Consider the following 115,343-nt stretch of genomic DNA (forward strand, 5'->3'; position numbering starts at 1 on the left):
CATCTGCTGCCGCTGCCCGAACTGGCGCAGTGCCTGAGCCAGCACGACATCCTGCTGTCCGGTATCGACATCATCAGCCACGGCCACCGCAGCCGCTCCGGCACGCCCGCGGGGCCGATCTACGAATCGCTGCTCGGTCCGCTGCCCGCGACCGCACACCGAACCGTCTGGCTCGCAATCAGTTTCGACGCACTGGCCTGTCCGGAGGCCGCGGCCCGGCGCGGCGGCGGCACGGAGGGCGCGGGCCGGGCGGTCACCATCGCCACCCAGCGCATCGTGCGCGCACTCGAGGATGCCGACTGCGCTTCGCGCGTGCTCACCGCGCCCGAGATCCGCAAGGCCGTCTGGCAGATCAGCGCCGGTGTCGACCCGCGGGCGCTCACCCATCGCTGGCGCTATGCGGAACTGGGCAACAGCGTGAACATCGGCGCGGCGGTCGATCCCAAGCAGCTCGGCTCGGATCTGCTGGCACAGCTGTGGGTCGCGCCGTCGCGGGGAACCACCGTGGCGGTCCGCCTGCGGCCGGGTAGTTCGCCCGAGACGGTGAATATCGGCGCGGCCTGGCGACTGACCGCCCGGGAGCTGCCGGAGAAGACCAAGCGCAAGGGCATGGTGTCGCTGAGCGGCCGGCATCGCCAGAGCCTGCTGGCCCACCTGCCGATCGCGATTCCCGGCGTGGACGACACCGTCCCGATGAGCCAGTACCCGATCGATGTGGTGGGCGTGCTGCATCTGCCCTCCTCCGGCTGCGGTCAGCTGATCGGCTCCGACGAGGACGGCAACGGTGTCGCGGTTCGCCTTGTCGGACAAGGCATTTCGACCGTCTACGTGGCGGGCGAGCTGTATCTGGCGCAGCAGCTGGTGTTCCGCGCACTGGCCGTCGGCGAGCGTATCCTCATCCGCACCGATCGCCCGCACGCGTGGGAACAGCTGGTCACCACCATCGGCAATCCCGAGCGGCTCACCATCGCGGTGGAAACCCATCAGAGCGATGCCGGATTCACCGCGGCCGTGGTCGACGGTGTGCTCGCGCCCGCACCGCACGCCGGTGTCACCACGATCTACGTCACCGGCGATCCGATGGGCTGGCCGGCCACCAATCCGGATCTGTCGATCCACCAGCCGGGCGCGATCGGCAACCATGTGGTGATGCGGACCGGAACCACTCAGGTCGATCTGACGCTGGTCTCGATTCCCCGGGAGACGACCTATATCGGCAGCCCGCGGGGCCGCCGCCCGATGCCGCAGCCGGATCCCCGGCAGCGAGTCGCGCAGGCGCACGGGTAATTTCGCCCCACCGGGGCGGAGTCCGGGGCACCTGCTCACGTCGGCGCGGCCGCCCGGCCCGCTCAGCCCGGATACGGGTCGGTTCTGCGGGCCGTGCGCAAATGACGTGCCCACCAAGCCCATTGCCGCAGGAGCCGCTGCGCGGCGTCGACAGCGGCCCCGTCGGCGGTGTTGCCGTCCGCGTCGAATTTGCGTTTGGCCTCGTGGAAACTCACGGTCTCGCGAATCGACACCATATGGATTTCCGCGACTACCTGGCGCAATTGCTCGACAGCCCGCAGACCTCCCGACAGCCCGCCGTAACCGACGAATCCGATCGGCTTGGCCCGCCACTCGCGCTTGGCGCTGTCGAGCGCCGTCTTCAGCGAGGCGGGATAGCCGTGGTTGTACTCGGAGGTGACCGCGACGAATCCGTCCGCCGCGCCGATCCGCTCGCGGAAGGCCTCGACCTGCGGCGTCGTCGTCAGGTCGGTGGGCAGGGGGGTGTCTGCCAGATCGATGACCCCGACGTCGAGGCCGGCGTCGGCGCGAGCCGTGCGCAGGAACCAGTCGGCCACCACAGGCGCGAACCGCTCGGGCCGCACACTGGCGACGATGACCTCCAACCGCAGCGGATCGTCCATGGCGTCAGCCTAGTCGGCACACTCGCCGCAGCGACGGCCTGCTCGCCGACCGCGCCGGCGGCACCGATACCCTGTGCCCCGGGCGAAAATCTTCGAGCACCATATTGGACGGCTATGGCCGATGGCCGCGACTGACGGGGCGCCGCGGATCGATCAGGAGGGGGCGAAATTCGTGATTCTCGGACATTGGTTGCTGATCGAAACACTCGACGTTCGCCCCACCTGGTCGGTCCTGGCCGTCGACACCGCACCGCGGCGATGGAAGTCGTTGGCGCGCACCGTTCCCACCCGGCTGATGCCGATCCTCACCGCCGCTGCCGCGAGCGGTGAGAGGGTCGAGCGACAGCTGCCGAAGTCCCGACATGCCTGGTCGGGACATCGCGCCTGCGCGATCGCGCTGACCGGGCCCGACGACCGGGTGCACGCGGTGCAGCTGTGGGTGGGCCCCGGCGAGCCACCCGCGCCGCCGCCGGTCGCGACCCACCTGCTCGACGCGCGCACCCGGCGCACGGAAGTGCGTTCCGCGGGTCTGGGCCCGGCATTCGACCGCAAGCGCAGCGTCTGGATCGGAGCCGAATCCTTCGAACATGTCGAACGTTTCGACGATGCCCTGGATCTGGCCGCGATCGTGGCACGTGCCACACCCGGATCGCGCTGGTGCGGCGAAATCTGCGTGCGCACGCCGGACGGGCTGCGCACGTTGATGATGGCGACACGCAACTCCGCCGCCGATCCCTACCTGTGGCGCGGCATTCTGGCCGATGTCACCGACAGCGTTGCACCGCAACCCAAGTCGTTCGAGGCGGCCACGGTCGAGACGCTGGTCAGCCGCAATCCCGGAATGTATCTGGCGGTGGTCGACACCGAGCGGGTCCGGGTGATTCGCTGGATCAGCGCGCCGGTGCCGGGACTGGACTGGTCCGGCGGCACGGACGAACGCACGCTGCCACATCCCGGCGACCGGGAGCGAATCATCGCCGCGCGCAAGGCGATCCGGGCCGGCGCGCCGTCGTGGACGCTGCCGAACCTCCGGCTGGCGGATACGACCGGAGGCTGGATCACCGTGGACGTGGAGGTTTCACCCCTGCCCCACGGCCCGGACGGCACCGGCGTACCCCATTTCGCGCTGGCCCGGATCGATCTGCGTGAACCCGCCACTCCCTAGCGGTCGACGCGGCGTCAGGGCAGTTCGAACGGCAGCGCCACCCCCGCGTGCACGGTGCAGTGTTCGCAGGTATCCATGCCTTCGACACCGGCGACCGCGCGACGTACCAAGGTCTTGAACGGCACCAGGTTTCGCTCGAATTCGGCGAAGACGGCGGCCGCACTGACACCGTCTCCGGCCTCCAGTCCGGCATCGAGATCGGTCACCAAAGCGATGGCGGCATAACACATTTCGAGTTCGCGAGCGAGAACGGCTTCCGGGTATCCGGTCATGTTCACCAGTTCCCATCCCTGTCCGGCGAACCAGCGGCTCTCGGCCCGGGTGGAAAAGCGCGGGCCCTGCACCACGACCATGGTGGCGGCCGGTTGCATCGGCAGCTCGGGCACCGCCGCGCGGGTAGCGACCGCACGCAGGTCGTCGCAGTACGGATCGGCGAAGGAGACGTGGATGCCGCCGTTGTCGAAGTAGGTCTGCGCGCGGCCGGAGGTCCGGTCCACCAGCTGGTCGGGGACCGCCACGGTGCCCGGTCCCCAGTCCGCCCGCAGGCTGCCCACCGCGCACGGCGCGAAGATCCGCCGCACGCCGATCGAGCGCAGGGCCCACATATTGGCCTGATACGGCACGGTGTGCGGGGAATACTCGTGCTTGCGCCCGTGCCGCGGCAGGAAGGCGACCTGGCGGCCCTCGACCTCTCCGACGGTGATCGGCGCGCTCGGCACACCATAGGGTGTCTCGACCTCGAGGGTGGTCGCATCGTCGCCGAAGAAATCGTAGAAGCCGCTACCGCCGATGATGGCCAGTGCGGGGCGGGGATCCGAACTCATCCCGCAATTCTCGCGTACGCCGCGACGGCGGCCCCCGCCGCCTCACCCCGCACCCGCTACCCTGACAGTGCCCCTCGCATAATGTACCCTAGGGGGGTATGGACCATCAGGGCGGGAGCGAGGAACAGCCGGTGACCGAGGATCAGAGCAACACGGTTCGGACCGCCGAGGCGGCCGTGCAGCCCGGGCACGACCACGCCACCCACGGCTATATCACCGCCAAGGACGACTACCTCAAGCGGCTGCGCCGGATCGAGGGGCAGGCGCGCGGCCTGCAGCGCATGGTCGAAGAGGAGAAGTACTGCATCGATATCCTCACCCAGGTCTCGGCCATGACCAAAGCCCTGCAGGCGGTGGCCATGGGCCTGCTGGAGGATCACATCAGTCACTGCGTGGTCGATGCCGCGGTCCAGGGCGGTCCCGAGGCCGAGGCGAAGATCAAGGAGGCCACCGACGCCATCGCGCGGTTGGTCCGTTCCTGAGCCGCGACGCCGTCCCCGCACGACCGCCACACCGCTCCGGTTGCCGGATGCGGCCGGCGGTCGCGTGAACGACGATCAGACTCGCGCGGCCAGCGCCGGCGCCAGCGCGCGCAGCACCCCGATGTGGTCCTCGTCGGTGACCTGGATGGCGACCTGATCGGCGCCCGCCTTCAGGTGTTCGACCAGTGCGTCGGCGATCTGATCGGCCGAGCCGTGCAGCGCGAGCGCGTCGATCAGCCGATCACTGCCGGGCGGGGTCAGGTCCTCGTCGCTGAAGCCGAGCCGACGCAGATTCGCCACATAATTGCGCAGGTTCAAGTAGAACTCCGTGCGCGGGCGGGCGGTCAGGCGCGCCTGGACCGGGTCGGTGTTGAACGAGATCTTGTGTTCGGGCACGAGCAGCGCATCGGGACCCAGGATTTCGCGCGCCTGCCGGGTGTGTTCGGCGGTCACGAGGTAGGGCAACGCTCCCGCGGTGCGGTCGGCGGCCAGCTTCAGTACCCGCGGTCCGAGCGCCGCCAGCGCGAGCTGCTGTTTCGGGACTCCGTTGGCGTCGAGCACGTCGACATAGTCGACGAGCGCGTCGTAGGGCTTGCGGAAATCCGAATCCTGCTCGGGATGTCCGGCGCCGAAGCCGAGGATGAACCGGCCCGGAAAGCGGCGGTCGATGCGATGGAAGGACTCGGCCACCTGTTCGGCGGGCGCCGACCAGATGTTGACGATGCTCGTTCCGACCGTCAGCGTCTCGGTCTCCTCGAGCAGCGCCTCCACGGCCGGTAGATCCGCCGGGGGCGAGCCGCCCAGCCACAGCGTGCTGTAACCGAGACCCTCCAGCTCACGGGCCTGCCCCGGTTCGAAGCCGGCGTAGTACCGCCAGACGCCGAATTTGCCGATACTCGTGGTTCGCGCAGCCTCAGTCATATTCCTTGCGAACTCCGTTGCGCGGGCGACTATTCCGCCCGGCGCCGGAAAAAATTCCGGTCGCACAATCTGGCACTCGCACCATGAGAGTGCTAAATTGGGCATCGAACAGCTTACGGCGCTCGCCGCCGAGGCGGGCGTCACCACTGGATATGGAGGTGATTCCTGTGCTGAGGTTCGACCCGTTCCACGACATCGACACCGTCGCCCGGCAGCTCCTGGGGGATGCCGCCGGAACCACGCGCGCGCCACGTTTCATGCCGATGGATCTGTTCAAGGCCGGTGACCACTACGTCCTCAATGCCGATCTCCCGGGCGTCGATCCCGGCTCGGTCGACGTGAGCGTGGACAACGGCACCCTGACGCTGAAGGCGCAGCGCAGCCTGCCCGGTGACGAGCATGTGCAATGGATCGCGTCGGAACGATTCGCGGGAACGTACATGCGTCAGCTGTCGCTCGGTGAGGGCATCGACACCGACCACATCAGCGCCACCTACAACGACGGCGTGCTGTCGGTGACCCTGCCGATCGCCGAGAAGGCCAAACCGCGGCGCATCGAGATCGGCGGTATGGGACAGGGCCCGAAGACCATCGAGGCCGGCCACACCGAGAGCAGCTGACCGGTCGCGGCAGGGATGTGCCCGCGCCGGTCGGCGACAGATGAGAGTGCAAGCAGCACACCACCATTCACCGGTGCAAGGTGGCCGGGTGCGCGGGCGGAACCGAGGATCGTCGCAGCGAGAAGGAGGTGAGAGCGCGCAACCCTCGAATAGCGACTGCGTGCGGCCCCGCGATCTCGCGGGGTCGCCGCCATGTCCGGGCGCGGCGAACACCGGCGGACGACCGGAGTATCGCCCGTACGCGGCTCAGTCGCCGCAGCACCCCTCGGCGGACGGAATCGTCCGCATCTCGCGGGTTTCGGCGTTGCGGGCGGCCAGGTCCGCATCGGCCGGATAGTCGACGGCGATCAAGCTCAGGCCGTGCGCGGGGGCCACGGTGACGGAACTGGACCGTTCCCGTTCCGCGAGAAGACCTTCCACCCATTCGGGAGTGCGGCGCCCCTCCCCCACCGCGAGCACCGCGCCGACCAAACTGCGGACCATCGACCAGCAGAAGGCGTCGGCGCTGACGTAAGCGGTGAGCATGGCGGCTCCGCCGGCACCGTCCAGGGCCCCGCCGGGACCATCGATCGGCGTCACGGCCCAATCGAACCGCTGCAATTCCCGGACCGTCGTCGCCCCTTCGCGCCGACGGCAGAATGCGGCGAAATCGTGCAGTCCCAACAGCTTTCGCGACGCCTCCCGCATGGCGTCGAGATCGACACCGGGTCGGCATGCCACCACACTGCGAGCCAGCAGGGGCGGGGCTCCGTAGGGAGCCGTGGTGAGCCGATACGCGTAGTGACGGCGGATCGCGGAAAAGCGGGCGTCGAATTCCGGTGGCGCCGGGCGGATTCCGGTGACCCGCACATCCTTCGGCAGGAACCGCGCCAGCCGGTGCAGCAGCTTGTCGTGATCGGGCGGCGTGGTCGCGTCGAAATGTGCGACCTGCCCCTCGGCATGAACTCCGGCATCGGTGCGGCCGGCCACCGTCAGCTGAATCGGTTCGCGCAGGACCTTGCTCAGCGACTCCTCCAGCACACCCTGCACGGTCCGCAGACCGGGCTGGCGGGCCCAGCCGGTGAAATCGGTGCCGTCGTAGGCGATATCGAGCCGTACTCGAACCGCAACCGAGGTTGCCGCCGGATCCTGCATGGTCACAGCCATTTCCTGGTTAACATGAGCGAAGCCCGCCGACCCGGAGGGGACGGCGGGCTCACTCGTGAATTCCCGACGCAGATCGAGAGGTCCCCGCACGTGGCGGGGACCAACTCATTCCGCCTTGTCCTCGGCGGGAGCCTCGGTGGACTCCGCGTCGGCAGCCTCGTCGGCCTTCGCCTCGGTGGCCTCTTCGGCCTCGGCAGCCTCGGTCTTGGCCTGCTGGGCGGCGACCCGGCGAGCGCGATCGGCCTCGTTGGTCACGGTCTTCTCCCGGACCAGCTCGATGATCGCCATCGGCGCGTTGTCACCCTTGCGGGGCACGGTCTTGATGATCCGGGTGTAGCCACCCTCGCGACCCTCGAACGACGGTCCGATGTTCGCGAAGAGTTCGTGCACCACGTCCTTGTTGCGGATCACCTTGAGCACCTCGCGGCGGTCGGCCAGCGAACCGGCCTTGGCCTTGGTGACCAGCTTCTCGGCGTAGGGGCGCAGCGCCTTGGCCTTGGCCTCGGTGGTCGTGATCCGACCGTGCTCGAAGAGCGCCGTGGCCAGATTGGCGAAGATCGCCTTCTGGTGCGACGCCGACCCGCCGAAGCGAGCACCCTTCTTGGGCTTGGGCATTGGTTGTTCTCCTTAGGAAAGGCCGAACGGGGCTGCCACCCCGGAAGGCCTAGAGCTGTTCGGTCTCGGCGTAGTCCTGCTCGCCGTTGTCTGCATCGCCGAAGGAGCCGCTGTCACTCCAGGTTCCGGTGGCGGCGTCGTAGCCGACGACGCTCGACGGATCGAAGGAGGCCGGGCTGTCCTTCAACGACAGGCCGAGCGAATGCAGCTTGACCTTGACCTCGTCGATGGACTTCTGGCCGAAGTTGCGGATGTCCAGCAGATCCGATTCGGTCCGCGCAACCAGCTCGCCGACGGTGTGCACACCCTCGCGCTTGAGGCAGTTGTACGAGCGCACGGTGAGGTCCAGGTCCTCGATCGGCAGCGCGAACGAGGCGATGTGGTCCGCCTCGGCCGGGCTGGGCCCGATCTCGATACCCTCGGCCTCCACGTTCAGCTCGCGCGCCAGGCCGAACAGCTCGACCAGGGTCTTACCGGCCGACGCCAGCGCATCCCGCGGGGAGATCGAGTTCTTCGTCTCGACGTCCAGGATGAGCCGGTCGAAGTCGGTGCGCTGCTCGACACGGGTGGCCTCGACCTTGTAGGTCACCTTCAGCACCGGCGAGTAGATCGAATCCACCGGGATCCGGCCGATTTCCGCACCCGAGGCCTTGTTCTGCACGGCCGGGACGTAACCGCGACCGCGCTCGACGACGAGCTCGATCTCCAGCTTGCCCTTGTCGTTCAGGGTGGCGATGTGCATATCCGGGTTGTGCACGGTCACACCGGCCGGGGGAACGATGTCACCAGCGGTGACGGTGCCCGGGCCCTGCTTGCGCACGTACATGGTGACCGGCTCGTCCTCTTCGGACGACACGACCAGGCCCTTGAGGTTCAGGATGATGTCGGTGACGTCTTCCTTCACACCCGGGACGGTGGTGAACTCGTGCAGCACGCCGTCGATGCGGATGCTGGTCACCGCGGCCCCCGGAATCGAGGACAGCAGGGTACGGCGCAGCGAATTGCCGAGGGTGTAACCGAAGCCCGGCTCGAGGGGTTCGATGGTGAACTTCGAGCGGTTCTCGGCCAGTACCTCTTCGGCCAGTGTGGGTCGCTGTGAAATCAGCATGAGGATCTCCTCCTTCAGGGGCGCCCGCTATTTGACGCCCACGAACTGGGGTGTGGATGAGCACGGAAAGTGCTCACCCACCAGCAGCACGAACGGCTTACTTCGAGTAGTACTCGACGATGAGCTGTTCGTTCAGCGGCACATCGATCTGCGCGCGTTCCGGGAGCTGGTGGACCAGGATCCGCAGCCGGTTCGGAACCACCTGCAGCCAGCCCGGGATCGGGCGATCGCCCTGGGTCTCACGGGCGACCTGGAACGGCAGCGTCGGCAGCGACTTCTCCTTGACATCGATGATGTCGTACTGGGAGACCTGGAAGCTGGGGACGTCGACCTTGCGGTTGTTCACCAGGAAGTGGCCGTGCGAGACCAGCTGACGGGCCTGGCGGCGGGTCCGGGCCAGACCGGCGCGGTACACGACGTTGTCCAGACGCGACTCCAGCAGCTGCAGCATGTTGTCGCCGGTCTTACCCTTGCGACGGTTCGCCTCTTCGTAGTAGCGGCGGAACTGCTTCTCCATGACGCCGTAGGTGAAGCGGGCCTTCTGCTTCTCCTGCAGCTGGAGCAGGTACTCGCTCTCCTTGATCCGCGCGCGGCCGTGCTGGCCGGGCGGGTAGGGACGACGCTCGAACGCCTGGTCGCCTCCGACGAGGTCGACACGCAGACGACGCGACTTGCGGGTGATGGGGCCTGTATAACGAGCCATTTTTCGCTAAATCCTTTCCCGCTAGACGCGACGCCGCTTGGGCGGACGGCAGCCGTTGTGCGGCTGCGGGGTGACGTCGGAGATCGTGCCCACCTCGAGGCCGGCGGCCTGCAGCGAGCGGATCGCGGTCTCACGGCCCGAACCCGGACCCTTGACGAACACGTCGACCTTCTTGACGCCGTTCTCCTGCGCCTTGCGCGCGGCGTTCTCGGCGGCGAGCTGCGCGGCGAACGGGGTCGACTTACGCGAACCCTTGAAGCCGACGTGACCCGACGACGCCCACGAGATCACGTTGCCCTCGGGGTCGGTGATCGAGACGATCGTGTTGTTGAACGTGGACTTGATGTGCGCGTGGCCGTGCGGAACGTTCTTCTTGTCCCGGCGACGCGCCTTCTGGGACTTCTTGGGGCCGGAGGCCCGACTCTTCGGAGGCATCGGTTATCCCTACTTCTTCTTGCCGGCGACGGTCTTCTTCGGACCCTTGCGCGTGCGCGCATTGGTCTTGGTCCGCTGTCCGCGCACCGGCAGGTGGCGGCGGTGGCGGATGCCCTGGTAGCAGCCGATCTCGATCTTGCGGCGGATGTCGGCCTGCACCTCACGGCGCAGGTCACCTTCGACCTTGAACTCCGACGCCTCGATGTAATCGCGCAACCGGGTGACGTCGTCGTCGCTGAGATCCTTCGACCGCAGGTCGGGGCTGACGCCGGTGGCGTCCAGGATCTCCTTGGCGCGGGTACGACCGATGCCGAAAATGTAGGTCAGCGCGATCTCCATGCGCTTCTCGCGCGGGAGATCGACGCCCATCAGACGTGCCATGTGGCAGCTTCCTTAACTGTTGCGGAGGTCTGCTCCCTGTCCGTCCCCTCGAATGGGGCCCCGGCCTCCGTTCCGGGGGTAGGTCGTCCGTCCGCTCTCCGCTCGTTTCCGAGGCGGCGAGCTCGCCGACGGCGACTGGCGCTGGGAGGTCTTCTTTTCTGTGCCAATCCGAACTGCGTTCGGTGCTTGGCTGGTGAACCCCTGCGTCGGGGCACAGTCCAGGTCAGCCCTGACGCTGCTTGTGACGCAGGTTGTCGCAGATCACCATGACCCGGCCGTTACGGCGGATCACCTTGCACTTCTCGCAGATCTTCTTGACGCTCGGCTGAACCTTCACGTCCGTCCAATCTGGTTGTGGTCCACACCGGGTGTGAACACAGCTTTTCCCCAGCCGTGTGACTGGGGAAATCTTGGGTGCGGATTCCGGGGTGAATCCACCCCTGAACCTCGCGAGTCCGGCGTCCGGACTCTCCCGGGAATCGCTTCCCGGAAACTCACTTGTAGCGGTAGACGATGCGACCGCGGGACAGGTCGTAAGGAGAAAGCTCCACGACCACGCGGTCCTCGGGCAGGATGCGGATGTAGTGCTGACGCATCTTGCCGCTGATGTGCGCGAGAACCTTGTGACCGTTCTCCAGCTCGATGCGGAACATCGCATTCGGCAGTGGCTCGATAACTCGACCCTCGACCTCGATGGCCCCGTCTTTCTTCGCCATATCCTCCGCGATCCCGCTTACGCTGAAACCCTGTGTGGTCTCAACTCTTCGGCTAGCTTGTCACTGCAGTTACCGGTGCACTCCAGTCGACCCGGTGCCATACTCTTCGTAGTCCCATGCGGACATGCATTCGCATGAGCACAGACGTCGGGTAGGTGCACCGCCGACCAAGCTTACCCGTGCGCTCGCGATCCGGCCAAATGCGGTCCCCTCGCGCCGTTCGCGGCGGTCCTGCGCACCGTTCGCGCCGCTTCGGTCAGTGGTCGGCGAGCGGGCCGCGCCCGGTCAGCGGGCCCCACGCCCCGATCAATCCGAGCATCAGCACCAGCGCGACCGTGATCACCGTGAACACCGCACCGGGCCCATGGTTGTCCAGCAGCGGGAGCAGCACGAACGGCTGCACGGCGGTGCTCAGTTTCGACAGGGAATAGGCCGTACCCGAGGCGGTGCCGCGCACGGACGTGGGGAACGACTCCGGCAGATACGTGTGCAGGGCGTTGGAGAAGATGTTGCTGGCCAGGGTGAACAGGCCGCCCGACAGCAGAATCAGCGACACGCTCGTCGCGAAGCCGAAGATCAGCCCGAACACCGCCATCAGCGCGGCCGACGCCAGCACCAGATATTTGCGCTCGGTGCGCTCGATCAGCGGAATCGACAGCAGCGAACCCAGCGGATAGCCCAGATAGGTAATGGTCAGATAGCCCAGCGAGTTCACCACCGTGAACCCCTTGTGCTGTAAGACCAGCACCGCCAGCGTGCCGAAACCGTAGTAGCCGAAGACCTGCAGGATCATCACCGCGGAGAACAGCAGGGTGCGGCCGCGATTGGCACCGCGCAGAATATCGGCGAACGGCACCTTCGCCCGTCCGTTCGCAGCGGCGGTGTCGCTCGTGACCCTGTCGTGCCGGGCCTGCCAGCGCGGGGACTCGGGCATGTGCCGACGGGCGACGAACACCAGGGCGGCGCCGAGTCCGCCGAAGACGAACAGCCAGCGCCAGCCGTCGGTGCCGAACGGTTCCAGCGGAACCAGCCACCGAGCCAGGAATCCGACGGTCGGGACGGCGCAGAATCCGATGGTGTAGGCGATGGCGATCATCCGCCCGCGGACCTGCGGCGGCATCGTCTCCGACAGATAGGTGTCGGAGACGGTCATCTCCGCACCGATACCGAGGCCCGCGAGGACCCGCGTCGCCATCAGGAACCAGACGTTGGGGCTGAACGCGCCGAGCAGCGTGAATCCCGCGTACACCCCGATATTGATCATGAACATCCGGCGGCGGCCGAAGAGGTCCGAGAGCCGTCCGATGAGCAGCGCACCGAGGAACTGGCCGACGAAGGCCGAGGCGAGAATGCCGCTCAGCTGATAGGTCGACAGGGCGAGCTGCTGTTTCAGCACGCCGGTGATGGTGCCGGCGAGGAACAGTTCGTAGAGATCGAAGAACAGGCCCAGGCCGACCAGAGCGACAAGTTTGCGGTGGACCGGCCGGACGGGAAGTTCGTCCAACCGGGCCGCGCGAGGATCATCGCCCGCGGTGATTGCCATTTCGATACGCTCCCGACCTCGCAAATAAGGGGCAACCGAACCACGCGGCGCGTCGGCCGACCGGCTTGTCGGCTGTGGGTAGGACGCCCGTCACGGCCGATAGCCCTCGCGTAAACTACCGGCTGTCCAGGAAATCGGTCCAGCAGATCCCAGGGGGACACCCGTGAGCGTGCGCAGCGAGCGAATTACGGACGCAGCGCCCTCGAACCCGATCGGCACGATCCTCGGCGAGGCCCCGACCACGAACCGCGGTGAGGTACTGCCGTGAGTCGCAACAACAACGATCTGCCCATGCTGCCCCCGTGGCTGTCGGAGAGCGACGTCACGCAAACGGGATACGAAGCGCCGGTCGAGAACCTCCCGCACGAGGAGTACATCCCGGAGGACAGCGGTCCGCGACGGTTGTTCTCCCGCAAATCCGACGACCGGGCGGAGTCCGACAAGAAGGAGTCCGACCGGAAGTGGCGGAAATCCCGCCGCAAGGACAAGGCCGACGCCGAGCCTGCCGCCGGTGAGACGTCACCCTCGTGGGGGCCGCCGGGAACCGCCGGGCCGCACGGCGATGCGCAGCCGGGGCCGGAATCGTTGCGCGGCAACGGTGTTCAGGGCTCCGAGCCGATGCCGTGGCAACAGCCGTCCGAGGGCTACGGTTCGGACGCCCAAGGTGTGATCCCGGCCGACTTCCGAGCGCAGCAACAGAATCAGTTCGCGCAGCCGCCGGCTCAACAGGGGCAGGCGTGGAATTCGTCGCCATCCGCAGCGTCCTCGGGCCACGACTTCGGCCGCCCGCCCGCTACCGCACAGCCGATTCCCGCTCCGGCGCCGCAGCAATCGCAGCCGACCACGCCGGGCCCGGACCAGGCGTCCGGCCCGCTGTCCTCCGCGCCGCTGTCCGGCGAGTTTCCGGCGGCACCGCCGCAGACTCCGGCCCGGCCGCCGATTCCGCCCGCACCGCAACATCTGTCGAACCCTCCCCTTCCGGCCGCCGAAGGCTCGGATACGGAGCTGACCGTGCGGGTGACCCGGCGGCCCGACCTGCCGCCCCCGCCCCAGCAGTCGGCCCCGACTCCGCCGCCGCTGCCCGAGTGGCCGGACCCGACTCCCCCCGCCCGTTCCGGACCGCCGCCGCGGCTGGGCGTGCCGGAAGGGTACGACGACGCGCCGTCGGTCTCGAACAACGCCGCCGCACAGCAGTTTTCACTGCCCGACACTCCCGTCGCACCGACAACAACCGCGCCCGGCCTGCCACAGCAGGAGGGGGATGCCCGCCCCGCCTCGGCCGAGATGCCGCCGACCGGAACCACTCCTCCCGTTCCGACACACGGATCGGTGGCAGGTCCGTTCGGTTCGGGTCCGGACGCGAGTGAACGGGCCGAGAACGTGGGCGGCGGGGCTTCCGGCGTCACCGACGAGGCGCCCGCCTGGCTCGGCCGCGTGGCGGAACAGTCGGCCGCGCAGGCCGATTCCGCGCCCGCGCGCGACGCCGCCGAGGCCTCGGTCGCGCCGATCTCGGATTCTGGTGCGCCCGGCGAGACCGCCGTATCGAATACGCCTCACGCGGACCTCCCCGCGCCAGGGGATGTGACGGGGAACGGTGGCGCCGGCACGTGGGATGCCTTCGCAATCGGCACTGCCGCAGTTCCGCACGGTGGCGCAGCTTCCGGACCGCGGGCTCTCCATCCGCCGACGGTGGGAACCCATGCGCCGGAGAGTGATTCGGGTGCGTCGTCGGTCGTCGGCGGTGCCGGCTTCTACGGCTCCGGAGATGCCGGCGCCGGTTCGGCAGATCAGCAGTGGAGCGGGCGACATCGGCTCGACTCCGACCGGGTGCCGGCTCAGGAACCTGTCGTACGCCCCGGACCGGATGCCGGTGCCGCCTGGAACGGACCGGATGCGCCGGCACCGCGGCCCGACACGCATCAGCAGCTGCCCGAAGGCACCGGTCCGCAGTACGGCGCGGCGCCGCAGACGACGCAGTACCAGCAGCCACCTGCTCCGGACTTCGCAACGCACACACCGCATTCCGGCTCGATGCCGCAGGCGCCGAATTCCGAATCGACGATGGTCGTCGGCCCGCAGGGGGTTTCGCAGCCTCGGATCCCACAGCCGGCCCCGGACGCCCAGTGGCACAGCGCACCGCAACCGCCACCGCAGGTGCCGGGCCCGGCGACCGATCCCGAACAGCAGTGGGCCGCACGGCAGGCGGATCAGTATTCCCAGCCGCAGCAGTACGCGCAGCCGAATCCGTACATGCCGGGGCAGCAGGCCCATTCACCCCAGTATCAGCAGGCCCCCAACCCGCAGGCCCACCAGCCGCAGCCGCAGCATCAGCAGTACCAGCAGGGTCAGCCGCCGCAGCAGTACCCACCCAACGGCGTGACGCCCTCGCTGGAGGATGTGCCGATGCGCCGGGCGAAGAAGGCCCCCGGTTCGGGGTGGCGGCGCGCGGTGCACCACATGTCGGGCGGTGCCATCAATCCGGGTATGTCCGCGGAGGAGCGGCGCCTGCAGGAACTGGTGGCTCGCATCCGGCAGCCGGTGCGCGGCGACTACCGGATCGCCACCCTGTCCTTGAAGGGCGGCGTCGGCAAGACGACCACCACCATGGGCATCGGCTCGATCTTCGCCTCCATCCGTGGCGACCGCGTGATCGCCGTCGACGCCAACCCGGACTTCGGCACGCTGTCGCAGCGGGTGCCGCTGCAGACCCGGTCCACGGTGCGAGATCTGTTGCTGGATCAGCAGATTCGCAGTTACGGCGACGTGCGGCGGCACACCTCGCAGGCCACCAGCCGGTTGGAGGTGCTGGCCAGTGAGCGTGATCCGGCGGCGTCGGAATCGTTCAGCGAGGACGAGTACCGCCAGGTGCTGCGCGTCCTGCAGCGGTTCTACAACATCATCCTGACCGACTGCGGTACCGGACTGATGCATTCGGCCATGGCGGGTGTGCTGGATCTGGCGCATTCGCTGGTGCTGATCTCGTCGTCGGCGATCGACGGCGCCCGTAGTGCGGCGGCGACGCTGGACTGGCTCTCCCTGCACGGGCACGATCACCTGGTGCGCAATGCCGTGGTGGTGATCAATCTGCCGCGCGAGGGGTCGCCGAATGTGGCGATTCAGCATCTGCGCGAATACTTCCTGGCCCGCTGCCGCGCCGTGCACGTCATCCCCTACGACCCGCATCTGGCCGAGGGCGCCGAGATCGATCTGGCTCGGCTGCACAAGAACACCAAGCGGGCGCTGGTCGAACTGGCCGCGACGGTGGCCGACGATTTCGCCACCGACCATCGGCGGTTCGGCGGTTACTGAGTGCCGCGGTCCTGCCAGGTGAGCGGGGTCGCCCGGACTTCGGCGATACTGCGTCCGCGGCGGCGCCGGAACAGGCTGCGCAGGGTGCCCGCGTTGAGGTAGCCGACCCGCGCGGCCACCGCCTCCACGGTGGCGTTGGTGGTGCGCAGCAGCCGGGTGGCGCGCTCGAGGCGGATCTCGTTCACGAAATCCCGTGGTGACATCCCGATTTCGGCCTGGGTCGCGCGCTGCAGGCTGCGCACGGTGACGCCGAGTTCGCGAGCGGCGTCGGTGATCCGGAACTGCTCGGCGATATGGCCGCGCACCCAGCGTTCGAACGCCGCCACCAGCGAGTTCCCGCGCGCGATCACCTGCGGGACGATGTAGTCGCGTTGCTCGCCTCCGCTGCCGGCCAACAGCATCCGGGCCGCGCGTTCGGCTTGGGCGGGACTGCGACCGGCCACCGTGGCCAATGCGAGGTCGAGGTGCGCCAGGGCCGCCGCGGCCGTCGCGATATGACCGGAACGGCACAGGATGCGTCCCTCGTCCAGGTCGACGTTCGGATAGCGGCGGCGGAAGGCCGGGCCGAGCCACCAGCTCGTCGTCGCGGGCAGCCCGTCGAGCACCCCGGCCTCGGCGAGGAAGAAGGTTCCGGTGCACGCGGCGGCCAGCCCGGTCCCCGCCAGGTGCGCCTGCGAAATGCGTTCCAGTACCGGCCTGTTGGCGGGCGCGGCGATGAGGTCGACCACCGCGTCGGCATCCATGGCCAGCACGGCGGGCACGATGATCGGGCCGATGTCGGCGGGTACCTCGGCCAACGGTGTGGTGGGAATCAGATGGCCGTGGCCCGAGCGGACGCTGCCGCCGAGCGCGACGGTGTGCACCCGCCACGGCTCGGGTTCCAGCTCCGGATCGTCGACGAGCGAGTTCGCCGTGTTGAAGACCTCCAGGACGGCGGCGAGACCGAGGTCTCCAACGCCATCCACGACGAAAATCGCGACATCCATGTCGCAAACAGTACTGAATGCGTCGGATACGACACTGCTATTGCGCGTATCCACCGCTTAGGGTTTCCGGTATGACGGTGTGGGCGAACAGAGGTGCACGATGCGCATCGTGAGCAGTGCGTGTCACCTCTTCGAATACGAGGTCACCGCGGCGGGGCCGTGCGCGGTCGCGCTGGATCCGGCGGCCGTGCGCGCCCGGAAGATGTTCGTGGACTGCCTGGTCCTGCAGATCGCGGTCGAGCCGGGCGACGCCGCGGTGCTTCCGGCGGCGGTCGAGGTCGTGAAAACCATTGCGCTACACAACGACGCCGGCTACATCGTCGTCGAGAGCGTGGCGCCGTGGGCACGAAACGATCGACGCGCCGGCGGTGGAGCACCCGACGACGTACTCACCGGCCTGGCGGATGCGCTGGACGTCGTGTCCGAGCTCACCGAGCGCCTGGAGGAACGCGGCGAACCGGTCCACCTGATGCCGTTCGGCTGGAACACGATTCGCTTCACCGAACTGGCCGGTGGGTCACGACCACGGCGGGTGACCCGATTGAATCCGGCACCGCTGCCGGCGGATCGGTCACGCCTCAGCCGCGCACCGCGGATGGCGGGCTCGTGCCGATCGCTGAGCTACTAGACCGACTCACCAGCTCGGCAGGCGACGCCGTCCGGCGAGGACCTCACGCACCAGATCGTCGTAACCGTCGGCCAATTCGGCCAGGTGATGCCAGGCACTGTGCAGCACATCGTCGTTCGCGTCGAGGGTCATCAGCGCGTGGTGCGCGCGGACCGACGCTTCGGCCAGCCGGTCGATGACGGCGCCGATCGTTTCGGTGTGCAAGGTGGCGCCGGAGCCCTGCTGCGGCACGGCGCGGACGATCCAATCGTCGATCGCCATCACCAATTCCATTCGCCGTCTGCCGATTTCGATCATCAGGGCGGAGTCCGGATCCGGTGTGGAACCGCCGCGGCCGAGCTGGCGTTCGAACAGCACCGCCAGGTCGCGCGCGAACCACAGGATCGGGCCGCCGATCACGCGGTGCCCCCGGCACGCACGCAACAACAGATCCGAACTCGGCAGAACTTCGGTCGTCAGGAACTCGACGGCCGTCGGTGTATGTGGTGTGTCGGGCAATGCCACGACCACCATCGGGGACGTCTCCAAACCAGCCACGTTGCCTCGCCGTCGTCGCCGTACAACCAATGGTCAGGACGTTCATTACAATAAACCTCTGAATGTGTGTGTCAAGGGTCACACTGCCCCGTCAACCAGCAGAGTAGACTTTCCTTCCTTGAAGGTACAACCGAGGAGCGAGATGGCCGCCGGTCCGAGGTACCAGCGCATCGCCGACGTCCTACGGGAGGCGATTCGCGACGGCACGTACAAACCTGGTGATCGCCTGCCCAGCCACAACGAGCTGGCCGATCAGATGCATGTCTCGATCACCACCGCGCGCAACGCGATTCAGGTGCTCGTCGCCGAAAACCTGCTGTTCACAGCGACTTCCCGGGGCACGATCGTGCGCAGCCAGGAGGTCCTGGAATCCGTGGTGACCAGCCACATTCGGCGCGACCGCCCCAAGTCGGCACACGACATCTTCTCCGAGACCGCCCGTGCTGCCGGGCGGGAACCGGCCAAACAGTTCAGCGCCCGGATGGAACCGGCCGGTACGGACGTCGCGCATTGGCTCGGCGTACCGAAGGACTCCTGGGTCGTCGCCCGCACCGTGGTGCAGTACCTCGACAACGAACCGTGGTCGTGGGAGGTCAGCTACTACCCGCGTGACCTCGCCGAACTCACCGGAATCGATTCCCCGCACGATATTCCGGAGGGCACCACGCGGCGGCTGGCCGCACGCGGATATCCCGAAACGGCCCATCGGGATACGGTCGTGGCGCGCCCCGCGAGTGCCGACGAGGCCGCCGTCCTGGGTGTCGGAGCCGGCACCATGCTGCTCGACCATCTGCGCATCGGCGCCGGCAACACCCGCATCATGCGGGTCACCCGCCAGCGGTCGCTGGCCGCGCGCAACCGGCTGGCCTACGAACTCGGTGACGACGAGGGCACCGCCCTCATCCGCAAGACCCTGGGGGCGCCGCCTCCTCCGGGCAACTCCCATTCCTTCGGTAACTCGCTGGTTCCCGGCTCACCATGACGATCCGCATCCGCCGGGCCCGCTCGGCCGACCTCGGCAGCATCTGCCGACTACGGCTCCAACGGACGGCCTGGCTTGCGGCACGCGGGTCGGACCAGTGGACCCGGCAGGGCCGGGGGCTGCCGATCGAACGGTTTGCCCACGCGGTCGGCCGGTCGGTCTCGGCCGGGGAGACCTGGGTGGCGGAGGTGAACGGCGAATTCGCGGGAACCGTCACCGTGAACGATCGCGCCGACCCCGGTTTGTGGTCACCGCGGGAGATCGCCGACGCGGTGATCGTGCACTACATGATCGTCGATCTACGCTTCGCCGGCTGCGGTGTCGGCCGCGCGCTGCTCGTTCATGCCGCCGCGGTGGCCGTTGCGCGGCAACGCAATTGGGTGCGATTGGACGCCTGGACCAGGAATACCGACCTGCACCGGTACTACCGCGCGGCGGGATTCCGGCTGGCCCGCATCGCCAACCCGGCGGTCAGCGGACCGTCGGCCGCGCTGTTCGAACGGCGCACCGACAGCTGGGACTTACCGGAACCGATAGTGCGGCGGCACCTGCACGCCGACCGGGGCGATCCGGTGCCCTGACCTCAGACCGGCGGCAGATAGCTCACCTGCACCATTTCGTTCTCCCTGGCACGGGATACGAGCGTGCCCCGGCCCGGTGCCAGCTTGCCCGACCGTACGTCGCCGAGCAGTTTGCCCTCGTCCTTGGGCGCCGACATCAGCAGCGCGTCGACCGACAGGTCCTTCATCATGCCCAGCACCTTGTCGTACAGCGCCCGCGAGGCACCGCCGGAGCGCCGCGCCACGATCAGATGCATACCGATATCGCGGGCCTGCGGGATGAATTCCAGCAGCGGTTCGAGCGGATTGCCCGCACCGGTGGCGACCATGTCGTAGTCGTCGACCACGATGTAGATCTCCGGCCCGGTCCACCAGCTGCGGTCGCGCAACTGCTGCGGCGTGATGTCCGAACCCGGAATCCGCTGTCGCAGATAGGCGGCGACCTCCTTGATCATGTCGAACGACGTCTGGCCGGAGGTCGAGTAGCCGGCCAGCTGCTGGCCCTCCAGGACACCGAGCATCGTGCGCCGGTAGTCGATCAGGATGACGCGCGCCTGCTCGGCCGTCGAATTCTCGGTGATGCCGAGCACGATGTTGCGCAGCAACGTGGTCTTGCCGCACTCCACGTCGGCGAATGCCATCAGATGCGGCTGGGCGTCGAAATCCATGACCAGCGGCGCCAATTCGTTCTCGCCGAGGCCGACCACCACCCGGGTGGCGCTGCATTCGATCCCGTGCTTCGCGGCCTCGGCGAGCACCTGTTCGCGCGGCACCCGCAGCGGCAGCATGCGGACCGCGGGCGCGCGTCGATCACCGTAGAGCTCGGCGAACTGGCTGCGCGCCAGCGCGATACCGTCGGAGAGAGTCGCCGGATCGGAGCTGGAATCCAGGCGCGGCAGGGCGACCAGCATATGCAGCTTCTCCGGTGTGAGACCGCGGCCGGGGCGGCCCACCGGTACCAGCACCGCGATGCGGCGGTCCATTTCGGAATCGCTGGGGTCGCCGAGGCGCAGTTCCAGCCGGGTGCCGACGAGATCCTTGACCGCCGGGCGGATCTCGCCCCAGCGCGTGGCGCCGATCATGAGGTGGATCCCGTAGGACAGACCCTGCGCGGCCAGTGCGTTGAAGGCCGGTTCCAGCACGTCGAATTCGGCGCGGATGGTCGCCCAGCCGTCGACGACCAGGAAGACGTCGCCGAACAGATCCTGCGACAGCGGGTCCGCCGCCTGTTCGGCCGGACTCCGCTGTGCCAGTTCGGCTTTACGGCGGCGGAATTCGTGGATCGACTCGATGCCCAGCTCCCGGAACCGCTCCTCGCGCTGGTGCAGCAGGGTCACCATCTCGGCGACGGTACGGCGCACCCGGTCGATATCCATGCGCCCGGCCACCGAGCCGACGTGCGGGATGTCGGACAGGCCCGCCAGCGTGCCACCACCGAAGTCCAGGCAGTAGAACTGCACCTGCTCCGGCGTGTGGGTGGCCGCGGCCGCCATGATGATCGAACGCAGCGTGGTCGACTTGCCCGACTGCGGACCGCCGACCACGGCCAGATTGCCCTGTCCCGCCGACAGATCCACGATCAGCACATCGCGGCGCTGCTCGTAGGGCTTGTCGATCACACCGATCGGCCACCACAACCGGCCGTGCCGGTTCACCGGCGAGCGCCAGTCCGGATCGGGTAGCAGCATGTCCACCGACGGTGATTCGTCCAGCGGAGGCAGCCACACCTCGTGGGCGGGGCGGCCGTGACCGCGCAATCGGTCCACCACCACGTTGAGCAGTGTCTTGGGCACGGTTTCGGCGGGAGTGCCGGGCGGCAGCTCCAGCTCCGCTTCCGGTGAGCCGGGCGGCGGCGGAAGTTCGGGCCGGCCCAGCGGTCCGCGCGCCGGAGCGGCGGTGACCGGTGTGCGCACCGGGACCGGCGCCGCGGTGAACACCACCGGCTCCTGTCCGCCGCCGCGCTGCCCACCGCCGGTGCGGCCGGGCGCGTTGCCCGCGGGTGATTCGTAGGCGCCGGAGACGTAGCAGGCGTTGAACCGCAGCGGATCGTCGGCATCGCTTTTGAGGTAGCCCGAGCCCGGCACACTCGGCAGGTGATAGGCGTCGGTGATGCCGAGCACCGCGCGCGACTCGTTGGCGGAGAAGGTGCGCAGGCCGATCCGGTAGGACAGGTGCGAGTCCAGGCCGCGCAGCTTGTTCTCCTCGAGCCGCTGCGAGGCCAGCAGCAGGTGGACGCGCAGGGACCGGCCCAGACGGCCGATCATGACGAACAGGTCCGCGAAATCCGGCTTCTGCGAGAGCAATTCGGAGAACTCGTCGACGATGATGAACAACGCGGGCAGCGGATCCAGCGCCGCGCCGGCCGCGCGGGCTCGCTCGTACTCGGTGACGTTGGCGAAGTTGCCGGCCGAGCGGAGCAGTTCCTGGCGCCGGGTCATCTCCCCCGACAGCGCGTCCTTCATGCGGTCGACGAGGGCGATCTCCTCCTCCAGGTTGGTGATCACCGCGGCGACGTGCGCGAGCGATTCGAGTCCGAGGAACGTCGCGCCACCCTTGAAGTCGACCAGCACCATGTTCAGCTGATCCGGCGAATGGGTCGTCACCATGGACAGCACCAGGGTGCGCAGGAATTCGGACTTACCCGAACCCGTTGCGCCGATGCACAATCCGTGCGGGCCCATGCCGTTCTCGGCCGACTCCTTGATGTCGATCTCGACGGGAGTGCCGTCGGGCGTGATGCCGATCGGCACGCGTAGCCGCTCGCGGTCGTTGCGCGGGCGCCACACCGACGCCGGATCGATCTGCGCGGCATCGGGAATCTTCAACAGCTCCATCAGGCCGGGCACGGCTCGCGATTCGTCGCCGAGGCTCACGATCTGGGCCGCGGTGGCCACCCGATAGCGGGCCAGCGCCCGCGCCAGGGTCTGCGCTTCGGCGATCGTCACCGGGTCGGACGTGGCGAACTGCTCCACGCCCGCGGCGGATCTCGCGGCGACGGTACCGTCGGCGACCACCAGTTGCAGTCCGCGGCGCACCGCGAGCCCGGCCTGCGGCGCGGTGAGGTCGAGCACGGTGACCGAGTCCAGGCCGGCGTCGCTGACGATCCGCTCGGTACCGCTGACATAGCCGTCGTCGATGATGACCAGCAGATGGATGCGCCCGGCGGTGGGCTGGGCGTTGCGCATGAACCGGCCGCGCTCGAGCAGTTCGGCCGCCATGGAGGTCTCGAGTTCGGCCAGCGAGCGATACATCATCCGGGCCGCGCCCATGCCGTCGCGGTCCACCGGATGTTGCAGGTGCGGAAGCCATTTCGCCCACGACCAGGCCTCGGCGTCCGGGTCGGCGCAGATGATCGCGACCGCGGCGTGGTCGGGGCCGTGGAAGGTCACGTATTCCATCAGCATGGCGCGCACCAGCATGCGCGTCTCGTCCGGCCGGCCCTCGATGTTGATCGCGGGGAACGCACGCAGCGACAGGGCCGTGGGCAGGCCGTGCACCACCGAGTGGGTACGCACGAAGCGGCGCAGCGCCACCGTGGAGACCGGTTCGAGGTCCTCGAGCGGACCGGTCTCCGGGCGGGCCAGTTTGGTGGCCAGCCGGTGACTGCCGACCCCGACGCGCACATGCCCGAAATCCGGGTCGTTGGGGCGGCGTTCCCACATCCGGCGGGTGCCGGCCACCGCGCGCAGATCGGCCGGTTCCGGATGGCTCCAGATCAGCGATTGCAGCTGGGCGCCACCGGTTTTGCGCACATCGCGTCGGACCTGGTCGAGGTAGCGGAAGTAGTCCTTGCGTTCCTCGTTCAGCTCGGCGGCGCGCTTGGGGCCGCCCGAGCCGCGCATCCCCGCCATCATCCCGACCATCGACATCAGCATCATCATCGGGAACATCAGCATGAAGGGGTTGGCGAGCAGATTGCGCCCCATCATCACCATCATCGCGAGCATGCCGACCACCGCGACCACCATGACCACGGGCATGAGCCGCATCAGCAGGGCGGGCGGCACCGGCCGCGGAATCTCCGGCGGGGCGGTCAGCGCCACCTCTCCGCCCGGTGCCCGCGGCGGGGCGATCCGCGGTCGGCGCACGAATCCGTCGGTGGACATGCCTACTCTCCTCGAGGCGAGTCGGTCCCGGTGGGAGCCGGGGTGGCGGACAGGTATCCGGCGGCCGGATCGTCGGCGACCGGTTCGGATCGCCTGCGCCGGTAGGGAAGGGCGGCGGCCCAGCCGACGGCCAGCAGGGCCAGCAACGCGCCGGAGCCGACGGTCGCCACCCGGCGCGGCAGCGGATCGGGGCCCGGATCCGGGGCGGGCGGCGCGATCGCCCGTGGCACCTGCGCGGCCTGGCCGGGTGGCGGCGGCAGCTGCGCGGTGAGCGCCGCCAGCGGATCTATGAGGCCGAACCCGACCCGATCGTCGCGGCCCGCGCCGGGGTTGTGCGCGGTTCGCTCGATCCGGTCGATCACCTGCGCCGCGCTCAGTTCGGGAAATCTGCTGCGTACCAAGGCCGCCAGACCCGAGACGAAGGCCGCCGAGAAGCTGGTGCCGTCGATGGTGAGCGGTCCGTCGTCACCGTGTTCGGTGTCGACCAGACCGGTTCCGCCCGGCTTGCTGTCGAGGGAGATGATCGACCGGCCGGGCGCGGCGACCCCCACCCACGGGCCGTGGATCGAGAACGGCGAGGTCGCGCCGTCCGGATCGGTCGAGGCGACCGAGAGCACGTACGGGGTGAACCAGGCCGGGCTGATGACGGTGCGCACTCCGTTCCAGCCGCTGGTGTCGTTCTGGGCCGAGCAGGCGGACTGGTCGAGATTGCCCGCCGCGGCGACCACCACGACATTGCGGTCGGCGGCGTATTCGACCGCCGCGCCCAGTGCGCCGTCGGCGGTCTCGGAACCGGCTGGGCTGCAGGACACTTCGGAGATGTTGATCACGGTGGCGCCCATGTCGACCGCGCGCACCACGGCGGCCGCCATCGTCAGCACGTCACCGTATCCGCCGGCGGCGACCTTGCCGGTCTCGTCGTTGTTGCGGTTCTTCGCCTCGTACTGCAGGCTCAGCTGCCGGATGGCCAGGATCTGCGCCTCCGGTGCGACGCCGGAGAAGGCGTCGGCGGGACTCGGGCGCGCGGCGATCAAGCCGGCGACCAGGGTGCCGTGGCCGTCGCAGTCCTCGGTGCCGTCGCCGGCGGTCACGAAGTCGCCGCCGGGTTGCAGATCCGGCAGGCGCGGATGGCGGTTCACCCCGGTGTCGATGACGGCGACCTTCTGTCCGGCGCCGCGACTGAACTTCCAGGCCCGGTCCAGATCGAGAATCCGCTGGGGCAGTGGCGGATCCCGCGGGATCGCCCCGGTCAGATACGGCTCGGCGCAGACCGCGCGCTTCTCGGTCTGGTCCGGCGGACCGTTCTTCGCGTTGACGGCCAGCGCCTGCCCGAGGGCGCCCTCGTCGATCGCCGGCGGGGCGACCGCGGTCGCGGGACCACCGCCGAGCAGCGACGCGCCGAGTACCGCCGCGGCAGCGGCCACGCGCAGCCGGCGAGCCGCCCCGCGCGCGAAACCCGCTACCGGACAATCTCTTCCGTAGCGCAGCACAGTCATCGGCCCGATCAGATGTTCCGGGCGGCCGAATAGACGTCCATCAGCCACAGCGACAGCGGCACGATGGAGATGATCAGCAGATACTCGAAGATCTCGATCGCCCGCCGCACCACCGGCGACACGTCCGCGCGAGGTCCGAGCACACCGAAGGCGACCACCGCCGCGGCGACGATCAGCAACAGGCCCGCGCCGACCGCGCGCCAATCCTCGTTCGCCACAGCGGCTCCCGCGGTGACGGCGAGCGCCACCGCGGTGCCGCCCGCGATCATCGTCGACGCCTGGGTGAGATCGGCGTACGCCCGGCCACGCAGGCACAGCACCACCGCGGTGATCGCCGCCAGCACCAACCCCTGCCAGCGCGCCTCGCCCAGCGGATCGGCCCCCAGGACGGCGCCGAAACCCGCTGCGAGCGTGGCGCCCACCAGGACTCCGGACTGGTACTGATTCGCCGCGTGGGCCCGGCGCTCCAGCCCGGCCGCCGAGGGCAGCGCGGTCGCGCCGATGACGCCGATATCGGCGATGGTCGGGCGCGGTTCGTGATCGGTGGGGTCGATCGCGCCCCCGGCCGTCGGCACCGGGGGAACCGGCAGGCGCGCCGCGGCGACGGCCGCCCGGGGAGCCATCGTGATCAGCACCAGCCCCGCGATCAGCACGCCGACGGCGATCTTCGCGATGTCGAAGTCCCACACCATCCGTACCGCCGCCGCGACCGCGAGCACCGCGGCGCTGGTGACCACCGCGGCCACCACGAGCGCCCCGGCGCGGGTCATCGAATACAGCGCCAGCGCCACCACCAGAGCCGCCACCGCCGCGAACAGGACGTGCGGTGATCCCATCCGGCCCGGTGTGAGCAGGCCCGCGCTCGCGCCCAGCAGCGCAATCGCGAACAGCGACAACACGTTCGCGGTCGTGCGCTCGGCCGGATAGCGGCGCGCGACGATCACCGCGGCGCCGGCGGCGAGCACGCCCACGCCGAGCGCGATGAATCCGTTCCAGATGCCGGTGCCCTTACCGGACACCAGGACCGCGACCGCGACGAGTACCGCGATCAGCCCGGCGCCCAACCCCATTCGGCGCGCCGCCGTCGGTGACCAGGCGTTTCCCGATTCGGCGGTGAGCCGCGAGACCGCGTCGATCACATCGTCGAAGAGCGCGGGCGCCTCCTTGGCGGTCACCGAGCGCAACACCAGCAACTCGCCGTCGAAAACCTCGGCGTCGGTGAGTGATTGGTGCGGCGGGATCGGATCGCGGCCGATCCGCGCCAGCGTCCAGTGCTGTGCGCGCACGGGCGCGCCCTCGTCGTGTTCGGTCAGGTCGGGATTGCGGGAATCGATCAGCTCGACCAGGTCGGTGATGTAGGCCGCGACCGGCACGGTCGCGGGCAGGCCCACATCGAGTTGAGTATTTCCGCCGATCACCGACACTCGGCACAATTCCGGGTCAACGGCCCCCACGCCGCTGCTCGACGACTCGGTCACGGATTACAGAACTCCCTACGATTTTCGTCGCTGTATTGCGACGTTCCAAACTTAACCGAGATCGGCTGTCACGGCAGCCGGTATGCTGAGCGAGAATTAGCACATTCACGCGTTTAGGGGACTGTCCGTATGACCGGCAACCGCCAAGCACAACGCGCCTTCGATGCCGGCGTATTGTCATTGGGCATCGCTATCGACGGCCAGGAATCCACGCCCGATCTCGAATATGCGAAGCTCGCATTCCAGCGCGCCACCGAATGGGATCCGGGCATGTGCGACGCCTGGCTGGGCCGGGCCGCGGCCGGGGAGATCACCCCCGAGGTGGTGTTCAACCTCTACAAGACCAGCGGCTCCACCCTCTACCGCGAGCAGCGCCGGCTCGGCCTGGCGCCGCGGCAGCTGGCGGGCCGGTTCGTGGTGGGCCAGTACATCGACTATCCGCTGGCCGGATACACCGAGATCTGGCTGGCGCAGGCGACCCAGCTGATCTCCGCCGGCGATTACGACGAGGCCGAGCAGGTGCTCGACGAGCTGGCCCGGCATCGCGCGGGTCTGCTGTCGCAGCCGGATCAGGATCTCGACGACCGGATCTGCCAGTACGTTCGCGGCCTGCTGCACTACACGACGCAGCGCTGGCCGGATGTGATGACCGTGCTGGCCGGTTCGGCGGACTGGCAGGACTCCTACCTGGCCGCGGGCGCGCACGTGATGGTCGGCACGGCCTGTGCGCAGCTCGGCCTGTTCGGCGAGGCGATCCGCCGGATGGAGGCCGCCGAGAGCGGTCCGATTCCGGCCGCGGCCACCACCGCCCGATTCTGCCGCGGACTGTGCCTGCGCGAGATGGGCCGCGAGGACGAGGCACAGGCCCTGTTCGAGAAGGTGTTCTCCGAGGCGCCGGACTTCGCCGCGAACACCCAGGCCATGCGCGACCGCAAGTACCGCCTCACGGTGACCTCGAAAGAACTGATCGACGCGCGCACCGACCGCTGGGATCCGGCCTCGGCGCCCACCGCCGAGCAGGTCGAGACCGAGGAGCGCGGCGATCGGGCCAAGCGCCTGCTCGAGGTCGCCCGCGCGGAGTTGGACGAGCAGATCGGCCTGGCCGCGGTGAAAACTCAGGTGGCGAAACTCCAGGCCACCGCGCAATTGGCGAAGATTCGAGCCGAGAAGGGAATGTCCAGCGCGCCACGCGGACAACACCTTGCGTTCACCGGCCCGCCGGGAACCGGTAAGACGACGATTGCCCGAGTGGTGGCAAAAATTTACTGTGGGTTGGGTTTGTTGAAAACCGATCGACTGGTAGAGGTAAAGCGTTCGGATTTCGTCGGTGAACATTTGGGAAGCACCGCGATAAAAACAAATAAATTGATCGATTCCGCGATGGACGGAGTGCTGTTCGTCGACGAGGCGTACACACTCGTTCAGACCGGCCTGTCCGGCGGTGACGCGTTCGGCCGCGAGGCGGTGGACACCCTGCTGGCCCGGATGGAGAACGACCGCGATCGGCTGATCGTCATCATCGCCGGCTACGACGGCGAGATCGACCGGTTCCTGGCCTCCAACGACGGTCTGGCGTCCCGCTTCGCCAAGCGCGTGAAGTTCGAGTCCTACACTCCCGAGGAACTCGGCCGGATCGGTCAGTTCATTGCGAGCAAACGGGATTCGGAGGTCGCCGAAGATGCGCTGGAACTGCTCCAGGCCGCGTGCCGGGAGCTCTACGAGCGCCAGGTGGTGGATCAGAGCGGTGAGCAGCGGCGGGCGGTGGACCTCGCCGGTAACGGCCGGTTCATTCGCAATGTGATCGAAGCCGCCGAGGAGGAGCGCGAATTCCGGCTGGCCACAGACGAATCCATCGACCTGTCGGCGGTGGACGAGACGGTGCTCATGCGGATCGAGGGCGCCGATATGGCCAAGGCGCTGGAAGGTGTACTCGGCGGATTGCGCTGAGCCGCACCGCGATCGGGGACCGGTCGCGCTGCCGGGCGGCCGTGGCGGTCAGTTGTTCCTGCCCGGCGGTGGGATCGGCCGGGCGCAGGCTACCGCGCTCGCGCCCGCGTCCGGGCACTGCGGCAGGCTGTCGTGACTCATCAGAGCGTCCTGCCGGGTCAGCGCCGGGCCCGCCGACAAGGCCTCCACGATCGGCTTCGGCGCCGGCTTCGGCGTCTTCGGCATTCCGAGGACCTTGGCGGTGTCGGCATCCGGGATGCCGTACCGAATCCCGTTGTCGCCCACATAGAACAGCGGGCCGTTGCTCACCGCGCCCGGCTCCGCGCCGACCGACCGCACGAACTCCCCCGTGCCCGGGCGCAGATAGACGCCGTCGATCCGATCGCCGGCGCCGTCCGCGGTCGCCGGGACGACCGGCTCCGCATCCGCGGGCAGGGGCAGCGCGCGGCCGGCGAGCAGAGTGACCGTGGCGCGCGCGTCGTCGGCGGCACGGGTCCACGACAGACAGGCCACCGGATCGGCGTCGGGCGCGAGCACGGACGGAACCTGCTGCGGGAAATCGTCGATCGGCAGCCGGTGCAGAACCGGGATACCGACGATGCGGTCCGGCGGAACGGTCGAGATCTCGTTCATCCCTTGCGAATTCGCGTCGCGGATCAGGCCCGCGGCGAACGGCGTGACCCGTTGCACGCCGTCGGCGAGGACCACGTACAGCTCGTCGGCGTCCACGCCGTGTACTCGGATCACACCGCCGACCGGCACATCCGACAGCTTGCCCGGACCCGGCGTCCCGTGCCGGTCGATGTCCGGAACTGCCAGCGGCGGAACGGGTTCGGTGGCATCGAGCAGCGCACCGCCGATCGGCCGTGGACGCTGATCCCGCAAACCGAGGGAGCGGACCAGAACGGAATCGCCGGGATCGATCTCGGCACGCTTACCGTCGTAGACGAGGAAGGTCTTACCGCCGTGGGTGGCCAGCAGCGCCTGGTCCGCGCGCACCGGCACCGCGCGGGCGCCACCGGCCGGATTGTCCAGCGGCCCGGCGATCACCGTGGTGAGCGGGCCCGTCGCGGCCGCACCACCCGTCGCGGAGGGCAGCAGGTTGTCACACATCGTCCAGGTGGACCGCCGGGGGTCGCCCGATCCGGGCAGGGCACCGGGCGCGCCGGGAATGCCCAGTAGCGGACCGCGCGGCTGGGTCAGTTTGCTGTCCTTGACCGAGGCCGGCGAGGCGTCGGCGCCGGTGACGAGGCGCGCCGAGGCCAGGTTGAGCACCGGATGCAAGGTTCCGTCCACGAGGACGTAGAGCGCACCGGAATCCTTGCCCATCACGATCTTCGAGTCACCCACGGAGCCCTGCGGGTGCAGGAAGGCCAGGATCGCCGCACCCGCCACGCCCAAAAGTCCCAGTACGGCGCCGATGACGAGCGAACGGAACTGGGTCCGCATGGGGTCGTGCAGCATCCGGACGTCGCGCCGCACGAGCGCGTGCTCGTAACGCTTGAGCAGGAACCGGTAACCGTTGACTTGGGCACGGGTCGTCAACTGCGCCGGCACAACCGCCTCCCGATACCCACTAGCTGATTCCGATGACCCGATTCGAGGGCGCGAACCGATTCCGGCCGCGCTTCGACAGACTAGCGAAGCCGAACGAGTTCGGTCCATTATGTGCGCATGAACTCCACCGCGCGCGGAGAAAAAGTCACACCGCCTCGAGACGATTCATCCGACGCTTCCGAATCGCGCTCGAACGCACCGCAATTGCGTTCGACGGAATTCTGGCTCTTCCACCTGCTCCCCCTGCGCCTGGTGCTTCCGGTGCTGGTCACGGCGGCCGTGGGCGCCTTCGTGGCAAGGGTTTTCACACCGCTGTGGTGGGTTCCGGTCGTTGTCGCCGCGGTGGTGGTGATCGTCGCGCTGGCGCCGATTCGAGGCACTTCTCTCGCGCAATCCCTGGCGCGCGGAATTACCTTTCGTTGGCAATTGTTTCGTAATCGTTCCACCGCCGTTCAACATTCGCCATTCAATGTTCCACTGGCCGAAGGCGGAAGTTACGGAATGCGCTGGGACGGTGGCCGGCTCATCACCATGTTGCGGATCGACGCGCAGCCGCGAACGGTCACCCGGCTCAGCCCGAGCGGTCTGCTCGGCGACGATATGTTGCCGCTCGCCGAGATCGCGCGCTGTCTCGATCAGTTCGACATCCGGCTGGCCGCCATCGATGTGATCAGCACCGGATCACGCAGTGCCGGCACCGGTGCGGTGGCGCGCGCCTACGAGAGCATCCTCGGGCCGCTGCCGGCCGTGGCGCATCGGACGGTCTGGGTGGTCCTGCGGCTGGATCCGCTGGCCAACGCCGCCGCCGTGGATCGGCGCGGCGGCGGGGCGGAGGGGACCTTGCGCTCGGCGGTCGTGGCCACGCGGCGGGTGGCCAATCGGCTCGCCGCGCGCGGTCTGTCGGCGGTCGCGCTCTCGGCGACCGAGATGAATCAGGCGGTCGCCCAGTTGACCCTCGGCGCGACGCCGGAGGAATTCGAGGAGACGACGGACAGTCTGATCCACAACGGTTTTCACCACACCACCTACCGGATGACACCCGAGGCCCTGGGCTCTCGCGGCATCGCGGAGGTGTGGTCGACGCCGACGGTGACCTCCACGATCACCGTGCGGCTGCAGCGGGTGCCGGATGCCGGGCCCAGTACGGCCGCGACCACCGACACTTCGATCGCCGTGACGGCGACCGCACGCTTCGCGACCCGCGACGCGCCGTGCCGGGTGCGCTCCGCCGGACTGATTCCTTTGCCCGGAAAGCAGCGGCGCGCAATGCTTTTCAGCCTGCCGCTGGGCACCGGCGTGCCGGCGCTGCCGCTGGACAGCTACCTCGGACCGCCGGACGCCCTGGATCGGGTGCCGATGCCGATCGCCGGCTGCGGACAGCTCATCGGCGCCGACAACTCGGGCCAGGGTGTGGCGCTGCCGCTGGTGAGCCGGCACGTGCGCCGGGTCGAGGTCATCGGCTCCCCCCTGGTCGCCAAACAGGTGATCCTGCGCGCGATCGCGTTGGGCGCCAGTGTGGTGGTGCACACCAATCGGCACGACGAATGGCGGCCGATGGTCGGTTACGTCGATATGCCGCAGGCGCTCACACTCGCCACCTGGTCGGCCGGTTCCCAGCAGGCCAGCTCGTATCGGTTCGCGACCATGGTGGTCTTCGACGGCATCGCGCCGAGCGGGCACCACTCCGACGCGACGGTGATGCTGCTGCGCCGGCCCGGGCAGGCAGCGGACGGATTCGAACCCGATGTCACCCTGATCGAGGATCCCGAGACGGCCAACCTGGTCACGGTGCGCACCGAGGCCGGGGAGACCCGGGTGTACATGGTGGCGACACCGGAGGAACTGCGCTACGTCGGCGCACATCCCGCCGTTCCGGCCTGACGCCGGCCGAGCCCGCCTCGGCGGTTCCGGCATGTGAAGCGCCTGCCCGCCGAACCCGGGCGACGACAGCGAAAGGCCCGCCCGATCTGGGACATCGGACGGGCCCTTCGTGGTGAAAACTGCGGTGCGGACTCAGCCGCCGAAGCCGTTGGCGACGACCTTGTCGGCGGCGGTCGCGTTGTTCATCGCCGCGGCGACGGCCTTGGACAGCGCCGACACCTTGCCCATGGCGGTGCTGGGGTCGCTGTCGCCGTTGATGTCGCCGAACTGCTGGTCCCACTTCTGCTTCGACTGCTGGAACGCCTCGAGACCGGCGTTGCCCTCCCACGCCTGGGCCAGCTTGGCCGCGCAGTCCTGCAGGTTGCTCGCCTCGGACTGCAGATCCTTGTGGAAGCCGTTCAGCAGGTCGGAGAGCTCCTGGAGAACTGTTCTTTCGTAAAGCATGTCGCTACCTTTCGTACGTGTGCGGTGGAACGGTTGTGCTGGATTCGCCTCAGACGCCGAGGTTGGTCAGACCGCCGGTCTGCGAGATGAGCTGACGGAACTCGTTCTCGTTCTCGCTCTCCAGGCCGGTGTAGGTCTTGTTGCCGTGGCCGACCTCCTCGGTCATCTCGTTGAGGATCTGGTTCAGCTTGGCCGCTTCCTCGTCCCAGTCCTGGGCAGCCTTGTTGCACGCCGAGAACGCGTCGCCCTGCCAGCCGCGCTTGGCGGAGTCGACCGCCTCGGTCACGCGGGCGATGGTGGCGCGGATGCGATCGACCGAGTTGGCCATATCGGTCTGCGCCTGCGAAGTACTCGCTGCATCGTTACTGATTTGCTGTCCGGCCATCGTCAGGCCCCTCTCTGTGTTTTCCGGTAATGCGGGTGGTCGGTACTACAGGTGGTCACTGGCACGGGATTTCGCGAGCTAGGGCATCCACCTTCCCCCGGGCAAGGTGCCGATCAGCGCCGTAATCGCCTGTGCGGCACGGTGATCGGATCCCGGCGTGAAGGTGGTCCACATCCGCTGGTCGGATGCGATGCCCGGGCTGGCCGCGATCCGGCCCCGGGCGGTGTCGTACACCGCCGCGGCGCCGGAGGATCGGGTGGTGATGCCGTCGGCGTGGAAGTAGGCGACGATCTCGGCGTGGGCGTGGCACTGCGAGAGCGCCATGCCGAATTCGATCGCCGCGCGTTCCGCCACGTCCAGTCCGTACAGGGCTTCGGCGAATTCCGTTGCCGCCGTGGCAGTGTCCAGTCGCTGCGCCAGCTCGTCGGTGGCGGCGCTGAAGCTCGCGATATCCGCGGGTTCGGCGGGACCGAGGACCTCCAGCACGGGACGGGCCAGTGCCGCACCGTCGTCGTCCGCCCAGATGGTGCGGACGTCGATCTGGTCGCCGGTGCGGACGGCGACCGCGTGCCCGGCGCCGCGCCGCACCACCGACACTCGATGCACCCCGGCCGCGGTGACGATCCGCGCCGCGAGTTCGGACTCGGGCCGGGCCAGAATCGACAGGGCCGCACCGAGTTCCGGCTCGACGTCGTCGTAGCGGTCCACGAGCCCAGCGCCGCGCAACCAGCGCAGCGCCTCGGCTCGCGCCGCGGTGAAGGCGTCGATCGAGTCCTGTCGTGGTCCGACCTCCAGCACCAGCGGCAACGTCTGCACGCCGAGCAGTTCGGCGACGGCCAGGACGGCGTCGTTGGTCAGGGTCGCCATAACACTCCTTACGCGGGACTCGCGGTTCCGGACGCGGGCGGCGTCTCGACGCCACCGAGAACCGCTGGGGCGGCGGCCAATCCGGCGTCGATCTCGAATTCGCCGACGGCGGGTCCGTCCGCCGCCCCCGCCCGGGCGACGCGTTCCTCCTCGGACTGCGCGGCGGCGGGGCCGGCCGCGGCGGGAACCGCTTGGCCGGTGGCCGTCCCGGTCTGCGCGGGCGAGGCCTGCAGCGCGGTGAATTCGGTGGACCGCGCCACCTGGGCGACGGTCTGGACACGGGTGCCAGTGAGGGTGCGCGGCATATCGAAGGCGGCCAGGTTCGGCATGGCGGGCATCCCGGGAACGGCGGGCATCGCGGATGCCGATTCGGCGGCCACCGCGGCGGCCGCCTGCTCCCCCGCCAGGGCGTCGCCCGTGGCCAGCACCGGCGGCTCGATCTGCTGCCACGGCATCGCGAGCGGTTCGGTGGCGGCCTCGTAGGTGCGCATCACCCGGGCCGCGCCGGCCTTGGCCACGTCCTGATCGGCGCTGATATCGGCGGCGGCGCCGACCAGCGGCGCGCCCATCGCGGCCCCGATGGCCTGCACCGTGTGCATCGCCTGTTCCAGCGCCGCGATCTCCGCGATATGCGGCATCGCCAGCCGGGCCACCTCGTACGCCGCGGCCTGTTCGGCGGCGTGGGCGGCGTTGCGCCCGGCGGCCGTCGCGGCGTCGAGCAGCCAATCCCGCATCCGCGCAATGCGTTCCAGCACTTCGTCACTGCGGTCGGACTGCCAGTGCCCGCGGATCTCGGCGACGATCCGGTCGTAATCCACCACGGCGGCACCGAAGTTCGCGGCCAGCCGGCCCCAGGCCGAAGCGGCCTCGGCCATCGGCACCGATCCCGGGCCGGTCGTCAGTTCGCGTGCCAGCCGCTCGGTCGGCCTGGCTTCCCAGACCACCCCGGTGAAACCGTCACCCGGTGGTTCGACCATGTCGTCGCGCCCCGATCAGGCCGTGGCGCCGAGGTCGGCGGCGTTGTCGCTGTCCATCCGGGACAGCCCGCGCGACTGCGCCCGCAGGGTGGCGGCCAGTTTGCGCAGCTCCTGCACGCCGAGGTTGCCCGACGAGTCGAACGACGCGCCGACCTCGGTCAGGGTCGTCGCCGCACGCAGCGACACCTCGTCGATACCGGGAGCCGCGACCGACAACGCCGGGGTGTCGGCCTGCAGGCCCGCCTCCAGACGGTCGGCGAGTGCGTCGAGATCGGCGGCGGTGCGCGCCGCGACTACGGGATCGAATTCCATCGCGAACTCCTAGAGGGTGAGAGCTTTGTCCGGCGGCTCGGTGTCCGGTGTGGTGGTGACCGCGTCGGCGGCGCCGACCACGGGGAGGGAGACTCCGGCGATATCGCCCACGACGTCGTTACCGTGCGCGGCCGTGACGAGCTGTCCGCGCACCGCGTCGCTCGCGCTGCTGGAATCCGAAGCGGCGCGGGCCATTCCGGCCGCGCCGGCGCCCGGCGTCATCGGCATCATGCCCGGGCTACCCGCCGTACCGGACGAGGCGATCGCGGATTCGGTGCTCGCGGTGACGGCCGCCTCCGTCATGATCGACGGGGTGCGCGCGGCCTGCAGGGATGAGGACATCTCGGGTGGCCCGGCGGCCGGTGCGCCGACGCCACCGGGTGCGCCGGCTCCGGATCCGGCGGCCGCCGGAGTTCCGCCCGCCGCCGGAACCGGGGCCGCGATCGGTTTCGCGGCGCGGCCGGTGACGCCCGTGGCCGCCTGCGCGCCCGCGCCGCCGACCGCCGACAACGACTGCACCATCTGTAGCGCCTGCGAAACGTATTGCGTCGCATTGCCCGCCGCGCTACTCGAGCTCGACGCGTTGGTCGCGAGCGACATACCGGACGGTGTGGCGCTGAGCCGGGACGTGGTGCCGGCCACGGACTTCAGCGAAGCCTGCGGCCCCGCGACCCGCTGCGCGGCGACATTCGACACCCCGTGCGGCACATTGGTGATCTTGACCTTCTGGCCGGTGTGCGCCATCTTCGCGCTGTGCGCGGTCAGCTCGACCCGCGTCTTGGTGACCACGGCGAGCGCCTCGGCCAGTGTCTGCGCCGACATCGCCAGCACGAACACCTGCCCCGGCGGGGTCACGATGAACGGCGCGGCCGCCGCCAGCGAGGTCAGGTATTTCGAGGTGATGCCCGTCATCAGCGCGTTTCCGGTGAATACGCTGCCGGCCGCGGCGGTCGTGCCCAGCGACATCTGCGCGCCCTGGCCCGCCACCGCGGTACCGTCGGCGGCCGCCTGGGTCGATTTGGCCGCCGCCGACAGCGCGCCCGCGCCCTGCCACAGCGACATCGCCGTCTGCATCGCCGTGGTGCCCAGTTGCACGACGGTCTGCAGCACGGCCGAGATCTGGGAGAGCACCTGCGTCGGGTCCGCACCCGGGCCGCCGCCGAGTTTGCCGGTGCCGAAACTGCTGGCCAGATCCGTGATCGGTTTGGTCAGCGCGTGCAGGTCGAGCACCGGCAGCGGCGGCAGCTGCGGCAGCGGTGGCGCCGGCGGCAGCTGCGGCAGGCCCGGCAGCCCCATCTCCCGCAGTACGTCGTTGACCGGACGGTCCACGATCGACCCCATCGCGCTCTGGCGCAACAGGTCGACGATCGACCGGTCCAGGCCCGGTTCCATCACGCGCGGCCGATTCCGCCGAGCAGGTCGGCGTTGTCCTGGTCGGTCGTCGCGTAGGTGGCGGCACTCTGATGCGCGGTCACCGCGGTACCGGCGTGCACCGTCGCCAGCTCGACCACCGAACTCAGGTGATTCGCCTGCGCCAGCGCGTATGTCGCGAGAAAGTCCTGACCGATCAAACCGAAGACCGGAACGGCCGCGGCGATGGCCACCGCCTGGTTCACCGTGCCCGCGGAGAGTGTTTCGGTGGCCATAGCGGCCGCCGTGTCCCCGTAGCGACGGATCGCCTCCGGTACTGCTACCAACTCGCCCATCTGAAAGCCCCTGCCCGGTAAGCCGATTCGCGCTCGCGTAACCGGCGGATCGAACATCTACCGAGCAATTGCAACAGGCGTCGACGTAGATTGGCACGCGCGCAGCTTAAGAACGCGTTACGCGTCAGTGAATCTCGCGCGTACCGGCGCCGTTCTCCTCGTTGAATGCGGCGATCAGATCACCGCGTTGCGCGAACGCACGGGCGGCGGCGCTGCGCGCGGTGGACACTACCACCTGCTCGAACTCCGCTGGGGTGAGCCGATTCACCAACGGTGAGAAAACGAGATCGAGTAATGCGCCGTTACCGTCGACCTCCACCGTGACGGCGCCGTCCGGTGAGGTTTCGCGGGCCCGCACCCCCGCCATCCGGTCACCCAGATCGCGCATGCGTTCCAGTTGCCGCTCCGTGCGGGCGACCAGCTCGTCCATCACCGAAACACCGGACAGATCAGGCATATTCGCCATCGGCTCCCCTTCGTTCGCGTCGTCTCCGGCGTCGTGGCCTACCACTCCACCGACCTCAGCCAGCTCTGCGGTTCCGTGTCGTACTCCTGCTCGTCGATCAGTTCCTGCCGTTCGACCTGCTCCGCCGTGGGCAGTCCGGTCAAGGCGAGCAGGTCGCTGCTCAGCCCGGCCTCGGCGAGTTGGCGCCGCCGTGCGAGTCCGGCCCGATCGGCCGCGCGTGAGCACAGCCGGAGCAGTTCGGCGGCCAATTCGGCAGGTTCGCGGCGTAATTCGCTCGCCTCGATCGAAATCCGCAGCGGCAGACCCTGTTCGGTTGTCTCTACCGCGATCGAACCCGATCGCGTTGTCGCGGTGGACATCATGCTCCTCGTTGTCGGTCGGAATCGGGCACGGTGGCGCCGGCCGGTCAGACGCGCTCGTCCTTGATCGCGCGGACGACGGTGATGATCTCGGCGTTGATCGCGGCGATCAGTCCCTGCCGGTCCACTCCGGCGGCGGTGCGCGGCGGGCCCGCCTGGATCACGTAGCGGCCGTCGCCGGACAGGTCGCGCCAGTCCAGATGCCGGACGGTACGACCCCGCGGGCCGAAACGCGATACGCCCTGGGCGATTTCGATGGAGCCGGAACGCTCCGGGACGATATCGAGAAAGCGCTGCCCGGCGGCGTCGTCGGGCTCGTCGTAGCTGTCCCAGAGTTGCGGGGCACCGCCCGCACTGTCGGCCGATACGTAGTGCGCTTCGGTGACGCCGGCCGCCGATTCCGGATCGGGCGGTAACAGAATGTGCCCGGAGCCACCGGCCTCGACCTGTGGCAGCGCATCCGCGACCATATCGGCCAGCCGCAGCGGATCGCACTGCACCATGGTGAATCCACCGGCGTGCAACAGGGTGCGCCCGGGCAGTTGGGTGAGCAGGTAGCCGCGATCCTCTCGCCGGGCGGCCAGTAGCCGGACCGCTCCCTCGCCGCGATGCGGGTCGTGGCCGTCGAATCCCGTGACCAGGACGGCGAGATCGGGCCGGGTGCAGTCGCGCACCGCGTCGAACAGGGTGTGGTCGGGCCGGGCCAGCATCCGGTCGCGCAAGCGCGTGCATTCGCGCTGGAAGTCGTCCTCCAGCGGAATGTCGGTGGTGTAGACGAACGGGCGCGGTGGCCCCTCGTCACCGAAATGCCGCCACATGACGACGAATTCGAGATCGGTGAAGCTCCAGCTGCGGTTCATTTCTCGACGACCGGCTTCACGACCACGGGCGCATCGCCGAGCGCGTCCTCGAGATGCTCGACCGAGTCCAGATAGGCGGGCCGCTTGTGCTCCTTGCCCTGCTGGTTCTGCGCGCCCGCCCCGGCCGCACCCGGTGAGCCGGGAGTGCCCGCCATCGGCGCGGCGCCGGCGCGGCCGGTCGCGGAGTCGACGGTGGTGGCGCTCAACGCCGTGCTGAGCGTGCTCGCCCGCGGGAACAACTTGGAGGCCTGCGCCAGATCGCGATTGAGCGCGGGCAATCCCGGCACCCCGGCACCGCCGCCGGGCACACCGCCACCGCCGCCACCCGCACCGCCTCCGGCGCCCGCCAAGGCGGACAGCGGATCCGAGCCGTCCATACCCGGAATGCCCAGTCCCGGAATATCGCCCAGCCCGGCCTTGGCCAGCGCGTCCTGCTGCTGTTGCTGCGTCAGGGTCTGGGCGACCTGCTGGAACGCCTGCATCAGCTGCTGCGCACCCTGCTGCGCGGCCGACATCAGTTGCTGGACAGCGGACATGACCTGCTGCTGTTCCTGCTGTTGCTGTGCGGCCGCCTGCTGCTGCTCCTGTTGCTTCTGCAGTTGTTCCTGCTGCTTCTGTTGCTGTTGCTGTTCCTTCTGTTGCTGCTGCTGGGCTTCCTTCTGCTGCTTCTCGTATTCCGCGGCCTGTTTCTGCTGCTGCGCCAAGGCCTCGCGCTGCTGCCGGGCCGCGGCCTCCTGCGCGGCCTTGGCCTGTGCGTCGTTGGGTGAGCCGCCCGGAGTCGTACCGCCCGGCGGGGTAGCGCCGCCGGGCGGGGTCGCGCCCCCCGGAGGATTCTGGCTGCCGGGCGGGTTCTGACTTCCAGGCGGATTCCGGCTGCCCGGCGGGTTCTGACTGCCCGGTGGGTTCTGGCCCGTCGGGTCGTACGGATTGGCCGGAATCTGGCCGAATGCCGCCGCGGCCGCGGGCAGTACCGGAACATGCGACGAGGACTGGTTCATCCCGAAGACATAGGTACGCCGGAAACTCTCGCGCACCGTTTGAATCCACTGCTGTTGCGTCTTCGCGTCGGCATCGTTGTTCGGCGGCATGCTGTACTGGGTCTCGTTCAGCCACCCCGAGGTGTAGACGAGCAGATCGCCGGTGCCCCTGATCGCGGTGGACAGCCCCGGGATGCTCTTGCCGTAGGCCTGCACCGCCGCGACCGCGGTCTCCTTACCCGGTCCGCTCCACTTGTCGACGGTCACCGAGTCGATCTTGTTGAGCAGATCCGAGTAGACCTTGTTCACCTCGGTCGCCATCCACCACCAGGTGCCTGCGTGGTTGGCGAGGTTCTCGGCCACCTTGTTGACCCGGATGTAGTTGCCGACCTGGAACAGGTCGTACCAGCTCATGTAGTCCGGCGCTTCGGGGCTGATGGTCGAGGACTGGAACGACTGCAGTCCCGCCTTGTTGTCCATCGCGTTGACGGGATTCTTCAGATCGTCGTTGGTGGCAGGCACTTTCGGCGGGTCGCCCATCGGGTCCAAGCCGTCGGCGTCCCACATGTAGTCCGGTTTGCCGCTGACATTGTCCAGCAGCGCGGAGTTGAAGCCGTCCATCTTCCCGTAGGCCTTGCCGGCCGCGATGAAGGTGTCGATCATCTGGCCGAGGATCGTCTTGTGGTCCTCGAAGACCGTCTTCAGATCGGTGGCCTCGGTACCGAACTTCTTGCCCAGCGCGGTGCCCGACGCGAGATTCGAGACCGGCGAACCGGCGGTGAGGTCGTCGGTGTAGAGCTGCAACGTCTTCAGCGCGGCGATCGTGTTCTCCGCGGCCGCGGCCACCTCCAGGGCCACGTCCGGCTCGAATTTCAGCGCATCGTTGCCGGAGGTGTGGTTCTTCGTATAGTCACTCAACGCCGGCCACGGATTGCCCGTAGCGACGGGCGTAGTCGGATCGGGCGCCATCGATCGTGCTCCTCGAATTCGGTAGCAGCGGAAGCTGCGCGTTCACCCCGTCGGCGATACCGTCCGCAGGTCGTCCCCCGCCCGCGCCGATATGCCGAATTGCAAGTCCCACATCATCTTTCGAACAGCCTGCGACCTGCGAGCAACACCGGCGGCAACGGCGGTTGAACGCGGGGTGAAACACCGGCGGCGAGTGTCACCCCGCCCGCAATGCGCCGCGCCGCTCCCGGAACCGCTGTTCGAAACCCTCGACGTACACCGACGGCGCGATCGAGGACGAGGACTGTTCCAGCACACCGTCGTCGGCGACGTAGAACACGGCCCGCCCGATCGCCACCTCGTCGGGTTCGGCGGGCACGTAGACCATCCAGCCCACCGAGATCCGGTCCGCGTGCAGTCGATCCAGCGGATATCCGTCGGTATCGATCCCGGCCTCGCCGATGTGACCACGCACCCGCTCGAGCGCCTCGGCCTGCGGCAGCGGCGCCGGGCCCGTCGGAGTCGCACCGGCCAAGGTGAGCTGGTTGAATGCGCCGTCGATATCGAAGCCGCCGTCGTCGCCGAAGACGGCGACGAGGGTTTCTCGGGTGACCACATCGGCCTCGGCCGCGGCGACCAGAGTGTCCACCGCGGAGCGCAATTCGTCGTCGGCCTCGCCGTCGATCAAGCCGCGGATCACCTGCGCGACGGTGGCCGAGGTCCACACCCCCGGCAGCGCGTCGCTGAGGTGATCGGCCGAGGGCGACTCACCGCGATACCACCGCCCGTTCTCCCACCAGTAGCAGAACGACAGCAGCCCGTCGCCGAAGCGCGGATTGAGCACCGAATTCGACACCCATTCCGGTGCGCCGGCATACAGCCGCGGCAGCGGTGCACCGCCGTTGTAGGCGGCACCGAGCGCCGGCGCCTCCCACACCCCGCCGGAGAGCACGGCACGGCCGCCGGGCAGGAGATACAGCGTGCTGCCGCCGCGCCGGGCGCCCTCGAACCAGCCCAGCGACGGCAACACGCGCGGGCCCCACTGCGATCCGGCGGCGACAAAAGCGGCCGCCATCACCGCCCACCGGCTCCACAGCGTGGGCAGCTCGGGAAAGTCGTCGTCCGACAGCACGGGAACCACACCCTCGGCTCGATCGGCGCGCGCCTGCCGGGCCGCGACGGCCGGCGGGCGGGACTGCCGGTCGCCGTGCCCGATGTAGGCGCCCAGCCAGACCGGCACCCGATCGCGCGGATATGCCTGCAGGTCGGCCAGATACGCCTCCGGCGCCAGCAGTTGATCGTCGGGGAACGGTTCGTCACCGTAGTCGTAGTCGACCTGCAGATGTCCGGCCCGGTCCAATCGGACGAACAGGCGCCACCAGGGACCGCTGTCGAAGGCCGCGGACAGGTCGCGGTGCTCGCGCACCAACTCCAGGACCGACTCGGGCGGATCGGCACGCAGCACGCGCTCCTGGTCATCGGTGAAGACGACCTCGCCGCCGCCGACCACCACCGTGAGGGCGAACACGGCCGTCAGCTCGTGCCACCCCTCGGGCGCGACCGCCGCCAGTTCGCGCGCGATCCCGTGCGCCAATTCCCTGGCGCGCGCCTCCGGATCGACTGCTGCCGCGATGGATTCGGGCATTCCGCCGCCGAGAGTGAAGCCTACGTCCGGCTCGTCCTCGGCGGCGGAACCCGCGGTGTCGTGCGACGGAAGATCGGCCCGGTCGTCGAGTGCGGGATCGGGCGCGGCGGCCGCAGGTGCGCTGTCCGGTCGGGCCGGCACCGGTGTGGTGTCCTGCGGGTCCGGGATGTGGTCATCGGGGCGGGTCACGTCGCGGTGTTCTCCTCGTTCGCGTCCACCGTCCGGCGCGGCCGGCTGCGGACATCCTCATCGGTGCGATGCTCGGTAACAGTGTGCGGTGCTGCGCTTTTCACCGCACACCCCGGACTTCGGCGAAGATCTGCGTTCGGCGTGCGGGATTGTCGAGCACATCGCGGATCCACAAGCCGAGGTCGAGTTCCGGTTTGCGCCGGCGATAGCGCACCGTGCACACCGCCAGTCCCGCTCGGGTCACGGTGAAGTCGGTATGCCGGCGGCCGGCACGCTGCCAGTGCACGATCACCGCCAGATCGTCGGCATCGATCAACTGGCCGGCGACGCGCAGGAAAAGCCGATCGTCGGTGCGGAAGAAGACGAACTCCACGCCGTCGAGATCGCCGTACACCCCGCTGAACGGACCCATCGGCTCGGCGGCCTCGTGCAGCGATCCGGTGAGCGGATCGACCTCCGCGCAACGGTGACCGTTGAACTCCTGCACCAGGATGCGGGGCGCGGCGGGAGTCGGCGAGCCGGTCGGGTGCGCGGGGTGACGTGCCGGAGTGGAGGCGGAGGCCGGGTTGTTGCCCTGCGGCATCGGTGGGGCGAACGGTGGGAAACCGTTCTGCGGAAAGTTGTTCTGCGGTTGGTCTGCCGGAACCGGTTGTACCCCAAGGTATCCCGTTGCGCCCGCTGCCGGATCACCGAGGGAGAACGGGCGATCGACCGAGAATTGCCGATCGTGGACGTTCCCGTATCCGGCTCCCGGGTCGTATCCGGTGCCGTGGCCGTTCCCATTGCCGTACCCGGCCCCGTACCGGTCGGCACCGCCAGGCCCCTGCCCGACGCCATGATCCGGCGGGATCGCTGCGTGTGGACCGTCGGATACCCGCGGTTCAGGGGCCGGCTGCGGCGGAAGCTGCTGTGGGACAGCAGGTTCAAGCATGTGAGGAATCGCGCCCAGCGGATCGCCGAATGGGTTGAGCCCGGTTCCGGCTGGGTTCACGTTCCGCTCGATACCCGCGCCCGGCAGCGGGAACGGTTGTGAGGCGGCATTGCCCGGGGCGCTCGAGTCCGAAAGCCACGGCGGTACCGGGATGTTCGGCTGAGCCTGCGACCCTGGCAGATGGTGGTGGTCGTGGGCGTGATGATGGTGGTCACCATGCTCGTGGCCGCCGTGGTCGTGACCCCCGTGATGGCCGTGGCCACTGTGGTGGCGGTCATGACCGTCTCCGCCGTGCTCGTGGCCGCCGTGGTCGTGACCCCCGTGATGGCCGTGGCCACTGTGGTGGTGGTCATGACCGGGGCCGCCGTGCTCGTGGCCGGGGCCGCCGTGGTCATGATCATTTCCGTCGTGACCGTGGTGACCGTGATCATGCCCGTGGCCGTGCCCTCGGTGATCGCCGTGGGGATCGGGGTCGTGACCGTGATGGTCGTGGTGGCCACCGCCTGGGTCGTGATGGCCTACGCCGGGCTGTCCCGGGCCGGGCTTTCGCGGCGGCTGATGCGGCGGGGGCTGATGCGGCGGCGGCTCGTGCGGCGGCGGGGTCGGAATCGGGGTGGGCGGAAGGTTGACGTCGATGCGCTTCGGTGTGTAATCCGGCCAGTCGAATTCGGCGTTGTGCGGGACGTGTGGGACCGGCGTGATGTAGGGCTTGCGTGGATCGCGAGCACGCGGGTTCGCGCCCGCACGATCGGGCTCACCACCGTCCGGCGGCTGCTGCCCCGCCCGCCGGCCGATACCCGTTCGGTCTCCGGACTCCGAATCCGTTCCGTCTCCGTCCGAGCCGGACGCGCGCCGACCACCCCCGTGCGGTTGCGTGGTCCGCGGTTCCTCGGCCCGGTCCCCTCGGGATTCTCCCTTCTCTCCGGATTCCCCGGCGTCGGCATCGCCCGACGACCCGCGCGCCGTATTCGATTCACTCCCTTCACCTTCCGAAGGGATGCCGGGACGCACCGGAGCCACCGGCCGCTCTCCACCGTCGTCGGCATGCCCCGGCGTGCTCCGACTGCCTTCCGGAGCTTCGTCGGTTCCCGGCTTACCGGCCTCGGTGTCGTCCGCATTCGGCCGACTCTCCGCTTCGTCGAGAACACCGTCGGCAGCACCGAGCTCCCGATGCTCGCCGCCGACCACACCGTCGGCACCGCGTGGCTCGACAAGCCCGGTCTTGATCTCACCGCCGGCACCAGGCGGCGTGGATTCGGAGCCCGGCTGCTGCGGACGCGGGGCCTGGGGCGGCGCTTCCAAGGCGGCGACGAAGGCTCGGCCCTGGGAATCCACGGTCAGGCGGATGTAGCGGATCTCCGCGTCCGGATGGGCCAGAGCCTGTGCCAGTTCCGGATGAGCGTCGACGGCGGCATCGAGTTCGGCACGGTGCGGAGACCCGCCGGAACCGTCGGAGCGCAGGCCGACCACGATCACGATCGGATGGTCGCCCTCGATGATTCCGACCCGGTTCGTCACCGGCCGCGCGCCCTGCCCCGCGAGGAAATCGGGTCCGGCCGCATCGGTGATTCGCTCGGTGAGGGCGAAGACCCGGGTGCGTACCTCCTCGTAGGCTCGTGCGGCGCGCTCCCGCTCGCTGCCGGTGGCGGCGTCCCGTTCGGCGCGCAACCGGCCCAGGTCGCCGGCGAGATGGGCACGTTCGGTCGCCAGCCGCTCGACTTCGGTTCGGCCCGAGGTCAATTCGTGTGGCTCCATCGGCGCGGGCTGTCGCAGCGGCCCGTCGCCGGATGCCGGCCGAGCCCGATTCGCCTCAGCGGCCTGTTCGTCGGGCCCGGCCGCGCCGAGGTCGTCCAGCCGGCGGGTGAGATCGCCGCGCAGCCGCCGCAGCGTATCGGGCAGTTGCCTCGGCTCCACCGTAGCTGCGGGTTCGCCGAGGCGTTCCGCCCAGACGAAGTGCTCACCCGGGTCGGCGTCGGCGAGCTGTTCCACGCGGCCCGCACGCAGCAGCAGATCCAGCAGCGGGTCGCGCGCACCGGGGGCGGGCAGGGCACGCAGCGGCCCCGCCTCGCGCGCCGCCACCTCCTTCAGAGCCTCGACCGGGTTGCGGGGCAATCCGGGGAAGCGTTGCCGCGCACCGGTTTCGGCGAGGATCTCGGCGGCGCGGCGTTCGCGCGGCGAAAGCCACGAGGGATCGGGCGCGGGCGCGTCGACCGCATACGGAATCCGCGACATCCGCAGGGTCTTGTCGCCGTCGTGCTCGGGCGCCTCGGGCGGCAATTCGTCCGGATGGACCGGCACCCCGTCGCGGATCACGAGATGTCCGCTCAGGCGGCGCCGGTTGGTGTCCCAGTCGTAGCCGTACCGGGCCGCTTCCAGGTCGGCGTCGTGCCAGGTGGCGTCGTCGTGGTCGGCGAGGTACCTGGCTTCGACGTAGGCGTCGTCGAGCAGCAGCAGATCTTCGTTGTACGGCGTGGTCCGGCCGTCGCCGTCACCCTCGCCGGTGAGCCGCAGCCAGGCGTCGGCCACATGCGGGAGCCGGTCGTAGGTCTTCTTGACCATCCTGCCGGTCGGGTCGGCGTGGTCGCGCACCCACATCTCGTTGCGCATGAGGTGGTCCTTGACCAACTGGATGCGCTCGGTCAGTTCCGCGCGCGTGAGCGCAGTGCCGTCCGGATGCCGTGCCAGGTTCAGCGTCTCCAGCCGGGCGCCGCCGGGGTCGGCGGGGTCCAGCAGCGGATCGCGGGCCCGGGTCAGCAGGTCGACGATCCGGTGCACATCGGCATTGCCGGCGTCGTCGGCGAATTCACCGATCACCCGATCCGCCCAGCGCTGCACCGCATCCCAGCGCGCAACGTCGCGGTCCTGGCGCGGCGTGGACCACTCCACCCGATCGCGCGGCGGCACGTGATCGGCGGCCGACCACGGCCGATGCGGCGGCTGCAGATCGATCCGCGGCCCGGCACGCCAGCCCTTCCAGCCACGGAACGAGCGCACCACAGGGATCTTGCGCAGCACCGGATGGTCCGGATCGAAGGCGCCGTCGGGCAGCCAGGTGGTGTGCCCGCGCACCCACTCCCCGATCTCCGGCCGGCGCTGCAGCGGACCCAGCACCCACGGGTGCTTGCGCGCCATGTCGTAGAGCTGCACCCACCGCTTTCCGATGGTGTACAGCGCGCCGTCGAGCGGCATGCCGTGATGGGCTTCCTCGTCCCAGCCCGGCGGCGGCTCCGGTTTCGGCCCCGGTCCCTGATGCCACCACAATTCGGCGCGGCCGGCTTCGCTCAGCGTCAGGATCTGCTCGTAGCTCAGCTCCGGCCAGTGATCGGTCAGGAGCCGAAGTACCAACGGCTCCACCATGTTCTGGAACGGTTCGGCGCCCAGGGTGCCGCTGAACCCGTCCGGCATCTTCTCCTCACGCTGCCGATACGGGATGTGGGAGTTGTCCGTACCGCCGAACGCCGCCCACCCCTTGGGCGGCAGCCGCCAGCCGTCGACTTCCTTCTGCCAGTATCTGTCCAGTTTCGTGCCGCGCGGCAGTTCCGGCTGGTAGGCGCGGAAACCGCGGGCCTGGCCCTCCCGGGTGTCGTGCCAGTGTCCGTCCGCGCCGCGCCAGCGCACCATCGTGTCGCCCGCGAACGGCAGCGCGTCTCGGCCGAGGCGGCCGTGCGCGGGCAGCCCCGTGCGCTCGATCTCCACCGGCGCCATGGTCTCGATCCGCGCGCGGATCTGGCCGGCGCCGTCGCGATCGCCGCCGGCCAGCTCACCGGTGACCGACAGCCGATCGATGGTGGTGACCGGATCCTTCAGCAGCGCGGCCAGATCGGGATGCTGTGCCAGCGCATCCAGCAGCGGAGCGTCGAATCGATCGTCGGCCGGCTGTCGCGGTCCGTCCGGATCGTCGGCGCGGACCGGCACGTCCGGATGGTCGAATGCGGCGCGACCGGCGACGACGATGAAACGGGCCGGGCGGCCGCCGGTTCCGTCCTCGTCGGGCGCACGACCGTGGTCCACCCACACGTTCTCGCTGATCCGGCGCACCGTCGGCGTCTCGTCCGTACCCACCGCGGCCCGCCAGTGGTCGGCGACGGCATCGGGCCACGCACCCGTGAGAGCGACCCGCTCGTCGTTGAAGCGGTCGATCTCGTGTTCGGCGCGCTCCACCGCTTCCTCGGCATCGGCGAGCCGGCGCAGGTTCTCGGGGGTGCGCTGCGCGGGGTCGTCGAGGAGCCGGGACAGCTCATCCCTGATGCGCCGCAACGGTTTCGCCCGCTGGACCGCGGCCCGGTGCTCGTCGGCCACCCGGCCCAGTTCGTCGCGGACCGCTTCGGCCTGCGACGCGTCGTGGCGGGCACCCTGTTGTTCCAGGTCGTGGATCTCGCGGTCGATGGCGTCGAGCCGGTCCTCGAAATGGAACAGCCGGTCCAGCGCCTCGGCCAGCTTGTCGACGTGGTCGGTCTGCTCCCGCTCCTGTTCCGGATTGAGCTGCTCGTGCCGCGCGACGTCGGGACTGTCCGGGCCCGCGCTGTCGCTGACGTAGCGCCCGGTGTCTCCGCGCAACTGACGCAACGTCTCCGACCAGCGGTTGCGGCTCAGATCCACATCCCCGAACGGGTCGGCGCGATGGTCGACCTTACTGCGCCAGAACTCGAGATCGGCTGCCACATGGGCCCGTTCGCGCACCTTCGCGTCGAGTGCCGCCTGCGGATCCGCCGCCGGCTCGGGGTTGTCCGCCGGACGAGGCCCGTCCGCGTGCGGCTCGCCGGATCCCGGCGCGTGCGGCTCGGTTCCGGCTCGACGCGGCTGCTCGAGTTCAGCGGGGCGGTGCGCGGCTCCGCCGAGTTCCGGTGGGGGCCGGTGCATATCGCTGAGCCGAACGTGTCCGTCGGCGTCGACGCGAACCTGCTGGAACACGAATTCGCCGTCGTCGCCGAGCAACGCGCGGCGGACAGCGGGGTCGAGCACATGATCCGGATTCGCGCCCGGCGCCACCACGACGAGCCGGTCGGGTGCGCCGTCGCGGCCCGGAACCAGCCGCGCCACTTCCGGTTTCGGATTCGCCGGGTCCACTGGGCGTCCGTCGGCGCCCAGCGGAAGGCCCTCGTGACCGGCCAGGACGTCGCGGGCAGCGAGTAGCGCGGCGTCGGCCGCCACCCGGTCGCGGGCGGCGACCAACGTCTGATCGTGCACCCGCAACAGCCCCAGCAGGGCCTTACCGAGTGATTCGGTCTCCTCGGCCCGCGCCTCCTCGGCGCGGCGGTCCTCGAAGAACTTCTGCAGGTCGGCCCGTGGGATATCCGCGCGATTCCACAGTTCGTCGGCGCGGGCCCGGCGCTGGACGAGCAGATCGCGCACCGCTCCGGCCAGCTCGCGCGGCCGCATCCGCCAGGCGTCGTCGATACCCAGATGTTCGGCGAGCCGGACGATCTTGGCGAAGTTCTTGTCCACCTGATCGTTGCGGCGATCCAGTTCCGCGCCGAGGTCGCGTAGCTGTCTGCGCAGCGCCCGGGTGCCCGGCTCGTGTTCGTGCTCGTCGCCGCCGGCGATCCAGTCTCCGGGGCGACGCACCGGATCCGGCCGCGCGGCAACGGGTTCCGTCGATGCCGGATGGTGCTCGCTCACCCAGATGCGGCCGTTGTGGTCCAGTTCGAGCCGATAGTAGACGGCGTCGAAACCCTCGGCCGCATGCCGGATCCGCTCCCGCGCGGGCAACCGGAGCTCGGGATCACGACCCGATCCGACCCCGACCCACCGGCCGCGCTCGCCGGGGGCGCCGTCCACTCGCATGTGATTGGGGGCGTCGAACCGGAAGCGACGGTAGGAGACTCCGGAGATTCGCGGGCCACGATCGTCGAAACCAGCTCGCAACTGCAGCATTTCGCGTTCGGCGGCATGCTGGGCAGCGGCCCGGCGGGCGGATTCGTTCGCCGACGCCGTGCGGTAGCGGTCCACCAGCTCGACGGTCCCGCGCCGCCGCCGCTCGGAGATGGTGTCGCGATGGTTGTTCACCGCGTCCCGGACCGCACGTTGCAGTTCCGGCCGCGACAGCCCCTCCGGATCGACGCCGAACTCGCGGGCGAGCCGCTCCAGCCGGGGCAGATCGACGGTGCGGCGATCGCCGAGTTCGATGGACAGTTCGGCACGCCGCTGGGCCGGCGGTGCCAATCGGTCGCGGATCGCGTCGGCGACCTGATGGTCGGACGGCAGCGGCACACCCAGGCGCTCGGCGCGGCGGTCCACCTCCAGCCGCGGTGCGCCGCGGTCGAGATCGCCGATCAGATCGCGCAATTCGTTTCGAACCGCCGGCACGGTGTCGGCGGCATCGGCGGTGCGGGCGATCGTCTCGCGCAGGATCTCGCGCCGTATCTCGTCCGGCCGCAGGCCCAGATCGTGAGCGCGCGCGGTCATTCGCGTCCAGGCGCGCACTCGCGTGGTACCGGCATCCGCCAGATCCCGCAACGCCTTTCGCAAGGCACGCGTCACGGGACGGTGCTCCCGCTGTGGGCCGTCCTGATGCCATGTCTCGCGCGCGGACCGTTCGGCGCCGGGCGGCTCGGGTCGGCGCGGGAGCGCCACGGTGCTCGAATCCGGTTGTACCGGGGAGTTTTCGGATCCGTCGCCCCCTTCCCGCAGCGGGCTGCCGTCGTCCGAACCTCCATTCGTCGGGGGTTTACCGCCGGCGCCACCATCGGTCCCACCACCGGCGGCATCGGGTGCCGGTTGCGCGCCGGGTTCCGCCTCGGCGTGCGGCGCGGCACCGCCGGGCCGGTCACCGCCCGGCTTCGCGGGTGACCCACCCGTGCCGTCGTCCCCACCACCGGAATCGGCACCCGGCTCCTCGCCACCGGGTTCGCCGGCGGAGCCCTCGTCACCGGACGGCAGTTGTTCTGCGGGTTTCGCGGTGGGACGCTCCTCGCCGGCCGCCGGCTGCTCACCAGCCTTCGCACCAGAACCCTGAGCGCCGGCTGCCGACTGGTCACCAGGCCTCGCGACATGACCCTCCGCACCAGCAGCCGGCTGCTCACCAGGCCTTGCACCAGTCACCTCAGCACCGGGACTGTTCCGGTCGCCGCGCTCGGCGGAACCTTGATCACCGCGTGCGGCGGGGCGGCGACCGTCGGCGGACGCCCGTTCGCCGGGAGCCTGCGCGCTCTGGGGATTCGCGGCACGCAGCTGCCGTTCCTCGATCCGGGCGGCCTGGTAATCCCGGGCGGCGCGCATCATCTCGCGGCGCAGGCCGTACAGCTCGTTCAACCGCTGCTGGGCGCGGTCGCGGGCGGCGGCCCACTGGTCCGGGCGCAGATCGTTGCGCGCGATCGTGGCCTGATGTTCGGCCGACTCGTCCTCGATCCGGCGCTGGATCGCGGCCTCCAGATCACGCGCGTTGCCGTGATCGGGAAGGCCGAGTTCTCTTGCAATCCTGCGCAATTCGGCATGTGCCGCGTCCTGTCGAGCAAGCGCGGCGTCGATCGGATCCGGCTGCGCGCCCTCGACTCTCGACGCCCCCTCCCGCGGTTCTCCGCTCCCCGGCGTCTGCTGCGATTCGGGTGCCGGCCCTGCCTGCTGTTTCGTCTGCCCCGTCTCCGGCGGCTGCTCGCGGTTCTCGGCCCCGGGCTCGGCGTTCTCCGCGTCGGGTCCTGTTTCCGGTGCATCAGCACCCGAGCGCGGCTGTCGCAGCGGCTTTTCGACTCGGCTCGCCGGATCCGTGGCCGGGTCGCCAGGTGCGCTCTCCCGCCCCGGCTCCGAGGTCCCGGTGACGCCGTTCTGTTTCGATGAGGCGGTCGGCGATTCCGGTTCGGGCGCAGCGGGTTTCGGCTCGTGTGTTCCGGCAGGCGATGGTGTCGGTTCGGGGGGTCCGCGATGGTCGCCGACGATCTTCCACAGCCAGTCGGCGTGCTGGGCGGCTTGCCGGGCCTCCCATTCCGCTTGATCGGCGCGCATCCGAGCGGCCCAGGTTGTGGGACCTTCGGGACCGTCCGGATCGCGAGCGACCATCTCGTCGGCGAGTTCGCGCATGCGGATGGCATGCCGGGCCGCCATCCGCGCGTCCCAGCTCGCATTCTCCGCGCGCATGCGCATGCCCCATTCGGTGGGGGACTCGATGCGCGGTGCGGTGGCACCGGAATCGGCTGCGGGGCCGTCGTTGTCGCCCGGACGCGGTGGTTCCGAGGGCGTGGAGGCGGACTCGCCCGCGTCGCGGCCGCCGGGTGTCTGCGAAGAGGCTCCATCGGGGTCCCCACCTCCGGGCTCCGGCGGCGGTGCACCCTCCGCCGGTGAGCTGGGCGGCTTCGACGGCGGTCCCTGCGGCGGGGCGGCCGCCGCGCCGTCGTCGCCCTCCTCGCCTTCGGACAGCTCCACATCGCGTGCCACGGCCGCGCGCAGTTCGGCGTCCAGATCCGCCACCCGCACGTCGTTGTCGTGGAATCTGCGCGTCGCCTCGAACAGCGCGTCGTGCCGGCGGCTGAATTCCTCGAACCGCCTCCGGTAGTCGGCGAGATTCTCGCCCCGGACGGTGCGCGACCCCAGTTCGCCGAACAGATCGTGCAGGGCCGAGCCGTTTTTCAGGTCGTCGGACAGCAACTCCTCCGGCGTGACGCGGAGTTCGTAGGCATGGGCCTCGATATAGCTGCGGGCCCGTTCGCGCTCGGTCCAGGCAGCCGCCCATTCCCGGCTGAGCCGATCGATGGTCGCCTGCCGGTTCTCCGGCAGATCGGCGACCGCCTGGTGATAGCGATCGTTCAGTTCCGCCAGCGCCTTCAGATCGGCGGCCCGCTGTCGCAACTCCTCGCGCAGTTCGCGGTGCACCTGCTCCCGCTGCGCCGGAGTCAGCCGCTCGTGCTTTTCGATCTTGCCGTCCCGATAGGCCTCGTAGGCCCGCACGTACTGCTCCGCAGTGGCATCGGTGAGGTCGTGGCCGAGCAGCCGGGCCCAATCGCGATTCGGCCGCGATCCGGACGCGACCGGCCGATCCGGGTCGGGTGTGCCGAACAGCCGCTGCCCGTCACCGATGATCTCCCGCAGGTGGGTCAACGCGTCCGGATCGTGCATCGGCACTTCACCGTCGAACACCCGCGGGTCGGTCGCGGGATCGAAACGCAGACCGTTCGTGAACGGATCAGTGTCCGCGAGGGTCCGGATGAAATCGGTCAGCGCCGCACCGGTGCCGGGGTCGCGGAGCCGGCCGCGGATCAGCGAGGTCAGCTCGCCGGGATCGATGCCCTGTGGATTGCGCTGATAGTCGAGTTCCTTCGAGTACTTCTTCGGGAACACGTCCTCCGGTTCGCCGCCCAGCGCGCGCACGAGATCGTCGCGGGCCTCGACCAGATGCGCCGGATCCTCACCCCGCCCCTTCAGGTAGCTCGCCAGCTTGTCGTAGTACTTGACCAGCTGCTCGACCTGCTGTTTGCGCAGCGCGTTGCGGGTGCCGCGATCGGCGATCGACTCGGCGACCCGCTCCGGCGTCGCGTGTTGCGCATCGTCGATGCCGGTGGTCTGCGCGAGCCGGTCGCGCGCATTGGCCAGATCGTGGAAGGACTCGATGGCGTCGCTGGTGCGCGCGTGGTCCAGCAGCGCCTCGATCTGCAGTGCGCGCAGGTCGTTGGCGCGCAGCTCGTGTTCGATGAGTTCGGGGGTGATCTGTGCGGGGTCCAGGCCGAGCTCGCGCGCGATATCGTCTCGGAAGGAACGTATCTGCTCCGGTGTGCGGGCGTGCGGCGCGACCGGGTCCGGCTCGGCGGGCGGCTGGGTGACGTGCCAGGTGCCGTCGGCGTCGCGGACCAGCAGTCCGTCCAGATGCCGGCCCTCGACGTCCACCGAGATCGCCCGGCCCTCGATATCGCCGACGTGGCGGACGTGCGCCTGGTTGTTCGCGTCGACGACGACCGTCCACTTCTCCGCCCGCACCTCACCGTTGTTGAGGCGGGCAGCGAGCCCGGGATGGCGATCGAGGGCCCCGGCGAGCGTCTGTTCGTGGTCGCCGTGCACATCCAGGACCACCAGCCGGCCCGGCTCACCCGGACGCTGCGGCGGCAGCTCGCGAATATCGTTGGCGGGGAAACGTTCCCGGAACTCCGCCACCCGGTCGGCGAAATCGCGGATCTCCCCCGCACGTTCGTGCACTCCGTCACGCAGGTCGTTCAATGCGCGGTCGAGCTGGTCCGGTTCGAGCCGGGACAGTTCGGCCGCGAGCAGATCCGCCCAGGTCGCCCGCTCGTCGCGGATCTGGTCGCGCCGCAGCGCATTCTCGAAATAGGTCCGCAGGCCCTGGTCGCGGCCCGACTCGTCCTCGGGGTCGTATTCGATACGCTCGTCGGGGTTTTCGACGTTCAGCACATCGAAGTCGCGGCCGGATTCGGCGCCGTTGTTCACGCCGCGCCAGTTCAGCAGGCCGGGGTCGTCGCCCTGGGCGATGACCACTTCCTTGAGAAATCGGCCGAGCGGATTGTGGTCGGTGATCGACTGCGGCCGGTACGGGATATCGGCGTGTTCGGCGTTGTAGCGGTGCGCGGCGTCGCGCAGGGCCTCGATGACGGCGGCCCGGCGCAGATTCTGGTATTCGGCGGTATCGAGTGCGCGGCGCAGCGTCTCCGGGCTGATATCGGTCAGGTCGATGCCCAGTCGATCGGCGGCGGCCCGCAACTCGTCGGCTGGATTGCCTTGCGGCGCTTCGGCTTCGCCGTGCTGAGGCGCGGAATGGCCGGGCAGGTCATGGGGCTGTGATTCATCGACCAGGTGGCCCAGCCCGATATCGCGCAGATACTTGTGCATCGCCGCGACCTCGGCCGGGTCCGCGTCCTCGTTCCAGTACGCGTACTCCCGCCCGTCGCGGGTGCGCATCGGAATATGTTCGCCCGCTTGCAGATCCATGCGAGCGGTGAGGTGGTTCAGCAGCGGTGCGTGTTCCCGGTTGATCCAGAGCGTGAACGACTCCTTCAGCAACCGCGCGTAATTGATGCTGATGTCGTGGTCACCGAGGGTCTCGAGCGCGTGGATGTCGAACAGATGCCCGAAATCCTCGGTCATCTCGGTCTGATATTTGCCGTCCTGACCACTGCCCGACGGATATTTCGGATAGTGCCCCTCGTACCCGCCGGTGAACCGCTGCCACAGCGAACGCAGCCGCCCCGGCTTCGCCGGTTCGACCTCACCGCCGGGCGTGTGCTCCCCTTCGCCGACCCGCTCGGCGGATTCGACCCGCCACCGCCCGCCGCCGTCGGCGACCAGCCGCAACCGCACATGCTCACCGTCGACGGTCACGACGACCTCGGCCCGCCGCGGCGGCTCGCCCGGGGCCGCGCCCGGCGTGGGCGGCTCGCCGGGTGGACGACCCGCACCACCGGCACCGTCGGGCAACTCGGGACTGTCCACGTGCGGTGCGCCATCGAACCCTTCGGGGCGCCGGAAAAGCACTGTGACGCCGGTGTTCTCGCCCAGTCGGCCGTCGAGACCGGAATCACCCGGCAGCTCCGGATCGCCGAAGGTGACCTCGGTATAGCCCAACTCTTCGGCGAGCTTGCCGGTGAACGTCCGGCGCGCCGATTCTTCCGGCGTGAAGCCGTCTTGCACTCCCGCGTTGAAACTGTCCAGATTGTCGGTCAGCGTCCCGCCGTCGTACCACTCGTCCTGGATCGCTTCCACCCGGTCGCCGAGCTCGTTCATCAGATCCCGGAACATCTCCCGCCCGGACGGCGTGTCCGGACCGACGTTCACCTCGTAGTGGAGCACGCCGTGCTCGTCGACCCACCCCTTGATGCCGTAGGCGGTATCGCCGCCGTAGGTATTGACGTAGGTCGATCCGCCCGGTTCGGGTGGTCCGGCTGCCGGACGAGCGGACTGCCCGTCGGTCGAGTCATCCCGGGGCGGATGCGCGGAATCCCACGCCTCGCCGTAACCGTGCGCGTAGCTCGTGCCGCCGTCGGGCGCATGATCGCCCATTGCCGGGCGGATGGCGTCGACACCGGCCTGGTTCGCGATCCGGTCCAGTTCGGCGGCCCGCGCCACCGCATCGCCCGGCAGGTCGTCGCGCGCGGCCGCCCGTTCGCGCGCCGCGGTGAACGCGTCGCGGTAGATCCGCTCCAGCGGACTGGTCGCGATGTCGTGGCCCGCCTCGCGCAACTGTGCGAGCGCGTTGAATTCCATTGCGTGCGCGTCGGTTTCCTCGTCCACCATATGGTCGACGTATTCCTCGCGCGACATCCGATCGCGGTCGAGCACTCCGTCGGCGGCACTGCGCTCGTGCGCCCGCTGGGCATGAATGGCGGCGTGGACCATCGCGGCCATCTGCTCGCCGTCGGTGCCGCCGATATCGAGGGTGAGCCGGTTGCGGGCGGGCTCGTACCGATGACCACCCCCGGAGTCGTGTTCGATGGTCACGCCCCGGGCGTGCAGCGTGTCGACCGCCCAGGCGCCCACCGGCACATCGGCCAGTGTGCGTTCCAGCTCGGTGACGATCGCCTCGGAAGCCCGCGCCGCGAGGTCCTGCGGCTCGACGGGTTCGGCCGGTTCTTCCCGGGCGGGCCCCGGTTGGTCGGCCCGCTCGTAGCGGATCTCGCCGTTGTGGCGGGTGTCGACGGTCAGGTATTCGGGCTCGACACCCGGGCGGGCCACGCGCTCCACGATCTCGGGCGGCGCCGCCCGCATGACCCGCTCGTGATCGCCGGGCCCCGCGGCGACCATGATCCGTTCCGGTTCACCGGGAATCACCGCGAAGTGGTCACCGAGCACTTCGGCGCCCGGGGCATCGGCGATCATGTCACCGAGCAGCCGGCGCGCGACGTCCGCGGCGGCGGTAGCCCGCAGCCGGTCGACCTCGGCCAGCGCGTTGTGATGCCGATCGACCAGATCCGACATCCGTCGCAGATCGTGGGCCAGCCGACGCAACTCGGCGCGGCGCTCCGGTGGCAGCCCATCGCGGCCGAGTTCGCGCTCGACGGTGCGCAGCTGATCGGAGATCAAGTGCTGCACCATATCCCGGCGCATCGTCGGGTCGTAGGGGATGCGATCGGCCACCCGGTCGGCGACGTGGGCCAGTTCCCGCGCATGCTCGTTCAACCGCACGGTGGCGATATGCCGCTCGAGTGCGGCCGAGCGGATGCGGTCGCGGACCACCGGATCGTCGGGCACGTAGCGGATGCTCTGATCGGTCGGAGTGCGGGCGCCGTCGTGCGCGCGATCCCAGATATCGCGGTAATGATCGGCGTAGGTTCGGCCACTGTCGTTCGGCGGGACGTGCTCGAGGTAGTTGCGCAGATGGTCGACCGCCACCTCATGTGCGATCTCGTGCGCTGCCGGGCCCTCGAGTCCGCGCAGCGCGCGCTCGTAGGCATGGCGGTAGGCGACCTCGGCGGGGTGTTCGGCGATGTCGTAGCCGAGTTCACGCAACTCCGCCGCCAGCTGGAAGCGGCGTCCGGAGGCCATCGCCTCCTCGTGCACCATCTCGCGCACATAGTCGTCGCGCGACAGCTCGAGGGGGCGATCGGCGGGGGATTCGCCGTTGAGATACCGCTCGGCGTGCACGCTCTCGTGTGCGAGGGTGAGTGCCTGAGCGATCTGGCCGCGTCCCTCGGCGTACAGGACCGCCGTGATGTCGCGGCGCCGGAACGATCCGGATCTGCCGTCGCCGTGCGACCCCTGATCGATGTGCTCGCGATAGCGGCGATCGGTGAGTTCGCCGAGAATCCTTCTGCCGGTAGGTGTTCGGAGCAGCAGTTCGTGCACCCGGCCGACATTGTCGTCGAGCGCCTGCCGGATGCGCACGGCGTGCGGATCCTGCTGCCGCGCAAGGGCTTCCCGATGTTCCGGGGTGAGCGGATGGATGGGCCGCCCACGGTGGTCGAACAGAATCATGTGGGTGTCGTGCAGATCCGAAGGCACGCTCGCCGGGTGGTCGGTCACCACCCCCGTACTCGGATCGCGCACCACGATCCGCCCGCCACCCTCGTGGACCATGACGTAGGCGTGCGCACCGACTACTCGGCGACCCGGACCGGCGTGATAACCGTCGACCACCAGTGCCGACGCCCCCTTGCGCATCCGCGAGAGCCGCCGGGCGATCGCGTCGTGGTCGCCGACCTTCACCATCCGGCCACCGGCGTCCGCCTGAACCTCCGCGGCGGTCATCCCTTCCGGTCCGACGGCGCGCTCGGGCAGCCGGATCGTCTTGCTGCCGGTGAGATCGCGAATCAGTCTCAGCGCCAATTCGGCACAGCGGCCGCGGGTCGACTCCGGCCGCGGAGTCGCCGGTTTCGCCGCCTCCGGAGCCCCGGTGTGATCGGGCTGCTCGCTCCTCGCGGAACGCGCCGGCTGATGGTCGCCGACCGGCGCCGGCATGGGCGGGGCGCCCGGCACCAACTGGTCTTCGGGCCGGTCATCGCTCGTCTCGTCGCGGTCGTGCCGGGTGCCGTCCTCGCCTGCCTCGTCGTGAACCGGTTTGCGCACCGTACCGTCGTGGTTCGCGTCGGCGGCGGGGCGCCGTCGTGGTCCACCCGGTTCCGCATTCGATTTGTCCTGCGCGACATCGTGTTCGGATCGGGTCTCGTCCGGATGCGACGGGTGTCGCGCCGGATCGCCGGTGTCGTCGCGCGGCGTACCCGCATCGTCGGCCCGGTCGTGCCGCACGCCCGGCTCGTCCGGATGGTTCGAGACGCCCGAATCCGCGTCGCGAGGTGCGGCGGCATCCGCGTGAACCGCCGAGTCGGCGTCCCGGGAGGCAACGGACTCGTCGGCCCCCGGTACAGCCCTGTCGGAATCGCGGGTAGGCGCGCGGTCGTCCAGCGGGCGCGCACCTTCCGAATCACGCGGACCGGCATACTCGGCATTCCTCGGGCCGGCATGCTCACTGACCGGAGGCTCGGTGCTGTCGGAATCGCGCGGGGCAGACACGTCGGTGTCACGCTGCTCGGGGTCCCGCTGGACCGTCTCATCCGTATCACGCGGGGTGGAGGTCTCGGCATCGCGCCGCTCGGGGTCGCGTTGGACCGTCTCGTCCGTATCGCGCGGGGTCGACGTGTCGGCATCGCGGCGCTCGGACTCCCGTTGCGCGGGCTCGGTCGAATCGCCCGGATCTCGGCCGTCTCCGCGCGCGGGCTCGGCCGACTGCTCCGGCGAATCTTCGGCACGCGCGGGCCGATCGACTTGCGCCGCATCCGGTTCGTTGGACTCCGGTTCGTCGGCACGACGCGCCCCCGGCTCGTCACCCGCGGTCGCTTCGTCGCGCCTCGCGGTGTCGTCTCCGGTTCCGGCCTTGCCACGAGTTCCTGCCTCATCGCTCGTGGCGTCGTCACGCGTTCCGGCGCCGTCCAGATCCCTCGATGGCGCGGCCTGACGTTCGGGTGCGCGTACCTCGTCGCGGGACGCCGGTCGGTCCGGCCGTTGCGCGGTGGGCTGATCGGATTTGCTTGGGGTGCGGGTGTTTTCGGGACGTTCGCTCGCGCGTGTCGGTTCGGACCCGCGTGGTTGGTCCGTGCGCGGGCCGGCACCGGCGCGGTCTCGCGGCTGGGCGGCTTCCGCGCGGTCCGGTTTGGCGGTGACCCGTTCGCCCTCGCTCGCGCCGGGCCGGGTCGCGGCGCGCGGGCCCTCGGAGTCGCCGACTCGAGCCTGCACCCGCGGATCGGCAGCGGGGCGGGCCGCGGACGGGTCGGCCGCACCGGCTCTGCCCTGCGGCCGGGCATCGGTGGCGGAACCGCGGCCGAGATCGGAGGCGGCACGTCCGTCGGCGCCGGTCCTGGCGTCGGGCGTGCGCACCTCCCCGGTCCGGGGCGCCTCGGCACCGCCGGACGCGGGTCCGCGAGCGTCGACCGGCGACGCTCCGGATGCGGCCGTGGAGCCCGTCGACGCACCGGCTGTCGCGCTCGAGCCGGTCGACGCTCCGGGGCCCGTCGCGCTCGAGCCCGACGACGCGCTCGATCCCGACGACGCACTCGGCCCCGACGATGCGCTCGATCCCGACGTACTCGGCCCCGACGAAGCGCTCGGGCCGGACGATGCGGCCGGTCCCGAGGCGGCGGCGGAACTCGCCGACTCGGCCGGTCCGGACGATGCGGCAGGACCGGCGGCCGTGCCCGCTTCGCTGCCGGCGGGTGCGGCCCCCGACGCATGGGACACAGATTCGGAGGCGGGAGTCGTTGTCGGCGTGACGTTTTCGTGCGTACCGCCGCTCGGCGGCGCGGCGGTGCCCGCGGTCGTGGAATCGTGCGTGCCGCCCGGCACCTCGCTGCGAGCCGGCGGAGTCGGCGACGAGTCGGATACCGGTCCGGTGGATGTCGCGGATTCGGACGGCGTACTCGAGCCCTCCGACCCGGGACGCTCCGCCGGCGGAGTCGACGGTGTGGTCTCGGAGGTATCCGACCGGTCTTGTGGCGCGGTCTGTTCCGGCGTACCACCGGCGTCGGATGCCGGGCGCTCGTGGGTGCCGGCCGTCGTAGTCGGCGCACCCGCGTGGCTGTCGTGACCGTTGGTCACCGCCCCGCCGCGCACGGACCCGGAGGATCCCGGCTCGCCGTGCACGCCGGTAGCGGAATCACCGTGCGGCACAGCGTCATTGCTGTCGGACAGGTCGACATGGGCGTTCGGCACGGTGCCGTCGTGGGTGGAGCCGTGCAGATCACCGATATTGCCCAGATCCGGCCGCGGCGCGTTCAGCTTCCAGAACGGCGAGTTCTCGAAATGACTGTGCGCCATATTGTGATTCACCGCCGACGCCCCGCCGGTGATCGCTCCGGCGCTGAACATGCGCCAATCGACGTGCGTATTCTTCAAATTCTTCAGCGCGGTGTCCAGATCACCGTGCGCCAGATCGGAGGCGAACTGCCAGCCGACCGAGCCCCCGAAGGCTGCCACCGAGTTGACCAGGCCCGATCCGGCGCCGATCCCCGCGCGGGTGAGATTGACGCCCCACTTCGAGGTGACGTCGCCGACCTCGTTGCGGAAGGCGTTGCCGAACTTCTTGCCCATCGCCTCACCGAAGGCGCCGCCGGCCGCGCCACCGACACCCGCGGCGAAGGTGGTGACCTCGAGCTGCTGCCAGTCGATGCTCTTGCGGTGCCCCTCCCACACCTGCCACTGCTGCACCGCGAAATCCTGGATCGCGCCGAGGGCCGCGTTCAGCAGCACATGGCGGAACATGAAGCGCACCAACGCGTTCTCGGCCAACCGGCCCGCCCAACCGGCCATCGCGTCGAGTACGCGGCGCATCATCATCCGCACCGCGACACGGGTTGCGACGATGATGCCCGCTTCCTCCGCGGGAGCCGTCGGCGGGAAGATCCACACCGCGGCGATATCGGCGGCGGTGATCACCAGCGTCGAATAGAACATCAGCTTGGTGTATTCGATCTGCGTACCGCCGCCGAAGACCGAATCCCCGACCTGATCGAAGTATCCCGCCAGCGCCTCCAGCGAATCCTTGCCGTGGCGCATGCTGTCGAAGGTGTCGATCATCTGCTGCTGGCCGTCGCCGGACGGGTACGCGGCCAGTGTCGCGGATTTGGCGTCGTCCATCAGGCTCAGGATGTCGCGCAGTTCGCCGGCGGCGGTATGCCAGTCGCCTGCCAGCGACCACATATCGTCTTCGTTGCCGTGCGGCCACTCCATCCCGATGGCCGCACCCAGCCACTCGAGCCAGCTGGGAAACTCGATCATGCGCGGTTACCCCGGGTCACCAACTGGAGTCGGTGACCCGGCGTTCCGGTTCGACCGGATAGGTCTCCGCATCCGCGAACCGGAGCTCGTCCTCGCCGTAGGCGGCGGTTCGATCCGGTGAATCCGGCGGCGCCAGTGAGGGTTCCGGTGCGGTCGGCAGGCGCATATCGGGCATGCCCTCGATCAGATCGGTGAGTTTGGGCAACCGGGCCCGGCGTTCCTGCAGCGGCGCCATCAGTTCCCGATGCCGCTGCGCCAGATTCTTCGACGCCTGCTGGGCGGCCTCGGTCACCGCCCGAGCGATCTCGGAATAACTGAGATCCTCGATTCCGGCGCCGAACTTGGTCTCGATGACGGTACCGTCGGCATTCACGCTGACCGTCACCCGGTTCTTGCGCACCGACGCGGTGCCGGTCAATTCCGCACGGTCACGCTGGATTTCGGCGATCACGCGCAGTTGCTGTTTGGCCTCGCCGATGATTCCCGCCAGCTCGGCCTTCATATGCTCGTTCGTCATGGGCGCTCGATCCGCGGCTGTTCGATCACTTGAAGCCGTAGGTGTTGCCGTGCTCCATGGTCTCCAGATAGGTGGCACTGTCGTTCTGGCCGTCGGAGAACTTCTCGAAGGCGGTGGAGAAGTTACGCGCCCCGGTGACCATGTTGTCGTGTGCGGCGAGGTAGCCGTCGCCGCTGCCGGTACCGGCGAACTGCTTGCCCAGACTGTCGTCCCCCCAGCAGTTTCCGTAGCCGGTGGTCTTACCCTGCAGTTTCGTCAGCACCTGTTCGATGTGGTCACGCACGTCCTGCGTCTTCCCGGCGGCCGTGCGGAGTTTCGCCACCTCGACCTCGATCTCGTCCGCCATCGTCCGTCCCTCCATCGCACTGCCGGCCGGCGCCCGTCGACGCTGGTCTTCGACGATGGCAGTCCCGGGAGAATCATCAGTGGCGCCGACGTGAACTCCGGGTGGCCGGTCCCGAAAGCCACCGCGAACCCACCGCGGCGGCCGGTAACCGATGATGGGGGGCATGCGAATCCTGGTACAGCGCGTCAGCTCGGCCCGGGTCACGGTCGACGACGAGGTGGTGGGCGAGATCGACCCGCCCGCGATGGGAGTGCCGCACGGCCTGCTCGCCCTGGTGGGCGTCACCGGCACCGATACCGCCGCGCTCGCGAAGACGCTGGCGGACAAGTTGTTTCGCCTGCGCATTCTGGAGGGCGAGCGCTCGGCCGCCGACCTGGGCGCGCCGATCCTGGTGGTCAGCCAGTTCACCCTCTACGCCGATACCGCGAAGGGCCGGCGGCCCTCCTGGTCGGCCGCGGCACCCGGAGCGGTCGCCGAACCCCTGGTCGACGAATTCGCCGCAGCACTGCGCGATCTCGGCGCCACCGTCGCGACCGGCCGCTTCGGCGCGCACATGCAGGTGTCGCTGGTGAACGACGGGCCGGTCACGCTCCTGCTCGAGGCGTGAGCGGCGCGCTCACTCGTCCACCTCCTGATAGTCGTTCATCCGCTGCACGATGTGCTCGGCCTCGGTGTCGATCCAGTCGGCCAGTCCCGCCGAGCCCATCCCGACGGCCACCGGCGCCGGTTCCTCCAGGGGAATCACATAGCGACCGTCGTCGGGCAGATCGCGCCACAGCCGTGCCACCGAGATGCGGCCGCGGGGACCGAATTTCGATCTGCCCTGGGTCAATCGAACGGTGCCGGTGTGAGTCGCGGGAATGTCGAAGAAGGCCGCACTGGTGAGCCCGCGGTAGTCGTCATCGTCGTCGGCGACCATCGAACCGCCACCGGAGGACCGGCCGGTGCTCTCGCCGATCTCGATCTCGATCGGTCCGCGCCGACCCGGTCCGGCCGCCGGCAGCAGTCCGACGACCGTCTCACCGAGCGCCCGCGGATCGCAGGCGGTGATGGTGAAACCTTCGGCGTGTCTGAGGGTTTCGCCCGGCAACTGCACCACGACGAACCCACGGGAGCCGAGCCGCCCAGCATAGAAGCGCACCCGCGTGTTCGGATTGTCGAAATCCGAATCCTCCCACGCCTCGCCGCCGACCAGCACCTCCGGCAGCACCATGGTGTCCACGATCGCCTCGAAGGCGCTGTCACCGCGGTTCTCCAACTCCGCTCGGATGCGGCGCCATTCGCGCTCGTAGTCGTCCAGATACGGGATGCGGCTGGTGATGCTGAACATCGACGGCACCAGACCGAAGAATCGGGTATCGCACAACACCTTGAATTCCAGGTCCGTCAGGGTCCACCTGTTCACATTTCCTCGTTCATGGTTCGATCACCGGCTTGACCCGGAACGGGGTGTCGCCCATCGCGTCGTCGAGCCAGTCCGTGGACGTCAGGTATTTCGGCCGCCGGTGCTGACCCTGAGGTCCGGAATTGCCCGCGCTCGACGCCGGGGTACCCGCCATCCCGGGCTGGCCGGGTTGTCCGGGCTGACCGGCCTGCTGATCGTACGAATCGTGGTGTCCGGCACCATAGGTGGAGACGTCCGCCGGTAGCGATGCGCGCGGGAACTTGTCCGGTTGCCGCGGTTGATCGAGTTGCTGGGGCGGTGTCGCATCGTCGGGCCCGACACCGCCACCGACTCCACCACCGTCACCGGCCCCGCCACCGGCATCGGCGCCTCCCCCGCCGGCGCTGTCGCCGCCGGGATCCAGTTGTGCCGCGATATCCGACAGCCCCTCCATACCCGGGGTGTGGCTGAGGTCCCGGAGCCGTTCCGCCAGCGAGTGCAGCGGATCGGTATCGCCCGTACCGGACAACATTTGATCCAGGCCGGGAATCCCGGAAAGCAGGTGGCTCAGATCCGGATTGCCGGAGAGAAGTTGATCCACCCCGGTCGATCCCGAGACCAACTGGTCCAGACCGGGGATACCGGACAGAAGATGACGCAGATCCGGATTGCTCGCCAGCAACTGATCGAACCCAGGAATGCCGGAGAGCAGTTGCCCCAAGCCGGACAGGCTGTCGTGGGCCGTCTGCCCGAGCTGGTTCAGTGCCTGTTCGCCGCCCGAGAGCAGCGATTCGAGCGGATTGGTGCCACCTGCGCTCCCTCCGAGCAGCGACGCGAGCGGATTCGAGTTGCCCGTCCCGCCGGACAGCAGCGACTCCAGCGGATTCGCACTTCCCGTCGTCGCCGAATTACCGAAGGACGGCACCGTCCGACCGGCGCTGTCGCCGGTGGTGCCGGTTCCGGCCTCCGTATTCTGTTCTCCCGCAAGGCCGGACAGGAGATCGTCGAGTGACGGCAGCTGCTGCTGACCGTTCTTGGCCGCGCCCGCCCCGGACTGCTGTGTCTTACCGAGACTCGACGGAATCGACGACGAACCCGTCCCCGAGGTGGATCCGGTGCCGGTCGACGAGCCGGTGCCACTGCCGGTCGGACCGGAGTACGGCGTGCTGCTGGGACCGGAACTGCCGCCGGAGGATCCGCCGGTGTCGCCGAGTCCGGCGGAATTGAGCAGGTCGCTCAGATTCGGTAGTTGCTGGTTGGACTCGCCGCTGCCCGGCATGCTGTCGTAGTTGCTCGGCATCGGCGAACTCTTGCCGGTGCGACCCGAACCCGAGCTCGCCCCGGATCCGCCGCCGTAACCGCCGCCCGTACCACCTCCGTAACCGCCGCCCGTGCCACCGCCGTAGCCCGAGCCGTAGTCGGAACCGCTGCCGTAGCCCTGGCCGCTGCCATAGCCTCGGCCGCTGCCGTAGCCCTGGCCACTCCCGTAGCCGTCGCCACTGCCGTAACCGGATCCGCCGCCGTAACCGGAACCACTGTCGTAACCGCCTCCGTAGCCGGAGCCACTGCCGGAACCCGAACTGTGCGAACCCTCTTCGTAGCCGACCTGGTAGCCCTGCTGGTAGGCCTCCTGCAGCTGCTGCGATGTGGCGCCACTACCCGACCCACTGCCGTACCCGGATCCGCTGCCATAGCCCGACCCACTGCCGTAACCCGAGCCGCTGCCGGAGCCGTTACCCGAACCGCTGTCATATCCCGAGCCGCTGCCGTACCCGGATCCGCTGCCGTAACCCGAGCCGCTCCCGTATCCGGAACCGCTGCCGTAGCCCGAACCGCTGCCGTATCCAGAACCGCTCCCATAGCCCGAACCACTGCCGTAGCCCGAACCCGAACCACTCCCCGACCCGCTGCCCGAACCACTGCCGGAACCCGAGCCCGAGCCGCTGCCCGACCCGGATCCACTACCCGACGTGCTACCACCGCTCGCCTGGCCCGGGATGGCGATCGTCGGAATCGTCGAGATCGTCGATTTCATCGGTTCCGCGTAGTACTTCTTGTAATTCGCGCGGTATTCGTCGGTGTGGTGATGTTTGCAGCCCGTCTTCTCCGGCTGTCCGGGAGTGGGCATCGACTTGCGCGTGGCCTCGAGCCAGTCGCTGGTGTACCGCAGACTGGCACCGGTCACCTTGATGGCGTCGATCAGATCCTGCGTACTGTCCTTGTAATTGCGCACGGCGGTCACCGCCGCGGCCGACGACGTACCGGTCCAGCTGGCCTGCAACTTCGCGATCTGGTCCGCGTAGGTGGCCATATTGCTGGAAAGCAGCTTCGACATCGAATCCCAGAATCCGGATAAATCCATCGGCGGCTGGGCGTGAATCGTCTGCCCCAGCTGGATCATCTGGTCCCAGTCCAGACTGTCCGGGTTCTCGATATTGATGGTGACCGAATCGGTCTTACCGCCGTAACCCTGGATCGCTTCCGGGAAACTCGGCATCGACCAGCTGTCGTCGACGAGATCCTGATTGAGGTCGGCGACCAGACTCCCACCGTTCGAGGAGAGTTTCGGCGGCGTCACATTGCTGGTGACGTCCTTGGGTTTGGCCAGCGTGTCGAAATTGAAGGTCGAACTGTGCTCGTGCGCCGCGAAGGTCTTCCCCGCGGCGACGAAGGTGTCGAACTGATCGCGGACCACATTCGCATGGGTCATCAGCGAGTTGTACAGTGCCGCACCGTGATTGCTGTAGACACCGGCCAGATCGCGGCTGGACTGCAGAATACTGAAGGCGCCGACCTCGTGCGCGCGGGTGTCGTGGACCGATTGCGCCAGGGCTTCCAGATTGGCGATCAGCTGCGCCGCGGCATCGGTGGCGGCCTTGATGTCCTTCGTATCGAACTGCAGCACACCGGCATTCGCCGCACCCAGAATTTGGGTCCATTCGGTGGTATCCGCATTCGGCAACGTCATGATCAGCCTCCGAGGCCTTGGGTCGAACCTTGTTCGGCGGCTCTGAACTGGTCGGCGGCCGACCGCTCACCCTCGGCGAATTGAAACAGGGCATCGGCCATGCTGTAGCCGCCGTCGACCATATTGGTCCGCGTCGCCTTGTATCCCTTGTCGCCGTCGGCGAACTTCTTGCCGGACTTGTCGTTTCCCCACGGCTGGTTGGCGGAGTCGTTCTCGATTCCGGCCAGCGTGCTGTGCAGGGTATCGATCACGCCCCGAACCTTGTGTGAGACTTCCTCGGGCAGGTCGGCGGCTCTTGTCAGCGCGTCGACGTCCACCTCGATCTTCTCCGCCATTGTCAGTCCCTACCTGTGTGCCTACATCTGGAACGGCTTGTCGACATTCGGGTCGCCCCCACCCGGGTCGCTCGCGCCCGGATCGTCCGAGGCCGCCGCGCGCGGCGCGGGCGGAGGATCGGCCGCGTCCAGCCACGCTTGCTCGCCCGGTGCGTCCGGGGCGTCGTAGTGCGCCGGCATCGGACCGATGTCCGGCACCTTCTTCGGCCGCGACTTCGCGCGATAATCCTTGCCCGGCCCCAACGGCCTCCCCGGATCCTTCGGCTCATCCGGGTCAGCGGGCGGGGGCGGAGCCGGCGCCGGACGCGACGGCGTCATGTAATTCGGATCCGACGGGTCCCGAAAACTGCCGCCCTGCCCACCATTCACCGGCGGCTGCGGCGCCGGACGCGACGGAGTCATATAGTTCGGATCCGACGGATCCCGGAAACCACCGCCCTGCCCTCCGGTGGAGGGATTCGACACCGGGGCAGTCGGCGGCCCTTGCTGTGTGAACGGTCTGGAGAAGTTCGGCGGGCCACTCGGATTGCCCGTCGAATTTCCCACCGGCGCAGCGTGAACCGGCGCCGACGACGAGCTCACCGGCCCGCCCCCCGACGCACCCGGCTGCGTGAACGGCCGGGAGAAATTCGGCGGATTGCTCGAATTCCCCACCGGCGCAGCGTTGATAGCAGGCGCCGGCCGAGAGCCGGGGGCCGCGCCCGCGGAATTGCCGATCGGATGCGGCACCGATCCGTCACCACCGCTTACCGGCGGGGCGGGGGCGGGGCGCGACGGCACCATGTAGTTCGGATCCGAGGGCGAACGGAAACCACCACCCCCCTGCCCACCATTCACCGGCGGCTGCGGCGCCGGACGCGACGGCACCATATAGTTCGGATCCGACGGATCACGGAAACCGCCACCACCCTGCCCACCACTCACCGGCGGCGCAGGAGCCGGACGCGACGGCGTCATGTAATTCGGATCCGACGGATCCCGAAAACCACCACCCGCTGTGGACGTCGACTGATGCGGTCCACCGAAACCCGCTGGGCCCGAATGCGTTCCGCCCGTTCCTGATTGTCCGCCCGCCCCCGCTGCGTGCGTCGGCGGTGCGGGGGCCGGGCGCGACGGCACCATGTAATTCGGATCCGAGGGATCCCGGAAACCACCGCCCCCCTGTCCGCCGTTCACTGGTGGCTGCGGCGCAGGACGCGACGGCGTCATGTAATTCGGATCGGACGGATCCCGGAAACCACCACCTTGCTGGTGGTTTCCGCCGTTCGTCGTCGAAGTATTCGTCGTCGACGCCGCCTCGGTCTGCCCCGACACCGGTCGCGGCGTCAGCGGATTGTTCGTGGGTGGCGTCTTCGGCGGGGCCCAGGGCGCCTTCGCATTCATCCAGAGGTTGAATCTCGGGTCGCCCTCGGTATCGGTGGTCGTCTTCGTTCCCAGACCGCGCATACCGCCGACCATTCCGCCGCGGGCCGCACTACCTACCCAGCCTTCCGGTCCCGCGAACGCGCCCGCGATATCACCGGTCACCGCACCCGCGCCGATATTGCCGAATATGTTGCCGAAGACACCGGCCGTGGCACCGATCGTCGCGCCTTGCAGGAACATTCCCGACCGGAACGGCATATTGGTGATCGCACCGCCGAACTTCTTGTCGAGATTGCCGATCCCGAAGCCCATGTACCGGCCGAGTTCGCGACTGGGAATGGTGCTCAACGCCGAGGCCGCCCAGGAGGCGCCGAATTCCTTCCAGTTGAATCCGTGCCGCTTACCGTCCGCGATCTGCGCGCCCTGCACGATCGCGTTGGTGACCGGAGCCCAGAGCGCGCCCTCACCGAATTTCAGCGTATACACGCCCATGCCTTTGGCCGTGGGCAGAATCGTCTTGGCCTTGTACTTCCAGGTCTGTCCCTTCATCCCCTTCCAGGTATCGGCGGAGAGGATGTGCTTGAACCAGTACCGCGAGGCGCCGTTGAGTTCGCCGCGGGTGGCGAATCCCAGTTTCGCCCAGGCACGTTCGAGCGCATTCTGCAGTGCGTCGGCGATGAATTTCACGATCGATCGCGTGGTGCCGATCGCGGCGGCCTCCACCGCCGGCGCGGTCGGCGGGAACAGCCACGCCCAAGCGATCTCGACCAGCAGAATGCACAGCGAAACGATGATGTTGATCTTCGCCGACTGCAGTTCGGTACCGACGTCGAAGGTCGAATCGCTGATGGTCTTGAACGATTCGGCCAGCGTCGCGAGCGACTGGTCACCCTGCAGAAAGGCATCGAACAACTTGCCGATCTGATCGGCGGCATCCCCGGCCGGAAATGCCGCCATCGCTGCCGTTTTCGCGCTCTCGATACCGGGAACCTGCGCCGCGAGATCCTTGGACGCCTGCTCCCAGGCCCGCGAAACCGCCCACATCTTGTCTTCGTCACCGTCGGGCCAGCTGGCGCCGGCAACCCAAGCGATCGGACGTACGGGCGGGGGCAGGTACAGGCTCACGGGGGATCAGTCCTCGTCGGACACCATCGAGCGGTGCGCGCTGCCGTCCACCGGATGCGCGGGCGGGACGTCGCGATAATCCTCGATCCGGGTCGGCGCCGGTGGCGCGGTCGGCATCATCTGCCCGAGATCCGGTGCGCCCTCGACGAATTCCGACAATTTCGGCAATTGCAGCTTCCGCTCGCGCAGCGGCCGCATGAGTTCGGCGCCGAGTCGCAGCACCTCCGCCGCGGCCTGCTGCACCGCCGCGGTCATCCCCGCGGCGATCTCGTCGTAGGTCAGATCCGCGATATCGTCGGCGAACTTCGTGTCGATGAGCAGTCCGTCGGCATTGACGGTCACCTGGATTCGCTGCTCACAGGTGTTCGCCGTGGCCGTCAGCCGGGAGCGTCGCAACTGGATCTCGGCGATGCCGCGCAATTGCTCGTCGAGCCCCTCGAGCACCGTCATCATGTCGGCATGGAGCCGTTCGTTGACCACTGCCACCTCCACCGTCGACGCGCGCAGTAGCAACAACAGCACACCAGATTGAATATCCGGTGGCGCCCAAGGAAATTCAGTGTCGGCTACCGCCGTGCACCCGGGCCGGGGCGGGCGACGGCGGCGCCGGGTAGCTGTGGCACACCCGCAGCGCCTCGCCGCACCGCTTGTGAGATGTCCAATGCGCAACCCGGAACGGAACGATCGGACCGGCCCGAGAGTTAGGTTCTCGACCAGCAGATATTCATCACCACGTGCGGTCTCGACGCCGTGCGCCGACTGTGAGGAGGGCCCGTGACCGAACGCAGTATCGCCATGAACCCCGGAATGCACGAGGTTCTCGACTACTTCGGCAAATGTCCCGAATGCGGTTATCCCGCACGGGCTTCCGCCGATTTCGCCGGGGCGCCCACCGTCGTCGCCAGTTGCGACCGCCCGTGCGGCTGGACCGGCGTGGTGCCGCTCACCACCATGACCGGGCGCACCGCCTGACAGCCCGCTGACAGCACGACGCACCCGCGCCGACGAGGCCACGGGTGCGTCGCGATACGAATTATTCGGGACGAACGGTCAGGATCCGCGGACCGTCCTCGGTGACCGCCACCGTGTGCTCCCAGTGCGCCGCGCGACTGCCGTCGGTGGTGACGACGGTCCAATCATCTTCCAGCACAGTGGTTTCCGTGGTGCCGAGGGTCAGCATCGGCTCGATGGCCAGCACCGAACCGACCACCAGTTTCGGACCGCGTCCGGGCGCGCCCTCGTTGGCGAGGAACGGATCCATATGCATCTGGCGGCCGATGCCGTGTCCGCCGTACCCGTCCACGATGCCGTAGGCGCGGCCGTGCTCCTTCTCCGCGGCGCGCGTCCCCAGTTCGATGGCGTGCGAGACGTCGGTCAGACGATTGCCCGGCAGCATGGCCGCGATACCCGCGTCCATCGACAGCCGAGTGGCCTCGCTGAGCAGCCGATCGGCCTCGATGACCTCACCGACGCCGAACGTCCACGCCGAATCGCCGTGCCAGCCGTCGAGGATCGCGCCGCAGTCGATGGATACCAGATCGCCCTCGGCGAGCACCTCGTCCTTCGACGGAATCCCGTGCACCACCCGGTCGTTCACCGAGGAGCAAATCGATCCCGGGAAACCGTGATAGCCCTTGAAGGACGGGACGGCGCCCGCTTCGCGAATGGTCTGCTCGGCGACCTCGTCCAATTCCAAGGTCGACACGCCGGGCTTGGCGGCCGCGCGCACGGCCACCAGCGCACGGCCGACGATCGCGCCGGCCGCGGCCATGGCATCGAGCTCACCGGCGGTGCGGAACGGCACCACCTTCTTCTGCTTGAGGCCGAAAACCATTCGCCTCAGCGACCCAGGGCTCGGAGCGCGCGAGTGTTGACCTCGGCGATCTCGCCGACACCGTCGACGGTAACCACGAGACCGTCGTAGTGCTCGAGCAGCGGCTCGGTTTCCTCGCGGTACACGTTCATCCGGTTCCGGATGATCGTCTCGTTGTCGTCGGTGCGTCCGCTGGTGCGGCCGCGCTCGACCAGACGCTCGACGAGCGTCTCCTCGGGAACCTCGAAACTCAGCACCGCGTCCAGCGCGTGGCCGGACTCCTTGAGCATCTTCTCCAGGGCCTCGGCCTGGTCGACGGTGCGCGGGTAGCCGTCGAGCACGAAACCGTTGACGGCGTCGGGTTCGGCGATGCGGGACTCCACCATGCGGTTGGTCACATCGCTGGGCACCAGGTTGCCGGCGTCGAGGTACTTCTGCGCCTCGCGGCCCAGCGGGGTCTGCTGGGAGATGTTCGCACGGAACAAATTCCCCGTGGAGATGTGCGGAACACCCAGCTTGTCCGACAGCAGTTCGGCCTGTGTCCCTTTACCGGCACCCGGCGGTCCGAGCAGTACGAGTCTCACTTGAGGAACCCTTCGTAATTTCTGTTCATCAGTTGGCTCTCGATCTGTTTGACCGTATCGAGGCCGACGCTCACGACGATCAGCACCGACGTGCCTCCGAACGGCAGGAAGTTCGAACCGCCCCCGCCGGCACCGATGTGCAACAGCAGGTTGGGCAGTACGGCAACAGCACCGAGGTAGATCGAACCGGGGAGGGTGATTCGGCTCAGTACATAGTTCAGATAGTCGGCGGTCGGCTTACCCGGACGGTAACCGGGAATGAAGCCACCGAACTTCTTCATCTCGTCCGCACGTTCCTCCGGGTTGAAGGTGATCGCGACGTAGAAGTAGGTGAAGAACACGATCAACGCGAAGTAGATCAGGACGTACACCGGGTTACCCGGGTTCACCAGATACTTCTGGATGATCTTCTGCCACCAGCTGTCGGAGTTGGAGGACTGGGTCAGCTGGGCGACCAGATTCGGCAGATACAGCAGTGAGGACGCGAAGATCACCGGGATCACACCGGCCTGGTTGACCTTCAGCGGTAGATAGGTCGACGACCCGCCGTACATCTTGCGGCCGACCACGCGCTTGGCGTATTGCACCGGTATTCGGCGCTGGCCCTGTTCGACGAAGATCACGCCGACGATCACCACGAAGGCAGCGACACACACCAGCCCGAAGATCAGGCCGCCCTTGCTGTCGAGGATCTGCTTGCCCTCGCTCGGGATGCGGGCGGCGATGCCGGCGAAGATCAGCAGCGACATACCGTTGCCGATACCGCGCTCGGTGATCTGCTCGCCGAACCACATCACCAGCGCCGCGCCGGCGGTCATCACCAGCACGATGATGATCAAGCCGAAGATGCTGGTGTCGGCCAGGATCTCGTCCGGGCAGCCGCGCAGCAGCTGGCCGCGCGAGGCGAGCGCCACCAGACCGGTGGCCTGCAGAATCGCCAAAGCGATCGACAGATAACGCGTGTATTGCGTCATCTTGTTCTGGCCGGACTGGCCTTCTTTTCGCAGTTCCTCGAACCGCGGAATGACCACCGTCAGCAGCTGGATGATGATGCTCGCGGTGATGTAGGGCATGATCCCGATCGCGAACACCGACAGCTGCAGCAGCGCACCACCGGAGAACAGATTGATCAGCTGGTAGATGCCGGCATTGTCACCGCCGGAGACGACGTCGATGCAATGGCGGATCGCCTTGTAGTCGACTCCGGGCGACGGTAGCGAGGCGCCGACGCGGTACAGCGCGATCAGGCCCAGCGTGAAGAGAATCTTCCGCCGCAAGTCCGGGGTCCGGAAGGCCGACACGAAGGCGGAAAGCACAGATCCTCCTGGCTGACGACACGGGGGTCACGCCCACTTCCGTCACCTCGGCACATACCGGTGCCCTACAGGGCAGGGCCGGTCCTGTGCCACGACAACGGGGCAGACTGGTTGGCAGACAACACTTGAACTCTAACAGCGGCGCCGGACGGGCTCTCACCCGTCCGGCGCCCCGACTGTATTACCAGTAACTGTCAGCCCAGTTCGGTGGCGGTACCACCGGCGGCGGTGATCTTCTCCTTGGCGGAGCCGGAGAACTTGTCGGCGCTGACCTGAACGGCCACACCGATTTCACCCTCGCCGAGCACCTTCACCAACTGGTTCTTGCGCACGGCACCGGCAGCGACGAGCTCGTCCTTGCCGATGGTGCCGCCCTGCGGGAACAGCCGCGCGATATCGCCGACGTTCACGACCTGGTACTCGACGCGGAACGGGTTGGTGAACCCCTTCAGCTTCGGCAGGCGCATGTGGATCGGCATCTGGCCGCCCTCGAAACGGGCCGGCACGTTCTTGCGAGCCTTCGTACCCTTGGTACCGCGACCGGCGGTCTTACCCTTGGAGCCTTCACCGCGACCCACACGGATCTTCTCGGTCTTGGCGCCCGGGGCGGGCCGCAGGTGGTGGAGCTTGATGGGGGTCATGCGGTTTCCTCCTCAACGGAAACGAGGTGGCGCACGACGTTGATCAGCCCGCGGTTCTGGGCGTTGTCCTCGCGGACCACGGTCTGGCGGATACCGCGCAGGCCGAGGGTGCGAAGCGACTCCCGCTGATTCTTCTTGGCGCCGATCGTGGACTTGATCTGGGTCACCTTGAGCTGTGCCATGTCAGACTCCCTGTCCGGCACGCGCACGCAGCATGCCCGCCGGGGCAACGTCCTCGATCGGCAGACCGCGACGAGCGGCCACCTCCTCCGGACGCTGCAGCATCTTCAGGGCAGCGACGGTCGCGTGCACGACGTTGATGGCGTTGTCGCTACCGAGCGACTTGGCCAGGATGTCGTGGATACCGGCGCACTCCAGCACGGCACGCGCCGCACCACCGGCGATCACACCGGTACCGGGCGAGGCCGGACGCAGCATGACGACACCGGCGGCAGCCTCACCCTGCACCGGGTGCGTGATGGTGCTGCCGATCATCGGGACGCGGAAGAAGCCCTTACGAGCCTCCTCGACACCCTTCTGGATGGCCGCGGGAACTTCCTTGGCCTTGCCGTATCCGACACCGACCAGGCCGTTGCCGTCGCCCACGATCACCAGGGCGGTGAAGCTGAAGCGACGACCACCCTTCACGACCTTGGAGACGCGGTTGATCGCGACAACGCGCTCGAGCTGGTTCTTCTCGGCGGCATTGTCACGACGGTCACCGCCGCCGCGACGGTCACGACCGCCGCCGCGCTGATCGCGCTCGTTGCCACTGCCACCCTGTCCGGCGGGTCCGCTGCCGCCGTCACGCCGCTGACGTCCCGGCATCAGACGTTCCTTCCGTTCGTGTTCATTCGGTCCGCGAGTCGAATCTGCATCAGAATTTCAACCCGCCTTCGCGAGCAGCATCCGCCAGAGCGGCGATGCGGCCGTGGTAGTCGTGGCCACCGCGGTCGAACACCACGGCCTCCACACCGGCAGCCTTCGCGCGGGCGGCCAGCAGCTCGCCGACCTTCTTGCCCTTCGCGGACTTGTCACCGTCGAGCGCGCGCACATCGGCCTCGATCGAGGACGCGGAGGCGACGGTCTTGCCGACGGAGTCGTCGATCACCTGGGCGTGCAGGTGCCGCGAGGAGCGGAACACGACCAGACGCGGACGCTCGGCGGTGCCGAGGACCTTCTTGCGCAGACGGAAGTGCCGACGGGTCTTCGACACCCGGCGACGAGTCGACGCATCCTTGCCGACCGGCTGGCGGGCGGCTTTCTGAGCTTCAGTTTGTGCCATGGCTTACTTACCCGTCTTTCCGACCTTGCGGCGAACGACCTCACCGGCGTAGCGGATGCCCTTGCCCTTGTACGGGTCGGGCTTGCGCAGGCCGTGGATCACTGCGGCGATCTGGCCGACCTTCTGCTTGTCGATGCCGGACACCGAGAACTTGGTGGGGGCCTCGACCTGGAAGGTGATGCCCTCGGGGGCCTCGATCGGAACCGGGTGGCTGTAGCCGAGGGCGAACTCGAGGTTCGAACCCTTCTGCTGCACGCGGTAACCGACGCCGAAGATTTCCATCTTCTTCTCGTAGCCCTGGGTCACGCCGACGATCATGTTGTTGATCAGGGTGCGGCTCAGGCCGTGCAGCGAGCGGTTGCGGCGCTCGTCGTTCGGACGGCCCACCTCCAGCTCACCGTTCTCGGCCTTGGTGACGGTGATCGGCTCGGCGACGGTGTGCGAGAGGGTGCCCTTCGGCCCCTTCACCGACACCTGCTGGCCGTCGATGGTCACCTCGACGCCGGCGGGAACCGAGATCGGCTTCTTACCGATACGCGACATTGTTCCTACCTCCCTTACCAGACGTAGGCGAGGACTTCCCCGCCCACACCCTGCTGCTTGGCCTGACGGTCGGTGAGCAGGCCCTTCGACGTGGAGATAATTGCCACGCCCAGACCGCCCAGCACCTTGGGCAGGTTGGTGGATTTCGCGTACACCCGCAGACCCGGCTTCGAGACGCGGCGCACACCCTGCAGGCTGCGCTCCCGGCTCTGGCCGTACTTCAGGTCGACTATCAGGGTCTGGCCGACGGGCGCATCCTCGGTGCGGTAGTCGGCGATGTAGCCCTCGCGCTTGAGGATCTCGGCGATGTTCGCCTTGAGCTTCGAGTGCGGAGCCTTCACCTGATCGTGGTACGCCGAGTTGGCGTTGCGCAGACGGGTCAGAAAGTCTGCGATCGGATCAGTCATGGTCATGTGTTGACCGTTACCTTTCTCGCCGCGGTTCCCATACAGCACCGTCACGCGGGGCGGTCGTGGGCCTACGACAATTTCGGCTGGTCCGGCCGACACCGTTGCCGACCGGATTGGAATGCTGTCACCCGGAGCAGCGCGCACGCATATGGGCACGAGGGTGCCCGAGCAACCGGTCTAGTGTAGGCGAGCGGTATGAGCGGGCAAAATCGGGGTGACCACCGCCGATAGGCGACTCGTCACCCGCCGACCCCCAGATATGGAGTCATGTGATGGTCATCACAGTCAGTAAATTACTCTGAGATCCAATATTTCCGGATCGTCGGGGGGAAATTTCACAGCTTTTTCTGAGGTGTAGCTAGTACGTTTTGCTCCATAAGTCCAGGACAGACAGACAACTTGGGGATCTGTATGCCTGCTATGAACCTCACCAACCCGCATCGCGCGCTTGTTCTCGCTTACGGATCGCTGCTCGCAACAGTCGCGGGCTTCGTCAATGCAGTGGCCATCCTGACCCTGGCCATCCCGGTCGGCAACGTGACCGCGGCGACAATGCAACTTGGAATGGACACCGCCAGCCCCTGGCTGTTCGAAAGCAGCCTGCTCGCCATCATCCTCATCGGATTCTTGATGGGAGCCGTGTCCGCCGGCGCGATACTGGCGCCGGCGAAGACACCTGCGGGAGTTCGACACAGCGTCATCATGAGCGGCGAGGCATTGCTACTCGTTGCGGCCTTCGCCTGCCCGGTGGACACGCTGTCGGTCTTCCTCGCGGCCGTTGCCTGCGGACTACAGAACGGGAGCACCTCGAGCCTGCGAACGATGCAGATCCGTACCACCCACTTCACCGGCACCGTCACCGACCTCGGCCTGCTCATCGGACGTGCACGTCGACACGGTATCGACAGATGGCGCGCCGCGGTGCTTACAGCCACGGTCATCACGTTCGTCACCGGGGGCATCGCGGGCACCCTTCTGGGCGGCCGGATCGGCGAAGCGGCACTGCTGTTGCCCGCCGCGGTCTGCGTCGTCATCGCCATCGCCGGAATCGCCTACGACCGCCGTCGCTCCCTCCCGGCATCGTCGGGCGAATCCGAACCACGAGACGCTGCCGGCCGCGACGGGTCTGCCCTCGGGCGGTCCCGAATTCGAGACGGCCACTCGGTGGTACACGCATGATCCGTCGGTGACGGTCATGCAGCCGCTACTTACACCTCGAGTTCCTCTTCGATGCCTTTGAGGCGGTGCCGAGCCAGCGCGAGATTGGCCCGGCCACGATCCAGGGCGAGATACAGGAACAGGCCCTTGGAAGTGCGGCCGGTCATCGGGCGAATGATGTGGTACTGCGTGGACAGGGAGATCAGAATGTCCTCGATCTCCTCGTTGAGGCCCAGCTGTTCGATGGTCCGCAGTTTCGCGCGCACCACCTCCGTATTACCGGCGCCGGCGACCTGCAGGTCCAGCGCCTTCGAACTGCCGAGCATTCCCAGCGACATGCCGCTGTTGTAATCGACGACCGATGCGCCGAGCGCGCCGTCGATCGCCATCATTTCCTTCAGTGCCAGATCCAAATTGGACATAAATGTTCCCTTTCTTTCGGTGTTACACGTTCCGGTCGGCGCGATGCTTGCCGCTCGGAGTTCTCAGGCGGTCGGCGATCGCACGAGCCGCCGGACGCGATTCCAGGTGCAGCCGGCCGACATTCACCTGCGGTTCGGCCAGCACGGTCAGCGAGGTCCAGTCCGCCGCGTAGACCACCACGTGACCACCGGTGCCACGCACGACCACCTCGTGGAATCCGCCGCCGACCGCGGTCGCGGCGAGCCGCTCCGACAGCGCCAGCTGCGATGCGGACAGTGCCGCCATTCCGGTGGGTTCGATCTCCGGTGGCAGGTCGTGGGCGATCAGGAGCCCGTCGCTGGAGGCCACCAGCGCACCGATCAATCCGGGGACGCGCTCGCGCAACGCCTTCAGTTCCGTCAGCACCGCTTCGTTCGGCTCGGGTTCCGATATCGACACCTTGCTGAACCTTCCCATCAGATCGCCGAGCAGTTTCTTCCGCGCGGTCACGCAAGTTCCTCCAGTGCCGCCCGCAGGCGGAAGAGCACGTCCACATCGACCGGAGACTCCCAACGGTCCGGCGGCGCAACGGAAACGGCGTTGCGCCGACGGCGAACCAGCGGAGGTGCGGCGGCGTGCGCGGAATCGGCGGCGGCCGAAGCCGACAGCACCGGCTGCTGCACCAGTCCCGCCAGCGTCAGATCCCGGACCGCCTCGAGACAGCCGTAGCTCGTTCGCCCGAGTTCCTCGGCGATGTCGGCGACGGTGCGCCGACCGTCGACGGCAGCCAGCACCTCGGCCTGTCCGCCGGTGAGCGCGATGCGCCGCCGCCGCACCCGCCGCACCGGTACGACCGGGGTCCGCGCGACCAGTTCGGCAGGCCACGGACCGGCTTCCGGATCGCCGCGGCGTGCGCATTCGTGGACGAGCAACCGGGGATTGATACGGCAGATCGGCGCCAGCCAGTGCTCGGGCGCGGGTTCGAATTCGGCGATGGCCGGTGCGGAGAGCAGAAAGTAGGCGGCGTCGAAAACCGACAGCAGGGCAAGGGTTTCCAGACGCGGCCGCGAGAGCAGATTCCCGGGGTCTCCCGATCCGGCCCGCTGCCAATCCTCGGCGGTGGCCACACCCGCCTCCACCACGAGCCGGCCCAATCCGGTGGTGCGCCGGCAGTCGGCGGTGACCACCTCGCCACGAGCGAAGTGGAACGAACCGTCCCCCGCGTGCAACACCCCGGTACTTCTCTCCTGCTCCAGCCGTGTCATTTCCACGGCCAGGTCAGCGCCCATGACTGCCTTCGGCGAGTTCGGACAGGATCGCGCGCAGCTGGTATCGGGACATCGCCAGATTCCCGGTCTCCTCGTCGAAGAGGACGTGGACGAACAGCCGGCCGTCGAAGTCGCCGTCGACCATATTCAGCAGGTGATAACCGCGGGGGCCGGACACGATGATTTCGGTGACGTCGTCGTCCGGTTCCGCACCCAGCGCCGGGCAATTCAGCACGGCGCGCACCACATCCGTTGTGGCAGCGGCATCCTCGTGCTCGTCGATCGGATCGTGCCTACCGGCGGCGGCGACGGCGAGCCCACTCGCCCCGTCCACCAACGTCACTCCGCGCGCACCCGGAACTTCCATGATCCGTCTCAGGCACTCGTCTATGCTGCTCACCCACGCCACCACTCGTCGACTTCTGCCCTTTTGAAACGGTGACGTTACACACTGATTCGGCGATGGCCATTTGGAGGGGAAATTTCCGGCAAATTTGTTGCGCCGCAGGTCATCCGGCCCGCATCAGGCCCGGTACAGCCGAAACCCGCTACCCGCACCCATGTTTCGGGCAGTACCATTCACCGGCCGGGTGCCAACTGGACAGTCGAGCAAATCGCAGGTGCACACCCGGTCCGGCATCCGGACAGATCGGACGACCGCGGCGCGAACCGGGTCAGAACGGTGCGAAGCTCGGCTGAATCGCCCTGTCGGCGATCAACTCCGCCACATCCTCCGGCTCCAAGAACGTCAACTCGTCCGGACCGGCGACGTCCCGGGGTTCGGGATTTCGCAGCCGGTCGACGAAGCGAAGCACGAATCCGGTGAACGGTCCGTCGAAGACCTCGGTGCCGACCTCGTGCACCATCGTCACGACCTTCCAACGCTCCGGGTCCGGATCACAGGGCAGGAAGAAATGTTCGTCGCCGCTGTGGTCGTAGCCCCAGGAAATGAGACCCCCCGGCTCGGGGTGAATCGGATACGGCACGTCATCGGGATCGTCTTCTCGCAATTCGCCGAATGTTTCGTGGATGAGTTGCATGCGCTCCAGCAGCGGACTCGGTCCCTGCGGATGAAAGACGGCGAGCTCTCCGGAAATCACCCCACTGCCGTAGGCATCGAGAAACGCCTTGAAGTCACCGGGCAACGCGGCGCCCACATAGTTCTCGACCTCCGCCCAATCGCCGGCCGCGCGCCGCGGCGCCGGAGCGCCCAGCAACCGCACGAGTTCATCGAATTCCGTCACGCACTTCCCCATTCCATCGACAGCCGAGCGGTGGACAAGGTAGCCGCGCGATATGAACTGCGCCGGCGATTCGTTGCCAGCAGTGAGAAGGACGCGAACGGCAAATCTTTTGCGCCACAGGATTTCCGGCGGAGTATGGACGCGTCGATCCCCGAGCCGGATTTTCGCGGAGATTGCACGAGGAGTTCGAAACCTTCACCCCCAACACAAGAAAGGGTACGGACTCGGATGAGTCCGTACCCTTTCTCGATTCGATTGTCGCGCTCAGCGCGGGCGCTGCGTCAGCAGCGCCGGCTCACCAGGAGCTCTTGTGCACGCCCGGCAGCTCGCCGCGGTGCGCCATCTCACGGACGCAGACGCGGCACAGGCCGAACTTGCGGTAGACCGCGCGAGGGCGGCCGCAGCGCTGGCAGCGGGTGTAGCCACGCACGGCGAACTTCGGCTTCGCGGCGGCCTTGTTGACGAGAGCTTTCTTAGCCATGTGCTCAGTTCTCCTTGAACGGGAAGCCGAGGTGCTTGAGCAGGGCGCGGCCCTCCTCATCGTTGGTCGCGGTAGTGACGACCGTGATGTCCATACCGCGCGGACGGTCGATGGAGTCCACGTCGATCTCGTGGAACATCGACTGCTCGCTCAGGCCGAACGTGTAGTTGCCGTTGCCGTCGAACTGCTTCGGCGACAGGCCGCGGAAGTCGCGGATACGGGGCAGCGCGATGGACACCAGGCGGTCCAGGAACTCCCACATGCGGTCGCCACGCAGCGTGACGCGCGCACCGATCGGCATACCCTCACGCAGCTTGAACTGCGCGATGGACTTGCGGGCCTTGCGGATCTCCGGCTTCTGACCGGTGATCAGGGCCAGGTCGTTGACGGCGCCGTTGATCAGCTTGGCGTCGCGGGCGGCGTCACCGACACCCATGTTGACGACGACCTTCACCACGCCCGGGATCTGCATCACGTTGGCGTAGTTGAACTCGTTGTTCAGCGCGTCCTTGATCTCCGCGCGGTAGCGCAGCTTCAGGCGGGGCTGAATCTTTTCAGACGTGGTCATGCTCAGATGTCCTTCCCGTTGCGACGGGAGATGCGCACCCGCTTGCCGTTCTCGTCGGTGCGGTAACCCACCCGGGTCGGCTTGCCGTCGGAGTCGACAACCATCACGTTGGACACGTGGATGGGCGCCTCCTGGGTCACGATGCCGCCGGAGCTGGCGCCGCGCTGGTTCGCGGAGTTCGCGACGTGCTTCTTGATCCGGTTCACGCCCTCGACCAGGACCTTGTCGGTCGCCGGGTAGGCCTGGATGACCTTGCCCTTGGCGCCCTTGTCCTTACCCGAGACGACGATCACGGTGTCGCCCTTGTGCACCTTCATGTCAGAGCACCTCCGGGGCCAGCGAAACGATCTTCATGAACCGCTTGTCACGCAGCTCGCGGCCGACGGGGCCGAAGATGCGGGTGCCACGCGGATCGTTGTCCGCCTTGATCAGCACCGCGGCGTTCTCGTCGAACTTGATGTACGAGCCGTCCGGACGACGACGCTCCTTGACGGTGCGCACGACGACCGCCTTGACGACGTCACCCTTCTTGACGTTGCCGCCGGGGATGGCGTCCTTGACGGTGGCGACGATGACGTCGCCGATACCGGCATAGCGACGCGACGACCCGCCGAGCACGCGGATGCACAGAATCTCCTTGGCACCCGTGTTGTCGGCGACGCGCAGTCGCGACTCCTGCTGAATCACTTCAGCTCCTCCTAGACCTGGACGTAATGCACGCCGGATTGCCGACCCGACGGGCATGGTCAGTTGCCCTTCGACGGACCTTGACGGCCCGCTCCCGCAAGCTCAGCGGGGCAGCGCCTGCCAGCGGTTTTGCATGATCGGAAGGATCAACCACTGTGGGTTCGCGGCCGAAGTGCGGGCACAATACCCGCAGGCAACCCGACAAGTGTAGCGAAGCCGCAGGTCGCGCCCAAATCAGGGTCGAACGGGGTCCGGCACGGCCACCCCACGGGTGGCGGTCGAACTCAGCCGAGTCTCAGCAGGTTCGGTTAGCCTCTCACGGACGCAACCGGCCCGGCCTCCGCGTGGAGTCGCAGTGACGGTCGTCGCGCAGGTGCACGATGAGTCGGGGAGAGGATTTTCTGTGACATCGTCCGGTCGCCAGGTCCGCCTGGGTCGCCGCTCGTTCCTGATCGCCCTCGGCGCGGTGCCGGTCGCCACCGCCCTGGTGGCGTGCAATAGCGACGCGAAGCCGAAACCCCTCACCGGCCCCGATCTGTCGGGCGTCGATCCCGCGGTGCGGCCGCAGGACGATCTGTACCGCAATATCAACGGCGCCTGGCTGCGCACCTACCAACTGCCGCCGGACAAGGTCTCCTACGGCACCTTCGCCGAGGTGTCCGATCGGGTCGAAGGGCAGCTGCGCGAGGTCATCGACGGAATCCACGATCCTAAGGACGGGTCGGAGGGCCAGCAGATCCGCGACCTCTACGACGCGCGGATGGATCTCGACACACTCGAGAAGCTCGGCACCACCCCGCTGCAACCGCTGTTCGCGCGGATCGACGGGGCGCAGACCAAGGCCGATCTCGCGAAGGTCATGGGCGCGCTGCCGCTGGGCGGCCTGATCGGGCTCGGTGTGAGTATCGACCGCAAGAATTCGAATGCCTACATTCCGTCCGTGGGCCAGTCCGGTCTCGGAATGAGCGAGCAGTACTACCGGAAACCCGAATTCGCGCAATATCTTTCCGCGTACCAGACGCTGCTGCACAAACTGGCGACCGGCGCCGGCCTGCCCGATCCGGACGACGCGGCCGAACGCACACTGGATCTCGAGAAGCGCATCGCCGCCGGTTACTGGGACAACGTGCGCACCCGCGACTCCGATGCCACCTACAACCTCATGGCGTGGAACGAGATGACCACGCTGGCACCGGGTTTCGACTGGGAGCCGTGGCTGGCCGGCAGCACCGACCGGCCCAAGGAACTGTTCGGGAAGATGGTCGTCGGCGAACCGTCGTTCGTCACCGCGGCCGGGCAGCTGTGGACCGAGGTGGATATCAACATCTGGCGGGAGTGGCTGAAGCTCAGCCTGCTGCGCAAATACGCCAAGTACATGAACAAGGATCTGTCGGACGCGAATTTCGATTTCCTGAAGGCCACCAGCGGGATCGAGCAGCGCCCGGAGCTGTGGAAGTCGGCGGTCGCGGTGGTCGACGGCAATCTCGGTGAGCAGCTGGGCAAGTTGTACGCGGCGAAATACTTTCCGCCGCAGGCGAAGACGCGCGCCAAGGAGCTGGTCGACAATCTGCTGGCCGCCTATCGCGACAACTTCCGCAACTCGCCGTGGATGTCGCCGCGGACCCGCGAGGCCGCGATCGCGAAACTGGACAAGATCACGGTCAAGATCGGCTACCCCGACAAGTGGGTGGACTATTCGAAGCTGAAGGTCACGCGCGGCCGGCTGGTCGAATCCCTGCTCGCCATCGAGGCTTTCGAGGCGAAGCGGTCGATGGACAAGCTGGGGACGCCGGTGGACAAGGCCGAATGGGGTATGTCGCCGCAGACCGTCAACGCCTACTACGAGGCAACCTCCAATTCCATCAACTTCCCGGCCGCGATCCTGCAAGCCCCGTTCTTCGACACCGACGCCGAACCGGCGGTGAACTACGGCGCGATCGGCGCGACCATCGGCCACGAGATCGGGCACGGCTTCGACGACCAGGGCTCGAAGTACAACGGCGACGGCAATCGCGAGGACTGGTGGACCCCGGAGGACCGGACCGCCTTCGAGGCCAAGACGAAGCAGCTGATCGATCAGTACAACGCCCTGGTGCCCGAGGGACTGCCGCCCAGCGATCACGTCAACGGCCAGCTGACCGTCGGTGAGAACCTCGCCGACCTGCGCGGACTGATGATCGCGCTGGCCGCCTTCCGCATCGACGAAGCCAAGAACGGCCGCAACACGCCCGACTACACCCCGATGTTCCAGTCCTGGGGCCGCAATTGGCGGGAGAAGCAGACCCAGCAGTCGCTCGAACAGCAGGTTGCCACGGATCCGCACTCCCCCGGCGAATTCCGCTGCAACCAGGTGGTGCGCAATCTGCCGGAGTTCTACGCGACCTTCGGCGTCCAGCCCTCGGACAAGCTCTTCCTGCCCGAGGACCAGCGCGTGAGTCTGTGAGGTCAGTGGGTGATCAGCCGCCAATCCTCGGGCAGGTTGGCGGCGGTCACCTGCTCACCGTCCACTGCCAGATCCACCGCCGTTCCGCCGAGGCGCAGATCGGTGAGCTCTACCCTGCCCCAGCGCGCGGGGACATGCGGCAGGACGGTCACCGTGCGGTGCGGCACGTCGGGTTCGAGCCCCAGGAACGAACGGACCAGCAACAGCGGCGCGGCGCTGGCCCAGGCCTGCGGGGAACACGAGGTCGGATACGGCACCGGCGCCGAGAAGCGGGAGCGCTGAAAACCACAGAACAACTCGGGCAGCCGGCCGCCGAAAGCGGTTGCGGCGTCGAGTAATCCGTTGGACAACCGGGTGGCCAGCCCGACCGCGCCCGGGATGTGGCGGTACCGCAGCAGACCGGCGACCGCGATGGCGGTGTCGTGCGGCCAGACCGAACCGTTGTGATAGCTCATCGGATTGAACGCGCCCATCCCGGAAGACAGTGTGCGCAAACCGAATCCGGAGTCCATCTCCGCGGTCGCCAGATGGTGCACCAGTTGTTCGGCGTGGTCGTCGGTGACGATGCCCGACCACAGGCAATGGCCGACATTGCTGGTGAGCGCATCGACGCGGCGCTTGTTACCGTCCAAAGCGACCGCATACCAGCCCTTTTCGGGAATCCAGAAGGCTTCGGCGAATTTCGTGCGCAATTCGGCGGCATGTTCGCGCAGCTTCCCGGCCTTGTCCGACTGCCCGAATTCCTCGGCCAGTTCGGCCCGGGCCAGGATCGCCGCATAGACGTAGCTCTGCACCTCACACAGCGCGATCGGCGCCTGGGCGAGATGTCCGGCCGCGTCGTTGATGCCGTCGAAGCTGTCCTTCCAGCCCTGGTTGATCAGGCCGCGGTCGGTCGCGCGCTGATATTCGACGAAGCCGTCACCGTCGCGATCGCCGAAGTGCGACATCCAGTCGAGGGCCGCGTCCGCCGCCGGCAGCAGCGTCTGCACCGCCTCCGGCGACGCACCCCAGCGCCGGGTCTCGGCCAGCAGCATCACGAAAAGTGGTGTGGCGTCTACGGTTCCGTAGTACACCTCCCCGCCCAGGGCCAGTCCGCCCGCCGGGCCGCGGCGGATCTCGTGCATGATCCGGCCCGGCTCCTCCTCGGTCAGCGCGTCGACCTGCTGGCCCTGCATTTCGGCCAGCTGCTGCATGGTGCCGAGTGCGAGCGAGGAGTCCAGCGGCAGCGCCATCCACGCGGTGAGCAGCGAGTCGCGGCCGAACAGCGTCATGAACCACGGTGCGCCGGCCGCGACGAAGGTGCGATGCCGGCGTTCCTCGCGAATCTGCAGTGCGCCCAAATCGCTTTCGGTGCGCTGCAGAATGGCGGTGAGCTGCGGATCACCCGTGGTGAGTTTGGTGGCGGTGTCACGCCAGGCCGCCATCTTGCGGCCCGGTTCGCTGCTGCGATAGTGCTCGCCGGGGCGCAGGGCGACATGCACCCGCTGATTGGCCACGGTCGGCTGCGCGAGGATCTCGGTCTGCCAGCGGCCGGTGGCGGGCACGACGATGCGCCAGGTCAGCGAGCCGGGCAGCACGGTGGGGAGTTCCGAGGAGGACACCGCCAGGCCGCGTGCGCGATCGGAGCGGTCGTTGAGAAGCAGTTCGTTGTCGGTGACCAGTATTTCGGCGCGTCCGTGCCCGGCCCGGCCCTCCTTGACGGCGAACAGATCCACGAAGTCGGCGTCGGCGCGCAGCTCGAGCACGACGGCGGTGGGTTCGCGGCCGAGATTCTCCAGGATGACCGTTTCTCGCATCCCGTCGGCGACGAGTCGTTCGCGCACCACCAGGAGACTGGAATCGGCGGCGCCGGACCGCGGCGGCCGCCGCAGGATGAAGCGCGCGGTGAATGCCTCGGGGCTGAGCACCGACAGCGGTTCGAGCCGCTGCCCGTCCACCCGCAGCTCCCACCGCGACACCACCCGGGCGTCGCGATAGAACAGGCCCTGTGAGGTTCCCGATTCCACATCGCCGACCCGGTCGGACAGGCAGAAGGTGCTGCCCTCGACCAGCGTCACCGAACCGTTCAGCAGGGCGGGTTCGCCCCCGTTGAGAGGTGAGGGCCCGGTCATCGCGCATCACCCACTCGGGGGTGTCGCGGCGCCGCGGTAGGCACGGTAGATCGTTTCGTCGACTCGAACATCACCATCGCGAACGGCTCCTCCCTGATCACCGGCGACAACCGATCCGGCTCGAGGTTTGCGTGGGCCTATCCGACAACGTTCGCACGAGAACGTCTCGATCATCGAGAGTAACCGCTGAACGGTGCTCGGCACGGCCAATCCCTCGACCAGGTCGCAAATCCGCGCTGTGGCACGGCACGGCGCATCGCCGAAAAACTCAGCGCGAGCGCTCGCCAGTCCCCTCGATCGGCTGTTTGCGCCGCGTTTTGACGTTGACCAGGCCGAGGTCACCGCCGTAGTGGGCCAGCACGCGAGGATCGATCACGGCGCGCCACAGCGGCGGCACGGCGGCCAGCAGGACCATCCCGGCATAGCCCATCGGAAGCTGTGGCGCCTGCTCGACGCTGCGCAAGGTCTGGTAGCGGCGACCCGGATTCGCGTGGTGGTCGCTGTGGCGCTGCAGATGGAACAGGAAGATGTTGGTGACCAGACTGTCGCTGTTCCAGCTGTCGCGCGGCGAGCAGCGCCCGAATGTGCCATCGGCGCGGCGCACGCGCAGCAGGCCGTAGTGCTCGACGTAGTTCACCGTCTCGAGCAGACAGGCGCCGATCAACGCCTGCAAGGCCAGCCACGGGATCACCCGCGGACCGAAATACAGGATCATGGCGCCGAACAGCACGACGCTCATCGACCAGGCCTGCAACAGATGGTTCTCGTAGCTGAACCACCGTTTTCCCCTGCGTGCCAGGCGGTCTCGTTCGAGCCGGAACGCCGAGCGGAGCCCGCCGAACATGCTGCGCGGCAGGAACACCCACAGGGACTCGCCGAAGCGGGCGCTGGCCGGGTCCTCCGGTGTCGCGACGCGCGCGTGATGGCCGCGATTGTGCTCGACGAAGAAGTGCCCGTAAGCGGACTGCGCGAGCGCGATCTTCGACAGCCATCGTTCCAGATGCTCGGACCGGTGGCCGAGCTCGTGGGCGGCGTTGATGCCGATGCCGGACACCACCCCGAGAGTGACGGTGAGACCGAGTTTGTCCGCGAAGGACAGGACGGTGTCCGCCCACAGATAACCCGCGACGAACAGGCCGAAGAATTGCATCGGCAAGAACAGGTAAGTGCACCAACGGTAGTAGCGGTCGTTGGAGAGCGCTTCGTAGTCCTCGTCGTGCGGATTACTGCCGTCGTTCCCGATCGCCCAGTCCAGCAGGGGGATGACCACGAAGACGATGATCGGCCCGATCCACCAGAACACCGGTGAGCCGGTGACTACCACCAGCGGTCCGGGGAGCAGGGCACAGGCCGGTGCTATCAACCCCAGCATCCAGAGGTAGCGCTTGGGGTCGCGGGCACGGGTGTTTTCGAAGATCGCCATGTACTTCTCGCTATCCAGAAGTGACACCAGATCGAGAATGCGGCCGCGCGAAGCGGCGCCGGCCTGAAATATAAAGCGGCGTAGGCCTGAAACATTCAGAGTAGCCGCTCCTCCCAGGCTGTCCAGAGATCAGCGAAAAAGACCTACCGACGTGCAGATACCCCGAAATCGCCAAGGTATGACAGCAGTTTTTCGGACTGGGGTCTCGATCCGAGACGACGCGACGCCGCCCACCCTGTCGGCGGGCGGCGTCTGCCGGGCTCGCTACGGTAGGGCGCCGCAATTGGTCGGCGCGGGCAGACCGGCCAACCGATCGGTCATCCATGAATGCGCGGTCATCAGCGACGGGAAATAGGCCAGGTCGTGGGTGCCCACGACGCCGGTGATAGCGGGCAGTTGCGGATTCGCGTCCAGCTGGACCGGAGTGCCGCCGGCACACCACCCGGCGGCCACGGCGCGAACCGGTGGATACGGTGTGCCTTCGTCGTTCACGGCCGAGGCGATGAGCACGGGCATCGTGGGCGCGATCGTTCCGATGCGCTGCTCGTCGAATGCCGCTTTCAGCGCCGGCGACCGGTCGATGAGAGCGGTGAGAGGTTCTCCGCTATTGGTGATTTGCGTTATTCGCCGTATTTGAATGTCGAGTGACGCGGCGATAGCGCACTTGTCCAGCGCGTCGCGCATCAACCCTTTACCCGCGTCGTTGATTTCGGCATCGAGGATCGGCCGCGTTTCGGGATAGTCGGCGGCGATACCGTTGAGGGTGAACGGCGCGGCGGATCCGACACCGGGCTGGCCGTAGTTGTAGCCGATGAAATTCTCGGGGTCGACGATCGGGCCGCCGATGTAGGCACCACGCACGTTCAGTTCGGGTGCGTAGCTCGATTGCAGTTCGGCGGCCCCGGCCGAGGCCATACCGCCCTGGGAATAGCCGAACAGGATGACCGGCGAATGCGGATTCAGTCCGGTGCCCGGCAGCTGCAATGCGGCACGGGCGGAATCGAGTACGGCATACGCCTGGGCCTTCCGGTTGAGGAAGTCGTGCACATCGGGCGTGCCCAGTCCGTGATAATCGGTCAGCACCACGGCCATACCGCGGGCGAGCAACGAGGCCAGCGCGATGACGTCGTATTCGGCGATGACGTCGTACGGCGGCCGGAACTGGGCCAACTGCGGCAGCACCTTCGACGGCGCGCACTGGTCGCCCTGGCCCTGAGAGCCGACGCCGTAGGCGACCAGCGGACGTTCGCCCGGTCCGGTCCACGGCACCGCCGGCTGCAGATACGTCGCCACCACCGCGGTCGGGGCATCGTGAGTATCGCTGCTGAGATACATCATTCGCGTCGACGCCGCCGGCACGACACCCGGCTGGCCGGGTGCCGACAAAGCCAGCGCCGCCGGTTGGGTACGAAGGATCGCGCCCGGCGGCATCGGCGGTGGCGGCGGCGGTATGTAGAAATCATCGGCGGCGACCTGCGTAGCCGGTTGCGGCGACGCGGGTGGCGCCGATATCGCCGCGCCCGCGATGACGACGAGCGAGCCGAACAGAACTGCGTTCCATCTGCGGATCAAGCCCCTCACGATCGATCCTTCCCTGCGTTTTCAGCGGATATACATCGAGCGTCGAGCGATCGAACATCGGTGGCCCGGGTGGGCGTCTGCGGCCTCTCCGGGCACGTCGGCCGCTACGGCAACGCGGCGCAATTGCTCGCCGCGGGTGCCGCCGCGAGCCGATCGGTCAGCCACATCTGCGAGGCCGCCAAGGACGGGAAGAAGGCGAGATCGTGGGTGCCGACGACGCCGGAAATCGGCGGAAGCTGGGAGTTCGCATCGATCTGCACCGGGACGCCGCGACTGCACCACGCGGCGGCCACATCTCGGATGGGCGCGTACGGCGCGCCCTCGTCGTTCTTCGCCGAGGCGATGAGCACCGGCGCCGACGGCGTGCCGCCGCCGATGCGCTGATCGGCGAAGGCCTGGCTCAACGCCGGGGAGCGATCGATCACCGTGGTGAGTGGCTGTCCGCTGGAAGTGAACTGGGCCGTCTGCCGCTGCGGATTGTCGATCGATACCGCGATGGCACATTTGTTCGCGGCGTCGCTCAGCAGCGCCTTGCCGGCATCGTTGAGTTCGGCGTCGAGTTCCGGGCGCGTCTCGGGATAGTCCGCCGCGATGCCGTTGAGTGTGAATCCGACCGCGCCGGACAGGCTCGGCTGGCCCTCGTTGAAGCCGATGAAGTATTCGGGATCGACCACCGGCCCGCCGATGTACGCGCCACGCATATTCAGTTCGGGCGCATAACTCGGCTGCAATTCGGCCGCACCGGCCGAGGCCATACCGCCCTGGGAGTAGCCGTACACGATGACCGGCGGCCGCGGCCCCAGACCGTTGTTCGGCAACTGCTCCGCGGCCCGCGCCGCGTCGAGTACTGCATAGGATTGCGCTTTCCGATTCAGGAAGTCGTGCATTTCCGGTGTGCCCAGCCCGTGGTAATCGGTGACCACGACGGCCATACCGCGCGACAGCAGCGAATACAGCGCCAACACATCGTATTCGGCGATGACGTCGAACGGCGGCTGGTATCGGACGAGCTGCGGCAGCAATTTCGAGGGCGCGCACTGGTCGCCCTGGCCCTGCGTTCCGACCGCGTACGCGACCAATGGGCGGTCACCGGGACCGGTCCACGGCAGCATCGGCTGCAGATACGTTCCCGTCACCGCGGTCGGCGCGTCGTGCGTGTCGTTGCTGAGATACATCATGCGTGTCGAGATCGCCGGGACGACGCCGGGTTGTCCCGGCGCCGAGAACATCAGCGATGCGGGCTGAGCTCGCACGATGGCTCCCGGAGGACCGGGGGGCAGGGGCGCCGGCGGAACGTAGAAATCATCATCGGCGGCGGCCTGCGCCGGAGGCTGCGTCCAGGCATGCGGCGCGGAAACCATTCCGCCCGCGACGGCGATGAGAGCTCCGAACAAGACAGCGGTACAACTGCGTATCCGGCTCCGCACGATTCGTCCTTTCCTGAGCTTCGGGATGCCTATCGGAACGAACAAACGGATCTCGACAGTACCGAAAAAGACGGATCGATCTTCGGTGAATCAGAATGACACTCGGCGTGTCTCGCTAATGACGGGCTAATGGCTTGTCAGGAGGCGGAAGACGGGTCAGCTCTGGGCCGCGCGACGGTAACCGCGAATGGCGACGGCGCCGAAAACCACCATCAGCCCCACCGACCACGCCACGGTCTGCAATACCGGAACCAGCAGCGGACCACCGAGAGTGAAGTCGCGCATCGCCTCGATGGCGCAGCTCATCGGCTGAGCCCGCACGATCGGTTGCAGCCGGCCCGGATAGTTCTGCACCGGCACGAATCCGGAATTGAAGAACATGCCGACCAACACCACGATTGCGAACAGCTGCACCACCTTGTCACCGGCGCTGCTCACCCCGACCGCGATGACCAGCGGGGTGAATCCGGCGATTACGATCACCGGTACCAGCAGGACGCCGATCGCACCGCCCCAGCCCTGCTGGAACCGCAGGCCCAGCGCCATGCCGACGGCGACGACCACGACCGTCGCCGCGAGCGCGCGGGCGCATTCGGCGGCCAGCCGGCCGGACAGTCCGGCCCAGCGATGCATCGGAAGCACCCAGAATCGGCGCAGCAGACCGCTTTCCCGCTCGGCGTACAACGACATGCCGGTACCCATCGCGCCGTACATCGCCCCGGCGACGGCGATCATCGGCACGAACCCGTAGATCGGGTCGGCCCCGCCGGCGGCGCCGAGGGATTTGTCGAGCACCAGGTCGTACATGAGCAGCAGCAGAATCGGCAGCACCAGCGTGCTGGTGATCACCTCCGGCTGCCGTGACCAGCGCCGCAGCAGGCGACCGGTCTCGATCAGGGTCTGCGACCACAGATCACCGATCCGGGTGCCGAGCACGGGAGAATCGTCCACAACGGTCGCACTCATCGCCGGTGCCCTTCCGCTCGCACTGCCAGGACCACGGCGACCACCAGCAACACCGCGATCCAGATCGCGGCCACGCCGAGTTCGGCGGGGTACTTCCCCGCCGCCAGTCCGCGCAGCGCGTCGGTGATCTGCGAGACCGGCTGATTGCGTACATACGGCTGGATCCAGCCCGGAAATCCCTGCACCGGAACGAACCCGGTGGAGGTCATCACCAGCAGCAGTTGCGGGCCGAACAGGACGGTGCCGCTGAGTTCGCTGTTACGGGTGATGGTGCCGAGCGCGTCGGTGGCGATCACGAGCGTGGCGCCGAACGCCAGCACCACCAGCACGAAGACCAGCGTGGAATCCGCGCCGTGGAATCGGAATCCGAAGATCGTGCCGATGATCAGCGCTCCGGCGAAGGCGGCGACGGCGCGCACCAGATTCGCCGACATCCGAGCGGTCACCGGAACCCACGGCGGCACCGGCATCGCCCGCAGCCGGGTGGCCATGCCGCCGACGACCTCTCGCGCCGCCCGGTCACCCGCGAACATGGAGGTGAAGAACATGGCGAAGACCGCGATCAAGGGCAGCAGGTACTGCGCGTAGTCGATACCACCGGCCTCCATCGACTGCCTCAGCGGCACGTAGAAGCAGACGAAGAACACCACCGGCGCGGCGAAGGCCAGCACCAGATCGCCCTCGCGCAGCGCGGTGCGAATCATGCGGCCGCTCAATGCCGTCCATTGCAGGCCGGCCGGAACCCGGATCAGTTCGGGGGTTTCGGTGCTCGCCGCGGTCATGCCGGGATCTCTTCGGCCGGTTCGGTCAGCTGGATGAAGACCTCGTCGAGGGAGGGACGGCGCAAGGCGATGTCGATCAATTCGATTCCCGCGCTGTTGATTCGGTCCAGCGCTTCCGACAGCGTCACCGCGCCACCGGGCGCGGGCACCGACACGCGGTCCTGCGATTCGGCGATCGTGACCTCCCCCAGGCTCGCCAGCGCGGCGGCCACGGCCGGCACATCGCCGGCATCGACCGGGACGACCTCGCAGTAGCTGTCGCCGGAGCGGGCCTTGAGCTGATCGGCGGTGCCCTCGGCGATCACGGTGCCCTTGTCGACGACAATGATGTTGTCGCTCAACGCATCCGCTTCCTCGAGGTACTGCGTGGTGAGCAGAATCGTGACGCCCTGTTCCTTGAGCGAGCGCACCATCGCCCACAGGCTCTGGCGACTGACGGGGTCCAGGCCGGTGGTGGGTTCGTCGAGGAAGACCACGCGCGGCGGCCGGACCAATCCGCAGGCGATATCGATGCGCCGGCGCATACCGCCGGAGTACTGGCCGACCCGTCGTTCCGCCGCCTCGGTGAGCGCGAACTGCTCCAGGAGTTCGTCGGCGCGCTGCGCGGCGGCCTTGCGCCGCAGGCCCATCAGACGGGCGAAGAGCACCAGATTTTCCCGGCCGGTGAGCATTTCGTCGAGCGCCGCGTACTGGCCGGTCAGCATGATCGAGGAGCGGACCTGCGCGGCCTGGGTGACGACGTCGAAGCCGGCTACCCGCGCAGTACCGGCATCGGGACGAATCAGCGTCGACAACACCGATACCGTGGTGGTCTTACCCGCGCCGTTGGGCCCGAGCACGCCCAGCACACTGCCCGCGGGGGCGCTGAAGCTGATGCCTCGCAACGCGCGCACCGCGCCGAAGGTCTTCTCGACACCGTCGACGACGATCGCGTTGTCCGTATCCGCCGGACCACCCATTGAATTCGACACCATGCTCTCCGTCCGAGCGCCCGCCCATTTACTTTGGTAAGGCTAACTTGATAATTCGATGAACTCCACCGCCTCGGCCTCAGCCGAGCAGCGCCACCACCTCGTCGAGGGAGGCGCCGCCGAGAATGGCGGTGACCGGCAGATCCCGCCGCAATTCGGCCTCTACCCGCTTGCGGAGGTCGAGCGCCTGCAGCGAATCCAGGCCCAGCGCCACCAGCGGGACCGATCCGTCGACGGCCTCGCTCGGTTCCAACCCCATCACCACCCGCAGGGCATCGCGCACGGTGTCGGCGGTGCCGTGCGCGGCGGCCGTGTCGGCGGCGGGCTCGGGTTCGGTCACCGGTTCGGCCACCGTAGCCGCCTCCGGCTCCGGTTCGTCGGTGGGTAGTTCGGCGAACAGCGGCGCGAAACCGAAGACCGAGAACAGATCTCGGATGCGACCCCACTGGGCGGCGGCGACCAGCACAGTGGCCGCGCGTGGCGCGAAGCCGGCGGCGACCGCCACCGCCGGGTCCATCGGCAGCAATCCGGTGCCATTGATGCGGGCCAGCGCTTCGGCATGGTCGGCGCCGACCGCCCGCCACAGGCCCCACTGCACCGCCGAGCATCGGATGCCTTCGGCCCGGTAGTGCGCGGCCTGCGCGTCCAGCATCCGGTTGATCGCGGAGTAGACCATATGCCCGCGCCCGCCCAGTGTGGCCGACAGCGACGAGCACACTACGATGCGACCGTCGTCGGTGCGCGGGAAGATACGCGTGAGGTTGTGCAGCACGACGGATTTGGCGTTCGCGGCCGCGCGAATGGCCGCCGGATCCGGATCGGCGGCCGCGGCGTCGTAATCCACGGCGGCATGCACGACGAGAGTCGCCGGGCTCGCGGTGTAGTCCGCCGCGAGGTCGGCGAGTGCGTCTGCGTCACCGGCGTCGCAGCGGCGCACCACGATCTCGGATTCGTGCCGGGCGCCGATCTCAGCGATGCGCGCCGCGGCGGCGGCCGAACCGCCGGACCGGCTGATCACCGTGATCCGGCCCGCGCCCGCGGCGGCGAACTGCTCGCAGAAGTCGAGCCCCACCTTGCCGGTGCCGCCGACGATGACGACCTCGCGCAGTTCCTCCCCGTGCGGCGGAAGATCACCCGCGGTGTCGTCGAGGATCAGCCGTTTCGCGTAGTAGCCGCCGTCGCGCACGGCCAATTCCGGCTCCCCCGCGATATGGATCGCGCCGAGCAGCGCCTTCGCCGCCGCGGCGGCATCGGTCCCGGCGCCGAGATCGACGTGCCGGAAGGCGACGCCGATGTGTTCGGCTGCCAGACAACGGAATCCGGCCTGTGCGGCGGCATGGAACGGATCCGGCAGATCGGAGTCGACGACCTGTTCGCCGCCGCCGGTCACCAGCCAGATATCGCCGATGCCGTCGAGTTCGGCCAACCAGCCGCGGTCCCCGAGGAATTCGGACACATCGTGCACCGGACCGTCCGGCGACGCGGGCGGGGCCAGCACCACCAGGGTATCCGGCCGCGCGCCGGTACCCGGCTCGATCACCGTGGCGCCTTGGCGGGGCGCGGCCGCGCGGACGGCGGCCGCGAGTTCGGCGTGGGCGCCGCTCGGATCGACCACCGCGAGGGTCCGCGGCGGCACCATCGTGCGCCGCCGCAATCTGGTCCAGGTCTCGAGCACCCGCTGCGGGACGACCGTATCGTCGGAATCGCCTCCGGCGGTGCTCTTTTCGCCAGTGCGAGCGTAATCGAACGGCGCCCACAGCGATTTGGCGCTCATCTGCGTATTGGGGAAATCGAGCAGCGGCAGCGCGGGCACACCGCCGTCGCCCGGTTCGCGCAGCGCCTCCCACCGATAGTTCGCGTCGTGCACCGCGACGGTCGCCAGATTACGGGTGAACTCCCGCAGATCCTCGGCGGTGCGGCGCGAGGTGCCCAACGTCTGAAATTCCCGCTGCCCCGGAATTTCCGACAGATTCTCCTGAATCGCGAGCATCAGCGTCGGATGTTCGGAGATCTCGATGAAGGTGCTCGCCCCGGCCTCCACGGCTTTCCGGATCGCCAGGTCGAAGCGCACCCGGTTACGCAGGTTCAGATACCAGTAGTCGACGATGGACAGACCCGGATGGAGGCGGTCGCCCATGGTGGCGCCGATACAGTCGATCTCGGTGTCGATGAAGGCGTGGTTGTCCATTTCCGGACCGACCGTGGCAGCCAGCAACTCGCGCCCGGCACTCACATAGGAGGTGTGCGCCGGATATCGGACGCGAATCTCCTTGGCGAATTTTCCTGCGGCATTGAGTGACTCGACGATGGCGACCACGGCGTCACGTTCTCCGGAGATCGCGATGATGTGGCGGGAGTTGATCACCGACAACTCCACGAAATCGGCCTGGCGCGCGATCAGGTCCTCACACTCGTCGCGGTCGATGCCCAGCACCGCCATGGAATAGCCGCTGAGCTGACGGTCGTCGACGATCCGCGCCCGGGTGGTGACGATCCGGACCGCGTCCCGCAGGGTCTGCGCCCCGCTGACGTAGGCGGCGGCGATCTCACCCTGCGAATGCCCGACCGTCACACCCGGGCCGACCCCGGCGGCCTGCCACATGGCCGCCACACCGACCATCTGCACGAACAGCGCCGGTTGCACGGTCAGCGCCTTGTCGTCGGCGTCCTGCCCGGCCTCGAGCAGATAGGGGCGCGGCGACCAGCCGTAGAGATCGTGAAAGACCTTGTCGCACTCGTCGACAGCATCGCGATAAGCCGAAGAGTGCTCGTAGAGCATCGCGCCCATACCGGGGCGCTGGCTGCCCTGGCCGGGAAAGACGTAGGCCACGCGCTGCGCGGTCGCGGCGCGCTCCGATCGCACCACCGCCGGATGCGGGCGGCCGTCGGCGACGGCACGTAGCGCGGCGATCACATCGGTCTGCGCATCCGCCATCACCACAGCGCGATGGCGGCGCGGTGAGCGGGTGCGAAACAGCATGTCGGCCAGGCGGTCCGGAGTCACCTCGGGATGGTCGGCGAGGTAGTCCGCGACGGCGGCCGCCTCCGGTCCCAGCAGGTCCGGGTTGTCGCTGGACAGCAGGATCGGGACGCTGCCGTCGGGCAGGCGGTAGCTAGGCATGACTCTCCTCTTCGGCCGGAATGGCCAGCAGCGCATGGGCATTCGTGCCCGACACCCCGAACGACGACACCGCCCCGTAGCGCACGCCGTCGTGCGGCTGCCAGTGCTCGAGTTTCGCCGCCAGCCGCAAGCCGGTCGCGTCCCAATCCACCTTGCCGGTCGGATTGTCGGCGAAGCGGGTCGGCGCGATCTGTCCGTGCAGACCGCTGAGCAGCACCTTGATCAGCCCGAGCATGCCCGCCGCCGCCTGTGCGTGGCCCAGATTCGATTTCACCGAGCCCAGGCGCGCGGAGCCCGATCCGTAGACGCGGTCCAGCGCCTCGAGTTCCAGCGGATCGCCGACCGCCGTCGCGGTGCCGTGGCCTTCGATCATGCCGACGACCTCGGGGGAAATATCCGCTGCCGCAACCGTCGCGCGGATCAGTCGCTCCTGCGCGCGGCTGCTCGGCACGGCGATCGGCGCTCCGGCGCCGTTGTGGTTGACCCGGGTGGCGAGCAACCGGCCGTAGATCCGGCGACCGGCCGCGCGGGCCCGCGATTCGCGTTCCAGCACGACCACCCCCGCGCCCTCGCCCCAGAGCGTGCCGTCGGCGGCATCGGAATACGGTTTGCACTGCCCGTCTGCGGCCAACGCGTTGTTCTTGGAGAATTCGAAGAACGCGGCGGGCGAACCCATCACACAGACGGCACCGGCCAGCGCCCACTCACATTCCCCGGCGCGGATCGCCGCCGCCGCCATATGCAGCGCCGACAGTGACGAGGCACAGGCGGTGTCGACCACGATCGACGGGCCGCCGAGGCCGAGGCAGTTGGAGATCCGCCCGGCCACCGCTCCCAGCGCCGCACCGGCCGCACGATAGCCGGAATAGTCGTTGACCTCGGCGCTGTGCGGACCGTATTCGGTCGGCGAGGCGCCCATATAACAGCCCACCTCGTCACCGTCGACGGCCGCGGGGTTGATGCCGGCGTTCTCCAGTGCCCGCCAGGCCACCCGCAGCGCCACCCGCTGCTGCGGATCCATCGCGACCGCCTCGCGCGGTGTGATGCCGAAGAACATCGGATCGAATTCCGCTGCGCGATCGAGGAATCCGCCCGCGTCGCGGACCGTGGCCCAGCCTTCGTGGCGCGACAGGTTCAGCAGTTCGGCCAGTGGCCAGCCGCGGTCGCGCGGGAACGGCCCGGTCAGATCGCGGGCCTGCGACAGCGCCGCCCAGTACTGGCCGGGGGTCTCGATGCCGCCGGGCGCCTCGACGGCGAGGCCGCTGACGACGATGGAATCCGCATCACTCACGCTGTGGTCACCTGCGGGCATTCCCGGCTCCCTCCGTGGTTACGCACGCTGCCGCCTCCGGTCGCGTCGCTCATGCCCGGGTCTCCATCTCGGCGACGAGCAGCTCCGCGATGCCTTCGACGTGGTCGTGCAGATAGAAGTGGCCACCGTCGAATATCGATACCGCCAGCTGCGATTCGGTGTGCTGCTGCCAGCCGTAGAGGTCGCCCATGGTGACGTACTCGTCGTCGCTGCCTCCCATCGCCTGCACGGGAGCCTGCACCCGCACGTCCGGCGGGCAGGTATAGCGGTCGAAGGCGGCGTAGTCGGCCTTCAATGCGGGCAGCGCCATCCGCATCAGGTCGCGATTGCCGAGCAGATCCGAGCCGGTGCCCTCCAGCCCGGCCATATGGTCGAGCAACTGTTCGTCCTCGGTGGGATGGTTGGGCATCTCGGCCACCCGCGACGGGGGAACCGCACCCGAGACGGCCAGCAATCGCACCGGCACGCCTTCGGATTCGGCGATGCGTACGAATTCGAAGGCCACGATCGACCCCATGCTGTGGCCGAGCACCGTGATCGGCTCGTCGCGGTTCCACGGTGAGAGCGCGAACTCGTCGAAGGCGCCCTCGGCGATCTCCGGCAGCGTCCGCAGCGCGGCCTCGCGGGCGCGGTCCTGGCGGCCGGGGTACTGCAGCACACCGACGTCGAAATGGTCGCGCAACTGCTTCGAGAAGGGCCGATAGGTCGACGCGCCGCCGCCCGCGTGCGGGCAGATGATCAACGGTGCGCTCGCCCCGCGCGGGGCGTGGAACTGCCGGATCCAACCGGGTGCTGCCATGCTCGTCTGACTCCTCATATCTGTCACTGCCACATCCGCCGCATCACCAGCAGGCCCTGATCCTCGTCGTCGAGCACGGTGGTGTCGGCGACGGCGCGGTCGGGCTGTTCGACGATGGCGCGCAACGTATTCCGGAACGCGGTCTCGATGATCCGGGCGTCGTCGGCTTCGAAACTGTCCTCGGCGTAGAACACCACTGCCTGCACTGCGTCGCCGGGCAGCAGGGAATTGGCCGGGAAGATCATCAGCAGCAGCGCGTTGTCGGTGGCGCCGCCGCCCTCGAACGACACCAGCTCCAAACCGCCCTCGCGCAACGAGGTTTCCAGTTCGTCGCGGCCCGGCGGATAGGACTGGAAGACGAACATGCTGTCGAACAGCTTGCGCGCCGCCGGACCCGACCGTCCCGCCGCCCGCATCGCCGAGGTGAGCCGGTACTGGTGGTACTCCATGAGATCCACCCGATGCCGCTGCATTTCGGCGAGATGGTCGCGCCAGGTCCGGTCGCCGGCCAGGTCGGTCGCGACCGGAATGGTGTTGGCGAAACAGCCGACCGCATGGTCGACGCCGTCGAGGTCGGCGGGCCGGCCCGACACCACCTCACCGAAAACCGTTGCCTGGTCGCCGGTGACGTATCGCAGCGCGTTGGCCCAGGCGAGCCGGCAGACCAGGCTGAAGGTGGCGCCCTGCTCGGCGGCCAGTTCGGTGGCACGCGCGACCGTGTCGTCGTCGAGAACGAACGTGCGCCCCTCCGGTACGCCGCCGGCGTCGGGCGTGCGGGCTGGGGCGACGAGGCACGGTCGCACATCCTCGAGGTAGTTCCGCCACGCCGCCTCGGTGGCCTCCTCCCGGTCCCGGGTGAGGCGCAGGAAGCGCGCGAAGGTATCCGGATCGCCGAGCGGCTCGCCCCCGCGCCCGGCGTATTCGGCGAAGATCTCCCGCGGCAGCAGCTGCCCGGACCAGCCGTCGGTCAGCAGATGGTGCGAGGTCAGCACGACCGTGTGCCGGTTGCCGGGCAGATGCACCACGGTGACCCGCAGCAGCGGGCCCTGGGTGAGGTCGAAATGTTCCGCCTGGTCGGCCCGGAAGAACTCGTGCAGCCGCTCCTGCGCGTCCGGCAGGTCCGCGAAGTCGATCTCGCGCACCGGGATGCTCATGTGGTCGGCGACCACCGCATAGGGCTGTCCGGCATGCGACACCGAAATCGACACGCGCAGATTGGGATAGCGGTTGAGCACGGTGTCGAAGGCCGCGGACAGCCGCGGCAGGTCGAGTTCACCGCGGACCCCGATGAGCGTCTGCACGTTGTAGACGTCGTTGCCCGCGGAGCCGAGCGCGGTGAAGTACAGACCGGCCTGCAGCGGGGCCAGCGGGTAGATGTCCACGCATCCGCGATACAGCGCCTGCCAGCGATCCAGATCCGGCTGGGTCACCTCGTCGGCGACCACGTCGTTGGGCGTGAGGCGGCGAATCGGGTTGTCGCGCACCGTCTTCACGAGTTCGCCCAGACCCTCGGCCCACAGCTGGGCCAGTTCGCCGGCTTCGTCCTCGGACAGCGGGCCCGCCGGGAACCGGAAGGAGGCGTGCAACCGCACACTGTCGCCGTCGGCCAGTGCCACGGTGTTGACGTCCAGCAGCGCCGGGGCCGGCATGGCCGGATCCGCATGACCACCCAGATAGCCGAATTCCGGTGCGGCGTCCCAGGTTCGGACCGAGTCGCGGTCCGCGGCGGATTCGGCGAACCGGCCCATGTAATTGAAACTCACCTGCGGCGAGCGCGAACCGGCCAGCTCGGCGCGGGTCTCCGGGTTGAGCCGGCTCAGCAGTCCCCAGCCGATCCCCGATTCGGGCACCGCGAGCAGTTGCTCCTTGACCGCCTTCACCGCCGATTCGACCTGCTCGCCCGCCTCCGGAATGCGCAGCGAGACCGGGTAGGTGGTGGTGAACCAGCCGACGGTGTTCGCGAGATCCACTCCGCTGAAGAGGGTTTCGATCCGGCCGTGTCGTTCCATCGTCACCGCGACCGCATCCGCATCGCGGTCGCGGCGGCGGCGGAAGCGATGGATCGCGACCGCGAGCGAGGCGACCTGGATGTCGAGAAAATCGCAGCCGAAAGCCGTTGTGGCCGTGCTCATCAGGAACGCGGTGTCGTCCGCGTCGAGGGTGGCGGTGATCTCACGCACGGTCGCGACGGTGTCGACGGCCGGATCCAGGGCGCGACTGCCGAGCAGCGGATCCACTGCTTCTGCGGCCGCGCGCCAGTACGGCAGCGTCGCGAGGACGGCGTCGCTGTTCGCCACCTGCACCAGGCCGGTGTTCCAGGTCTTGACCGAGGTCCCCGGCTGCGGTTCGACCGTCGTGGCCCCGACACCCCACAGTCCACGCAGATCGTCGTGCAGCACACGCCAGGACACACCGTCGACCACCAGGTGGTGGACGACCAGCAGCAGCCGCCCCTGGGTTCCGTCGGCGGAGTGCACCCAGGCGGCGGCGAGCATGCGGCCCGCGCCGGGGTTCAGCTGCGCGCTCAGCTCGGCCAACTGCGCATTCAGCTGCGCACCCGCGGTGCGGTCCCAGTTCTCGTCATCGATCACGACCTCGGCGAAAGCGGGCGCGACGGTCGGCTCGTCCGGTTCCGGGACGTAATACGCCGTGGCGCCCTGGGGATCGGTGCCGAGCCGGGCACGCAGCATCGGATGGCGTGCGGCCAGCGCCGAGACGACCTCGGCGATCTGCTCGCGAGTGCTGTGCGCGGGCGCGACGACCGCGGTGGCCTGGGTGTAGGAGCGGTAGTCGTCGGATTGTTCGGTGAGCAGCGCCGCGATGGGACTGAGCGGGATCCAGCCGGCCGGGCTCTCCGCCTCGATCAGGGCCGGGCCGCTGCCTTCGGCGATCGGCTCGCACGCCGCGGCGATGCGGGCGATCGTGCGCGCCTCGAACAGCGCGCTGGTGGTGATCAGCAATCCGTACTTCTTCAACGCCGACGCCATCCGGATCGCGCTGATGGAATCGCCGCCCAGGGAAAGGAAATCGTCGTCGGCCGCCAGCGCGGTGGTATCGCCGAGGTGCAGCACCGCGCGCACCACCTCCGCGACCGCGGTTTCGGCGCCTTCGCGCAGTTCCCGCCCGTGCCCGGTGCTGCCACCCAGATCCGGCTGCGGCAATGCGCGGCGGTCGAGTTTGCCGTTGGCGGTCAGCGGCAGTGCCGCCAATTTCACCAGTGCCGTGGGGATCATGTATTCCGGCAGACGTTGCGCCAGTGCGGCTTTGATGCGCTCGGTGTTCTCGGCGTCGCCGGCGGTGGCGAGCTCCGAATCCGCCTCGGGCACATAGTAAGCCACCAGCGCCAGGTCGTGGCTCGGCTCGCCCTGCGGCACGGTGATCGCGACGGCGGAGGCGATACCGGGCACGCGGCGCAGCACGGTGCCGATCTCACCCAGCTCGATGCGATGTCCGCGCACCTTGACCTGATCGTCGACCCGGCCCAGATATTCCATGCGGCCCTGCGAGTTCCAGCGCACGATATCGCCGGTGCGATACATCCGGGCTCCGGGCTCACCGGCGAACGGACATGCCACGAAGGCCCCGGCGGTCAGATCGGGGCGGCGATGGTAGCCCTGGGCCAGCTGCACGCCGCCGAGGTAGAGCTCACCGATCACACCGGGCGGCACCTGCCGCAACCACTCGTCCAGCACGTAGACCGACGAATTCCATTCGGGCAGGCCGATGAGCGCCGGTTCCAGCGCGGCGCCGGCCGCCCCCTCGGTGTTCGTCCGCCCGGCGAAGTCCTCGTGCATGAGGTCCATCGACCCCTCGGTGGGGCCGTAGAGACCGAGCACCGTACCGCCGAAGAAGCGGCTCGATTCCTCGACCAGCGCCGGCGGCACCGCCTCGCCGCCCAGGTACACGTAGCGCATGAATTGCAGCCGCGCCGGGTCCGGCCCCGCATCGATGAAGGCGCGAACCACACTGGGCACCAACGAGATCTGCGTGATGCGGTGCCGGTGGATGATGTCGGCGAGCGCCTCCACATCGGCCTGCCACCACTGCGGCGGCGGCAGCACCGTCGCCGATCCGGTGCACAGCGCGTTCACCAGCTCGAAGACCGAGACGTCGAAGCCGATCGGCGCCTTCTGCAGGATGCGCTCCTCGCCGAAGCCGAGGTAGTCGCGCATCCACTGCACATGGTTGGCGATACCGCGGTGGTGGATCACGACGCCCTTGGGGCGGCCGGTGGTGCCGGAGGTGTAGAGCAGATAGGCGGGGTCGAGCGGATGCAGGGGCCGCGGCAGCTCGCCCGGCGACAGCTCCGAGCCGTCCAGCGAGGACAGCCGTTCGATCACCGACTTGTCGCTGAGATCGAGTGCCGCAACATGGGTTTCGATGGCAAGTTCCCTGTCGGCCGACATCAGTAGCAGCGCCGGCTCGGCATCGCCGAGCATGTACTCGATGCGGTCGAGCGGATAGCTGGGGTCGATCGGGAAATACACCGCGCCGACGCGCAGCACCGCCGCGAACGCGATCGGCAGCCGCTCACTGCGTTCGGCGTAGACGCCGATTCGGTCGCCGGGCCGCACGCCCTCCGCCAGCAGCAGGCGTGCGAGCCTGTTCACCCGGCTGTCGAATTCGCGGTAGGTCAGTTCGATATCGCCGAACACCACGGCCGTACGGTCCGGGTAGGTGCGCGCGGAGGCGCGGATCATCGCGTCGGCGGTCTCCGCCTCGATCGGCACCGCGGCGCCGTGCGACCACTGCGCCAGCGCCTTACGATCGGTCGGCGACAACGTGGCGAGCTCCGATACCTTTCGGTCGGCGGTCGCGGCGGCGAGCACGAGGTCGATGTATTCGTGCAGGCGGTCGATCGTGACGGGATCGAAAAGATCGGTGCGATAGGTGATCTGGACGTCGGTTCGATCGCCGTGCATGAAGGTCTCCACCACCAGCGGCAGCAGGGCCGCGCCGTTGTCCATCAACTCCCAGCTGGTGGTGGCGCCCGGAAGCTGGGGGCCGTCGATCTTCTGGTGCAGGAACAGCACCATCGTGTCGAACAGCTGGGAACCGACGTTGCCGGTCGCGGCGTTCACCGCGCGGACGATGCCTTCCTGCGGAAAATGCTTGTGCCCGAACGCGCCGGTGATCACGCCGCGCACCTGCTCGACCAGCTCGGCGAAGCGCTGATCGTCGCGGCCGGCGATGCGCAGCGGGAGCATATTGCCGAGATTGCCGATCAGCAGTTCCATCCCGGACTCTTCGCGGTTGGCCACGGTGGTGCCGATGACCATGTCGGTGCGCCCGGTCATCTCGCGCAGCGCGACATAGTAGGCGGCGAGGAAGACCGAGAACGGGGTGGTGCGCAGGTCGGCGGTGAGGCGGCGCAGCGTCGCGTCGGCGGCCGCGCTCAGCGGGCGATCGCGGCGGGCGCCGCGTTCGGTGGCCGCGACCGGGCGGCGATCGTAGGGCAGCTGCAGTTCCGGCAGCTCACCGTCGAAGCTGTTGCGCCAGAAGCGAATATCCTCGGCGTGGTCGTCGGCGGCGAACCGGTCGGCCTCCCATTCGGCGAAATCGGCGACCTGCAACCGCAGCGGCTCCACCGTGACCGGGCCGGTCAGTGCCTGCCGGTAGAAGTTCTCCACGTCCCGCGAGAGCGCGGGTAGTGTCATACCGTCCCAGGCGATGTGCTGAATCACCACCACCGCGACCAGTTCACCGGCGGATATGCGAACGAAGGTCACCCGCAGCGAGGACTCCGATGTGAGATCGAAGCTTTCGCGGGCCGCGGCCTCGGTCAGCTCACGCAACCGCTGCCGGGCCTGCTCCTCGGCGAGACCGGACAGATCCTCCTCCACCAGCCGGGGCGGCAGGTCGGAATGGATCCGCTGATAGGGCTCACCGTCCTCATCGGTGTGATAGGTGGTGCGCAGCACCTCGTGCCGCTCGACGAGCGCGGCGAAGGCCGTGCGCAGGGCGCCCACATCGATCGGCTCGGCGCCCGCCGCGCCCTCGAAGGTCAGCGCCAGGCACAGGTTGTAGGCGGAGCTGCCGGGCGAAATTTGCTGATGCGCCCACACGTAACGCTGTCCGAACGACAACGGCGCCCGCTCCGGATTCCGGCGCACCGGCACGGCCGCGGCGGCGGCCAAACCCTCCTCGGCGAGCCGAGCGGCCATCGCTACCTGCAGGTCTTCCAGCGAACGCATCTGACGAACCAATCTGTCTACAACGAAAACTCGGGGGCCTGTGCTGCGGTGGCTCAGTTCCCCGCCGAGGCGAGAGCCGAATCGGCCTGTGCCGAATCAGGCTGGGGCACCGGCACTTCGGCCAGCTCCAGCAGGATTCGCGAGACCTGCGCCAAGCGACCAGGGATGGTCTCGTCGGCCTGCAACCGCGCGGCGATGCGGCGCACCGTCCGGCCGGCGAATACCGCGGTGACACCGAATTTCTCGACCGCGAGCAATCCGCGCACCTTGGCGGTCAGCGTGGTTGCCAGAATCGAATTGCCGCCGATCTCGAAGAAGTCGGTTTCCACACCGACGGTGTCCACACCGAGAACCTGCGCCGCGATATAGGCCAGCGCCGCCTCGACCTCGTTCGCCGGTGGCGCCGCGGATGCGCCGGCATCGGGCGCGCCCGCCTCCACCAGCCGCCGGATCGCCGCCCGGTCCAATTTCCCGTTGGGAGTCAGCGGGATCTCGGAGACGGTTTCGATCAGGTCCGGAATCATGTGGGCGGGAAGCAGATCCCGCAGCGCGGCCCGCAGTTCGTCGGCGGTGACCGCTCCGCCGGCCCGCACCGCGGCCGCCAACCGGCCGGAACCGGTCACCAGCGCGACGGCCTGCTGCACGGACGGCAGTGTGGTCAGGGCGGTTTCGACCTCGCCGAGTTCCACGCGGTAGCCGCGGATCTTCACCTGATGGTCGGCGCGACCGAGGAAGTCGACGGTGCCGTCGGGCAGATAGCGGGCCAGATCGCCGGTGCGGTACCACCGCAGGCCGCCGTACTCGACGAAACGCTGCGCGGTACGTTCCGGATCGCCGCGATAGCCGTCGGCCACACTGGTTCCGCCGATCCACAATTCGCCGACGACCCAGTCGGGGCAGTCCTCGCCGCGCTCGTTCACCACGCGCATCGCCACATTGGCCAGCGGCGTGCCGTAGGGCACCGCTGCGCGGTCGGCCGGGAAGTTCTCGGTCACTTCGCAGACGGTCGAATGAATCGCGGCCTCGGTGGCTCCGCCCAGACCGGCGAAACGCAGGCCGGGCACCAGGGCGCGCAGGCGATGGGCGAGTTCGGCCTCGACCCGGTCGCCGCCGGTGACGACCACCCGGAGGCTGCGCAGGTCCTGCGCGTCGGCCGAGTCCAGCAACATCCCGATCAAGCCGGGCGCGCAATTGAGCACGCTGACTTCGTGTTCGGCGATCAGCCGGGCCCACGCCCGGGCGTCCCGCTCGATCTCGGCGTCCACGCACACCAGCGCACCGCCCAGCGCGAGCGGGGCGAAGATGTCGAAGACCGACAGATCGAATTCCAGCGACGACAGGCCCAGCAGGCGAGCGTGCGCGCCCAGGCCGAAATACGCCGCGAGGGCGTCGACGGTGTTGGCGGCCGCCCGATGGCTGACTTCAACCCCCTTGGGCTCACCCGTGGATCCGGAGGTGAACAGCACGTAGGCGACGGCATCCGGATCGCTGGCGTAGGCGCGATCGAGGCGACGGCCCGTCAGCGCGGTGCTCAGGGCGATCGGGGTGACATCGGCCGGCAGCTCGAGCGCCGCATCCGTGAGCGCGACCCGGGCGCCCGCGCGGGCCAGAATGCGATCGCGTCGCGCCGGCGGCTGGCCGGTGCCGATCGGCACGTAGGCCGCCCCCGCGGCCAGCACACCGAGTACGGCCGGAATCTGCCGATGTCCCTTGGGAAGGATCACCGCGACGGTATCGCCCGGCCGCACGCCGGCATCGGTGAGCGCGGCGGCCACCGCGAGCGCCTGATCGGCCAGGTCGCCGTAGTCGCAGGCGCCGCCGCGCCAGCGCAGGGCCTCGGCTTCCGGCTTGCGACGGGCCCGGTCGAAGAACTCGCCGTGCAGGGTGCGCGCCTGCCAGTCGGTGAAGGTGTCGTTCACCCGCTCGCGCACCGCGCGCTGCCGCACCGGCAGGTCGATCGACAGCGGTGCGTTCCAGTCCGCGCCCGGCTCGGCGAGGGTCAGCAGCAGGCGGCGGAATTCGGCGAACATCGCCGCGACCACGCCCTCGGGCATGGCATCGCGGCGCACATCCCAGTTGACCAGCAGTCCGTCGCCCAGTTCGGCGACCTGTGCGTCCAGATCGACCTGCGGGCCCTGCGACAGAATCCACACCGGCTCGCCGAACAGCGCGGTGACCCGATCGGAGAAGAGCTCACCCAGGTCCAGCCCCGAGGTGAACACCACCGAAGGCGTCACCGGACCACCACGCAACCGGCCGAGATCACGCAGCACATCCAGGCCCTCGTATACGGAATGCACGGCGCAGGTGTGCAATTCGCGCTGCAGGCGCTTGGCGCGGGCGACCATCGATTCCGGCTCGCGGGCATCGACGTCGACCAGCACCGAGTTCGTGAAATCACCCACCACGCGGTCGATGTCGTCGTGCAGCGGCTCCCGGTCGAACAGCGGGACGTTCAGCAGGAAGCGCTGCCGCGCGGACCAGCGCGCGATGGTCTCGGCGAACACCGTGGCCAGCGCGACCGCCGGGGTGACGCCGTGGCTGTGGGCGAGTGTGTCGAATCCGGCCTTGGCCTCGGGTTCGAACCAGTGGTGCAGCCGGATGCTGCGGCTGGGATCGGTGCGCTCGTCCTCGGCCAGGACCGGCAACGACGGGATATCGGGCAGATCGGCGAGCCGCCCCTCCCACCAGGCCTTGGCCGCCGAATTGTCCGGCGCGTGGCGCGTTCTGGCGTCGAGATATTCGCGGAAGGTGTAGCCGACGGTGTCGGCCGGATCGGCGTCGCCGTCGTACAGCGCGGCCAGATCGTCGAGAATGCGCCGGTAGCTCAACGCGTCCGCGGCGAGCATGTCCACATCGACGTGCACGCGGTGGGCGCCGCCGGGCAGCAGAGTGAGGGTGATGTCGACGACCTGACCGGATTCGACATCCATCCGCTGATGACTCTTGGCCTGGCGCAGGCGTTCCAGTTCCGCGTCCGGATCGTCGGACGTGCGCAGGTCCTGCACCCGGAACACCGGGAGCAGCGGCTCGGGCAGCACGCGCTGTGTGCCGGCGTCGGTGAACTGCACCCGCAACTGCGGATGGCGGCGTACCAGGCGGCCGACCGCGCGGCCCATCCGATCGGCTTCCAGGCCGCGGCCGTCGAATTCGACGTAGAGATGGGCGGCGACACCGCCGAGCCGCTGGTCCTGGCGGCGACCGACCCAGTAGGCGTGTTGCATGGTGGCGAGGGCGAATTCCTCGCCCTCGGTGAATGTCGCACCGTCGGTGGCAGAGTCGGCACCGCTGTCGGCGGGGGCCGGTTCGGGGGTGGCGCCGAGCAGCTCGGCCCATGCCGAGATCGTGGGTGAGAGCGCGAGTTCGGAACTGCGGACCTCGTGGCCCTGTTTGCGCCAGCGACCGGCCAGTCGCATCAGTTTCATCGAATGCATGCCCAGGCCGACCAGATCGTCGTCGTATCCGATCGATTCGGGTTGGATCCCCAGCTCCGCCGCCACGATGTCACGAACGTCAGCCTTGCCGAGCATCAGACAAACTCCTCACCGGCCGGAAATCGGGCCTCACCACCTACTTCAAAGGCTAGGCTTGCCTAACCTGGAAGCATAGTAGCCCACAGCCTCCATCTACCGTAGGGGTGTGGTTTGGCTAACCTAACCCAGCTACCCTAACCCCATGGGCAAAGGCATCAACGGCGTCATCCTCAAGGCACTGCGCGCGGACGACTACCGGCTGACCGTCACCTCGGTGCGGCAGATCGGCGACAAATACCTGCGGCTCGGCTTCACCGGCGGCGGGCTGCTGGCCGACCATCCCGTCCATCCCACGCAGTGGATCCGCATCTGGTTCCCCGACGACGACGGCGACCTGCAACAGCGCGGATACACCCTCGTCGACCCCGATCCCGGCAACGACGCATTCGATATCGAATTCGCGCTGCACGGCGGCCCGGCCTCGCAGTGGGCCGCGCGGGCCACGGTCGGTGACGAGATCGACGCCACCGTCATGGGCTCGAAATTCGCGGTGCCCGAACCGGTTCCGTCGGAATTCCTGATCTTCGGCGACAGCGCCTCACTGCCGGCTATCAATTCGCTGCTGGACGCGATCGGCGAGACGCCGGCCCGGGTGTGGCTGGAATGGCAGGAGGAGTCCGAGCAGTCGCTGCCGGTGCGCACCGGACCGAAGACCGAGGTGACCTGGGTACAGCGAGTCAACTACGGCCAGCTGCTGCGGCAGGCGGCCGACTCGGTCACCTGCTCCCCCGATGCCTTCGGCTGGGCCGCCTGCGATGCCGCCACCACGCGCGCGATCACCAAATCGCTGAAAGCCAAACTGCCGAAACATAATATCGCCGCCCGCGGCTACTGGCGGTGACCCGCACGCTGCCACCGGGCGCCACCACGCACCGGGCGGCGGTCACGGCATAGGTGCGTGACCGCCGCCCGTTCGGCGCCGAATCCTCAGGCCGACACCAGATGCCAGCCGGTCGCGCGGGACCGCTCCGACCAGAATCCGGCATAGCGGCCGCCGAGTTCGAGAAGTTCGGCGTGCGTGCCCCGTTCGACGATCCGGCCCGCCTCCACGAACAGAATCTGATCGGCGTGGGCGATGGTGTCGAGCCGATGCGCCACCACGACGACGGTCTTGTCCCGCGTCAGTTCGTGAATGCCGCGCACCACCGCCGCCTCGCTGTGCGGATCGAGGGCGCTGGTCGCCTCGTCGAGCAGCACGATCGGCGCGTCCTTGAGCAGTGCACGGGCGATCGAAACCCGTTGGCGCTCACCGCCGGACAGTGCCGCACCGCCCTCCCCGACCGCCGAATCCCAGCCGTCGGGCAGCCGGTCGACGATCTCGTCCACCCGGGCGATCTCCGCGGCCCGGCGCACCTGCTCGGTCGTGGCGTCCGGATTGCCGACGCGGATGTTGTCGGAGATGGTCTCGTTGAACAGATAGACGTCCTGGAAGACCGGCGACACCTGGCGCAACAGGGTTTCCGAGGGCTGCCGGCGCACATCGTGACCGCCGACGGTGATGCTGCCGGAACCGACGTCGTAGAACCGGGAGGCCAGCTTCAGCAGCGTGGTCTTCCCGCCCCCGGACGGTCCCACGATGGCCGTGGTGGTGCCGCTCGGCACGGTGAAAGATACGCCGTCGATGACCTTTTCACCCTCGCGGTAGCCGAAGTCGACATTGTCGAAGACGATCTCCGGCGCACCCGGCGTCACGGATTCGGCAGCCTCGGCCAAATCGCGCTCGGCGAGGAAGTTCGTGATCCGGTCGGCGGCGTCGGCGGCGCTGCGGATCGCGGTGCTCAGCTGCGCGGCCCGGTTGATCGGTTCGATGAACCGGGAGGTCACCGCGATCAGCGCGATCGTGGCCGGGATGGAGAGGTCGCCGCCGGTCCCGCGGGCGACCACCACCGACACCACGATCAGGAAGACGATCTGCACGCACAGCGCGAACACCATCAGCCCCGGCACACTGGCGACGATCATGCGCTTGGAAGCCGCCTCCTGTTCGCGCAGTGCCCGGGTGAGTGCCCGGTTGCCCGCGCCCACCGCACCGAAGGCCCGCAACACGGGCTGTGCCTGCGCGAACTCCACGACGCGCGAATTGGCTTCGGCCGCAGCGGCATCGAGTCTGCGGTCGGCGCGGGTGTAGCTGGTGTTCGCCCAGCGGCTGACCAGCAGCAGTACCGGCAGGCTGATCAGCATCACCAGCGCGATCCGCCAGTCGATGAAGGCGACCCCGATGGCGACACCCACCGGAACCAGTACCGCGGTCAGCACGGGTGCGAGCAGATAGTTGACCACACTGAGGATTTCGCGCACGCCGCCGACGACCATCCGCGAGAGGGAGCCGGCGTTGGCGGTGGCGAACCAGCCCAGCGGCAGCGTGCTCAGATGATCGCCCAGCCGGGTCTGCACGCCGCGCAGCATTCCCACGCCGATCCGCAGGCCCACCAGCAGCTGCTGATACGAGCACACCGAGGCGACGAGCACCGCGAGCGCCAGCCAGGCGGTCCAGCGCCACGCGCGGCCGAAATCGCCGTCGAACAGCGCCTGCAACACCGGAATCAGCAGCAGATAGGCCGCGATCTGTCCCAGCGCGCCCGCGCCGATGAGAGCCACATGGCGCGGCACGTAGCGGCGCAGTTCCGGCGGAACGAGGGCGAAGATCTTCCTGATCACCGCAGTTCTCCTTCGGAGTCGGAACCGGTCGCCGCGGCATCGGCGCCCCGCCGGGTCAGCGCGCCCACCGACGCCTGATTCTGTTCCCAGAGGCGCTGATAGAGTCCGCCGGCGGCCGACAGCGTGGCGTGGTCGCCCGTTTCGGCGAGTTCGCCGTTGTCCAGCACCAGGATTCGGTCGACTCCCGTGATGGTGTGCAGCCGGTGCGCGATCACCAGCACGGTGCGGCCGGCGACCAGGACGGCGAGCGCGTCCTGAACCGCGGCCTCGGATTCCGGGTCGGCGAAGGCCGTGGCCTCGTCCAGCACCAGCACCGGGGTGTCGGCCAGCAGGGTGCGGGCGATCGACAGGCGCTGCGCCTCACCACCGGACAGCACCGCGTCGACGCCGATCTCGGAGTCGTAGCCGCGCGGCAGTTCCAGGATCCGATCGTGGATCTGGGCGGCGCGCGCGACGCGCTCGACGGCGGCCGCATCCGCATCGGGCCGGGCCAGCGCGATGTTGTCACGGATCGTCCCGCGAATCATCCGCACGTCCTGCAGGACGAAACCCACGGTGCGGTAGAGCTCTGCGGTGGAGTACTCGCGGACGTCTCTGCCGCCGATCGTGATTCGCCCCGCGGTCACGTCGTAGAAGCGCGGCAGCAGCCGGGCCAGGGTCGACTTGCCGGAACCGCTCGGGCCGACCAGTGCGGTGATGGAACCGGGAGCGAGTTCGAAGTCGACCGCACGCAGCACGGTTCGATCGGCGCGATAGCCGAAGCTCACCTGCTCGAACCGGACCGCGAGTCCCGTCGCGACGCCGTTGCCGGCCACATCCGCAGCCTCGGCGTCGGCTCGCACCTCGAGTTCGGGTGTTTGCTGCAGTTGGTGCAGGCGCAACGCCGCGGCACCGCCCTCGCGCAGCGCCTGCCCGCCGAAGCCGATGCCCAGCAGCGCGCCACCCAGCCCGATGCCGAGCAGCAGGAACGGCAGGATGTCGACCGGATCGGTCCAGCCCAGATCGGCGAAGCCCACACCGGCCACCACCACGACGAGCATGAGCAGCACCGGGGTCAGCAGGATCTCGGCGGCCGACTGCAGTTTGGTCATCGGCGTCTTCCAGGCCAGCAGACTTTCGGCGGTGTTGTCGACCGCGCGCTGGAAGGTGCTGTGTGCCTTGCGAGCCCGGCCGAACGCCCGCACCACCTGAATGCCGTCGACGAATTCGATGATGGACTGCTCGATGGCGCGTTCGTGGGCGTCGAAGACGGCGAAGCGCTCCTGATGCGCCTTACCCATCATGGCCGCGAGGCCGCGCGTGTAGAGCACCAGCGGAATCAGCAGGATCAGGGTCAGCCGCCAGTCGACGGTGAACAGGTAGATCAGCGCCACCACCTGCACCGTCACCGCGCCGACGAATTCGAGCCGGGCGTGCGCGACCAGATAGTGCAGCGCCTCCACATCGTCCTGCAGGAACTTCTTCACCTCACCGGAACTGCGGTCGGTGAACCAGCCCAGCGGCACCCGGGTCAGCTTGGCCGCCAGCAGTTGTCGCAGCGTGAGCTGGAACTTCGCGTCGACCATATGGGTCCGGACCAGCGCCGCGGCCTGCAACAGTCCGCGCAGCACCAGCACCACGACCGCCGCGATCACCAGCGTCCACACCCGATCCGTGTCGATCGGAGCGGACAGCAGTTCGCGGCACGCCTCGACGATCAGGATGAACGGCACCACGGCGCAGATCGAGGAGGCCACGACGACCAGGCTCGCCAGCGACAACGCACCGTTCACCGGCGCGAGCACCTGTTTGCGGGCCAGGCCGTCGGCGCGGCGCTGCTGTTTCAGCGCGACCCGGTCCGGTTCCAGCGGCGCGTCGGGCGTGGTGGGCGGCACCGGCCGCGCTGCCTCCGGCTCGGCCGGATCCACGGTCTGAACCGTCATCGGTCCTTCCCTCCCATAGCTGTCACCCTGCCTGTCGCTGGGCGCCGAATTCGGACATTCCGGCGGCGAAATCACACAGTATGGTGCGCCAGCGCTCGGCGCGCGCGTCGGCCCCGGCCTCGTCCAGCACCGCGGAGTTCACGTCGATATGCGCGACCAGAACCGGGCGCGAATCCTTCGGAACCACCGCGGTGTTGAGGTCGATCGTGAAGCGCAGCGGCAGATCCGGATGTCCGGCCGCACCGAATTCGGCGGTGAGGTCCGGCAGCGGCACCGGCGTCCACGGGCCGCTGCCGAACTGCAGCACATCGAAGCGGCCCAGGTGGTTGAGGCGAATCTGCCCGCGCGCATGCAGGGTTCGATCGTGGACCGGCGCACGGCCGGCCGCCGGAGTCCAGGTCTCGAGTTCGGCCGCCGGCACCAGTGCCGTCTCCTCGACGGTGAACCAGCCGACGCGGCGGGTGTCGTCGCCGGGGTCGCGGCCGTGCGATTCCCGGGTGACCGCGATACGACCGGTAACGTCGGCGGTATCGGCGACCAGCCGGGCGCAGGCGGCGAGCAACAGATCATCCAGGGGCACATCGGTTTCCGCGCACCGGGCGAGCAGGGCCTCGGTGTCGTCGGGGCCGAGTTCCACGATCCGCCGGATCGCCTTGCCCGCCCGGTCGCGGCGTGGATCGGTGTAGCGGCCGCCGAGCGGGGTGCCCAGCGTCGGTGGAGCGTCGGACCGCGTCGGAATCGGATCCGACTCGGGCCGATCCTCGTTCATCGGTTGCTCGCCATGTTCCAGCCGGCGCAGGTCGTCGACCAGGATGAGCCAGGACACCACATCCACGGCGAGGTGATGGATGGACAGGACGAGCCGCGGTTGCTCTCCGCGCAGCAGCGTGGCCGACATCATTCGGCCGGCGCCGGGGTCCAGGCGCTGCACAGCGTCAGCGAGATAGTTTGCCGCACTGTGCCTTTCGATTCCATCGGCGACAGTGAGCAGTTCGGCGGCGCCGGATTGCTCCTGCGCGACGAGCACAGCGCGGCCGTCGTCGCCGGTGACCAGCCGCGAGCGCAGCGTGGGATGGGCGACCGCCAGGGCCTCCAGCCGTTGGACGACCGACTCGGGAGTGACCGCCGCATCGAGCGAGAAGACCTGGGACTGGGCGAGATAACGGTAATCGCCGTGTCCGAGGATCTCCTGGGCCAACGCGGTGAGCGGCAGCACCGTGCCCGCCGGCGTCACCTCGGCATTCCCGGGAGCGTCCCCGGACGGATCGTCCAGACGCGCGGCGAGATCGCGAAGATCGGCCGCGGCCAGCACTTCTCGCGCCGAGATGCGGTAACCGGCGCCGCGCAGCCGCGACACCAGATCGATGACGCCGATGCTGTCGATACCCAGATCCACCAGGCTGTCCAGGATGCCGACCCGCGTCCCCGCTCCCGCGCTCATCGCCTCGATCAGCGCCAGCACGGTGCCTTCGGTCTCGGTTCGCGGTTCGGCGCGGGCGGCGGTGTCGGCCGGGCGGGTCAGCAGTTCGGTCGCCACGTGCACATCGAGTTTGTCGTTGCGGTTCAACGGAATCTCGTCGACGAACGCGATGCGGGTGGGGACCAGGAATTGCGGCAGCCGGCGGGCCAGATCCGAGCGCAATCCTGCGACGGTGCCCTCGCCGACCACCAGCGCACCCAGCCGGATCCGCCCGTTCTCGGTGAAGGCCAGCGCCGCGGCGTGGCGTACGCCGTCGAGTTCGCGCAGCACCACGCTGACCTCGTCGGGTTCGACGCGGTATCCGTTGATCTTGACCTGCCGGTCGACACGGCCTTCGTAGACGACGGTGCCGTCGTCGGACCGACGCACGAGATCGCCGGTGCGATAACGCCTTTCGCCCGCCTCGCCCGCGACGAAGGCGGCTGCGGTGGCGGCGGGCCGCCCCAGATACCCGAGCGCGAGTTGCGGCCCGGAAAGGTAGAGCTCGCCCTGCCCACCGGGCGGCACCGGCCGCAGCCGATGGTCGAGCACCTCGGCGGTCATCCCGTCGAACGGGCGGCCGATGGTCGGCGCGGCGTGATCGTCCACCTCGGCCATCAGCGCCTCGACGGTCGCCTCGGTCGGGCCGTAGAAGTTGATGACACGAGTGGTCGCCAATCCCTGCAGGCGCCGCCAGGTGTCCGGACCGATCGCCTCACCACCCAGCGCGAGCACGGCCAGCGGACAGCGCTCGGATCCGGTCTCGGGATCGGTGCGGAACAGTCCGGCGGCGATCAGCCGGTTCAGCATCGACGGCGACGTATCGAAGATGTCGATCCCGAATTCGCCGATGGCGCCGACGATGCGCTCGGCATCGGTACGCACATCGTCACCCAGCAGGACCACGGTGTGACCGCTCAGCAGCGCGACCGTGGGCTGCCAGGCAGCGTCGAATCCGGTGGACCAGCCGTGGCCGATGCGCAGCGTGCGCCCGGTGGCGGCGGCGATGGGCGCGAAGATCCGCCGCTCGTGATTGCCCCAGTGGTTGAGCAGTGCGCGATGCGATACCGCGACCCCCTTGGGCCTGCCGGTCGTGCCGGAGGTGAACACCACGTAGAACGCGGCATCCGCCGACATCGTCGCTCGCTGCACACCACGGTCGCCCGCCGTAACCGCAGTGATGCCCGGGAATCGGAGGCGGCCGTCGCTGTCCGTGATCCCGTGGCGGCACTCCGCCCCTTGGGCACGGACCTCGGTCAGCACCTCGGCTCGATCCGCATCGGCGAGGACGATCCGCGCGCCGCTGGTGCTCAGCAGATAGGCCACACGATCGGCGGGGGTTGCCGGGTCGATGTGGACACAGGTGGCACCGGCGAGACCGATGGCGAAGGGAGCGTGGAGGACTCGACGGTCACGGGGCAGCATGACCGCCACCGCGTCGCCGCTGCCGACCCCAGCGGCCCGC

General features: G+C 68.5%; 86 protein-coding genes (2 of these 86 running past the window's edge). 15 read left to right on the plus strand and 71 right to left on the minus strand.

Features of this window, described 5'->3' with window-relative positions; all coding sequences use genetic code 11:
* Positions 1-1,287 carry the 3' portion of a type VII secretion protein EccE gene (gene eccE / locus ACPCUW_RS01370; RefSeq protein WP_064909698.1) on the plus strand. It extends 390 nt beyond the left edge of the window, so the window shows 1,287 of its 1,677 coding nt (coding positions 391-1,677); the start codon falls outside the window, past its left edge; the stop codon is at positions 1,285-1,287.
* Positions 1,288-1,349: 62 nt separating this feature from the next.
* Here the strand turns inward: eccE (ACPCUW_RS01370) and ACPCUW_RS01375 are convergent, their stop codons facing one another.
* Positions 1,350-1,910, minus strand: coding sequence for an NADPH-dependent FMN reductase (locus ACPCUW_RS01375; RefSeq protein ID WP_030513453.1), 561 nt, complete (start codon positions 1,908-1,910; stop codon positions 1,350-1,352).
* A 121-nt stretch (positions 1,911-2,031) separates the two neighbouring features.
* On the opposite strand from ACPCUW_RS01375, the gene ACPCUW_RS01380 reads away from it, so the two are divergent.
* Entirely contained in the window at positions 2,032-3,075 is a 1,044-nt protein-coding gene (locus ACPCUW_RS01380) for a GAF domain-containing protein (protein ID WP_423423441.1), read from the plus strand.
* Between the two features lie 14 nt (positions 3,076-3,089).
* Here ACPCUW_RS01380 and ACPCUW_RS01385 read toward each other — a convergent pair whose 3' ends face one another.
* Positions 3,090-3,899, minus strand: a complete 810-nt coding sequence (locus ACPCUW_RS01385; protein ID WP_063031059.1) for an S-methyl-5'-thioadenosine phosphorylase — start codon at positions 3,897-3,899, stop codon at positions 3,090-3,092.
* A 98-nt stretch (positions 3,900-3,997) separates the two neighbouring features.
* On the opposite strand from ACPCUW_RS01385, the gene ACPCUW_RS01390 reads away from it, so the two are divergent.
* On the plus strand, positions 3,998-4,381 hold the full coding sequence (locus tag ACPCUW_RS01390) for a metal-sensitive transcriptional regulator (protein ID WP_228796217.1): 384 nt from the start codon (positions 3,998-4,000) through the stop codon (positions 4,379-4,381).
* Between the two features lie 75 nt (positions 4,382-4,456).
* Here ACPCUW_RS01390 and ACPCUW_RS01395 read toward each other — a convergent pair whose 3' ends face one another.
* Positions 4,457-5,302: an LLM class F420-dependent oxidoreductase gene (locus tag ACPCUW_RS01395; protein WP_063012563.1), complete on the minus strand. Its 846-nt coding sequence runs from the start codon at positions 5,300-5,302 to the stop codon at positions 4,457-4,459.
* A 167-nt stretch (positions 5,303-5,469) separates the two neighbouring features.
* On the opposite strand from ACPCUW_RS01395, the gene ACPCUW_RS01400 reads away from it, so the two are divergent.
* Positions 5,470-5,922 (plus strand): Hsp20/alpha crystallin family protein, encoded by a 453-nt coding sequence (locus tag ACPCUW_RS01400; RefSeq protein ID WP_063012682.1) that lies wholly within the window; start codon positions 5,470-5,472, stop codon positions 5,920-5,922.
* Between the two features lie 246 nt (positions 5,923-6,168).
* Here ACPCUW_RS01400 and truA read toward each other — a convergent pair whose 3' ends face one another.
* The 9 genes from truA to ACPCUW_RS01445 form a co-directional block, all read right to left on the minus strand.
* Positions 6,169-7,068, minus strand: a complete 900-nt coding sequence (gene truA, locus ACPCUW_RS01405; protein WP_064902166.1) for a tRNA pseudouridine(38-40) synthase TruA — start codon at positions 7,066-7,068, stop codon at positions 6,169-6,171.
* A gap of 105 nt (positions 7,069-7,173) precedes the next feature.
* The gene (rplQ, locus tag ACPCUW_RS01410; RefSeq protein ID WP_423423442.1) at positions 7,174-7,683 is read right to left on the minus strand and encodes a 50S ribosomal protein L17; all 510 of its coding nucleotides are present in this window, start codon (positions 7,681-7,683) and stop codon (positions 7,174-7,176) included.
* Between the two features lie 49 nt (positions 7,684-7,732).
* The gene (locus ACPCUW_RS01415; protein ID WP_030513445.1) at positions 7,733-8,791 is read right to left on the minus strand and encodes a DNA-directed RNA polymerase subunit alpha; all 1,059 of its coding nucleotides are present in this window, start codon (positions 8,789-8,791) and stop codon (positions 7,733-7,735) included.
* A gap of 97 nt (positions 8,792-8,888) precedes the next feature.
* A complete protein-coding gene (gene rpsD / locus ACPCUW_RS01420; protein WP_030513444.1) occupies positions 8,889-9,494 on the minus strand; it encodes a 30S ribosomal protein S4 in 606 nt (201 codons plus the stop codon).
* A 21-nt stretch (positions 9,495-9,515) separates the two neighbouring features.
* Positions 9,516-9,929 carry a 30S ribosomal protein S11 gene (gene rpsK, locus ACPCUW_RS01425; RefSeq protein ID WP_025347281.1) on the minus strand — a complete coding sequence of 138 codons (414 nt, stop codon included), beginning with the start codon at positions 9,927-9,929 and terminating at the stop codon, positions 9,516-9,518.
* Between the two features lie 9 nt (positions 9,930-9,938).
* Positions 9,939-10,310: a 30S ribosomal protein S13 gene (gene rpsM, locus ACPCUW_RS01430; RefSeq protein ID WP_030513443.1), complete on the minus strand. Its 372-nt coding sequence runs from the start codon at positions 10,308-10,310 to the stop codon at positions 9,939-9,941.
* Between the two features lie 223 nt (positions 10,311-10,533).
* A complete protein-coding gene (rpmJ, locus tag ACPCUW_RS01435; protein WP_025347279.1) occupies positions 10,534-10,647 on the minus strand; it encodes a 50S ribosomal protein L36 in 114 nt (37 codons plus the stop codon).
* A gap of 157 nt (positions 10,648-10,804) precedes the next feature.
* Entirely contained in the window at positions 10,805-11,026 is a 222-nt protein-coding gene (gene infA, locus ACPCUW_RS01440; RefSeq protein ID WP_003886926.1) for a translation initiation factor IF-1, read from the minus strand.
* A gap of 256 nt (positions 11,027-11,282) precedes the next feature.
* On the minus strand, positions 11,283-12,569 hold the full coding sequence (locus ACPCUW_RS01445) for an MFS transporter (protein ID WP_423423443.1): 1,287 nt from the start codon (positions 12,567-12,569) through the stop codon (positions 11,283-11,285).
* Between the two features lie 264 nt (positions 12,570-12,833).
* On the opposite strand from ACPCUW_RS01445, the gene ACPCUW_RS01450 reads away from it, so the two are divergent.
* Positions 12,834-15,878, plus strand: a complete 3,045-nt coding sequence (locus tag ACPCUW_RS01450; RefSeq protein WP_423423444.1) for an AAA family ATPase — start codon at positions 12,834-12,836, stop codon at positions 15,876-15,878.
* On the opposite strand, the gene ACPCUW_RS01455 is transcribed toward ACPCUW_RS01450, so the two are convergent.
* Entirely contained in the window at positions 15,872-16,864 is a 993-nt protein-coding gene (locus ACPCUW_RS01455; RefSeq protein ID WP_423423445.1) for a GlxA family transcriptional regulator, read from the minus strand. The two genes, ACPCUW_RS01450 and ACPCUW_RS01455, sit on opposite strands and share 7 nt — an antisense overlap.
* 109 nt (positions 16,865-16,973) lie before the next feature.
* Between ACPCUW_RS01455 and ACPCUW_RS01460 the strand changes: the two genes are divergently transcribed.
* Positions 16,974-17,492, plus strand: a complete 519-nt coding sequence (locus tag ACPCUW_RS01460; RefSeq protein ID WP_146098675.1) for a hypothetical protein — start codon at positions 16,974-16,976, stop codon at positions 17,490-17,492.
* A gap of 6 nt (positions 17,493-17,498) precedes the next feature.
* On the opposite strand, the gene ACPCUW_RS01465 is transcribed toward ACPCUW_RS01460, so the two are convergent.
* A complete protein-coding gene (locus ACPCUW_RS01465) occupies positions 17,499-18,020 on the minus strand; it encodes a DUF4254 domain-containing protein (protein ID WP_227462744.1) in 522 nt (173 codons plus the stop codon).
* A 151-nt stretch (positions 18,021-18,171) separates the two neighbouring features.
* Here ACPCUW_RS01465 and ACPCUW_RS01470 point away from each other — a divergent pair, with 151 nt between their 5' ends.
* On the plus strand, positions 18,172-19,011 hold the full coding sequence (locus ACPCUW_RS01470; protein ID WP_064907199.1) for a GntR family transcriptional regulator: 840 nt from the start codon (positions 18,172-18,174) through the stop codon (positions 19,009-19,011).
* A complete protein-coding gene (locus ACPCUW_RS01475; protein ID WP_423423446.1) occupies positions 19,008-19,592 on the plus strand; it encodes a GNAT family N-acetyltransferase in 585 nt (194 codons plus the stop codon). Before ACPCUW_RS01470 ends, ACPCUW_RS01475 begins: the two co-directional genes overlap by 4 nt.
* Before the next feature lie 2 nt (positions 19,593-19,594).
* On the opposite strand, the gene eccCa is transcribed toward ACPCUW_RS01475, so the two are convergent.
* From eccCa to eccD, 3 genes are read right to left on the minus strand one after another with little or no spacing between them, the layout of a single operon-like run.
* The gene (eccCa, locus tag ACPCUW_RS01480) at positions 19,595-23,677 is read right to left on the minus strand and encodes a type VII secretion protein EccCa (protein ID WP_423423447.1); all 4,083 of its coding nucleotides are present in this window, start codon (positions 23,675-23,677) and stop codon (positions 19,595-19,597) included.
* Between the two features lie 2 nt (positions 23,678-23,679).
* The gene (gene mycP / locus ACPCUW_RS01485; RefSeq protein WP_082940988.1) at positions 23,680-25,173 is read right to left on the minus strand and encodes a type VII secretion-associated serine protease mycosin; all 1,494 of its coding nucleotides are present in this window, start codon (positions 25,171-25,173) and stop codon (positions 23,680-23,682) included.
* Positions 25,174-25,181: 8 nt separating this feature from the next.
* On the minus strand, positions 25,182-26,651 hold the full coding sequence (gene eccD / locus ACPCUW_RS01490; protein WP_423423448.1) for a type VII secretion integral membrane protein EccD: 1,470 nt from the start codon (positions 26,649-26,651) through the stop codon (positions 25,182-25,184).
* A 129-nt stretch (positions 26,652-26,780) separates the two neighbouring features.
* On the opposite strand from eccD, the gene eccA reads away from it, so the two are divergent.
* Positions 26,781-28,598 (plus strand): type VII secretion AAA-ATPase EccA, encoded by a 1,818-nt coding sequence (gene eccA / locus ACPCUW_RS01495; RefSeq protein ID WP_423423449.1) that lies wholly within the window; start codon positions 26,781-26,783, stop codon positions 28,596-28,598.
* Between the two features lie 48 nt (positions 28,599-28,646).
* Here the strand turns inward: eccA and eccB are convergent, their stop codons facing one another.
* On the minus strand, positions 28,647-30,155 hold the full coding sequence (eccB, locus tag ACPCUW_RS01500; protein WP_423423450.1) for a type VII secretion protein EccB: 1,509 nt from the start codon (positions 30,153-30,155) through the stop codon (positions 28,647-28,649).
* Positions 30,156-30,359: 204 nt separating this feature from the next.
* Here eccB and eccE (ACPCUW_RS01505) point away from each other — a divergent pair, with 204 nt between their 5' ends.
* Entirely contained in the window at positions 30,360-32,036 is a 1,677-nt protein-coding gene (gene eccE, locus ACPCUW_RS01505; protein WP_423423451.1) for a type VII secretion protein EccE, read from the plus strand.
* Positions 32,037-32,168: 132 nt separating this feature from the next.
* Here eccE (ACPCUW_RS01505) and ACPCUW_RS01510 read toward each other — a convergent pair whose 3' ends face one another.
* The 15 genes from ACPCUW_RS01510 to ACPCUW_RS01580 form a co-directional block, all read right to left on the minus strand.
* The gene (locus ACPCUW_RS01510) at positions 32,169-32,480 is read right to left on the minus strand and encodes a WXG100 family type VII secretion target (protein WP_030513429.1); all 312 of its coding nucleotides are present in this window, start codon (positions 32,478-32,480) and stop codon (positions 32,169-32,171) included.
* Positions 32,481-32,529: 49 nt separating this feature from the next.
* The gene (locus ACPCUW_RS01515) at positions 32,530-32,865 is read right to left on the minus strand and encodes a WXG100 family type VII secretion target (RefSeq protein WP_030513428.1); all 336 of its coding nucleotides are present in this window, start codon (positions 32,863-32,865) and stop codon (positions 32,530-32,532) included.
* 78 nt (positions 32,866-32,943) lie between these two features.
* A complete protein-coding gene (locus ACPCUW_RS01520; protein ID WP_423423452.1) occupies positions 32,944-33,732 on the minus strand; it encodes an ESX secretion-associated protein EspG in 789 nt (262 codons plus the stop codon).
* Between the two features lie 8 nt (positions 33,733-33,740).
* A complete protein-coding gene (locus ACPCUW_RS01525) occupies positions 33,741-34,709 on the minus strand; it encodes a PPE domain-containing protein (protein ID WP_423423453.1) in 969 nt (322 codons plus the stop codon).
* 15 nt (positions 34,710-34,724) lie between these two features.
* The gene (locus ACPCUW_RS01530) at positions 34,725-35,021 is read right to left on the minus strand and encodes a PE family protein (RefSeq protein ID WP_064907191.1); all 297 of its coding nucleotides are present in this window, start codon (positions 35,019-35,021) and stop codon (positions 34,725-34,727) included.
* A gap of 9 nt (positions 35,022-35,030) precedes the next feature.
* Positions 35,031-36,416: a hypothetical protein gene (locus ACPCUW_RS01535; RefSeq protein WP_423423454.1), complete on the minus strand. Its 1,386-nt coding sequence runs from the start codon at positions 36,414-36,416 to the stop codon at positions 35,031-35,033.
* On the minus strand, positions 36,413-36,784 hold the full coding sequence (locus ACPCUW_RS01540) for a type VII secretion target (protein WP_423423455.1): 372 nt from the start codon (positions 36,782-36,784) through the stop codon (positions 36,413-36,415). The genes ACPCUW_RS01535 and ACPCUW_RS01540 overlap by 4 nt, the downstream gene beginning before the upstream one ends.
* Before the next feature lie 67 nt (positions 36,785-36,851).
* A complete protein-coding gene (locus tag ACPCUW_RS01545) occupies positions 36,852-37,193 on the minus strand; it encodes a YbaB/EbfC family nucleoid-associated protein (protein ID WP_227462745.1) in 342 nt (113 codons plus the stop codon).
* 38 nt (positions 37,194-37,231) lie between these two features.
* Entirely contained in the window at positions 37,232-37,552 is a 321-nt protein-coding gene (locus tag ACPCUW_RS01550; RefSeq protein ID WP_063032201.1) for a hypothetical protein, read from the minus strand.
* A 47-nt stretch (positions 37,553-37,599) separates the two neighbouring features.
* Positions 37,600-38,412, minus strand: a complete 813-nt coding sequence (locus ACPCUW_RS01555) for an ESX secretion-associated protein EspG (RefSeq protein WP_423423456.1) — start codon at positions 38,410-38,412, stop codon at positions 37,600-37,602.
* The gene (locus tag ACPCUW_RS01560) at positions 38,409-40,358 is read right to left on the minus strand and encodes a hypothetical protein (protein ID WP_423423457.1); all 1,950 of its coding nucleotides are present in this window, start codon (positions 40,356-40,358) and stop codon (positions 38,409-38,411) included. Before ACPCUW_RS01560 ends, ACPCUW_RS01555 begins: the two co-directional genes overlap by 4 nt.
* A gap of 196 nt (positions 40,359-40,554) precedes the next feature.
* On the minus strand, positions 40,555-42,171 hold the full coding sequence (locus tag ACPCUW_RS01565) for a hypothetical protein (RefSeq protein WP_423423458.1): 1,617 nt from the start codon (positions 42,169-42,171) through the stop codon (positions 40,555-40,557).
* Between the two features lie 100 nt (positions 42,172-42,271).
* Positions 42,272-60,736, minus strand: coding sequence for a hypothetical protein (locus ACPCUW_RS01570; protein WP_423423459.1), 18,465 nt, complete (start codon positions 60,734-60,736; stop codon positions 42,272-42,274).
* 16 nt (positions 60,737-60,752) lie between these two features.
* Positions 60,753-61,253 (minus strand): YbaB/EbfC family nucleoid-associated protein, encoded by a 501-nt coding sequence (locus ACPCUW_RS01575; protein ID WP_063016680.1) that lies wholly within the window; start codon positions 61,251-61,253, stop codon positions 60,753-60,755.
* 25 nt (positions 61,254-61,278) lie between these two features.
* The gene (locus tag ACPCUW_RS01580; protein WP_146098677.1) at positions 61,279-61,599 is read right to left on the minus strand and encodes a hypothetical protein; all 321 of its coding nucleotides are present in this window, start codon (positions 61,597-61,599) and stop codon (positions 61,279-61,281) included.
* 163 nt (positions 61,600-61,762) lie between these two features.
* On the opposite strand from ACPCUW_RS01580, the gene dtd reads away from it, so the two are divergent.
* Complete coding sequence (dtd, locus tag ACPCUW_RS01585) at positions 61,763-62,206, plus strand: D-aminoacyl-tRNA deacylase (protein ID WP_104363230.1); 444 nt, start codon at positions 61,763-61,765, stop codon at positions 62,204-62,206.
* Between the two features lie 9 nt (positions 62,207-62,215).
* Here the strand turns inward: dtd and ACPCUW_RS01590 are convergent, their stop codons facing one another.
* From ACPCUW_RS01590 to ACPCUW_RS01610, 5 genes are read right to left on the minus strand one after another with little or no spacing between them, the layout of a single operon-like run.
* Positions 62,216-63,004, minus strand: coding sequence for an ESX secretion-associated protein EspG (locus ACPCUW_RS01590; protein ID WP_423423460.1), 789 nt, complete (start codon positions 63,002-63,004; stop codon positions 62,216-62,218).
* Between the two features lie 10 nt (positions 63,005-63,014).
* Positions 63,015-65,951, minus strand: a complete 2,937-nt coding sequence (locus ACPCUW_RS01595) for a PPE domain-containing protein (RefSeq protein WP_423423461.1) — start codon at positions 65,949-65,951, stop codon at positions 63,015-63,017.
* 2 nt (positions 65,952-65,953) lie between these two features.
* Positions 65,954-66,286 carry a hypothetical protein gene (locus tag ACPCUW_RS01600; protein ID WP_063016688.1) on the minus strand — a complete coding sequence of 111 codons (333 nt, stop codon included), beginning with the start codon at positions 66,284-66,286 and terminating at the stop codon, positions 65,954-65,956.
* Positions 66,287-66,307: 21 nt separating this feature from the next.
* On the minus strand, positions 66,308-68,776 hold the full coding sequence (locus tag ACPCUW_RS01605) for a hypothetical protein (protein ID WP_423423462.1): 2,469 nt from the start codon (positions 68,774-68,776) through the stop codon (positions 66,308-66,310).
* A 6-nt stretch (positions 68,777-68,782) separates the two neighbouring features.
* The gene (locus ACPCUW_RS01610; RefSeq protein ID WP_423423463.1) at positions 68,783-69,298 is read right to left on the minus strand and encodes a YbaB/EbfC family DNA-binding protein; all 516 of its coding nucleotides are present in this window, start codon (positions 69,296-69,298) and stop codon (positions 68,783-68,785) included.
* A 252-nt stretch (positions 69,299-69,550) separates the two neighbouring features.
* Between ACPCUW_RS01610 and ACPCUW_RS01615 the strand changes: the two genes are divergently transcribed.
* Positions 69,551-69,748 carry a hypothetical protein gene (locus ACPCUW_RS01615; protein WP_030513409.1) on the plus strand — a complete coding sequence of 66 codons (198 nt, stop codon included), beginning with the start codon at positions 69,551-69,553 and terminating at the stop codon, positions 69,746-69,748.
* Positions 69,749-69,809: 61 nt separating this feature from the next.
* Here the strand turns inward: ACPCUW_RS01615 and map are convergent, their stop codons facing one another.
* The 9 genes from map to rpsH all read right to left on the minus strand — a co-directional run bounded on the left by map (position 69,810) and on the right by rpsH (position 75,371).
* Complete coding sequence (gene map, locus ACPCUW_RS01620; RefSeq protein WP_387248630.1) at positions 69,810-70,610, minus strand: type I methionyl aminopeptidase; 801 nt, start codon at positions 70,608-70,610, stop codon at positions 69,810-69,812.
* A gap of 5 nt (positions 70,611-70,615) precedes the next feature.
* Positions 70,616-71,173, minus strand: a complete 558-nt coding sequence (locus ACPCUW_RS01625; protein WP_387248628.1) for an adenylate kinase — start codon at positions 71,171-71,173, stop codon at positions 70,616-70,618.
* Positions 71,170-72,489: a preprotein translocase subunit SecY gene (gene secY, locus ACPCUW_RS01630; RefSeq protein ID WP_063016692.1), complete on the minus strand. Its 1,320-nt coding sequence runs from the start codon at positions 72,487-72,489 to the stop codon at positions 71,170-71,172. Before secY ends, ACPCUW_RS01625 begins: the two co-directional genes overlap by 4 nt.
* Before the next feature lie 194 nt (positions 72,490-72,683).
* A complete protein-coding gene (gene rplO / locus ACPCUW_RS01635) occupies positions 72,684-73,130 on the minus strand; it encodes a 50S ribosomal protein L15 (RefSeq protein ID WP_030513405.1) in 447 nt (148 codons plus the stop codon).
* Positions 73,127-73,312 (minus strand): 50S ribosomal protein L30, encoded by a 186-nt coding sequence (gene rpmD, locus ACPCUW_RS01640; protein ID WP_030513404.1) that lies wholly within the window; start codon positions 73,310-73,312, stop codon positions 73,127-73,129. Before rpmD ends, rplO begins: the two co-directional genes overlap by 4 nt.
* 1 nt (position 73,313) lies before the next feature.
* Positions 73,314-73,958, minus strand: coding sequence for a 30S ribosomal protein S5 (gene rpsE / locus ACPCUW_RS01645; protein ID WP_039776501.1), 645 nt, complete (start codon positions 73,956-73,958; stop codon positions 73,314-73,316).
* Positions 73,959-74,007: 49 nt separating this feature from the next.
* Positions 74,008-74,415, minus strand: a complete 408-nt coding sequence (rplR, locus tag ACPCUW_RS01650; protein ID WP_030513402.1) for a 50S ribosomal protein L18 — start codon at positions 74,413-74,415, stop codon at positions 74,008-74,010.
* A gap of 3 nt (positions 74,416-74,418) precedes the next feature.
* A complete protein-coding gene (gene rplF, locus ACPCUW_RS01655) occupies positions 74,419-74,958 on the minus strand; it encodes a 50S ribosomal protein L6 (protein WP_423423464.1) in 540 nt (179 codons plus the stop codon).
* Between the two features lie 14 nt (positions 74,959-74,972).
* Positions 74,973-75,371 carry a 30S ribosomal protein S8 gene (gene rpsH, locus ACPCUW_RS01660; RefSeq protein ID WP_030513400.1) on the minus strand — a complete coding sequence of 133 codons (399 nt, stop codon included), beginning with the start codon at positions 75,369-75,371 and terminating at the stop codon, positions 74,973-74,975.
* Between the two features lie 417 nt (positions 75,372-75,788).
* On the opposite strand from rpsH, the gene ACPCUW_RS01665 reads away from it, so the two are divergent.
* Positions 75,789-76,547 (plus strand): YoaK family protein, encoded by a 759-nt coding sequence (locus ACPCUW_RS01665; RefSeq protein ID WP_423423465.1) that lies wholly within the window; start codon positions 75,789-75,791, stop codon positions 76,545-76,547.
* A 29-nt stretch (positions 76,548-76,576) separates the two neighbouring features.
* Here ACPCUW_RS01665 and ACPCUW_RS01670 read toward each other — a convergent pair whose 3' ends face one another.
* The 9 genes from ACPCUW_RS01670 to rplN all read right to left on the minus strand — a co-directional run bounded on the left by ACPCUW_RS01670 (position 76,577) and on the right by rplN (position 81,176).
* The gene (locus tag ACPCUW_RS01670) at positions 76,577-76,948 is read right to left on the minus strand and encodes a hypothetical protein (RefSeq protein ID WP_195073102.1); all 372 of its coding nucleotides are present in this window, start codon (positions 76,946-76,948) and stop codon (positions 76,577-76,579) included.
* A 22-nt stretch (positions 76,949-76,970) separates the two neighbouring features.
* On the minus strand, positions 76,971-77,438 hold the full coding sequence (locus ACPCUW_RS01675; RefSeq protein WP_290048371.1) for a roadblock/LC7 domain-containing protein: 468 nt from the start codon (positions 77,436-77,438) through the stop codon (positions 76,971-76,973).
* A complete protein-coding gene (locus ACPCUW_RS01680; RefSeq protein ID WP_423423466.1) occupies positions 77,435-78,217 on the minus strand; it encodes a hypothetical protein in 783 nt (260 codons plus the stop codon). Before ACPCUW_RS01680 ends, ACPCUW_RS01675 begins: the two co-directional genes overlap by 4 nt.
* Positions 78,207-78,596, minus strand: a complete 390-nt coding sequence (locus ACPCUW_RS01685) for a hypothetical protein (protein WP_195073100.1) — start codon at positions 78,594-78,596, stop codon at positions 78,207-78,209. The genes ACPCUW_RS01680 and ACPCUW_RS01685 overlap by 11 nt, the downstream gene beginning before the upstream one ends.
* A 274-nt stretch (positions 78,597-78,870) precedes the next feature.
* Entirely contained in the window at positions 78,871-79,440 is a 570-nt protein-coding gene (locus ACPCUW_RS01690) for a hypothetical protein (protein WP_423423467.1), read from the minus strand.
* A gap of 295 nt (positions 79,441-79,735) precedes the next feature.
* A complete protein-coding gene (locus ACPCUW_RS01695) occupies positions 79,736-79,921 on the minus strand; it encodes a type Z 30S ribosomal protein S14 (RefSeq protein ID WP_025347225.1) in 186 nt (61 codons plus the stop codon).
* Positions 79,922-79,925: 4 nt separating this feature from the next.
* Complete coding sequence (rplE, locus tag ACPCUW_RS01700) at positions 79,926-80,489, minus strand: 50S ribosomal protein L5 (protein ID WP_030513397.1); 564 nt, start codon at positions 80,487-80,489, stop codon at positions 79,926-79,928.
* A gap of 2 nt (positions 80,490-80,491) precedes the next feature.
* On the minus strand, positions 80,492-80,806 hold the full coding sequence (gene rplX / locus ACPCUW_RS01705) for a 50S ribosomal protein L24 (RefSeq protein WP_036498213.1): 315 nt from the start codon (positions 80,804-80,806) through the stop codon (positions 80,492-80,494).
* A gap of 1 nt (position 80,807) precedes the next feature.
* Positions 80,808-81,176: a 50S ribosomal protein L14 gene (rplN, locus tag ACPCUW_RS01710; RefSeq protein WP_030513395.1), complete on the minus strand. Its 369-nt coding sequence runs from the start codon at positions 81,174-81,176 to the stop codon at positions 80,808-80,810.
* Between the two features lie 403 nt (positions 81,177-81,579).
* Here rplN and ACPCUW_RS01715 point away from each other — a divergent pair, with 403 nt between their 5' ends.
* Positions 81,580-83,619, plus strand: a complete 2,040-nt coding sequence (locus tag ACPCUW_RS01715; protein WP_423423468.1) for a M13 family metallopeptidase — start codon at positions 81,580-81,582, stop codon at positions 83,617-83,619.
* Between the two features lie 2 nt (positions 83,620-83,621).
* Here the strand turns inward: ACPCUW_RS01715 and ACPCUW_RS01720 are convergent, their stop codons facing one another.
* From ACPCUW_RS01720 to ACPCUW_RS01775, 12 genes are all read right to left on the minus strand, one after another.
* Positions 83,622-85,730 carry a glycogen debranching N-terminal domain-containing protein gene (locus ACPCUW_RS01720; protein WP_063016702.1) on the minus strand — a complete coding sequence of 703 codons (2,109 nt, stop codon included), beginning with the start codon at positions 85,728-85,730 and terminating at the stop codon, positions 83,622-83,624.
* Positions 85,731-85,998: 268 nt separating this feature from the next.
* Positions 85,999-87,102, minus strand: coding sequence for an alkane 1-monooxygenase (locus tag ACPCUW_RS01725; protein ID WP_423423544.1), 1,104 nt, complete (start codon positions 87,100-87,102; stop codon positions 85,999-86,001).
* Between the two features lie 315 nt (positions 87,103-87,417).
* Positions 87,418-88,734 (minus strand): lipase family protein, encoded by a 1,317-nt coding sequence (locus ACPCUW_RS01730; protein ID WP_423423469.1) that lies wholly within the window; start codon positions 88,732-88,734, stop codon positions 87,418-87,420.
* Between the two features lie 104 nt (positions 88,735-88,838).
* Positions 88,839-89,987 (minus strand): lipase family protein, encoded by a 1,149-nt coding sequence (locus ACPCUW_RS01735; protein ID WP_245658852.1) that lies wholly within the window; start codon positions 89,985-89,987, stop codon positions 88,839-88,841.
* A 330-nt stretch (positions 89,988-90,317) separates the two neighbouring features.
* Positions 90,318-91,127, minus strand: a complete 810-nt coding sequence (locus ACPCUW_RS01740) for an ABC transporter permease (RefSeq protein WP_423423470.1) — start codon at positions 91,125-91,127, stop codon at positions 90,318-90,320.
* Complete coding sequence (locus ACPCUW_RS01745; RefSeq protein WP_423423471.1) at positions 91,124-91,909, minus strand: ABC transporter permease; 786 nt, start codon at positions 91,907-91,909, stop codon at positions 91,124-91,126. Before ACPCUW_RS01745 ends, ACPCUW_RS01740 begins: the two co-directional genes overlap by 4 nt.
* Positions 91,906-92,883, minus strand: coding sequence for an ATP-binding cassette domain-containing protein (locus ACPCUW_RS01750; RefSeq protein WP_423423472.1), 978 nt, complete (start codon positions 92,881-92,883; stop codon positions 91,906-91,908). The genes ACPCUW_RS01745 and ACPCUW_RS01750 overlap by 4 nt, the downstream gene beginning before the upstream one ends.
* Before the next feature lie 76 nt (positions 92,884-92,959).
* On the minus strand, positions 92,960-96,001 hold the full coding sequence (nbtC, locus tag ACPCUW_RS01755; protein ID WP_423423473.1) for a nocobactin polyketide synthase NbtC: 3,042 nt from the start codon (positions 95,999-96,001) through the stop codon (positions 92,960-92,962).
* Positions 95,994-97,313, minus strand: a complete 1,320-nt coding sequence (locus tag ACPCUW_RS01760) for a polyketide synthase (protein ID WP_423423474.1) — start codon at positions 97,311-97,313, stop codon at positions 95,994-95,996. The genes nbtC and ACPCUW_RS01760 overlap by 8 nt, the downstream gene beginning before the upstream one ends.
* Positions 97,314-97,362: 49 nt before the next feature.
* The gene (locus ACPCUW_RS01765; protein WP_423423475.1) at positions 97,363-98,112 is read right to left on the minus strand and encodes a thioesterase II family protein; all 750 of its coding nucleotides are present in this window, start codon (positions 98,110-98,112) and stop codon (positions 97,363-97,365) included.
* Positions 98,113-98,135: 23 nt separating this feature from the next.
* Positions 98,136-104,306 carry an amino acid adenylation domain-containing protein gene (locus tag ACPCUW_RS01770; RefSeq protein ID WP_423423476.1) on the minus strand — a complete coding sequence of 2,057 codons (6,171 nt, stop codon included), beginning with the start codon at positions 104,304-104,306 and terminating at the stop codon, positions 98,136-98,138.
* 53 nt (positions 104,307-104,359) lie between these two features.
* Positions 104,360-107,836 (minus strand): amino acid adenylation domain-containing protein, encoded by a 3,477-nt coding sequence (locus tag ACPCUW_RS01775; protein ID WP_423423477.1) that lies wholly within the window; start codon positions 107,834-107,836, stop codon positions 104,360-104,362.
* 145 nt (positions 107,837-107,981) lie between these two features.
* On the opposite strand from ACPCUW_RS01775, the gene ACPCUW_RS01780 reads away from it, so the two are divergent.
* A complete protein-coding gene (locus ACPCUW_RS01780; RefSeq protein ID WP_063016724.1) occupies positions 107,982-108,680 on the plus strand; it encodes a siderophore-interacting protein in 699 nt (232 codons plus the stop codon).
* Positions 108,681-108,766: 86 nt separating this feature from the next.
* Here the strand turns inward: ACPCUW_RS01780 and ACPCUW_RS01785 are convergent, their stop codons facing one another.
* The 3 genes in view from ACPCUW_RS01785 to ACPCUW_RS01795 are tightly spaced (at most 22 nt apart) and all read right to left on the minus strand, a layout consistent with a single transcriptional unit that may run on beyond the window.
* Positions 108,767-110,497, minus strand: a complete 1,731-nt coding sequence (locus tag ACPCUW_RS01785; protein WP_423423478.1) for an ABC transporter ATP-binding protein — start codon at positions 110,495-110,497, stop codon at positions 108,767-108,769.
* Positions 110,494-112,419: an ABC transporter ATP-binding protein gene (locus ACPCUW_RS01790; protein WP_305779387.1), complete on the minus strand. Its 1,926-nt coding sequence runs from the start codon at positions 112,417-112,419 to the stop codon at positions 110,494-110,496. The genes ACPCUW_RS01785 and ACPCUW_RS01790 overlap by 4 nt, the downstream gene beginning before the upstream one ends.
* Before the next feature lie 22 nt (positions 112,420-112,441).
* Positions 112,442-115,343, minus strand: partial view of a non-ribosomal peptide synthetase gene (locus tag ACPCUW_RS01795; protein WP_423423479.1) — the 3' portion only. Its footprint extends 1,571 nt past the window's final position; only the last 2,902 of its 4,473 coding nucleotides appear in the window; the start codon falls outside the window, past its right edge; its stop codon occupies positions 112,442-112,444.

Origin of the sequence: Nocardia sp. AB354 (assembly GCF_049538315.1) — a bacterium.
Taxonomy (GTDB): domain Bacteria; phylum Actinomycetota; class Actinomycetes; order Mycobacteriales; family Mycobacteriaceae; genus Nocardia; species Nocardia nova.

Bases quoted from the DNA above. Each gene is read 5' to 3' on its own strand.
- ACPCUW_RS01375 (WP_030513453.1), bottom strand. From the start codon at position 1,910: ATGGACGATCCGCTGCGGTTGGAGGTCATCGTCGCCAGTGTGCGGCCC.
- ACPCUW_RS01765 (WP_423423475.1), bottom strand. From the start codon at position 98,112: ATGGCAGCACCCGGTTGGATCCGGCAGTTCCACGCCCCGCGCGGGGCG.
- ACPCUW_RS01540 (WP_423423455.1), bottom strand. From the start codon at position 36,784: ATGTTCGATCCGCCGGTTACGCGAGCGCGAATCGGCTTACCGGGCAGG.
- ACPCUW_RS01720 (WP_063016702.1), bottom strand. From the start codon at position 85,730: ATGACCGGGCCCTCACCTCTCAACGGGGGCGAACCCGCCCTGCTGAAC.
- ACPCUW_RS01380 (WP_423423441.1), top strand. From the start codon at position 2,032: ATGGCCGCGACTGACGGGGCGCCGCGGATCGATCAGGAGGGGGCGAAA.
- ACPCUW_RS01790 (WP_305779387.1), bottom strand. From the start codon at position 112,419: ATGACGGTTCAGACCGTGGATCCGGCCGAGCCGGAGGCAGCGCGGCCG.
- ACPCUW_RS01680 (WP_423423466.1), bottom strand. From the start codon at position 78,217: ATGGGCGCTGACCTGGCCGTGGAAATGACACGGCTGGAGCAGGAGAGA.
- ACPCUW_RS01665 (WP_423423465.1), top strand. From the start codon at position 75,789: ATGAACCTCACCAACCCGCATCGCGCGCTTGTTCTCGCTTACGGATCG.
- ACPCUW_RS01545 (WP_227462745.1), bottom strand. From the start codon at position 37,193: ATGGCGAATATGCCTGATCTGTCCGGTGTTTCGGTGATGGACGAGCTG.
- ACPCUW_RS01520 (WP_423423452.1), bottom strand. From the start codon at position 33,732: ATGGCGACCCTGACCAACGACGCCGTCCTGGCCGTCGCCGAACTGCTC.
- ACPCUW_RS01515 (WP_030513428.1), bottom strand. From the start codon at position 32,865: ATGGCCGGACAGCAAATCAGTAACGATGCAGCGAGTACTTCGCAGGCG.
- ACPCUW_RS01385 (WP_063031059.1), bottom strand. From the start codon at position 3,899: ATGAGTTCGGATCCCCGCCCCGCACTGGCCATCATCGGCGGTAGCGGC.
- rpsK (WP_025347281.1), bottom strand. From the start codon at position 9,929: ATGCCTCCGAAGAGTCGGGCCTCCGGCCCCAAGAAGTCCCAGAAGGCG.
- ACPCUW_RS01760 (WP_423423474.1), bottom strand. From the start codon at position 97,313: ATGCCCGCAGGTGACCACAGCGTGAGTGATGCGGATTCCATCGTCGTC.
- rplX (WP_036498213.1), bottom strand. From the start codon at position 80,806: ATGAAGGTGCACAAGGGCGACACCGTGATCGTCGTCTCGGGTAAGGAC.
- rplO (WP_030513405.1), bottom strand. From the start codon at position 73,130: ATGACCCCCATCAAGCTCCACCACCTGCGGCCCGCCCCGGGCGCCAAG.
- dtd (WP_104363230.1), top strand. From the start codon at position 61,763: ATGCGAATCCTGGTACAGCGCGTCAGCTCGGCCCGGGTCACGGTCGAC.
- ACPCUW_RS01390 (WP_228796217.1), top strand. From the start codon at position 3,998: ATGGACCATCAGGGCGGGAGCGAGGAACAGCCGGTGACCGAGGATCAG.
- ACPCUW_RS01580 (WP_146098677.1), bottom strand. From the start codon at position 61,599: ATGGCGGACGAGATCGAGGTCGAGGTGGCGAAACTCCGCACGGCCGCC.
- ACPCUW_RS01555 (WP_423423456.1), bottom strand. From the start codon at position 38,412: ATGAACCGCAGCTGGAGCTTCACCGATCTCGAATTCGTCGTCATGTGG.
- ACPCUW_RS01550 (WP_063032201.1), bottom strand. From the start codon at position 37,552: ATGTCCACCGCGACAACGCGATCGGGTTCGATCGCGGTAGAGACAACC.
- ACPCUW_RS01600 (WP_063016688.1), bottom strand. From the start codon at position 66,286: ATGGCGGAGAAGATCGAGGTGGACGTCGACGCGCTGACAAGAGCCGCC.
- ACPCUW_RS01455 (WP_423423445.1), bottom strand. From the start codon at position 16,864: ATGGATGTCGCGATTTTCGTCGTGGATGGCGTTGGAGACCTCGGTCTC.
- eccCa (WP_423423447.1), bottom strand. From the start codon at position 23,677: ATGTCCACCGACGGATTCGTGCGCCGACCGCGGATCGCCCCGCCGCGG.
- ACPCUW_RS01780 (WP_063016724.1), top strand. From the start codon at position 107,982: ATGGGCAAAGGCATCAACGGCGTCATCCTCAAGGCACTGCGCGCGGAC.
- ACPCUW_RS01575 (WP_063016680.1), bottom strand. From the start codon at position 61,253: ATGACGAACGAGCATATGAAGGCCGAGCTGGCGGGAATCATCGGCGAG.
- rpsE (WP_039776501.1), bottom strand. From the start codon at position 73,958: ATGCCGGGACGTCAGCGGCGTGACGGCGGCAGCGGACCCGCCGGACAG.
- rpsH (WP_030513400.1), bottom strand. From the start codon at position 75,371: ATGACCATGACTGATCCGATCGCAGACTTTCTGACCCGTCTGCGCAAC.
- ACPCUW_RS01670 (WP_195073102.1), bottom strand. From the start codon at position 76,948: ATGTCCAATTTGGATCTGGCACTGAAGGAAATGATGGCGATCGACGGC.
- ACPCUW_RS01750 (WP_423423472.1), bottom strand. From the start codon at position 92,883: ATGGTGTCGAATTCAATGGGTGGTCCGGCGGATACGGACAACGCGATC.
- ACPCUW_RS01525 (WP_423423453.1), bottom strand. From the start codon at position 34,709: ATGGTCGAACCACCGGGTGACGGTTTCACCGGGGTGGTCTGGGAAGCC.
- ACPCUW_RS01530 (WP_064907191.1), bottom strand. From the start codon at position 35,021: ATGGAATTCGATCCCGTAGTCGCGGCGCGCACCGCCGCCGATCTCGAC.
- ACPCUW_RS01415 (WP_030513445.1), bottom strand. From the start codon at position 8,791: ATGCTGATTTCACAGCGACCCACACTGGCCGAAGAGGTACTGGCCGAG.
- rplE (WP_030513397.1), bottom strand. From the start codon at position 80,489: ATGACCACGTCTGAAAAGATTCAGCCCCGCCTGAAGCTGCGCTACCGC.
- truA (WP_064902166.1), bottom strand. From the start codon at position 7,068: ATGGCTGTGACCATGCAGGATCCGGCGGCAACCTCGGTTGCGGTTCGA.
- ACPCUW_RS01470 (WP_064907199.1), top strand. From the start codon at position 18,172: ATGGCCGCCGGTCCGAGGTACCAGCGCATCGCCGACGTCCTACGGGAG.
- ACPCUW_RS01770 (WP_423423476.1), bottom strand. From the start codon at position 104,306: ATGCGTTCGCTGGAAGACCTGCAGGTAGCGATGGCCGCTCGGCTCGCC.
- rpsM (WP_030513443.1), bottom strand. From the start codon at position 10,310: ATGGCACGTCTGATGGGCGTCGATCTCCCGCGCGAGAAGCGCATGGAG.
- ACPCUW_RS01475 (WP_423423446.1), top strand. From the start codon at position 19,008: ATGACGATCCGCATCCGCCGGGCCCGCTCGGCCGACCTCGGCAGCATC.
- mycP (WP_082940988.1), bottom strand. From the start codon at position 25,173: ATGACTGTGCTGCGCTACGGAAGAGATTGTCCGGTAGCGGGTTTCGCG.
- rplR (WP_030513402.1), bottom strand. From the start codon at position 74,415: ATGGCACAAACTGAAGCTCAGAAAGCCGCCCGCCAGCCGGTCGGCAAG.
- ACPCUW_RS01695 (WP_025347225.1), bottom strand. From the start codon at position 79,921: ATGGCTAAGAAAGCTCTCGTCAACAAGGCCGCCGCGAAGCCGAAGTTC.
- nbtC (WP_423423473.1), bottom strand. From the start codon at position 96,001: ATGCCTAGCTACCGCCTGCCCGACGGCAGCGTCCCGATCCTGCTGTCC.
- rplF (WP_423423464.1), bottom strand. From the start codon at position 74,958: ATGTCGCGTATCGGTAAGAAGCCGATCTCGGTTCCCGCCGGCGTCGAG.
- ACPCUW_RS01395 (WP_063012563.1), bottom strand. From the start codon at position 5,302: ATGACTGAGGCTGCGCGAACCACGAGTATCGGCAAATTCGGCGTCTGG.
- ACPCUW_RS01510 (WP_030513429.1), bottom strand. From the start codon at position 32,480: ATGCTTTACGAAAGAACAGTTCTCCAGGAGCTCTCCGACCTGCTGAAC.
- map (WP_387248630.1), bottom strand. From the start codon at position 70,610: ATGGTTTTCGGCCTCAAGCAGAAGAAGGTGGTGCCGTTCCGCACCGCC.
- ACPCUW_RS01560 (WP_423423457.1), bottom strand. From the start codon at position 40,358: ATGGCGCCCGATCCGACTACGCCCGTCGCTACGGGCAATCCGTGGCCG.
- ACPCUW_RS01445 (WP_423423443.1), bottom strand. From the start codon at position 12,569: ATGGCAATCACCGCGGGCGATGATCCTCGCGCGGCCCGGTTGGACGAA.
- ACPCUW_RS01595 (WP_423423461.1), bottom strand. From the start codon at position 65,951: ATGACGTTGCCGAATGCGGATACCACCGAATGGACCCAAATTCTGGGT.
- rpsD (WP_030513444.1), bottom strand. From the start codon at position 9,494: ATGGCTCGTTATACAGGCCCCATCACCCGCAAGTCGCGTCGTCTGCGT.
- ACPCUW_RS01740 (WP_423423470.1), bottom strand. From the start codon at position 91,127: ATGAGTGCGACCGTTGTGGACGATTCTCCCGTGCTCGGCACCCGGATC.
- ACPCUW_RS01570 (WP_423423459.1), bottom strand. From the start codon at position 60,736: ATGATCGAGTTTCCCAGCTGGCTCGAGTGGCTGGGTGCGGCCATCGGG.
- rplQ (WP_423423442.1), bottom strand. From the start codon at position 7,683: ATGCCCAAGCCCAAGAAGGGTGCTCGCTTCGGCGGGTCGGCGTCGCAC.
- infA (WP_003886926.1), bottom strand. From the start codon at position 11,026: ATGGCGAAGAAAGACGGGGCCATCGAGGTCGAGGGTCGAGTTATCGAG.
- ACPCUW_RS01745 (WP_423423471.1), bottom strand. From the start codon at position 91,909: ATGACCGCGGCGAGCACCGAAACCCCCGAACTGATCCGGGTTCCGGCC.
- rpmD (WP_030513404.1), bottom strand. From the start codon at position 73,312: ATGGCACAGCTCAAGGTGACCCAGATCAAGTCCACGATCGGCGCCAAG.
- ACPCUW_RS01725 (WP_423423544.1), bottom strand. From the start codon at position 87,102: ATGCTGGGGTTGATAGCACCGGCCTGTGCCCTGCTCCCCGGACCGCTG.
- ACPCUW_RS01775 (WP_423423477.1), bottom strand. From the start codon at position 107,836: ATGCTCGGCAAGGCTGACGTTCGTGACATCGTGGCGGCGGAGCTGGGG.
- eccA (WP_423423449.1), top strand. From the start codon at position 26,781: ATGACCGGCAACCGCCAAGCACAACGCGCCTTCGATGCCGGCGTATTG.